General features: G+C 42.9%; 107 protein-coding genes and 1 pseudogene (1 of these 108 running past the window's edge). 50 read left to right on the top strand and 58 right to left on the bottom strand.

Features of this window, described 5'->3' with window-relative positions; all coding sequences use genetic code 11:
• From uvrA to ACYPWY_RS03565, 5 genes are all read right to left on the bottom strand, one after another.
• Positions 1-1,539 carry the 5' portion of an excinuclease ABC subunit UvrA gene (gene uvrA, locus ACYPWY_RS03585; RefSeq protein ID WP_459684067.1) on the bottom strand. The gene continues 1,236 nt to the left of window position 1, outside the view, so only the first 1,539 of its 2,775 coding nucleotides appear in the window; the start codon lies at positions 1,537-1,539; its stop codon lies beyond the left edge, outside the window.
• 31 nt (positions 1,540-1,570) lie between these two features.
• The gene (locus ACYPWY_RS03580) at positions 1,571-2,554 is read right to left on the bottom strand and encodes a lytic transglycosylase domain-containing protein (protein WP_459684066.1); all 984 of its coding nucleotides are present in this window, start codon (positions 2,552-2,554) and stop codon (positions 1,571-1,573) included.
• A gap of 18 nt (positions 2,555-2,572) precedes the next feature.
• Positions 2,573-3,343 carry a diadenylate cyclase CdaA gene (gene cdaA, locus ACYPWY_RS03575; protein ID WP_459684065.1) on the bottom strand — a complete coding sequence of 257 codons (771 nt, stop codon included), beginning with the start codon at positions 3,341-3,343 and terminating at the stop codon, positions 2,573-2,575.
• Positions 3,344-3,352: 9 nt separating this feature from the next.
• Entirely contained in the window at positions 3,353-4,189 is an 837-nt protein-coding gene (gene folP / locus ACYPWY_RS03570) for a dihydropteroate synthase (protein WP_459684064.1), read from the bottom strand.
• A gap of 76 nt (positions 4,190-4,265) precedes the next feature.
• On the bottom strand, positions 4,266-5,444 hold the full coding sequence (locus ACYPWY_RS03565; RefSeq protein ID WP_459684063.1) for a M24 family metallopeptidase: 1,179 nt from the start codon (positions 5,442-5,444) through the stop codon (positions 4,266-4,268).
• 215 nt (positions 5,445-5,659) lie between these two features.
• On the opposite strand from ACYPWY_RS03565, the gene ACYPWY_RS03560 reads away from it, so the two are divergent.
• Both ACYPWY_RS03560 and ACYPWY_RS03555 read left to right on the top strand, forming a co-directional pair.
• Positions 5,660-6,025 carry a tetratricopeptide repeat protein gene (locus ACYPWY_RS03560; protein WP_459684062.1) on the top strand — a complete coding sequence of 122 codons (366 nt, stop codon included), beginning with the start codon at positions 5,660-5,662 and terminating at the stop codon, positions 6,023-6,025.
• Positions 6,026-6,281: 256 nt separating this feature from the next.
• Positions 6,282-7,478, top strand: a complete 1,197-nt coding sequence (locus ACYPWY_RS03555; RefSeq protein ID WP_459684061.1) for an anaerobic sulfatase-maturation protein — start codon at positions 6,282-6,284, stop codon at positions 7,476-7,478.
• Between the two features lie 40 nt (positions 7,479-7,518).
• Here the strand turns inward: ACYPWY_RS03555 and ACYPWY_RS03550 are convergent, their stop codons facing one another.
• The 6 genes from ACYPWY_RS03550 to ACYPWY_RS03525 all read right to left on the bottom strand — a co-directional run bounded on the left by ACYPWY_RS03550 (position 7,519) and on the right by ACYPWY_RS03525 (position 13,114).
• Positions 7,519-8,325, bottom strand: coding sequence for a DUF5672 family protein (locus ACYPWY_RS03550; protein ID WP_459684060.1), 807 nt, complete (start codon positions 8,323-8,325; stop codon positions 7,519-7,521).
• Between the two features lie 16 nt (positions 8,326-8,341).
• The gene (gene zupT / locus ACYPWY_RS03545) at positions 8,342-9,136 is read right to left on the bottom strand and encodes a zinc transporter ZupT (protein WP_459684059.1); all 795 of its coding nucleotides are present in this window, start codon (positions 9,134-9,136) and stop codon (positions 8,342-8,344) included.
• Positions 9,137-9,164: 28 nt separating this feature from the next.
• On the bottom strand, positions 9,165-10,112 hold the full coding sequence (gene metA / locus ACYPWY_RS03540) for a homoserine O-acetyltransferase MetA (protein ID WP_459684058.1): 948 nt from the start codon (positions 10,110-10,112) through the stop codon (positions 9,165-9,167).
• Positions 10,113-10,445: 333 nt separating this feature from the next.
• A complete protein-coding gene (nhaD, locus tag ACYPWY_RS03535; protein WP_459684057.1) occupies positions 10,446-11,795 on the bottom strand; it encodes a sodium:proton antiporter NhaD in 1,350 nt (449 codons plus the stop codon).
• Between the two features lie 89 nt (positions 11,796-11,884).
• A complete protein-coding gene (coaA, locus tag ACYPWY_RS03530) occupies positions 11,885-12,814 on the bottom strand; it encodes a type I pantothenate kinase (protein ID WP_459684056.1) in 930 nt (309 codons plus the stop codon).
• Between the two features lie 96 nt (positions 12,815-12,910).
• On the bottom strand, positions 12,911-13,114 hold the full coding sequence (locus tag ACYPWY_RS03525; protein WP_459684055.1) for a hypothetical protein: 204 nt from the start codon (positions 13,112-13,114) through the stop codon (positions 12,911-12,913).
• A 124-nt stretch (positions 13,115-13,238) separates the two neighbouring features.
• Here ACYPWY_RS03525 and ACYPWY_RS03520 point away from each other — a divergent pair, with 124 nt between their 5' ends.
• Both ACYPWY_RS03520 and ACYPWY_RS03515 read left to right on the top strand, forming a co-directional pair.
• Positions 13,239-13,451 (top strand): hypothetical protein, encoded by a 213-nt coding sequence (locus tag ACYPWY_RS03520; protein WP_459684054.1) that lies wholly within the window; start codon positions 13,239-13,241, stop codon positions 13,449-13,451.
• A gap of 117 nt (positions 13,452-13,568) precedes the next feature.
• Positions 13,569-14,696, top strand: a complete 1,128-nt coding sequence (locus tag ACYPWY_RS03515; protein ID WP_459684053.1) for an AAA family ATPase — start codon at positions 13,569-13,571, stop codon at positions 14,694-14,696.
• Between the two features lie 192 nt (positions 14,697-14,888).
• On the opposite strand, the gene ACYPWY_RS03510 is transcribed toward ACYPWY_RS03515, so the two are convergent.
• Entirely contained in the window at positions 14,889-15,722 is an 834-nt protein-coding gene (locus ACYPWY_RS03510; protein ID WP_459684052.1) for an energy transducer TonB, read from the bottom strand.
• 1,006 nt (positions 15,723-16,728) lie between these two features.
• On the opposite strand from ACYPWY_RS03510, the gene ACYPWY_RS03505 reads away from it, so the two are divergent.
• The 4 genes from ACYPWY_RS03505 (at position 16,729) to ACYPWY_RS03490 (ending at position 22,366) form a co-directional block, all read left to right on the top strand.
• On the top strand, positions 16,729-17,229 hold the full coding sequence (locus ACYPWY_RS03505; RefSeq protein WP_459684051.1) for a helix-turn-helix domain-containing protein: 501 nt from the start codon (positions 16,729-16,731) through the stop codon (positions 17,227-17,229).
• Positions 17,230-17,292: 63 nt separating this feature from the next.
• Entirely contained in the window at positions 17,293-18,078 is a 786-nt protein-coding gene (locus tag ACYPWY_RS03500; RefSeq protein ID WP_459684050.1) for a dihydroorotate dehydrogenase electron transfer subunit, read from the top strand.
• Complete coding sequence (locus ACYPWY_RS03495) at positions 18,066-18,977, top strand: dihydroorotate dehydrogenase (RefSeq protein WP_459684049.1); 912 nt, start codon at positions 18,066-18,068, stop codon at positions 18,975-18,977. The genes ACYPWY_RS03500 and ACYPWY_RS03495 overlap by 13 nt, the downstream gene beginning before the upstream one ends.
• 26 nt (positions 18,978-19,003) lie before the next feature.
• Positions 19,004-22,366, top strand: coding sequence for a DEAD/DEAH box helicase (locus ACYPWY_RS03490; RefSeq protein WP_459684048.1), 3,363 nt, complete (start codon positions 19,004-19,006; stop codon positions 22,364-22,366).
• 2 nt (positions 22,367-22,368) lie between these two features.
• Here the strand turns inward: ACYPWY_RS03490 and ACYPWY_RS03485 are convergent, their stop codons facing one another.
• Both ACYPWY_RS03485 and ACYPWY_RS03480 read right to left on the bottom strand, forming a co-directional pair.
• Positions 22,369-22,911, bottom strand: a complete 543-nt coding sequence (locus tag ACYPWY_RS03485) for a glutathione peroxidase (RefSeq protein WP_459684047.1) — start codon at positions 22,909-22,911, stop codon at positions 22,369-22,371.
• Between the two features lie 30 nt (positions 22,912-22,941).
• Positions 22,942-23,538: a SagB/ThcOx family dehydrogenase gene (locus ACYPWY_RS03480; protein ID WP_459684046.1), complete on the bottom strand. Its 597-nt coding sequence runs from the start codon at positions 23,536-23,538 to the stop codon at positions 22,942-22,944.
• 173 nt (positions 23,539-23,711) lie between these two features.
• Here ACYPWY_RS03480 and ACYPWY_RS03475 point away from each other — a divergent pair, with 173 nt between their 5' ends.
• Both ACYPWY_RS03475 and ACYPWY_RS03470 read left to right on the top strand, forming a co-directional pair.
• Positions 23,712-24,020, top strand: coding sequence for a cytidine/deoxycytidylate deaminase family protein (locus tag ACYPWY_RS03475; RefSeq protein ID WP_459684045.1), 309 nt, complete (start codon positions 23,712-23,714; stop codon positions 24,018-24,020).
• Positions 23,936-25,213: an ATP-binding protein gene (locus ACYPWY_RS03470; protein WP_459684044.1), complete on the top strand. Its 1,278-nt coding sequence runs from the start codon at positions 23,936-23,938 to the stop codon at positions 25,211-25,213. Before ACYPWY_RS03475 ends, ACYPWY_RS03470 begins: the two co-directional genes overlap by 85 nt.
• A gap of 344 nt (positions 25,214-25,557) precedes the next feature.
• On the opposite strand, the gene recR is transcribed toward ACYPWY_RS03470, so the two are convergent.
• Genes recR through ACYPWY_RS03450 form a run of 4 tightly spaced genes read right to left on the bottom strand, consistent with a single transcriptional unit; the run spans position 25,558 to position 28,405 of the window.
• Positions 25,558-26,181, bottom strand: a complete 624-nt coding sequence (recR, locus tag ACYPWY_RS03465) for a recombination mediator RecR (protein WP_459684043.1) — start codon at positions 26,179-26,181, stop codon at positions 25,558-25,560.
• Entirely contained in the window at positions 26,174-27,397 is a 1,224-nt protein-coding gene (locus ACYPWY_RS03460) for an HD domain-containing protein (protein WP_459684042.1), read from the bottom strand. The genes recR and ACYPWY_RS03460 overlap by 8 nt, the downstream gene beginning before the upstream one ends.
• Before the next feature lie 40 nt (positions 27,398-27,437).
• The gene (locus ACYPWY_RS03455; protein ID WP_459684041.1) at positions 27,438-27,935 is read right to left on the bottom strand and encodes a hypothetical protein; all 498 of its coding nucleotides are present in this window, start codon (positions 27,933-27,935) and stop codon (positions 27,438-27,440) included.
• Positions 27,932-28,405, bottom strand: a complete 474-nt coding sequence (locus ACYPWY_RS03450; RefSeq protein ID WP_459684040.1) for a hypothetical protein — start codon at positions 28,403-28,405, stop codon at positions 27,932-27,934. The genes ACYPWY_RS03455 and ACYPWY_RS03450 overlap by 4 nt, the downstream gene beginning before the upstream one ends.
• Positions 28,406-28,613: 208 nt before the next feature.
• Here ACYPWY_RS03450 and porE point away from each other — a divergent pair, with 208 nt between their 5' ends.
• From porE to ACYPWY_RS03420, 6 genes are all read left to right on the top strand, one after another.
• Positions 28,614-30,593 (top strand): PorE family type IX secretion system protein, encoded by a 1,980-nt coding sequence (gene porE, locus ACYPWY_RS03445; protein ID WP_459684097.1) that lies wholly within the window; start codon positions 28,614-28,616, stop codon positions 30,591-30,593.
• A 6-nt stretch (positions 30,594-30,599) separates the two neighbouring features.
• Positions 30,600-31,598: a type IX secretion system protein PorD gene (gene porD, locus ACYPWY_RS03440; protein ID WP_459684039.1), complete on the top strand. Its 999-nt coding sequence runs from the start codon at positions 30,600-30,602 to the stop codon at positions 31,596-31,598.
• A gap of 236 nt (positions 31,599-31,834) precedes the next feature.
• Positions 31,835-32,386 carry an IS1096 element passenger TnpR family protein gene (locus ACYPWY_RS03435; protein WP_459684038.1) on the top strand — a complete coding sequence of 184 codons (552 nt, stop codon included), beginning with the start codon at positions 31,835-31,837 and terminating at the stop codon, positions 32,384-32,386.
• Positions 32,383-33,303 (top strand): tRNA (adenosine(37)-N6)-dimethylallyltransferase MiaA, encoded by a 921-nt coding sequence (gene miaA / locus ACYPWY_RS03430; RefSeq protein ID WP_459684037.1) that lies wholly within the window; start codon positions 32,383-32,385, stop codon positions 33,301-33,303. The genes ACYPWY_RS03435 and miaA overlap by 4 nt, the downstream gene beginning before the upstream one ends.
• A gap of 536 nt (positions 33,304-33,839) precedes the next feature.
• On the top strand, positions 33,840-34,343 hold the full coding sequence (locus ACYPWY_RS03425; protein ID WP_459684036.1) for a TlpA family protein disulfide reductase: 504 nt from the start codon (positions 33,840-33,842) through the stop codon (positions 34,341-34,343).
• Between the two features lie 132 nt (positions 34,344-34,475).
• Entirely contained in the window at positions 34,476-35,063 is a 588-nt protein-coding gene (locus tag ACYPWY_RS03420) for a thymidine kinase (RefSeq protein WP_459684035.1), read from the top strand.
• On the opposite strand, the gene ybaK is transcribed toward ACYPWY_RS03420, so the two are convergent.
• On the bottom strand, positions 35,064-35,540 hold the full coding sequence (ybaK, locus tag ACYPWY_RS03415) for a Cys-tRNA(Pro) deacylase (RefSeq protein WP_459684034.1): 477 nt from the start codon (positions 35,538-35,540) through the stop codon (positions 35,064-35,066).
• A 244-nt stretch (positions 35,541-35,784) separates the two neighbouring features.
• Here ybaK and ACYPWY_RS03410 point away from each other — a divergent pair, with 244 nt between their 5' ends.
• The gene (locus tag ACYPWY_RS03410) at positions 35,785-36,105 is read left to right on the top strand and encodes an RNA recognition motif domain-containing protein (protein WP_459684033.1); all 321 of its coding nucleotides are present in this window, start codon (positions 35,785-35,787) and stop codon (positions 36,103-36,105) included.
• Positions 36,106-36,427: 322 nt separating this feature from the next.
• Here the strand turns inward: ACYPWY_RS03410 and speA are convergent, their stop codons facing one another.
• Positions 36,428-38,320 carry a biosynthetic arginine decarboxylase gene (speA, locus tag ACYPWY_RS03405; protein WP_459684032.1) on the bottom strand — a complete coding sequence of 631 codons (1,893 nt, stop codon included), beginning with the start codon at positions 38,318-38,320 and terminating at the stop codon, positions 36,428-36,430.
• A gap of 138 nt (positions 38,321-38,458) precedes the next feature.
• Positions 38,459-39,400: a malate dehydrogenase gene (mdh, locus tag ACYPWY_RS03400; protein ID WP_459684031.1), complete on the bottom strand. Its 942-nt coding sequence runs from the start codon at positions 39,398-39,400 to the stop codon at positions 38,459-38,461.
• Positions 39,401-39,713: 313 nt separating this feature from the next.
• On the opposite strand from mdh, the gene ACYPWY_RS03395 reads away from it, so the two are divergent.
• From ACYPWY_RS03395 to ACYPWY_RS03365, 7 genes are all read left to right on the top strand, one after another.
• Positions 39,714-40,601 (top strand): hypothetical protein, encoded by an 888-nt coding sequence (locus ACYPWY_RS03395; RefSeq protein WP_459684030.1) that lies wholly within the window; start codon positions 39,714-39,716, stop codon positions 40,599-40,601.
• A gap of 278 nt (positions 40,602-40,879) precedes the next feature.
• Complete coding sequence (locus ACYPWY_RS03390; protein ID WP_459684029.1) at positions 40,880-41,086, top strand: hypothetical protein; 207 nt, start codon at positions 40,880-40,882, stop codon at positions 41,084-41,086.
• Entirely contained in the window at positions 41,016-41,357 is a 342-nt protein-coding gene (locus ACYPWY_RS03385) for a type II toxin-antitoxin system RelE family toxin (protein ID WP_459684028.1), read from the top strand. Before ACYPWY_RS03390 ends, ACYPWY_RS03385 begins: the two co-directional genes overlap by 71 nt.
• 61 nt (positions 41,358-41,418) lie before the next feature.
• Complete coding sequence (locus tag ACYPWY_RS03380; protein ID WP_459684027.1) at positions 41,419-42,564, top strand: ATP-binding protein; 1,146 nt, start codon at positions 41,419-41,421, stop codon at positions 42,562-42,564.
• 5 nt (positions 42,565-42,569) lie between these two features.
• Positions 42,570-43,277, top strand: coding sequence for a DUF4276 family protein (locus ACYPWY_RS03375; protein WP_459684026.1), 708 nt, complete (start codon positions 42,570-42,572; stop codon positions 43,275-43,277).
• A gap of 217 nt (positions 43,278-43,494) precedes the next feature.
• Positions 43,495-46,026 (top strand): DNA gyrase subunit A, encoded by a 2,532-nt coding sequence (gyrA, locus tag ACYPWY_RS03370; protein WP_459684025.1) that lies wholly within the window; start codon positions 43,495-43,497, stop codon positions 46,024-46,026.
• Between the two features lie 28 nt (positions 46,027-46,054).
• On the top strand, positions 46,055-47,353 hold the full coding sequence (locus ACYPWY_RS03365; protein ID WP_459684024.1) for a tetratricopeptide repeat protein: 1,299 nt from the start codon (positions 46,055-46,057) through the stop codon (positions 47,351-47,353).
• A gap of 326 nt (positions 47,354-47,679) precedes the next feature.
• Here the strand turns inward: ACYPWY_RS03365 and ACYPWY_RS03360 are convergent, their stop codons facing one another.
• Complete coding sequence (locus ACYPWY_RS03360) at positions 47,680-48,900, bottom strand: M48 family metallopeptidase (protein ID WP_459684023.1); 1,221 nt, start codon at positions 48,898-48,900, stop codon at positions 47,680-47,682.
• A gap of 251 nt (positions 48,901-49,151) precedes the next feature.
• Between ACYPWY_RS03360 and ACYPWY_RS03355 the strand changes: the two genes are divergently transcribed.
• The 3 genes from ACYPWY_RS03355 to ACYPWY_RS03345 all read left to right on the top strand — a co-directional run bounded on the left by ACYPWY_RS03355 (position 49,152) and on the right by ACYPWY_RS03345 (position 53,751).
• Positions 49,152-50,957, top strand: coding sequence for an endonuclease (locus ACYPWY_RS03355; protein ID WP_459684022.1), 1,806 nt, complete (start codon positions 49,152-49,154; stop codon positions 50,955-50,957).
• A 140-nt stretch (positions 50,958-51,097) separates the two neighbouring features.
• On the top strand, positions 51,098-51,940 hold the full coding sequence (locus ACYPWY_RS03350) for a mechanosensitive ion channel family protein (protein ID WP_459684021.1): 843 nt from the start codon (positions 51,098-51,100) through the stop codon (positions 51,938-51,940).
• A gap of 350 nt (positions 51,941-52,290) precedes the next feature.
• Positions 52,291-53,751, top strand: a complete 1,461-nt coding sequence (locus ACYPWY_RS03345; protein WP_459684020.1) for a tryptophanase — start codon at positions 52,291-52,293, stop codon at positions 53,749-53,751.
• Between the two features lie 81 nt (positions 53,752-53,832).
• On the opposite strand, the gene ACYPWY_RS03340 is transcribed toward ACYPWY_RS03345, so the two are convergent.
• From ACYPWY_RS03340 to ACYPWY_RS03330, 3 genes are read right to left on the bottom strand one after another with little or no spacing between them, the layout of a single operon-like run.
• A complete protein-coding gene (locus ACYPWY_RS03340) occupies positions 53,833-54,054 on the bottom strand; it encodes a DUF3791 domain-containing protein (RefSeq protein WP_459684019.1) in 222 nt (73 codons plus the stop codon).
• Complete coding sequence (locus ACYPWY_RS03335) at positions 54,047-54,469, bottom strand: type II toxin-antitoxin system VapC family toxin (protein WP_459684018.1); 423 nt, start codon at positions 54,467-54,469, stop codon at positions 54,047-54,049. Before ACYPWY_RS03335 ends, ACYPWY_RS03340 begins: the two co-directional genes overlap by 8 nt.
• Positions 54,466-54,636, bottom strand: a complete 171-nt coding sequence (locus tag ACYPWY_RS03330; protein ID WP_459684017.1) for a hypothetical protein — start codon at positions 54,634-54,636, stop codon at positions 54,466-54,468. Before ACYPWY_RS03330 ends, ACYPWY_RS03335 begins: the two co-directional genes overlap by 4 nt.
• A 176-nt stretch (positions 54,637-54,812) precedes the next feature.
• Here ACYPWY_RS03330 and ACYPWY_RS03325 point away from each other — a divergent pair, with 176 nt between their 5' ends.
• On the top strand, positions 54,813-56,648 hold the full coding sequence (locus ACYPWY_RS03325) for a peptidase U32 family protein (RefSeq protein WP_459684016.1): 1,836 nt from the start codon (positions 54,813-54,815) through the stop codon (positions 56,646-56,648).
• Between the two features lie 202 nt (positions 56,649-56,850).
• On the opposite strand, the gene ACYPWY_RS03320 is transcribed toward ACYPWY_RS03325, so the two are convergent.
• The 10 genes from ACYPWY_RS03320 to ACYPWY_RS03275 all read right to left on the bottom strand — a co-directional run bounded on the left by ACYPWY_RS03320 (position 56,851) and on the right by ACYPWY_RS03275 (position 68,619).
• On the bottom strand, positions 56,851-59,796 hold the full coding sequence (locus tag ACYPWY_RS03320; RefSeq protein ID WP_459684015.1) for a zinc-dependent metalloprotease: 2,946 nt from the start codon (positions 59,794-59,796) through the stop codon (positions 56,851-56,853).
• 9 nt (positions 59,797-59,805) lie between these two features.
• Complete coding sequence (gene leuB / locus ACYPWY_RS03315; protein WP_459684014.1) at positions 59,806-60,879, bottom strand: 3-isopropylmalate dehydrogenase; 1,074 nt, start codon at positions 60,877-60,879, stop codon at positions 59,806-59,808.
• A 91-nt stretch (positions 60,880-60,970) separates the two neighbouring features.
• The gene (locus tag ACYPWY_RS03310) at positions 60,971-61,531 is read right to left on the bottom strand and encodes a hypothetical protein (protein WP_459684013.1); all 561 of its coding nucleotides are present in this window, start codon (positions 61,529-61,531) and stop codon (positions 60,971-60,973) included.
• A gap of 170 nt (positions 61,532-61,701) precedes the next feature.
• A complete protein-coding gene (locus tag ACYPWY_RS03305; protein ID WP_459684012.1) occupies positions 61,702-63,270 on the bottom strand; it encodes an alpha-isopropylmalate synthase regulatory domain-containing protein in 1,569 nt (522 codons plus the stop codon).
• Positions 63,251-63,610: a four helix bundle protein gene (locus tag ACYPWY_RS03300; RefSeq protein WP_459684011.1), complete on the bottom strand. Its 360-nt coding sequence runs from the start codon at positions 63,608-63,610 to the stop codon at positions 63,251-63,253. Before ACYPWY_RS03300 ends, ACYPWY_RS03305 begins: the two co-directional genes overlap by 20 nt.
• A gap of 54 nt (positions 63,611-63,664) precedes the next feature.
• Complete coding sequence (leuD, locus tag ACYPWY_RS03295) at positions 63,665-64,255, bottom strand: 3-isopropylmalate dehydratase small subunit (protein WP_459684010.1); 591 nt, start codon at positions 64,253-64,255, stop codon at positions 63,665-63,667.
• A gap of 61 nt (positions 64,256-64,316) precedes the next feature.
• The gene (locus ACYPWY_RS03290) at positions 64,317-64,589 is read right to left on the bottom strand and encodes a GxxExxY protein (protein ID WP_459684009.1); all 273 of its coding nucleotides are present in this window, start codon (positions 64,587-64,589) and stop codon (positions 64,317-64,319) included.
• Between the two features lie 45 nt (positions 64,590-64,634).
• Entirely contained in the window at positions 64,635-66,023 is a 1,389-nt protein-coding gene (gene leuC, locus ACYPWY_RS03285; protein WP_459684008.1) for a 3-isopropylmalate dehydratase large subunit, read from the bottom strand.
• 11 nt (positions 66,024-66,034) lie between these two features.
• Entirely contained in the window at positions 66,035-67,114 is a 1,080-nt protein-coding gene (locus tag ACYPWY_RS03280; protein WP_459684007.1) for an acyltransferase family protein, read from the bottom strand.
• Positions 67,115-67,128: 14 nt separating this feature from the next.
• A complete protein-coding gene (locus tag ACYPWY_RS03275) occupies positions 67,129-68,619 on the bottom strand; it encodes a 2-isopropylmalate synthase (RefSeq protein WP_459684006.1) in 1,491 nt (496 codons plus the stop codon).
• A 262-nt stretch (positions 68,620-68,881) separates the two neighbouring features.
• On the opposite strand from ACYPWY_RS03275, the gene ACYPWY_RS03270 reads away from it, so the two are divergent.
• Positions 68,882-69,085, top strand: coding sequence for a hypothetical protein (locus ACYPWY_RS03270; protein WP_459684005.1), 204 nt, complete (start codon positions 68,882-68,884; stop codon positions 69,083-69,085).
• A gap of 28 nt (positions 69,086-69,113) precedes the next feature.
• On the opposite strand, the gene ACYPWY_RS03265 is transcribed toward ACYPWY_RS03270, so the two are convergent.
• Positions 69,114-70,232, bottom strand: a complete 1,119-nt coding sequence (locus tag ACYPWY_RS03265) for a sialate O-acetylesterase (RefSeq protein WP_459684004.1) — start codon at positions 70,230-70,232, stop codon at positions 69,114-69,116.
• 118 nt (positions 70,233-70,350) lie between these two features.
• On the opposite strand from ACYPWY_RS03265, the gene ACYPWY_RS03260 reads away from it, so the two are divergent.
• From ACYPWY_RS03260 to hisG, 4 genes are all read left to right on the top strand, one after another.
• Entirely contained in the window at positions 70,351-71,268 is a 918-nt protein-coding gene (locus ACYPWY_RS03260; RefSeq protein ID WP_459684003.1) for a NotI family restriction endonuclease, read from the top strand.
• 8 nt (positions 71,269-71,276) lie between these two features.
• The gene (locus ACYPWY_RS03255; protein WP_459684002.1) at positions 71,277-72,152 is read left to right on the top strand and encodes a DNA adenine methylase; all 876 of its coding nucleotides are present in this window, start codon (positions 71,277-71,279) and stop codon (positions 72,150-72,152) included.
• Positions 72,153-72,241: 89 nt separating this feature from the next.
• Entirely contained in the window at positions 72,242-73,024 is a 783-nt protein-coding gene (gene proC / locus ACYPWY_RS03250; RefSeq protein ID WP_459684001.1) for a pyrroline-5-carboxylate reductase, read from the top strand.
• Positions 73,025-73,082: 58 nt separating this feature from the next.
• Positions 73,083-73,937: an ATP phosphoribosyltransferase gene (hisG, locus tag ACYPWY_RS03245; RefSeq protein ID WP_459684000.1), complete on the top strand. Its 855-nt coding sequence runs from the start codon at positions 73,083-73,085 to the stop codon at positions 73,935-73,937.
• Between the two features lie 84 nt (positions 73,938-74,021).
• On the opposite strand, the gene ACYPWY_RS03240 is transcribed toward hisG, so the two are convergent.
• Positions 74,022-74,927: a glycosyltransferase family protein gene (locus ACYPWY_RS03240; RefSeq protein WP_459683999.1), complete on the bottom strand. Its 906-nt coding sequence runs from the start codon at positions 74,925-74,927 to the stop codon at positions 74,022-74,024.
• Positions 74,928-75,038: 111 nt separating this feature from the next.
• Between ACYPWY_RS03240 and ACYPWY_RS03235 the strand changes: the two genes are divergently transcribed.
• From ACYPWY_RS03235 to ACYPWY_RS03225, 3 genes are read left to right on the top strand one after another with little or no spacing between them, the layout of a single operon-like run.
• Positions 75,039-75,167 (top strand): hypothetical protein, encoded by a 129-nt coding sequence (locus ACYPWY_RS03235; RefSeq protein ID WP_459683998.1) that lies wholly within the window; start codon positions 75,039-75,041, stop codon positions 75,165-75,167.
• Positions 75,168-75,170: 3 nt separating this feature from the next.
• Positions 75,171-75,380 carry a hypothetical protein gene (locus ACYPWY_RS03230; RefSeq protein ID WP_459683997.1) on the top strand — a complete coding sequence of 70 codons (210 nt, stop codon included), beginning with the start codon at positions 75,171-75,173 and terminating at the stop codon, positions 75,378-75,380.
• A 41-nt stretch (positions 75,381-75,421) separates the two neighbouring features.
• Complete coding sequence (locus tag ACYPWY_RS03225; protein WP_459683996.1) at positions 75,422-76,564, top strand: hypothetical protein; 1,143 nt, start codon at positions 75,422-75,424, stop codon at positions 76,562-76,564.
• A gap of 37 nt (positions 76,565-76,601) precedes the next feature.
• Here the strand turns inward: ACYPWY_RS03225 and ACYPWY_RS03220 are convergent, their stop codons facing one another.
• From ACYPWY_RS03220 to ACYPWY_RS03190, 7 genes and pseudogenes are all read right to left on the bottom strand, one after another.
• Positions 76,602-76,724: a hypothetical protein gene (locus tag ACYPWY_RS03220; RefSeq protein WP_459683995.1), complete on the bottom strand. Its 123-nt coding sequence runs from the start codon at positions 76,722-76,724 to the stop codon at positions 76,602-76,604.
• Positions 76,725-76,776: 52 nt separating this feature from the next.
• Entirely contained in the window at positions 76,777-77,997 is a 1,221-nt protein-coding gene (gene serB / locus ACYPWY_RS03215; RefSeq protein WP_459683994.1) for a phosphoserine phosphatase SerB, read from the bottom strand.
• 107 nt (positions 77,998-78,104) lie between these two features.
• On the bottom strand, positions 78,105-78,554 hold the full coding sequence (locus ACYPWY_RS03210) for a hypothetical protein (RefSeq protein WP_459683993.1): 450 nt from the start codon (positions 78,552-78,554) through the stop codon (positions 78,105-78,107).
• 24 nt (positions 78,555-78,578) lie between these two features.
• Positions 78,579-79,916, bottom strand: a complete 1,338-nt coding sequence (argH, locus tag ACYPWY_RS03205; protein ID WP_459683992.1) for an argininosuccinate lyase — start codon at positions 79,914-79,916, stop codon at positions 78,579-78,581.
• A 15-nt stretch (positions 79,917-79,931) separates the two neighbouring features.
• On the bottom strand, positions 79,932-80,363 hold the full coding sequence (locus ACYPWY_RS03200; protein WP_459683991.1) for an SRPBCC family protein: 432 nt from the start codon (positions 80,361-80,363) through the stop codon (positions 79,932-79,934).
• 161 nt (positions 80,364-80,524) lie between these two features.
• Positions 80,525-81,154 carry an orotate phosphoribosyltransferase gene (gene pyrE, locus ACYPWY_RS03195; protein ID WP_459683990.1) on the bottom strand — a complete coding sequence of 210 codons (630 nt, stop codon included), beginning with the start codon at positions 81,152-81,154 and terminating at the stop codon, positions 80,525-80,527.
• 177 nt (positions 81,155-81,331) lie between these two features.
• A pseudogene (locus tag ACYPWY_RS03190) lies at positions 81,332-81,706 on the bottom strand (BRO family protein); the annotation flags it as partial.
• Between the two features lie 161 nt (positions 81,707-81,867).
• On the opposite strand from ACYPWY_RS03190, the gene ACYPWY_RS03185 reads away from it, so the two are divergent.
• The 10 genes from ACYPWY_RS03185 (at position 81,868) to ACYPWY_RS03140 (ending at position 96,479) form a co-directional block, all read left to right on the top strand.
• A complete protein-coding gene (locus ACYPWY_RS03185) occupies positions 81,868-82,491 on the top strand; it encodes a fumarylacetoacetate hydrolase family protein (protein WP_459683989.1) in 624 nt (207 codons plus the stop codon).
• A gap of 47 nt (positions 82,492-82,538) precedes the next feature.
• Positions 82,539-85,979 (top strand): type IX secretion system sortase PorU, encoded by a 3,441-nt coding sequence (gene porU / locus ACYPWY_RS03180; RefSeq protein ID WP_459683988.1) that lies wholly within the window; start codon positions 82,539-82,541, stop codon positions 85,977-85,979.
• Positions 85,980-86,073: 94 nt separating this feature from the next.
• Entirely contained in the window at positions 86,074-89,538 is a 3,465-nt protein-coding gene (gene porU / locus ACYPWY_RS03175) for a type IX secretion system sortase PorU (RefSeq protein ID WP_459683987.1), read from the top strand.
• 54 nt (positions 89,539-89,592) lie between these two features.
• Complete coding sequence (porV, locus tag ACYPWY_RS03170; protein WP_459683986.1) at positions 89,593-90,774, top strand: type IX secretion system outer membrane channel protein PorV; 1,182 nt, start codon at positions 89,593-89,595, stop codon at positions 90,772-90,774.
• Positions 90,775-90,983: 209 nt separating this feature from the next.
• A complete protein-coding gene (gene ispF / locus ACYPWY_RS03165; protein WP_459683985.1) occupies positions 90,984-91,463 on the top strand; it encodes a 2-C-methyl-D-erythritol 2,4-cyclodiphosphate synthase in 480 nt (159 codons plus the stop codon).
• Complete coding sequence (gene mnmC2 / locus ACYPWY_RS03160; RefSeq protein ID WP_459683984.1) at positions 91,460-92,134, top strand: tRNA (5-methylaminomethyl-2-thiouridine)(34)-methyltransferase MnmC2; 675 nt, start codon at positions 91,460-91,462, stop codon at positions 92,132-92,134. Before ispF ends, mnmC2 begins: the two co-directional genes overlap by 4 nt.
• Positions 92,135-92,352: 218 nt before the next feature.
• Positions 92,353-92,892, top strand: coding sequence for a hypothetical protein (locus ACYPWY_RS03155; protein ID WP_459683983.1), 540 nt, complete (start codon positions 92,353-92,355; stop codon positions 92,890-92,892).
• Positions 92,893-92,959: 67 nt separating this feature from the next.
• Positions 92,960-95,479 (top strand): thiol protease/hemagglutinin PrtT, encoded by a 2,520-nt coding sequence (locus tag ACYPWY_RS03150; protein ID WP_459683982.1) that lies wholly within the window; start codon positions 92,960-92,962, stop codon positions 95,477-95,479.
• Positions 95,480-95,571: 92 nt separating this feature from the next.
• Positions 95,572-96,027: a DUF3990 domain-containing protein gene (locus ACYPWY_RS03145; protein ID WP_459683981.1), complete on the top strand. Its 456-nt coding sequence runs from the start codon at positions 95,572-95,574 to the stop codon at positions 96,025-96,027.
• A complete protein-coding gene (locus ACYPWY_RS03140; RefSeq protein ID WP_459683980.1) occupies positions 96,024-96,479 on the top strand; it encodes a hypothetical protein in 456 nt (151 codons plus the stop codon). Before ACYPWY_RS03145 ends, ACYPWY_RS03140 begins: the two co-directional genes overlap by 4 nt.
• A gap of 49 nt (positions 96,480-96,528) precedes the next feature.
• Here ACYPWY_RS03140 and aroB read toward each other — a convergent pair whose 3' ends face one another.
• The 8 genes from aroB to ACYPWY_RS03100 form a co-directional block, all read right to left on the bottom strand.
• Complete coding sequence (aroB, locus tag ACYPWY_RS03135; protein ID WP_459683979.1) at positions 96,529-97,587, bottom strand: 3-dehydroquinate synthase; 1,059 nt, start codon at positions 97,585-97,587, stop codon at positions 96,529-96,531.
• A 16-nt stretch (positions 97,588-97,603) separates the two neighbouring features.
• Entirely contained in the window at positions 97,604-98,572 is a 969-nt protein-coding gene (gene fmt / locus ACYPWY_RS03130) for a methionyl-tRNA formyltransferase (RefSeq protein ID WP_459683978.1), read from the bottom strand.
• A 161-nt stretch (positions 98,573-98,733) separates the two neighbouring features.
• A complete protein-coding gene (locus ACYPWY_RS03125) occupies positions 98,734-100,524 on the bottom strand; it encodes a chloride channel protein (RefSeq protein ID WP_459683977.1) in 1,791 nt (596 codons plus the stop codon).
• A gap of 368 nt (positions 100,525-100,892) precedes the next feature.
• Positions 100,893-101,456, bottom strand: coding sequence for an L-threonylcarbamoyladenylate synthase (locus tag ACYPWY_RS03120; protein WP_459683976.1), 564 nt, complete (start codon positions 101,454-101,456; stop codon positions 100,893-100,895).
• A gap of 44 nt (positions 101,457-101,500) precedes the next feature.
• Positions 101,501-102,049 carry a GNAT family N-acetyltransferase gene (locus ACYPWY_RS03115; protein ID WP_459683975.1) on the bottom strand — a complete coding sequence of 183 codons (549 nt, stop codon included), beginning with the start codon at positions 102,047-102,049 and terminating at the stop codon, positions 101,501-101,503.
• On the bottom strand, positions 102,039-103,079 hold the full coding sequence (locus ACYPWY_RS03110) for a glycosyltransferase family 2 protein (RefSeq protein ID WP_459683974.1): 1,041 nt from the start codon (positions 103,077-103,079) through the stop codon (positions 102,039-102,041). The genes ACYPWY_RS03115 and ACYPWY_RS03110 overlap by 11 nt, the downstream gene beginning before the upstream one ends.
• Positions 103,080-103,159: 80 nt before the next feature.
• Positions 103,160-103,612 (bottom strand): BT0820 family HAD-type phosphatase, encoded by a 453-nt coding sequence (locus ACYPWY_RS03105; protein WP_459683973.1) that lies wholly within the window; start codon positions 103,610-103,612, stop codon positions 103,160-103,162.
• 157 nt (positions 103,613-103,769) lie between these two features.
• A complete protein-coding gene (locus tag ACYPWY_RS03100) occupies positions 103,770-103,916 on the bottom strand; it encodes a hypothetical protein (protein WP_459683972.1) in 147 nt (48 codons plus the stop codon).
• Between the two features lie 144 nt (positions 103,917-104,060).
• Between ACYPWY_RS03100 and ACYPWY_RS03095 the strand changes: the two genes are divergently transcribed.
• The 4 genes from ACYPWY_RS03095 to ACYPWY_RS03080 all read left to right on the top strand — a co-directional run bounded on the left by ACYPWY_RS03095 (position 104,061) and on the right by ACYPWY_RS03080 (position 109,338).
• Positions 104,061-106,094 carry a TonB-dependent receptor plug domain-containing protein gene (locus ACYPWY_RS03095; RefSeq protein WP_459683971.1) on the top strand — a complete coding sequence of 678 codons (2,034 nt, stop codon included), beginning with the start codon at positions 104,061-104,063 and terminating at the stop codon, positions 106,092-106,094.
• A gap of 250 nt (positions 106,095-106,344) precedes the next feature.
• Positions 106,345-107,160, top strand: a complete 816-nt coding sequence (gene epsC / locus ACYPWY_RS03090; RefSeq protein WP_459683970.1) for a serine O-acetyltransferase EpsC — start codon at positions 106,345-106,347, stop codon at positions 107,158-107,160.
• A gap of 10 nt (positions 107,161-107,170) precedes the next feature.
• On the top strand, positions 107,171-108,079 hold the full coding sequence (gene cysK, locus ACYPWY_RS03085) for a cysteine synthase A (RefSeq protein WP_459683969.1): 909 nt from the start codon (positions 107,171-107,173) through the stop codon (positions 108,077-108,079).
• A gap of 59 nt (positions 108,080-108,138) precedes the next feature.
• The gene (locus tag ACYPWY_RS03080) at positions 108,139-109,338 is read left to right on the top strand and encodes a substrate-binding domain-containing protein (protein WP_459683968.1); all 1,200 of its coding nucleotides are present in this window, start codon (positions 108,139-108,141) and stop codon (positions 109,336-109,338) included.
• A 478-nt stretch (positions 109,339-109,816) separates the two neighbouring features.
• On the opposite strand, the gene ACYPWY_RS03075 is transcribed toward ACYPWY_RS03080, so the two are convergent.
• The 6 genes from ACYPWY_RS03075 to ACYPWY_RS03050 form a co-directional block, all read right to left on the bottom strand.
• The gene (locus ACYPWY_RS03075; protein WP_459683967.1) at positions 109,817-111,037 is read right to left on the bottom strand and encodes an aminotransferase class V-fold PLP-dependent enzyme; all 1,221 of its coding nucleotides are present in this window, start codon (positions 111,035-111,037) and stop codon (positions 109,817-109,819) included.
• A gap of 72 nt (positions 111,038-111,109) precedes the next feature.
• Positions 111,110-111,322, bottom strand: a complete 213-nt coding sequence (locus ACYPWY_RS03070) for a type II restriction enzyme (RefSeq protein ID WP_459683966.1) — start codon at positions 111,320-111,322, stop codon at positions 111,110-111,112.
• Entirely contained in the window at positions 111,315-112,157 is an 843-nt protein-coding gene (locus ACYPWY_RS03065) for a DNA adenine methylase (RefSeq protein WP_459683965.1), read from the bottom strand. Before ACYPWY_RS03065 ends, ACYPWY_RS03070 begins: the two co-directional genes overlap by 8 nt.
• A gap of 95 nt (positions 112,158-112,252) precedes the next feature.
• A complete protein-coding gene (gene sufD / locus ACYPWY_RS03060; RefSeq protein ID WP_459683964.1) occupies positions 112,253-113,593 on the bottom strand; it encodes a Fe-S cluster assembly protein SufD in 1,341 nt (446 codons plus the stop codon).
• A gap of 6 nt (positions 113,594-113,599) precedes the next feature.
• On the bottom strand, positions 113,600-114,352 hold the full coding sequence (sufC, locus tag ACYPWY_RS03055; protein WP_459684096.1) for a Fe-S cluster assembly ATPase SufC: 753 nt from the start codon (positions 114,350-114,352) through the stop codon (positions 113,600-113,602).
• Between the two features lie 296 nt (positions 114,353-114,648).
• The gene (locus tag ACYPWY_RS03050; RefSeq protein ID WP_459683963.1) at positions 114,649-115,068 is read right to left on the bottom strand and encodes a type II toxin-antitoxin system VapC family toxin; all 420 of its coding nucleotides are present in this window, start codon (positions 115,066-115,068) and stop codon (positions 114,649-114,651) included.
• Between the last annotated feature and the right edge of the window lie 275 nt (positions 115,069-115,343).

Raw genomic sequence — 115,343 nt, 5'->3', positions numbered from 1 at the left:
CACATTTACCAGCTGCGAGCCGATTTGTGTAGCCAGACGTATCCGCTGACTTTCGCCGCCGGATAAAGTTGCCGATGCCCGGTTCAGCGACAGATAATCCAAGCCCACGTCCAGCAAGAAACCAATCCGTGATAGAATTTCTTTTTGTATTTCGCCGGCAATTTGTTTTTGCTTTTCCGAAATATGCTTGTCCATGCCCTTCACCCAGTCGTACAGTTGCCGGATGTCCATTTCGGCGAGTTCGGCGATGTTTTTGTCGTTTATTTTGTAGTGCAGGGCTTCCTTATTCAGGCGCTGACCCTTGCAATCGGGGCAGGCGATAGTTTTAATAAATTGTCCCGCCCATTTTTGAGCCGAAGCGGAGGCTTCAGCTTCCTGCTGCATGTTGATGTATTTTGCAACACCCTCAAAAGCAACCAGGTAATTGGAGTTTCCCAACGATTCGTTCTTGATTTGCAAACGCTCCTCGGCGCCAAACATTATTTCGTCGAGGGCTTCCTCGGGAATGTCTTTTATCGGCGTTTTGATGCTTATGCCGTATTTTTCGCAAATGGCTTCTATCTGCCAGAAAAACAGGGAGTTCTTGTATTTTCCCAGCGGGGATATACCTCCTGCATAAATGCTGAGTTCGGATTTGGGCACAATCTTGTCCATGTCGATTTGACTGACAACGCCCAAGCCCTTGCACTTGGGACAAGAACCTTGTGGCGAATTGAACGAAAAATTGTGCGGAGCCGGTTCGGCATACGATAAACCTGTTGTGGGGCACATCAACCGGCTACTGAAATGGCGGATTTCGCCGGTCTCTACGTCCTGTATCATGATTAACCCGTCGCCTTGTTTCATGCCGACACGAACGCTCGCCTTCAGTTTATCCTCAAATTTGTTCGATACCACAAGCTTGTCAATCTGAATCTCGATGCTGTGGTTTTTGTACCGGTCAACACGCATTCCGGGGATTATTTCCATTATTTCGCCATCGACCCTTACATGCAAAAAGCCTTTTTTGCGGATGTGTTCAAACAACTCTTTGTAGTGCCCCTTCCTGTTTTTTACAACCGGCGCCAGCAAGTATATTTTCTTGCCGATATACTGGGTCAGAATCAGTTCCAGCGTTTGCTCCCCGGTGTATTTAACCATTTTTTCGCCCGTCTCGTAAGAATAGGCATCGCCTGCCCGGGCATACAACAACCGCAGAAAGTCGTATATTTCGGTGGTAGTGCCCACGGTCGAACGCGGGTTGCGGTTGGTGGTTTTTTGTTCGATGGAAATGACCGGACTAAGCCCGGTGATTTTGTCCACATCGGGACGTTCCATATTGCCTATAAAATTGCGGGCATAGGCCGAAAAGGTTTCGATATAACGCCGCTGGCCTTCTGCAAAAATAGTGTCGAAAGCCAACGAAGACTTCCCGCTGCCACTCAGTCCGGTTATCACAACCAATGAGTTACGGGGGATATTTACGTCAATATTTTTTAAGTTATGCACACGCGCTCCCAGTACGCTTATTTCTTCGGTTTCTTCAATAAACTCTTTCATTTACTCTATTTCTGTCTCTTTTTTTCGACGTTTAATCTTCTACAATCCAGTTTTTATCGTGGACTTTTATTTTTTCTCCTTTTCGGTAATACAACGATTCCTTGCTTGGAACAAGTATGGTGTATGTTTTCGGGTTTTTGGCGGTTATGGTCAGTTTCCGGTCGCGGAGCCACGAATTAAATTCTTTGAGCTGGGCGTAAGTAATGCCCTTGTCTTTTGCAAATTCCGATAAATCGGCGATGCTTTCGCTTACCTCTACTTCCTTGAAGTCGATGGGTTTATAGAGTTGATGCTGACGCAAGATAAATCCGTATCGGGCAGGCGATTCAAACAGATACTTTGCCGCCACCATCCTGAAATAGTAGCGGGACGATTCTTCCACCAGCCACAAATCCAGACTATCGTCCACCTGTTGCTTCTCTCTCTCGTCGCTGACTTTGCCCGTACCGGCATTGTAGGAAATGGCGGCGCTTTTCCAGCTTCGGTACCGGGTGTATGCCGCTTGCAGGTATTTACATGCCGCTTTGGTCGATTTTTCAATCGAATAGCGCTCGTCCACTTCGTTGCCGACTTCCAAGCCGTATATTTTTGCCGTAGCAGGCATAAATTGCCACAATCCGGCAGCCTTGGCCGATGAAAAAGCGCGCGGATTCAGCGAGCTTTCGATAACAGCCAGGTATTTGAAATCGTCGGGAATACCATTCTCCTTCAGTATCGGTTCGATAATGGGGAAAATGCGGTTTGCCCGTTTAATCAGTAGCAGGGTGGTGGAATGATAGTAGGCAAAACTGTTGATTTCCCTGTCGTAGCGCTCGTGTAAATCGAAGCGTTCCAGATTGGTGGTCTCTCCGGCAAACATAACTTCGTCCGGCGCCTCAATAGAATGCACCATAGACGACACGTAGGGATTTTTCCGCTCCAAAACCGATTTGCCGATAATTTTATTCGACAAAAAGACGGCTCCCAATCCACAAATGGCTACAATGGGTAAAATATAAATGAGTTTATTCTTCATTACCGGATGTACTTACCGTTACTTATTAAACGATTTATTCAAAATACTTTGCAGTTTTTCGGGCGTAATATTGGATTTTATTTTGCCATCCTGCACAAAAGATATTTTTCCTCGTTCTTCGGATATGACTATTACTTTTGCATCCGATTCTTCGGTTATGCCCAAGGCTGCCCGGTGGCGCAAACCCAGTTGTTTGGCTATATTGGGGTTTTGCGATAGGGGAAGGATGCAACCTGCCGCTCTGATTTTGCCGTTGGATATAATCATCGCCCCATCGTGAAGGGGGCTGTTTTTGAAGAAAATATTTTCAATCAGGCGGGAATTTATATCGCCATTAATTATTTCGCCCGTTTCTTCGATAAACCGGAGAACAATTTCCTGCTCAATGACTATTATGGCGCCGGTTTTTGTTTTAGCCATGTTTGTACAAGCCAGAACAATAGGAGCTACATCTATGTTGTAACGTTTCTTGGTCGTTTTTATGCCCAAAAATCCGGCTATGGAATTGAAGGCCTTGCTCGAACCCAGAGAGATAAGGAAACGCCTGATTTCGTCCTGAAAGAGAATAATAAGCGCCAGTACGCCGAGATTGACCAGCGTGTCGAATATGGCTCCCAATAACCTCATTTCAAAGACTTTGGACACAAGTATCCAAATAATCACGAAAGTAATAACACCTTTAAAAATAGTAGTTGAGCCCGATTTTTTAACGAGAAGATACAATTGATACATGAAAAATGCAACCAATAAAATATCAATTATATCTTTTATCCCAAAATTATCGAACATAAGCTTTTGTTACTTAAATACTTTCAGTTGTTGAACAATCTTTACGGCTTCGGCAGCCTCTTTTACATCGTGAACCCTCAGTATATTGGCCCCGTTGAGGAGCGAGTAGGTATTTAATACCGCCGTTCCGTTGAGGCTTTCCTGCGGGGTAGCGTCCAAGAGTTTATATATCATCGTTTTTCTCGAAATCCCCACAAGCAAAGGTAATTCAAAAATATGAAAATCGGCAAGACGAGACATCAATTCATAGTTTTGTTGTGTATTTTTACTAAATCCGAAGCCCGGATCAAGGATAATATCGTTGACGCCCAACAGATGCAAGCGGGCGATTTTTTCCGAGAAATAATAGAATATCTCCTGAATGAGGTTCTCGTAATGGCAGAAGTTTTGCATGGTGGACGGCATTCCGCGCATGTGCATAAGGATGTAGGGGACTTGCAGCCCGGCAACGGTGTCGAACATGTCCGTATCTATTTCCCCGCCCGAAATATCGTTGATAATATCCACCCCATACTCTTCCACGCAGAATCGCGCTACCGACGAGTAGAAGGTATCGACCGAAATAATCACATCGGGATACTTGCTCCGTATCGCTTTCAGGGCAAAGTCCAGCCGCCGGATTTCTTCTTCGGCGCCCACAAGCGCCGATGTGGGGCGTGTTGACTGTGCGCCAATATCAATAATGGCTCCACCTTGCGCAATAATTTCTTCTACCCGTGCCAGTATCTCCGGTTCGCTCTGTTTGCGGCTGTTTTCGTAAAACGAGTCGGGGGTTACGTTCAGTATGCCCATTACAACAGGCTGCGAGAGGTCGATTAATTCCCCTTTTATATTGATTGTTTTCATAAAAATTATCTTTAAAGCCCCCCCGCCCCCCGTAGGGGGGATCCAGAGCCTCCCCTTCGGGGAGGTTGGAGGGGCTTTATAATTCAATTATATTTTCTTCAAAGATGGTTATCTTTTCCAATCCTGTTTCAGTTACAAGGTATGTATTTTCGATGCCGACAGCGCCAATGCCCGGTATCACGAATTTAGGTTCCACCGCCAAAACAATGTTGGGTTCCAATACTTCATTCGATCGGGGAGCCAATACCGGAGGCTCATTTATTTCGAGACCTACGCCGTGGCCGACAAACCTGGCCTGTTGACCAGTCCCCATAAAATAAGCTTCCAGTTTGTTTTGCCTGACAATGTTGAGCGATAAGTTGTATAAATCGGAGCAGGCAAGGCCGGGTTTTGCTTTCGAGCCAATCGCATTGCATATTTCAATGGATACCCGATGCGCTTTGTAGGCTAACTCCGAGGTTTTACCTGCCGAGTATATCCGGCTCATGTCGGTCATCCATGGCCTGTAATTTCCGGCCATATCCACCATGATGGTGTTCCCTTCCTCTATCTTTATTCCCGATGCTCCGAGCGGGAGAGTAGGGTCGGAACCCTTTCCACCCAAGGCAAAATCGAAAGGAGAGGGCGCTTCGGCATTCTCTCCGGTGAGCAAACTGCCCATGTGTATGTCCATGTTTTCGCCGTAGGTATGGAACAAGCCCATCGAGCCATGCAAGCGCATACACCTCTCAATCTCAATCTGAAATTCCAAATCGGTCATGCCCCTTCGGAATAGCGACGGGATTTGGCTGTAAACTTCCTGATGTATTTTGGCGCATTCCCTCACCTGCGACAATTCAAAGCCGGTTTTTATGCTTCTTATCTTTCGCAGCGTAGTGGATGCATTGAGTGTTTCGGTAACCTGTAGCGAGGACATCAGGCGCAGGCAATCGTTGTAAGGCAGCGAATCGGTTTCGAGCAGTATTTTCTTCGGAAGCGGCAGGTCGTGTTTTTGCAACTCCTCGACGAGCTGTTCGGGCTTTCGTATATAGCTGGTATTCAGCAAATTTATGTCGTTCGGCCTTTTCACAAAATGAAAAGCTTCGCCATCGGCCGGTAGATAACAGTATCCGCTGTAAACGCATCCGGCCATATAAAACAGGTTGAGATTGGTAGCTAATATGCAGGCATCAACGCCATTTAGCTGCATCACTGCCTGCAATTTATGCCGGCGGATAAGCAAATCCTTTTCTAATTCTTCTTGATAGATGTTCATTTATATATTTTTCCTCCGGCAAATTTACGCATTTTAGTTACGAGTTACAAGTTACGGAGCTACGAGAGTTGATTGGTTGACTAAAAATAAGAGGCAGAAGCGCAAAGAATTAATTAAAACATTGCCTTGTTGCAATTTCGCGTTTAAATTTAATTTTTTATTTTTTTATTTTCATTAAAAATCTATCTTTGTAACAAGGAAAAATCGAATCGAAAATGAAGAAAAATAACCCTCTAAATCCAAAAATAATTGTACTGGGATGCGTTGGTTTATTTTATTTTGCCCTTTTGTTATTTATATTATTCTACAAAGAAGACCCTGTGGCTTTGTGCGAAAAGGGTGATATATATTATGATAATCACAATTATGTAGAAGCCGTAAAATGCTATCGCAAAGCGGCAGAGCAAGGTAATATAGTGGCCCAACACAATTTAGGCGATATGTATGAAAAAGGTGATGGCGTAGCAAAGAATTATACCGAGGCCGTAAAATGGTATCGTAAAGCCGCCGAACAAGGTGGCGCATCGGCTCAAAAAGCATTAAAACGCATGGGTTATGATTATAAAATAGATACCCCCTAAACTGAAAAACAGCATTTTTGCTTTTATAATAGGAAAATACTATATCAATAGAAAAATAGCATTACAATTAACCATTTTCCCCGTAGGGGATACACGGGTGAATGTCCTACGGACAAGCTATGAGGGAGAATGAGACTGTTTTCTATTGATATGCAAGACCGATGGGCTATAATTTGAGGTTTCAAATTAATCGCCAATCTACCACACACATGGTATTTCCCCATAAAAAACTACGAAGTATTTTTGCACCCTCGATATGAATACAACAGCAACTTATACATCGGCATTTGCCAAACCTGTTTATGTGATGCTCAAGCCGGTTGGCGCATTGTGTAACCTCAGGTGTAAATATTGTTATTACCTCGATAAGAGAGAGTTATATCCCGACGAACGCAAGTTTGTGATGACCGATGACACCCTGGAGGAATTTACCCGCCAGTACCTCGAATCGCAAACCATGGCGCAAGCGCTTTTCACCTGGCATGGCGGCGAAACCTTGATGCGCGACATAAATTTCTACAAAAGGGCATTGGCTTTTCAGAAAAAATACGGCAGGGGCCGACAAATCGACAATTGCCTGCAAACAAACGGTACATTACTGACCGATGAATGGTGCCGATTTTTCAAGGACAACAACTTCCTCATTGGCATATCGGTGGACGGATCGCAGCGCTTGCACGATAAATACCGGACAACGGCTACCGGTGGCCCTTCTTTCAGGAAGGTGATGGACGGCATTAATTTATTGAAGAAGCATCAGGTTGAGTTCAATATAATGGGGGTAGTGAACGATTTCAATGTCGATTACCCGCTCGAATTTTATCACTTTTTTAAGGCGCTCGACTGCCGTTTTATTCAGTTTACGCCCATTGTGGAACAAATTGACGGAAAAATGGCCTCATGGAGCGTTCCCGCCGAAAAGTGGGGAAAATTCCTGATAAGCATCTTCGATGAATGGGTGAGGAATGACGTGGGTGAGTTTTATATCCAGTATTTCGATTCTACTTTGGCCAATTGGGTTGGCGAGTCTTCGGGCTTATGTTCCCTGGCAAAAACCTGCGGACATGCCGGAGTGATGGAGTTTAACGGCGATGTGTATGCCTGCGACCACTTTGTTTTTCCTCAGTACAAATTGGGCAATATCAGGACGGCAACCTTGACCGGGATGATGTATTCGCCCAGGCAAATACAGTTTGGAAATGACAAGTACGATAAATTGCCCGGCCAGTGCAAAGCCTGCGAATACCTGTTTGCCTGCTATGGCGAGTGTCCCAAGAACCGCTTGATAGAAACAGCCACAGGCGAACCCGGACTCAACTACTTGTGCAAAGGCTATCACCAATTTTTTGAACATGTGGCGCCCTACATGGATTTTATGCGGAACGAATTGCAGCAAGGCCAAGCGCCGGCCAATGTAATGAATGCCGTGAAATCGGGGTATTTTTTGCGGTAAAAAATCCCTGAAATCTTATTCATCTTGTAAAAATCACGGTTCAGGACTTTGATTTGAGGGTTTGTTCGATGATGGGTTCCCAATATTTTCTGATTTCCTTTTTCTTCAGACCGTGGATGCCGAAAGGGAGGTTCCGGTCTTTTTTCAGCTTCATTGCTTTTGCCGGTTTTCTGTCCATGGCAAAATCCAATGCTTCGACATAATGGGGAATCGCGAACGAGGGGAGTAGTTCTTTTGCCTTGAAAGACCAAAATACATCTTCCACCGCAAAAATATTACCGGGTCTTTCGGAAAGAAGCTGATCAATAACAGCCCTGAATTCTTCCACTATTTTGTAGGCTGTTTTTACTTTTCGGAGCGAAAATCCACCATTACCAACATGAAACAAATGCCACCGGTCTCGTTTTTTCTTCAATTTCAGTACATGCAGTATATGATTGATTGTATTTACCCATTTGTTGTCTGCCGAACCAATCCAGGGGCCTCCAATGTAATCGTATTCTTTTTCGCACCAGGCAATTAACTCGTCCCGAAATACAAAAGCATCGGTATGGCATATCAATATATAGCTTGTATCGCGGAACCGGGCATAAAATTCGATGGACAACAGCAACTCATTGTATCCGTCGAGGCCTCTGAAAAAGTAGTGGTCGTTAAACTGTTCGATACTAATATTCAGATTCTTATCCAGGGAATCTGTGATTGGCGACAGGTCCAGCGAGTCGGGCGATACAAAAACAACCGGATGTTTCGACAATACACTCAGGTTATTCGATAATGCTTTTTTTTCAAACTCCGACAGGGCAGTTTTATAAACAGGAATAATCACTTTGACCAATGCTTGCATACGCTATATTAATTTGTCAAACAAAAAGATACAAACTAAAGGCCATCAAGGCCATTCCACCGACCAGGCCCATGATAGAAATATGGTGTTTTCCGTATTTTTCGGCGCTTGGCAGAAGTTCGTCCAGCGATATAAAAACCATAATGCCCGATACTACTGCCAGAATGATTCCGTTCAGCGCAGGGCTCCAGAACTGCATCAGGAAGAAGTATGCGATTAATGCCCCGAATGGTTCGGCCAATCCCGACAGAAAAGAATACCAAAAGGCTTTCTTCTTGCTGCCCGTAGAATGGTAGATGGGCACAGCTACAGCAATGCCCTCGGGTATGTTGTGGATGGCAATGGCAACGGTAATGGGGATGGCAATATCCAAGGTGTTCAACGCCGAAGTAAATGTGGCTATTCCTTCGGGAAAATTGTGGATAGCTATCGAAAGGGCAACCAGAATGCCGGTTCGTCTTAGCGTCGAATCATTGCTCATCTCTTCCACACTGTGAATTTCGTGGGGATTCACCGATTCGGGTATCAGAAAGTCTATCAGGTTTATCAGGGCTATTCCGGCAAAAAATGCAAATATCAAGTACAAGGTTCCTGTTTTCTCGCCAAAAATCGAGATTAATTGGCTATTTGCCTGCGGCATCATTTCCATAAACGAAACATAAATCATGACACCTGCCGAAAATCCCAGCGATGCGCACAAGAATTTGGTATTTGTGTGCTTTGCCAAAAAAGCTATCAGGCTGCCAATACCGGTCGATAAACCGGCAATGGTGGTTAATGCAAATGCTAATAATATGTTTCCGCTTTCCATTTTCCGAATTTTAACTTCAACAGGAAGCTCATTTTTCGATGGGCTTTATTTCTTCCAACTCCTCTATTTTGGTTAAATCGTAAGGCGTTTCCTGATACAGGAAGTAGTTCATCCAGTTGTTGAACAGCAGATTACCGTGTCCTGTCCAGCGGGAAGCAGGCTTCAGCGTGGGGTCGTCGCGTTTGTAATAATGTTTCGGAACAGCTATCGGCAATCCCTTTTCCAAATCGCGGACGTATTCGTTGTGAAGCGTGTAGAGCGAATATTCGGAATGTCCGGTTACATAAAATTCGCGACCGCCTCGTCCGGCAACAATGTATATTCCCGATTCTTCCGATTCGGAAAGTATCTGGAGCTCGGCGAATTTATCAATATCCTCTTTTCTTATTTCGGTATGCCTGCTATGAGGTGCGTAAAATTCATCATCGAATCCCCTGAACAACGGGAAACGGCGATCGTTGATGGTATGCTTGAAAATTCCGAACATTTTTTCGGGCAAAAGATACTTCTGTATCCCGTAAAAGTGATGAAGAGCCGCCTGGGCTGCCCAACAGATATAGAAAGACGAAGTAACATGCTTGCGTGCCCAATCGAAAACGGACATAAGTTCCGACCAATATTCAACCTCTTCAAAATCAATCATTTCGACAGGCGCACCGGTAACAATCAAGCCATCGTAATTTTGTTGGCTAACCTCCTCAAAATCTTTGTAAAAAGCCTGCATGTGTTCCTGAGGCGTATTTTTTGAAGTATGAGTCGATAGTTTCAAAAAATCCACTTCTATTTGCAAGGGCGAATTGGACAATAAACGTATCAGGTCTGTCTCTGTCGCAATTTTCAGAGGCATCAGATTCAAAATCAATACCTTTAAGGGGCGAATATCCTGTGTGTTAGCCCTTAATTGGGACATAACAAAAATATTCTCCTTTTTCAACAGCTCTATTGCTGGTAAATTATCGGGTAACGTTACAGGCATATTATTCTATTGCGTTTCTAAATTAACCTGCAAAGATACGAAATTTATGTTTAACGTTCAAGGGATTTGAGTTGAAAGTCAGGGGCAAACGCATGAAAAATTTTACTGCTTATGTTTTTCGATAAAGTTGCTGATATGAGCAGGAGATTCCTCCCTTTGGTCGGAATGACGGTCTCCTTTTGGGGAGAGGGGAGTAGGAAGCGGCGGCGAAGCCGCCGCTTCCTACTCCCTTAAACCACTAACAGGCGAGTCATTCCGACCAAAGGGAGGAATCTCATCCGTAACAGTAGTACTAAAATTTTTCATGCGTTTGCCCTGATTAACGAATTAACATTACAGCCCCAGCAGCGTTTTTTGCAGAATATATACCGCGGCGCCCGCAAGGTATCCGGCAAGAGCAAGCCACGATATTCTTTTCACATACCAGATAAAATCTATCCGTTCCATGCCCATTGCTGCCACACCGGCTGCCGAACCTATAATCAGGATACTTCCGCCTGTTCCGGCTGCGTACGCCAAAAACGACCAAAAATAATGATCCACCGGAAAATTATACATGCCCATGGCGCCCGCTACCAGCGGCACATTATCTACAATAGACGATAACACGCCTATAACCAGTGTTATGGCATAATACTTTTGAGGTTCGCCCAAAGGCATTGCATCCAGCGATTCGGACATGAGATGCAAATGTCCGAAAGTTTGCAGGGCAGCTACCGCCATTAATATTCCCAGAAAGAACAACACGCTGGGCGTATCTATCTTTTTTATGATGGCAACCACCGAGTTATACGTCATCCGGTCGTGGTTTTTACGATGCATAATATCGGTCAAAATCCAGAGAATACTCAACCCGCCAAGCATACCCAAATAGGGCGGAAGATGGGTTATTGTTTTGAATACGGGAACAAACAATAACGCTGCTATGCCAACCCCGAATATCAATTTACGCTGCCACTCGGGAATCGAACTGCCCAGGTGGTCGTTCAGTTGATTATCGGGTTTATGCATATTGCCTTTCAGCTTGAATGTGAGTATGATCAGGGGCGCCAATATGGATACCAAACTAGCCAAAAATGTTTCGGAGATGATATTTAAGCTGCTGACTTTTCCTGCTACCCAAAGCATGATTGTTGTTATATCACCTATGGGCGACCAGGCGCCTCCGGCATTTGCGGCCAGCACAATTACTCCGGCAAACAGCCACCTGTCGCTTTTCTCGGTAATCAACTTGCGAATCAAGGCGACCATAACGATGGTGGTAGTCATATTATCGAGAACAGCCGACATGAAAAATGAGAAGATGCTGATAATCCACAGCAAGCTGGTTTTTTTGGTGGTTTTAATTTTGTCGGTTACAACCGTAAAACCCTGGTGAGAATCAATTAATTCGACAATAGTCATGGCTCCAATCAGGAAAAACAAAATTTCGGCGGTTTCTCCCAAGTGTTCCAGCAAAGGATAACTGGTTAACCATGAGCTGAATGTGCTATCGGGGTGGGACAGGAGATAGTCCTGAAAATCGGGAAATACAAATGTGAGCGATGGAGACGCCACTGCCACGCAAACCCACATAACACAGCCCAACAACAAGGCCGTAGCCGATTTATTAACATGAATAACGTGTTCGAGGGCAATGCAGATATACCCAAAAACAAATATAACAGCCATTAACGTAAACATAAAACAATCTTTTTAAATTAGAATATTGTAGAGACGTGGAGCGCCATGTCTGTATTTCATATTGTAGGCGCGCCACGCCCGATTAACCATTATTTTCTCAACCTCACATAGTCCACGATATGGTTGTTTCCTTTGTGTAAAATCAGGCCGGCGCGTTCGCGTGTGGGGAGGATATTCCGGCGAAGGTTTTTCCTGTTTATTTCACGCCACACGCTTTTCGCCATTTTCACGGCATCATCCTGTGGAATATTTACAAAATGGTGAAAATAAGAATTCTCATCCCTAAGAGCCAATTGCCTGAATTTCAGGAAGCGCGAGATATACCATTTTTCCAGCATATCCTCTTCGGCATCAACGTATATCGAAAAATCGAGGTAATCGGAAACAAAGGCGCGCGCCTTGTTCTGCGGATAATCTATTTTACTCTGCAAAACGTTAAGTCCTTCAAGAATAAGTATATCGGGGCGATTGATTACTTCGGTCTGGTTGGGTACCACATCATACGTTACGTGCGAATACTTGGGAGCCTCCACCGTAGTCTTCCCCGATTTCACGTCATTCACAAACTGCAATAACCGCTGAATATCGTACGATTCGGGAAAGCCTTTCTTCAGCATCAATCCTTTTTCCTCCAATATGGCGTTGGGATACAAAAACCCGTCCGTTGTTATCAAGGCAACATGTGTGTGTTTTTTCCAGCGGCTCAACAATGCCTGCAATACGCGCGCTATGGCGCTTTTTCCTGCCGATACGCTTCCGGCAATACCTATAATGAATGGCGTTTTTTGCGGATTTTCGTTCAAAAAATTCATTATAAGAGCCTGCCTGCCGGTTCGGGCATTCACATAATAATTGAGCAAACGCGACAAAGGCAGGTATATCTCCTTGACCTCTTCAATAGAAAGCTCATCGTCTATACCTTTCAACTTCCTGACGTCATCGGTTGTCAAAGTCAAAGGTTCGGTTTCGCCCAAAGACGCCCACTTCTCACGATTAAATAATATGTAAGGACTTTCCATTGCTAACTACATAATTTAGTAGGCCACAAAAGTACAGTAAAAAAACCAAAAACGAAACTAAAATTGTTACTGGTCAGGGCGAACGCATGAAAAATTTTACGGCTTATGCCTTTCGGTAAAGTTACTGATATGAGCAGGAGATTCCTCCCTTTGGTCGGAATGACTGTCTCCTTTTTGGGAGAGAGGATGAGGAAGCGGCGGCTTCGCCGCCGCTTCCTCATCCCTTAAAGCGCTAACAGGCGAGTCATTCCGACCAAAGGGAGGAATCTCATTCGTAACAGTGGCGCTAAATTTTTTCATGCGTTTGACCTGATTACTGGTTGGTGAAAGGGCGAAATGCCCGTTCTGTGATGTGCCAAGGCTTTGGATATATTGATTAAAAGTATTATTTTTGTAACTAAAATTGTATCCCATCAATAACAATATGCAAAATGAAATACAACGTATCATTTCAGGAAAGAGCGAGGTTAGGTATGGTGCAACTATCCAAACAGCCATCAACAACCTTAAAGCAAGCGAGAAATCAAGCGCTTTGGATAAAACAGACAAGCGTTTCAGAAGTGAAGAAACAGCGAGACTGAGAGAGTATATTGAAAATCAAGACCTTTGGGTAAAAGATATTGATTTGAATAATTAAACCGTTACATTTCATATTTTATGTTTCATGTTTCATGTTTTGTAATATAAAAAAATAGCTGTATATTTGCATTTCATATTTTATGTTTCATGTTTTATGTTTTATTGAATTGTTCGTATGAAAGCAAACTTAAATAATCCATTCTTAGTGGCCGGTTATCACAGTCCCGCTTATTTTTGCGACAGAGAAATAGAAACCGAAAAGATTATCTCGGCCTTGTCGAACGACCGTAATGTTTCGCTTATCAGCCCTCGCCGTATAGGCAAAACCGGATTAATACACCATGCCTTTTATCAATTGCATGAGCGTGATAAAAATATCCGTTGCTTTTACCTGGATATATTTTCTACGCAAAATTTGCACGGGTTTGTAGTGATGTTGGGCAAAACCGTACTTGGAGAATTGGATAATTATTCCGAAACGATGGTAAAACAGGTTTCGGAATTTTTCAAAAGTTTCCGCCCATTGTTCTCGTTCGATGCATTAACAGGCAGTCCCACGGTAACGTTAAATATACAACCGGAACAATCCGAAGCAGGATTACAGGAGATTTTCGCTTATCTCAAGGCATCGGGCAAAAGATGTTACATCGCCATTGATGAATTTCAGCAAATCATTGATTATCCCGAAAAAGGAGTGGAGGCTTTGTTGCGTTCTTATATGCAATTTTTGCCCAATGTGAAGTTTATTTTTGCCGGAAGCAAGAAACATTTGATGGATGCCATGTTTTCGGCTGCCAATCGCCCCTTTTATCAAAGTACGCAAAAAATAGGATTAAAAGAGATTCCGATTGATACCTACCGTCAGTTTGCCGGTCAACTATTCGATGATTATGGTAAAACACTTGATGCTGCCGTTTTTGACTTCGTTTACGAAAAAATGCTGGGACATACCTGGTATGTTCAATTTATATTGAATCAACTATTTGCGATAAATAAAGCGAAGCCCGGACAGCAGGATGTTGACTTGATAATTGATGATGTTTTGCAGGAAGAAAATGCCACATTCAAGACCTATTGCGAAATTATTACGGCAGGACAGTTGCGTGTGCTGAGGGCTATTGCCAAAGGACACAAAGTATCGGCTCCGTTTGAGGCATCTTTTATGCGAAAACACAATCTGACCGCACTCAGTAGTGTAAAGTTAGCTCTAACGTCTTTGGCGGATAAAACCCTGATATTGCAGGATGAAGATGGTAGTTATTATGTATACGACCGCTTCTTTTCGTTGTGGTTGGAAAAGTAAATTTTTAAACGTAAAAATAGAAGAGGGTGTCTCAAAAGTCTTTTTCTGAGGTTGTCATTGCGGGCTCCGACCCGCAATCTCCTGACAACTAGATGATGTTTGTTAGGAGATCCCGTGTCAAGCACGGGATGACAGACTTTTAAGACAGTCCTTTGCGTTCTAAGCCTCCCCCTAGGGGGAGGCTGGAGGGGGCTACTTCATCAACTTAAATATAATAGGAAGTGTGTAATATACAGCAACTTTATTACCGTTTTGCATACCCGGAATCCATTTCGGCATTTTTTCAACCACCCTGATAGCTTCTTTGTCGCAAAGCGGGTCTAAACCTTTAAGTACATGTACTCCCGAGATGCTGCCATCCTTTCCGACAACAAATTTGATGAAAACACGACCTTCGACACCGGCTTCGATGGATGGTACCGGGTATTTCAGGTTTTTTCTCAAGTAATCCATCAATTCGCTGGTTCCTCCTACGGGTTGAGGCATTTGTTCTACAAACTCCCGAACGCCACCGCCGCCATCACCTTCACCGGTTATATTCCTATCCTCTTCTCGTAGATCTCTTGGGTCTATCCCTTCGTGATTATCGGTAATGTTTGTTACAGTTGATATTATTCCATCAAATTCCCTCAAAGCTTCTTGTGAGTTCATTTCATTTTCGGGCGTAACTTCCGAATCGGGAGTAATAATAGGAGGTGTAAATATTATTGAAGCAACCGTTGGCGGCGGTGGGGGCGCTAACCGCGAAGGCTCAATAATTTCCTCCTCAAGTGGTTCTATTATTGTGATGTCGCTTATAACAACGGTATCGTCATATTTCAGGTGTTCGTTGAAAACGGGCGCTACGGCATCCATAATTTTAGGGATGGAAGCAACCAGGGCCACCAATACTACTACACTGCTAAAAGCTATCAGGTGCCTGCGGGAGGATGATTGCCGCATCGCATACGCTCCATACGCTTTGTTTTTTCCTTCAAAAATAATATCGCACCAATCAGACGAGTTTAAATTTATATTCCGTGCCATGATTTTTGGTTTTTAATAGGTTAATACTTCTTTATCGTTCTTTGTCTTATAGAGTGTAAGGGGGCAGGAATTCCATAAAGTAGCATTAAATATTTTTTCAATATTCTCAAAAAAATATTTTTTGATTCCAAATACGCCATTCTCGGCGAGTTTAAAGTTCAAGGTTCAAAAGTTCAACGTTTTGCTTAAACATGGAGTTTCACAGAGTTTAATTCACGGAGTGGTAGGGGTGCGGCGTGCCACGACCATTTATAACGACAAATTCGATACAAACAGACGTGGCACGCCACGTCTCTACAAATTTGTCATTGTGGGCCTCGACCCGCAATCTCCCAAGCGCGAGCAAATCTTTGTGGCTTATTTTTAACGGCGCTTGAAGAGCGATCATGTGTCGCCTCTCTGCAAGGCTTAACAAAATAACACTTCTAAAAAATTATTTTATCTATATAGTAGAAGATTTTGCCTAATTGTAAATATTCACATTTGTAATCACTAAAAATACGCAACAAATATAGATTATAGACGGGAAAAGTTACAAAACTATACGCAATCTAATGTATTACATTTGTAAACAATCATGTATTTACAAATATATAAGCAGATACATACAAAACTAATCAACAAATGTGTTAGCATATATATCGCATTATTCTAGGTAGAATTACCCTAATTATACACATATAATATACTACATATCAATTAATTAATTGAACTTATTGAAGTTTTAGTTTAATAAATTTCGACATTTTCGTTACTATTCCCTCAAACGGTTGAAAATATTTCAATTTCAATTAATCAACTACATTATAACTAATATTTTATATTATACTTATTAAAGTAATAGTTTAGTCATTATAAGCCGCTATAATCTATCATTACATTTGTTCAGCCATTTATAAGTTACAATTGTATCTATGTGTATTCTCAATGATTACAAATGTTGTTTTGATATTTCGTTTATTCTATATACATTTGTGTGGTTATTATTATTCACAAATGTATCTGTATGAAGGAGCGAATTAGAGCGATAATGGAGGCGGAAAATATGACTTCTGCCAGGTTTGCCGATAAATTAAAAATTGGACCGGCGGTTATATCCCATATTCTGAAAGGGCGAAATAATCCGAGCTTGGATGTGATAACCCAAATCCTGACAGAGATGCCCTACATAAATTCCGACTGGTTGATAACCGGAAATGGGAACATGTATAAAAGTGGTATGGATAAAATTGCTCCACCCCCAACTTCGTTCAACGAAAAACAAGCAACATCATCGCCCGATTTGTTTAGACAAGATTTATTTCACACTCAAAATCCCGTAAACACCCAGCCACAGCCCATAGAAAATGAATATCGCAAGGAGAATGAGTTAAGTAACCCTCAAAATGGTATTCAAACTATTGTAAATGAGCGAATTGTATATAAAGAAAGGCCGGATAAAAAAATAGTGCGAATAATTGTTTATTATTCGGATACTACCTACGAAGTATTTGAAACCGACAAATAAGCTTTTGATTTTCAATTTTACTTTTTTTGCAGTAACTTTGAGCCTGATTTTAGTATATGCTCAATGAAAAAAATGCTTGATTTGGTTGTTAGCGACAATATTCTGCTAAACAAAAATTATTGTCTCCTAAAACTTACGACATTAGATAAAACACCTCTACCCGAGATGCTTCCAGGGCAATTTGTTGAGGTTAAGGTAGATAACTCACCCAAAACTTTCCTTCGCCGACCTATATCCATCAACTATCTGGATCGGTTGACGAACGAATTGTGGCTACTGATTCAGAAAATTGGAGACGGAACCAAAAAGTTGGGCGAATTAAAGAAGCAAGACACTGTAAACCTCCTGCTACCCCTCGGAAATTCGTTTTCTTTCCCCGAAAATAAGCCGGAAAACGCTAACATTCTGCTGATTGGCGGTGGTGTTGGCACTGCTCCAATGCTATATTGGGGTTCGCTACTGAAAGAGAGAGGCTACCAACCCAAATTTCTCTTGGGCGCGCGTTCAAAGGATGACTTGTTGCAATTGGATGAATTTGCCAAGTACGGAGAGCTGTTTTGCACCACCGAAGACGGTAGTTTTGGCGAAAAAGGCTACGTTACCAACCATTCGGTACTAAAATCGCAACCGGTAACAAATATCTATACTTGCGGCCCCAAGCCCATGATGATGGCGGTGGCTAAATATGCCAATATCAACAATATAGCCTGCGAAGTATCGCTCGAGAACACGATGGCCTGCGGGTTTGGAGTATGCTTGTGCTGCGTCGAAAATACCAAAAAAGGAAACTTGTGTGTATGCACCGAAGGGCCTGTATTTAACATAAAAGACTTGAAATGGATAGACTAAAAACAACGATAGGCGGATTGCAATTGAAGAATCCGGTGATGACAGCTTCGGGAACATTTGGCTATGGCAAGGAATTTGCCGATTTTATCGACTTGTCCCGGTTGGGCGGTATAATTGTTAAAGGAACGACCTTGCACGCCCGACAAGGCAATGCCTATCCGCGCATGGCCGAAACCAGCGCCGGTATGTTGAATGCTGTTGGCTTGCAAAACAAGGGAGTCGATTACTTTATATCCGATATATATCCCGAAATCAAGGACTTGGATACACATGTTATTGTAAATGTATCGGGCTCAACCATAGACGATTATGTGGAATGTGCCGCAGGTCTTGCCAATTTGGAGAAAATTCCGGCTATTGAGCTAAATATCTCCTGCCCCAATGTAAAAGAAGGCGGTATGGCATTCGGAACATCGGCCAAATCGGCGGCTAATGTGGTAAAAGCCGTCCGAAAAGCATACGGTAAAACGCTGATAGTCAAGCTATCGCCAAATGTAACCGATATTACCGAAATTGCCCGCGCGGTAGAAGCCGAAGGAGCCGATAGCGTATCGCTAATCAATACGCTTTTGGGGATGGCGATTGATGTGGAGAAGCGTAAACCCATCCTGTCAACCGCAACCGGAGGCCTTTCAGGGCCTTGTTTGAAGCCTGTTGCAGTTCGCATGGTATGGCAAACCTACCATGCCGTTAAGATTCCCGTAATAGGTTTGGGCGGTATTTCGTGCTGGCAAGATGCCGTTGAATTTATACTGGCCGGAGCGTCGGCCATTCAGATTGGAACATATAATTTCATTGATCCTACAATATCGGTGAAGGTGGCGGATGGCATTCTTGACTATATGAACAGGCACAATATTGCGCATATAGATGAGTTAGTAGGCTCATTATCTTGCTGATAACAACCTAAATACAACCAAATAACATGTCAATCTCAGTCGAATTTGATAGCATTGTATCCGAAATTCAAGAGATTGACAATTCCGGTTTTTCGTTAAAAGAAAAGTACATTGCCCTAAAGCAACTCCTCGACAGGATATGCAAAGAGCTTACAAAAGAAGAATCCTTGCAATTTCCCTCTCTTTTTTCGCGGATAATATTCATTGCCCAAAAGTACCACCTTCCACAAAAACTGGAGTGGAAATTGCAAAATATCCGTGTGAAGGCGGCATTTTTGCTGAGGGACGAGCAAAATCTTATCACCGAGCGCCAGTACAATGCGGCAAAATATGTAGTAACATACTTTTTATCAATCATTTATAATAATCCGATAGAGGAGGAGAGCGACATGCCCGATGCCGGTATCAATGAAAATGCCGATAGTATTCCCCTCCACAAACTCAGGGTGCATGTTACCGCCATTGATATTCATTATCAGCTGATTACAACTCGTTCTGCGCTAATTCCCGAAGAACTGACTATCCGGTATAATGTATCGAAAATAAACGATGTGTTTAATCCGACTATTGAAAAACTGTGGGTTGGCGCTCAGCTTAATCTCGTTGATATAAAACTGGAAAAAACAACAAACTATCTGATTCCCAAATACTTTGTTCTCGAACCCGATTACCTGATAGATGCCTCGGCGTTGGCCGAATGTTTTCAGAACTACGGCAAATCGCATCTGCATTATTTCAGAAAAAAGTTCGAGTTAAGCAGAAATTCCAAGCATATTTTGCTGGGAAATCTGGCCAATTTCTTTCTGGATGAGCTGGTTTACAGCGAAAATCCCGAAGAAATAAAATTCGATCCCACTTTCCTGAAGGCCTTCAAGCAATCGCCCTTTGAGTTTACCAGTTGCAACGATATTAAGGATAAATTCGACTTTATCGACTTCATGTCGAATGCCAAAACCCAGTTTGAAAATATACAGCGGGTGGTTGTGCAGGACTTTATCAAGAACGGTATCGACACCAATTTATGTACGCTCGAACCTTCTTTCTTTTGCGAAAAATTCGGATTTCAAGGACGCTTGGACTTGTTGCAGCTCTCCAACGATTCGGCAGAAACCGATAAAATTATAGAACTAAAATCCGGCGGCTTGCCCTTCCCCAAAGACGACCCGGGGAAAATTGCGCTCAATCACGAGACGCAAACAGCCATATATCGCCTAATTATTCAAAGCGTTTTTGATAAAACTGCGCGCGATATATCGCCAATGATACTTTATTCTGCAGCTGGTAATGGGGGCGAGAATTTGCGGATGGCGGCAACATATAAACAGCTTGAAAAAGAAATTATCAATCTGCGAAATTTGATTGTCGCCACAGAATACAACTTATATATTGGTGATAATGAGACTGTTAATATTATATTCGAGCAACTCTTCGACCTGAGTAATTATGGGCGTCAAGTCCCTCAATTCCTCAAAAGCCGACTGGTCGGTCTGTTTGAAATTATAGAAAATATCTCCGGTTTGGAGCGAAAATACTTTTATCGTTACATCAATTTTTTATCGCGGGAGCTTTACATTCAAAAGCTGGGCGAGGAGAGCAACAGTTTCGGTAATGCCGCCCTATGGACAAGCGAATTTGCGGAAAGGCAGGACGCATTCGAGCTGATTTCCGATTTGGAAATTCAGGAGATTGACGACTTGGGCAACGATATGAAGATCCGGTTCAAAAGAATCAACCAAGTCAATTTTGTCAATTTCAGGGAAGGGGAAATCTGCATTTTGTATCCACGCGAACGCGAGGAGGACACGGTTTTGTCGAACCAAATACTGAAAGGAATGATTGCCGAAATAAAGAACGATGAAATAGCCGTCCGGTTCAGGTACAAGCAAAAAAACAAGAATTACCTCAGCAAATACCAGCGTTGGGTTATTGAACACGATAAATTAGACCATGCCTATAATGCGATGTACAAAAGTCTGTTTTCATTCCTTACGGCTCCCGCAGAAAAACGCTCCTTGCTTTTGGGTACGGAAAAACCGGCATCATCATTCTCTATCGCGAATGAGCAGGAATACAAGCTATTATCGTCAGAAGCCAAGCGCGATTTTGTGCTGAAGAAGGCCATCGCCGCACAGGATTATTTTTTGATAGCAGGGCCTCCGGGCACTGGAAAAACTTCGATTTTTGCTCGCCGTTTGATTGAGCATTTCTACAAAGACCCGGCTTGCGATATATTGGTTGTTGCCTACACCAACAAGGCGGTGGACGAGTTGTGCGAGGCTATAAATCAGGCGCTTGGCGGACAGGACGATTATATACGCATCGGCTCCGAGTTGTCGTGTAACGAGAAATACCGTCCCCGCTTATTGCAAAATATAGCCAAAACGGTGCAGTCGAGGGAGGAGTTGAGAACGATTATTCACCGGCAACGCATTTATGCAGGGACTTTAGCCTCCATAACAGGAAAGCCGGAATTGTTTGATATGAAGAAATTTAGCTTGGCAATTATTGATGAAGCCTCGCAAATTCTTGAACCGCAACTAATCGGGCTTCTCCCTAAATTCGATAAATTTATTTTGATTGGCGACCATAAACAGCTCTCAACCATTACATTGCAAGATGAATATAAATCGAAAGTAGATGATATTGACCTGAATAACATAGAATTAAAAGATTGCCGTGAATCGTATTTTGAGAGGATGTTCAGAATATGCCAGAAAAATGGCTGGGAACAGGCCTATGAAACCCTGACCTATCAGGGGCGGATGCACAACGAATTGTCGTATTTCTCCAACAAATATTTCTACAACAGTTCACTTTTTCCGGTCGGCGAATGGCAAAAGAATCCCATGACTGAACTTATTTACGACCAATCGAATCCTTATCAGGCATTGGCGGCCAAAGCACGGATTGGGTTTATCCCAAATAAATCGCTGACATCCAATTACATAAATGATAAGGTTTGTGAGGAGGAAGCCGATATGGCAGTCGGTTTATCGCAGGCAATAGTTAGTGTCTATAAAGCAAATAACAGGCTTTTCGACCCTCAAAAAACATTGGGGATAATAACGCCTTACCGCAATCAGATTGCTTTGATAAAACACAAACTCGAAAAAACAGGCATTCCCGAACTTCAAGACGTGATGGTTGACACCGTAGAACGCTATCAAGGCAGCCAGCGGGATGTTATTGTCTTGTCGTTTTGCATAAATAAATCCTATCAACTGGATTTTTTCTGTAACCTGAACAGGGAAAAAACAGTTGACAGGAAACTGAATGTCGCTCTCACCCGAGCGCGCCAACAATTATTTTTGATTGGCAATGAATCTGTTCTGAGGCAAAACAGCATCTACAACAATCTGCTGAATGAGATTGGTATTTACTGTATTTAGCTTTATTTTTCCGCAATCCAATTCAGAATTTTTTCCGATAGCGGTTTTTCTTTAGGCGCCACAAAATCCACCAATTGACCATTTTCATCAATCAAAAACTTTTGAAAATTCCATTGCACTTCGGCATCGAATTTACCGTTTACAGATTTCTCTGTCAGCCATTTATAAATAGGAGCCTTGTCTTCGCCCTTGACTTCGATTTTGCTCATCACCGGAAAAGTTACATTGTATTTCGAGCTGCAAAATTCTTTGATTTCCTCATTGGTTCCGGGCTCTTGTTGGCCAAAGTTGTTGGCCGGAAAAGCAATTATTGTAAAGCCCTGATTACTATACAGGGTATAGAGCTTTTGCAGGTCTTCGTATTGAGGGGTCAATCCGCATTTGGAAGCGACATTTACCACCAGCACTTTTTTACCTTTCAATGTTGACAAATCAAATTCTTTGCCGTCAATGTCTTTTACCTTGAAATCGTATAAACTGGTTTGCGCAATTGTCAACTGCACAAACAAGCAGAATAGGATTGAAATAACACTCAACTTTTTCATATAATGTTCGTTTTTTATTTGTTCGTAAATTTATTTAGGCACTCCAACCGGCTGAACCAGTGTTATTTGCTGCTTATCGGTAAGTTTCATATCCGTAGCCAGCGCCTTATCGAAGGAGCCGCGCGCAACAGTCCCCAAACCTGCCGAAGCACAAAACAAATACACGTTCTGAGAAATATAGCCGGTATCAATCTGGCCGGCGCCTGATTTATCGAGATTGGCCACATAAATCAAATTAACGGCAGCATCCTTCACAAAATCCTGTCCACCAAGACTTTTAATAAAATCGCCTTTCACCTTCAATGTCAACTTGTTTTCTTTTGCATCATAAAAATAGATGCCGGTTTTAAACATCACATACACATCCACTTCCTGTTTATTGTTGGCCGAAGGAACGGTTCTCATGCCCGGGCGGTTGAATCCGTTAGCCGCCCAAAGCAGATTCGATAAAGTCTGATTATCAATGCTTTTACCGGAATATGCCCGTATTGACTGTCTCGCATTCAATACTTCCATCAATGGCTTTCCACCTGTTTTCGTCGGAGCAGGTAATTTTATCACATCCTGCTGAGCCTGAACGCACAAAGCCGAGATGCAAAAGCATAGGATTAAAAATAAATGTCTCATAAATTTAATTTTTTATGTTGTTGAATTTCTCTAGTAACTTCAAAGCCCGAAGTTATACATTTTAAGTTATAACTTCAAAATTTTGAAGTTTAAGTTTATGGCGCATATATAGGATTTACCTAAAAAAATTTAACTTTGTGCGCTAAAATGGTTTTAATACACACTATAAGGATATGAAAGCTAAAAAAGAGCCAATTATTGGAGAGAAATATACATTTAGAGAATTACAAGAATTTGCTATTTCTGAAATGTATAAATCTATACCGGAACATGAAGATAAAGCAGATCCTAAAGTTGGGGCTATTTTAGCAACTCCTGATGGTGTGTTAGTCGGTACAGCACATAGAGGAGAACTTCGTTCAGGAGACCATGCGGAGTTTACAGTTTTAGAACGTAAGTGCAGAGATCGAAAACTGGATGGATATATAGTTTTGCAACGCTTGAACCTTGTGCTCCAGGGGCGCGTAAGTCACCTAAGCTAGGTTGTGCAGAAAGAATTGTTAATGCAAGAATTAAAAAGGTTTATATTGGCATTCAAGACCCCGATCCAACTGTGGCAAGTAAAGGCACGGATTTTTTAAAGAAAAAAGGGATTGAGATTCATTACTTCGAAAAAGATTTGCAAGGACAAATTATATCAGCTAATGAGAACTTTCTGAAGCAAGCGAGAGAACGCGCCCGTCAAGCTGATTTGCAAGAAATACAACCTCCGAGAAATCCATTTGAAACTGGGTTAAGAAACTTTCATGTAAAAGATTTTTCAGAAGATGCACTACAGATGTATATTGATAAAGCCGATATTGAATATAAAATTGGCTCAGAAGATTTTAATAGATTATTAGCAAAATGGGAATTTATTGAAATAGACGACAAAGGAGAAATGCGCCCTACTGGATGGGGTATTCTCTTGTTTGGGAAAAAGCCTACTGATAAATATTCTCAAGCGAGAATAAAATTCACGGTAAAAAAGGAGAAAGACCATAAGTCCTCAATTAAAGATTTTGACGCAGCTTTGGTGAAGATTCCTGAGCAAATAGAAGAATATTTGCACAATGTTTTTCCACCAACGATAGATAGAAGTCAATTTGAACATACCGAATCAACAATGGAAGTATCCATAGTGTTGCTTAGGGAGTCAATTATTAACGCCATTGTACACAGAGATTATACTATTGAAGGCGCCCAAATACAGGTTAATATAACCCCAACAGAAATAATAATTAAAAGTCAGGGAAGGCCTATCGTCCCTAAAGAAAAATTACAAAATTTCACAGCGCCGACAGTTAGTAGAAATCCTAAACTGGCAGATGTATTCTATGATATGAGATATATTGAACGTCGAGGCTTTGGAATGGAGGAATTTCGAAAATGCAGACCAAAGCCTGTGTATTCTTTCGACGGAATTAATACCATCCTTACTATAACACGGAACATAATTCTTTCTATGGATGAAATTAAAAGGATTGTTAATGGGTTAAAGAGTGAAGAACGTAAAGCTTACGAATATATTAAGGGGCGACGGCAAACATCTAAGTCAGATTATGCTGCTTATGCACAAATTCATGAGAAGACCGCCCAAAGAATATTGAAGAAATTAGTGGATCTTAGGTTAGTTATAACAGAAGGAAAGGCTAAAGCTACAGAATATGTCATGGTAGATGCTGTGAACAAATGATGAAATATAAGTAAAAAAATGTCCTGATTAAAGTAGAGATATTATTAATGGTATTGACGACAAATCAGGACAAAAAATAAGTCATAATTGTGATGCAGATAGTAATGATTAAGGGTATAGCATAGTCGAAAGAACGCTAACTCCTTTTTATTTTAATTGATTGATTTATATGTTTATATATTTATTTGTATGTAGTTTGTTTTTTACCTCTTTAGAAAAAAAATCATTTGATTTGGGACAAATTTTAGACAAAATCGGGACAAAATCGGGACAGGTAACCAAGGCACAGAAACCATGTTTTATACCACTCTATTTTCACTTATAAACAGGGGTGGGAGGGGCTGCTACATCTTAAACGAATCACTAAACAGTGTCCGGTTTAAAATTGAGCGGCCTAGCGTTACTTCGTCGGCATATTCAATTTCGTCTCCGATGGAGATTCCCCGGGCGATAATTGATACTTTTACATCGAAGTTTGCCAGTTTTTTGTAGATATAGAAATTGGTGGTATCACCTTCCATTGTTGTGCTTAAAGCCAGAATAATTTCCCTGATGTTTCCTTCGGCCACACGTTCAATCAGGCTGTCGATTTGGAGGTCGTTGGGTCCAATGCCGTCTATCGGCGAAATAATTCCGCCCAAAACGTGGTATAGTCCGCGATATTGCACCGTATTTTCGATGGCCATTACCTCTTTTATGTTCTCCACTACACAAACAATTGTGTTGTCGCGAGCGGGATTGGAACAGAGCGAACATAAATCGTCATCGCAAATATTGTGGCACAACCGGCAATACTTGATGTTTTGCTTCAAAAGGCTGAGGGCTGTTGAAAAGTTTTCGACAGATGCATTATCTTGCCTTAGCAAATACAAAACCAGTCTGAGCGCTGTTTTACGGCCTATCCCCGGCAATTTGGAGAATTCATTGACTGCATTTTCGAGCAAAACAGATGGGAATTTACTATTCATTTATTTTCAGGTATGAGAAATAATATTTTTCAATTTTTTTCGACAATAGCTCAATGTTCAGCATATCAGAGGCTTCCGATATGTTTTTTATTGTTCCATCGTTGTACAGAATATCAATGCTGTCGTCCGATTCGTTATACATGTTGGTGGCGATGGAGTCGGACGATACCAGATAGGATGCTTCGTGCGGCGTAATGCCGAATGCCGAACTGTATTTTTTTATATATTCCTCTACCACCTCTTCCTCTTTCGGACTCGAAGACAATTCTATCTTGAACAAACTCCGGTTGATCAGCGAGCGACTAAGGGTCGATAGCGCTACATCTTTGTTGTCGGCCCACACTTTCAAGGCGCACCAAATATCGTTGTCGTCCAGATTAATAAAGTGATGCAGGGCTTCTTTCGTAAATGTTTTCCGGTTTATGTCGTTGTTTATAAAATAGCTCAACGAGGGCGGAGCAAATAAACTCGCACCTCGCTGCGATACTTCTTTTGCCCGTTTAAGAATATTGATAAGCATTTTTTCGGCAGCAACAGCCGTTTTATGCAGATAGACCTGCCAATACATCAAGCGGCGGGAGGTGAGAAAATTTTCTATCGAATAAATCCCTTTGGCTTCTACTACCAGCCTGTCATTTTTCACGTTCAGCATCTTGATGATGCGCGCCGAACCGATATTTCCTTCCACCACACCCGTAAAAAAACTGTCGCGCCGCAAGTAATCGAGCCTGTCCACATCCAATTGACCGCTAACCAGTTGATGCAAAAACCGTTTGGGGTATTCGTCTTTAAAAATAGCAATGCAAGCGTCAAAAGCGCCGGCGTATTCTGCCGTCAACTCCTGCATCATCATCAACGATATATCTTCGTGGCGTATATTACTCACAAGGCCGCGTTCCAACACATGCGAAAAAGGCCCATGACCAACATCGTGCAGCAGGATACAGGCCAGGGCGCCATCGGCCTCGTCGGAGCTAATCTCCTGTCCTTTTGAACGAAGGGCATCTATTGCTTCCTGCATCAGGTACATGGCGCCGATGGAGTGGCTCAGGCGCGTATGCTGTGCCCCCGGATACACAAAACTTGTTAGCCCCAGTTGCTTGATGCGGTTGAGCCGTTGCAGGTAAGGGTGGCCGATAAGGTTGTATATAAAGCCGTTCGGGATGCTAATGAATCCAAATACAGGGTCGTTTATTATTTTTCGTTTGTAGGACATAAATAGCCAATTAATGTGCTAATGTGAATCATTATTCATATTATTTTTCAAGTTTCAGATTCTTTTCCCGGGCAAAATCTTTTTGAGCGACTATGAGAATCTTCAATGTTGAATCAATAGCTCCTTCCTTATTTTTTATCGCAATCCTGATCGAATCCAGTTGTTGGGTCGTTGTGAGGGTATCGGACAAAATTGAGTAGGCTTTGTATGCCTTCGATACATTTACAAGCGACTGTGTATAGGATATGGTTGCCTGCCTGAATTTCTCGCCCGATGGGGGAATCTTGAGTTGTTCCAGCGATTCAATCTTCGCATTCAGGCTATCAATAGCCGTATTGGTCAGGTAATTAATCAATCCGTATTCTTTTTCCTGTATCGCAATATTCAGGTACTTGTTCAGCGAATCGAAGTCGGCGCCGGCTTTTTCTTTGTACGAAACCAAGGCGTCATTGTCTTCGGTGGATGTATGCTGCACACATCCGGCAAAAACGAATGTCAGGAATACAACTAAAGCTTTAAGCGAGAAAAATTTCTTCATTTAAGACCTTTGGCTTTTGCAAAAGTATTTTGAGAATCGACAAACCTGGCACGAGAAGTTTCGACCGTTGACAGGGCATCAACGCTAGTATTATCCATTATTTCAATCTCAGCATCCGAAATCGAATCGGTATAATTGGAATACACCGCCTGAGCTTTTACAAGGGTGATAAGCGCTTCGATATAATCTTCGGCTGCCGTCTTCAATTTTTCGCCGTTAGATGGGCTTTTTATCAGTTTTAGTTGCTCCAAGTCCTGAACGAGTTTTGCCAGAACCGTTTTTGTTAATGGAATAATGCTATCTGTCTTACTGCTTGCCAGGGCATCTAAAACGGCTGCATCGTGTTCATTTACTGACTTTTCGGCATCGGCGACAGTCGTTTCCAGTGCATCATTAAACTCTTTGGGCGTAGGGCCACAAGCAACAAGGAACAGGAATGAAGCGAATATTAAAACTATTTTTCTTTTCATAGCGGCTATTTTTACTTTTATACAAAGGTACAACCTAAACTTGAAAATAAGTATATTTGAAAATTAAAATTTGCTATCTTGCAAAGAATAGCTTCCAATCGGACAATATTTAACCGAAAAATCAGTTATTAAAAGAGCCTCTCTAAACCTCCCCGTGGGGAGGCTTTTGAATCCCCCCTACGGAGGGCGGGGGCTTTAATTAATTATTATTTTGAAAAACAGCTATATATTAAATATTCTACTCTGTTTGTTTTTTGTTTCGTTTGTCTTTTCGTGTAAACAGGTGAAGATGAGCGAGGCGGATCATCGCTTTGCTCAGGGCGAGTATTTTGAGGCGGCATCCATGTACCGGAAAATATACAGTAAAGCCAGTCCGAAAAAACGGGAACTGCGGGGTGAAGCTTCATACAAAATGGCTGAATGTTACCGGATTATCAACAATATTGCGCGGGCGAGAGGCGCATACGCCAATGCGGTGAGGTATCTTCCCGAAGACAGCCTTATTTCGTTGCAATATGCCCGGATATTGCATAAAACGGGTGTTTATCCGCAGGCGACCACTCAATACAAGCGGTTTCTGGAGTTTTTCCCCGATAACGCTTTTGCCCAAAATGGCCTTGAGGGGATAAAGCTGGCAAACGAAATGAAGTTGCACCCGACCAGATATACGGTTAAGCGGATGGATTTGTTTAACTCGCGCAGGGCTGAATTTTCTCCGGCTTTATTGCCACCCGAGTACGACAATATCTATTTCACCTCTAGCCGGGACGAAGCGCAGGGCGATGACAAAAGCGCCATTACAGGGCAAAAAAACAACGACCTGTTTTACTCTAAAAAAGACGAAAACGGCAAATGGCTCAAACCGGAAGCAGTAGAGGGCATCAATAGCGAATTTGACGAAGGTTCGGCTTCTTTTTCGGCAACAGGCTCAACGATGTATTACACCTATTGCCCCCAAGACCCCGAAAAACCCACATCGGCAGGCATTTACGTCTCTCAGCGTTCGGGTGGAGCGTGGAGCAAAGGCTCTCCGCTAAAGCTTTCGAACGACACGGTGGCGGCATTCGGGCATCCGGCGATTGCTCCTTCGGGCGATTTTCTCTACTTTGTATCCGACCTTCAGGGTGGATACGGTGGGAAAGATATTTGGCGGGCGGCTTTAATCGGCGATGATGTAAGCTACATCGAAAATCTTGGGCCATCCATCAACACCGCCGGAGACGAAATGTTCCCCTGTATGCGGTCGGATACGGTTATGTATTTTTCATCGGACGGTCATCCCGGCATGGGGGGACTGGATATTTTTAAGGCGACGCTTGTTGATGATAATAACTGGGTGGTTCGGAATATGGGCGTGCCGCTCAATTCGCCGGCTGATGATTTCGGCATAAGCTTTGCCGGATTCAACGAAACCGGTTTTTTCAGTTCCAACAGGGGCGATGCCAGAGGTTACGACCACCTGTTTTCGTTTGAATACCCCACGGCTAAAATTACCTTGGAAGGTTTTGTGGTGAATAAAAACGATGAATTTATTCAGGGGGCGACAATACGGGTTGTCGGCAATGACGGGACGAATGAGAAATTTATGGGGCGCAACGATGGCTCTTACCGCCTGCAAATAGGTCGTGGAACCGATTACGTGTTGCTGGCCAGCGCCGAAGGTCATCTGAATGCTAAAATGGATCTGGCAACCATCAACATGGAAAAAGACTCGTTGTATTATGTCGATTTTGTGCTGTATTCCATCAATAAGCCCAATATCCTCGAAAATATTTTCTACGATTTTGATAAGGCTACATTGCGCGATTCGTCCAAAGTGGCATTGGATGAGTTGATTGGGCTTTTGGAACTGAATCCGAATGTAACAATCGAATTATCAGCCCATACCGACCGGAAAGGAGCCAACGGATACAACCAGCGCTTATCGCTCCGAAGAGCCCAATCGGTGGTGAATTATTTGATAGCGGGAGGTATAGCCAAAGAACGATTGGTTGCTGCCGGTTATGGCGAAGAGCGACCGATGGTTGTAACAAAAAACATCGCCAAAAAATATGATTTCCTGAAAGAAGAGGATGTGCTGACCGAAGAGTTTATATTGACGCTCAGCCCCGAACAGCAGGAAATTGCCGATCAGATAAACCGGCGGACAGAGTTTAAAGTACTGAGTATAACTTACGGCATAAAATAATTGTATATGAATTACAAGCTAACAACAGCCCAGCCACCTGAATCCCCCGCAGGGGGACCTGGCCCCTCCAACCTCCCCGCAGGGGAGGCTTTTAAAATCCCCCCACGGGGGGGGGGGGGGCTGTTTTTCTTTTTCCTCTTCCTGTTCTTCGCTGCAAATGTTTCTTCGCAGGAATTGAATGCGAAAGTAACTGTGAATTCAAATAAGTTGTCGGGGGTGAGGCAGGAGTTGTTCAAGTCGATGCAAACTTCTATTATGCAACTGCTTAACGAACGAAAATGGACAAACGCCAACTTCGGCAAAAACGAGATGATTGATTGCTCGTTTGTGCTGACAATGAATACTGCCGGAGAGAACAATACTTATACCGCCGAATTGCAGATTACCTCGCGCCGACCGGTTTATGGTAGCGTATATATGACCCCCATATTCACATTTAAGGATGTGGAGCTTGAATTTGAATATGCAGAGGGCGAAAATCTTGAATTTAACGAGACCAATATCTCCAGCAATCTGGTGGCTGTTATCGCCTATTATGCCTATGTGGTAATAGGGTTGGATTACGATTCTTTTGCACTAAATGCGGGGAAACCCTATTTTGAGATGGCCATGAACATTGCTAATGCGGCTCAGTCGCTGAATGGAAAAGGGTGGAAGCCATTCGAGAACGATAAGAACCGCTATGCCCTTGCTTTAGCCCTCACCGAAGAAAGTTCGGCCCGTTTCCACACTATGTGGTATAATTATCATCGTTCAGGACTGGATGAGATGTCAACCAATCTGGTACGGGGCAAGGACAGGGTGATGGCTTCTACACAAGACCTTCAGGAGATTTATTCCGCCCGTCCCTCATCGGCGCTGTTGCTGTTTTATGGCGATACCAAACTGAATGAACTGACCGATATATATTCCGAAGCCACACAAGACGAGCGAAAGGAAGCCTACGAACTACTGCGGAAAATTTTCCCCACCAAATCAACGCAATTGGCAGCGCTGAGAAAGTAATTGAGAATGGAGAATGGAGAATGTAGGGTCGTGGCGTGCCGCGACCCGCAATGACAACCTCATAAAAAGACTTATGAGACAGCCTCCTGCACATTTCATTATTCATATTATTCCCATTGGCACATTATTCCCATTACCATATTGGCACATTCGTAATTTGTTCTTATCTTTGAATCATCAAAAGAGAACAAACCTTATTTAATATTTTAAACAACTTAGAATTAAATACATACAGTATGATTTTTAAATTCCTTATACTCTCGGATGAAGTGGATGATTTTAAACGGGAGATTCAGATCGACGCAAACGATACGTTTTTTGATTTGCATCAGGCTATTACGAAGTCGGTAAAGTACAAAGATGGCGAAATGGCTTCGTTTTTTATTTGCAGCGATGCCTGGGAAAAAGAAAAAGAAATCACCTTGGTAGAAATGGATACCAGTCCCGAAGAAGATTCGTATGTGATGGAAGAATGCGTATTGGACGACTTTTTGGAAGATGAAAGGCAAAAATTGATGTATGTTTTCGATTACCTGCTGGAAAGGGCTTTTTATATAGAACTTAGCGAAATAGTTACCGGAAAAAGCCTGAATGCCGCCATCTGTTCGTTCTCGGAAGGTGAGGCCCCCGAACAGGTGGTTGAATTGGACGTTTTTGAAACAAAAAGCGGAAGCCTCGACATCGGCGAAAACTTCTACGGAGACGAAAGTTTTGATATGGACGAACTCGACAGCGAAGGCTTTGACGGACTGGACGATGTAGCTGCACCCGACGAAGATTTCAGATGAAGAAACTCATAGTTTTACTGGGCCCAACCGGAGTAGGGAAAACCAATCTCAGCCTTCAACTGGCCGAATACTGGCATTGCCCCATTATTTCGTCCGATTCGCGACAGCTATATAAAGGTCTAACCATCGGGACAGCCGCTCCCAACGCTTCGCAACTGCGCCGGGTAAAGCATTACATGGTGGGTACGCTGAATGTGGAGGACTATTACAGCGCCAGCGAGTTTGAACAGGATTGCCTGAAATTGATTGATGAAATTGACTCCGAATACATTATTCTGTCGGGTGGGTCGATGATGTACATTGATGCGGTATGCAAGGGCATCGACTATATTCCGGCCATAGACGAAGACCTTCGCCGCGAAGTGTGGAGACTCTACGAAAAGGAGGGGATTGATACCATCCGTTTGCAGCTAAAACTACTCGACCCCGATTTCTATAATCAGGTGGATTTGAAAAATCACAAACGGGTTATTCATGCCCTTGAGGTATGCCTGATGACAGGTAAACCCTATTCGTCCTACCGTAAAAATACGGTCAAAGAACGGCCTTTTAAAATACTCAAGTTTGGACTGACACGCGACGGGGAAGACCTTTACAACCGGATAAACAAACGAACCGAAGAAATGATAGCCAACGGTTTTATTGAAGAGGCCAAACAATTCTATCCGCAAAAATACCTGAATTCGCTGAATACTGTTGGATACAAGGAGCTGTTCAAGTACATCTTCGGAGGATGGACCTTGGCGTTTGCCGTCGAAAAGATAAAGCAAAACACCCGCATTTATTCCCGTAAACAAATAACCTGGTTCAAGCGCGACAAAGACATTCACTGGATAAATCTTTCGCATGTTTCGGAAAGCGAGGCGATGAAGGAGATTATTGATAATGTGAATAATGAGAATAATGTGCCAATGTGAATAATGTAGGGGCGCGATTAATCGCGCCCTTACGTGTGTCATTGCTCCGACCCGCAATCTCCCAAGCATAGCAGAACCTTTCAGTAGAGACGTGGCGCGCCACGTCTGAATTCCGCGTCCGTATTTCGTAGGAGCGAAATAGCTGTAGCCCGTTGCCGCGAATATGTCATTTTGAAAATGGTAATTTTGATAGCCATAGGCTAAGGCTGAAAGCCTTAACTTAGCGTAACAGAGATTTTCATGCGTTTGCCCTAGGGTGGGATTGCAGGTCGCGGATCGGAGCCCGCAACGACAAGGTATGATATTGAAATATTATAAATACCTAATAATCAGCAAAATAAATTCTAAACTATAAAAAATATGGGATTTTTAGACTATTTTTCGTTTTAATTTTCATACCTTTGTGGCGTAAAATATACACAAACAGCGCCTAAGCGTAGGTCTGTTTTCCGAAAGCCGGAAAAGTTTATCCTCCTGTAAAACCCTTGTGAAGGGGAATTGGAGAATGGCTTCAGTAGTAATTTAACAGAATTTTTATGAAGTATTTGAAGAGTTTTCTTGTCATAGGATTTGTACTTGTTACAACATCGTCTTATACAACAAGAACTTCAGGGCTTACCAATGGTATTGATTCGGGAAATTTTGTTCCTGATTTCAGTATTCGGGATGAGTCGGGAATCAAATTTAAGTTATCGTACCTGAAAGGTCAAATGATTCTCGTTAATCTGTGGGCGGCCTACGATGCAAAATCGCACATGCAGAATGTACTGCTGGCAAATGCTTTGAAGAAAGAGGATTATCCGGTAACAATGGTTTCGGTTTCTTTCGACCAGAGCAAGCGGATTTTTGAAAGAACATTGAGTGTGGATGGCATCAAAAACGAGTTTCAATTTGTGGATACTTTAGGAAGCAATTCCGAAATTTACAAAAAGTATCGCCTGGAAAAAGGGTTCAAGAGCTTTTTAATCGACGAAAACGGTATGATTATGGCTGTAAACCCAACGTTTGACGACCTGAATAAGGCATTTAATGTGGAATGAACAAAGAAATTATTTTTAAATGAACCGGCAGAAAAGCCGGTTTTTTTGTGGTGTATCCTCAACATAAAATCACCACTTTTTTACCTTCTTTTTTCGCCGAAAGATTATCTTTGTAAAAAGATTATAAAACCGATGATATACACCGAAAACAAAATAAACGAAACGCAAAAAAGAGGAAGTATCGAAGTTATTTGTGGCTCCATGTTCTCGGGTAAAACCGAAGAATTGTTCCGCCGCCTGAAGCGCAGCCTCATCGCCAAACAGCATATCGAGATATTCAAGCCGGTAATCGACACACGGTATTCGGTTGAAGAAATTGTTTCGCACGACAAAAATTCACTGGAATCGACCCCTGTCGAACACTCAAGCAACATTCTTCTGCTATCGTCGAATGTAGAGGTGATTGGCATTGACGAGGCGCAATTCTTCGACATGGGACTGGTGGAGGTTTGCCAACAATTGGCCGACCAGGGCATACGGGTGATTGTTGCAGGACTGGATATGGATTTTAAGCGGAACCCGTTTGGGCCAATGCCCGCCTTGTGCGCCATAGCCGACGATGTAACCAAAGTTCATGCCGTTTGTGTAGAGTGCGGCCGGCTAGCCAATTTCTCGTACCGCACAATTGCCAACGATAAACTGGTAGTGCTTGGCGAAATGCAGGAATACAAGCCCTTATGCCGGCTATGCTACAACAGGCACAACCCCAAACAGGGCTAGTTAACTGCAAAGCTCTCCGGTTGTGGCCCGAACCGTTTCCAGCAATTTTTCGGGCGACAGTTTTATTTGCAAGCCCCTTATCCCTGCGCTGACGTAGATAAATTTGTAACCGGAACAACTTTGATGGATGTAGGTCGGAAATTGTTTCTTCATGCCGATGGGAGAACAAGCTCCCCTGATATAACCGGTTACCGCAAGCAACTCTTTCATCGGAATCATGTTGCAGTTTTTATTGCCCGATATTTTAGCGGCCAATTTAAGGTTCAGTTCTTCGGCGCCGGGGATTATGCAAACAAAATAGCCGGTTTTATCGCCCGTGAGTACCAATGTTTTAAAAACCTGTTCAACAGGCTCGTTCAGTTGTTCCGCCACATGAATCGCGCTCAAGTCCGATTCATCTACTTCGTACTGAATGAGTTCGTAAGCTATCTTCGCCTTATCCAATAGCCGTGCGGCATTCGTCTTATTTATCTTCATTTTCAATAATCAAACTTAATTCGGGTTATTTAATTAACAAAATAAGGCATAAATATCCGAATATCACAGAGAATAGTTAAAAATCATTTAGTCAAAGTAAATAATCGAGAAAAAAAAATGAGATACGCTTTTTATAACTACTTTTGTAACGCATTGGAATTACTTACAGTTGTAGTAGATTATTATTCCTGCTGAATGTAGGTTCTTATGCTTCAATATTTTTTATTCTTAATTTTTTTTTACAATGAACATTTTTATTGCAGGATTAAGCTACAACATCACTGACAGTGATTTAGCAGATCTATTTGGAGAGTATGGAGAAATTTCTTCAGCTAAAGTTGTAATGGACAGAGATTCTGGCCGTTCAAAAGGTTATGGTTTTGTTGAAATGGCTGACGAAGCATCAGGACAAAAAGCTATTGACGAATTAAACAGCGCTGAATACGACGGACGTGTTATCTCCGTATCAGTAGCTAGACCACGAACCGAAGGCGCTGGCGGCCCACGTCGCAACAACAGCAACAGAAGCGGTGGTGGTGGCTTCAGAAGCCGTGAAAGATATTAATCCGACACGATAATAAAAAACGAGAGGTTGCTTTTTTTAAGCAACCTCTTTTTTTTAGCCCCCTTACGAGTTGAGCCGAATAATGAGAATAATGTGCCAATGTGAATAATGTAGGGGGCTGTCTCGAAAGTATTTTTGAACGCAAATTACGCAGATTACGCGAATTATCGCAATTTATTTATTGTTGAATTTCAATTAAATAAGAAAAAGATAGAGTGGTTTATTTGCGTAAATTTGTGTAATCTGCGTAATTCGCGTTCTTTTGAGACAGCCCCTTTTTTTAATCCCTAAATCCTCCCTCACAGGGAGTTTGGAGGAGCTGTTATTCCAAATAAGTATAACCATAAAGTCCCGAGCGGTAGTTGGACAGAAATTCTTTTCCTTCCTCTACGCTTATTGAGCCTTGTTTTACGCTGGTGGTAACCCAGGTTTCGACGGTGCGCACCAGTTTTTTTGCATTGTACTGGGCGTAGTCGAGTACTTCGGCAACGGTTTCGCCGTCAATGGTTTGCTCTATTTTGTAGCCGTCTTCGTCAACCGAAACATGAACGGCATTTGTATCGCCGAATAAATTGTGTAAATCGCCCAATATTTCCTGATAGGCGCCCACCAGAAAAACGCCGAGATAGTAGGGCTCATTCCTTTTGACGCTGTGTACCGGAAGGTAAGACGATTGATTGCCCGTGGAGATGAAATTGTCTATCTTTCCGTCCGAATCGCAGGTTATGTCTTGCAATGTGGCGGTTTTGTCGGGGCGTTCGTCCAAGCGGTGGATAGGTATTATCGGAAATATCTGGTCTATCGCCCAGGAATCGGGTAGCGACTGGAAGAGCGAAAAATTACAAAAATACTTGTCGGGAAGCAGTTTCGATAGCTGTTTCAACTCATCGGGGCTATGCTTCGACCGGCCTGCAACCTGATATATTTCGCGGGCTACCGAAAAATAAAGCCGCTCCACTTGCGCCCGTGTTTTCAGGTCGAGCAGTCCCAAGCTGAACAAGTCCAATGCTTCTTCCCGTATTTGTTGTGCATCGTGCCAAGCTTCGAGCATACGGGGCTGCGTGAGGTCGTCCCATATTTGATACAGTTCACGCACCAGTTCGTGGTCATCGTCCGAAATTTCGTCGTTATCGTCCCATTCGGGAAGGGTGGTGGTCTCTAAGACCTCGAATACGAGAATTGAGTGGTGAGCGGTGAGCGACCGTCCCGATTCGGTAATGATATGGGGGTGGGGGACATTGTTTTTGTCGGCGGCATCCACCATAGTTGCAATCGAGTCGTTCACATATTCTTGTATGCTGTAATTCACACTGCTTTCGCTGTACGAAGAGCGGGTTCCATCGTAGTCGATGCCCAGTCCGCCGCCAATATCGGTAAATTCTACCTTGAAGCCCATGGCATGAAGTTGCACATAGAATTGCGCCGCCTCGCGCAAAGCGGTTTTTATCCTTCTGATTTTTGTAACCTGACTGCCGATGTGGAAATGAAGCAGGCGAAGCGAATCCTTCATGTTATTTTTTTCGAGATAGGCCAAGGCTTCGAGCAATTCGCTGGAGTTCAGTCCGAATTTGCTGCCATCGCCTCCCGATTCCTCCCATTTGCCGCTTCCCACGCTGGCCAGTTTAATACGGATACCAATATTGGGAACTATTTTCAGGCGTTTGGCTATTTTTGTTATCAGGTGCAGCTCGTTGATTTTTTCCACTACAATAAAAATGCTTTTACCCATTTTTTGTGCCAGCAAAGCCAGTTCGATGTAGCTTTCGTCTTTGTAGCCATTGCAGATTATCAGCGAGTCGGGGTCGGTGTTGATGGCAATAACAGCATGAAGTTCGGGTTTGGAACCGGCTTCGAGTCCGATATTGAATTTTTTACCGTGGCTGACCAGTTCTTCTACAACCGGACGCATTTGGTTCACCTTGATAGGGTATATAATGTGGTTTTGTCCTTTGTAGCTGTACTCTTTTGCTGCCAATTTGAAACAGGTCGATATTTTTTCGATCCGGTTATCCAGTATATCCGGAAAACGTACCAGTACAGGACAAGGCAAATCTTTCAGTTGCAACTCGTCAATCAGTTCTTTTAAATCAACTTTAATCCCGTCTTTTTTGGGACTTACTGTTACATTTCCTTTTTCGTTCACCGAAAAATAATTGATACCCCATCCTGCGATGTTGTATAATTCTTCCGAATCTTCAATACGCCATTTTCTCATTTCTTATAAACCACTTTTTTTAATGATGTGCTACTCTTAACTATTTCATATACCGGAAGAACTGTTTAAATTTTAGTCAATGAAGTATTTTGATTCTAAAATCTAAACAGTTTCCCAACTTTTTTACCGTAAATCCGGTTAAAATATATTCAAGTCTTTCAACACGGCATTTGTTTTGTGAACTGCCGCTGCCGAAGCCTCGAATTTTGCTTTTTCTTCGGATGTAAGTTTGAGGTCGATAACTTTTTCCCAGCCTTTTTTACCCAGCACAACCGGTACGCCGATACAAATATCGTCTTGGCCATATTCGCCTTCGAGGGTAACGCAACAAGGAACCACTTTCTTTTGGTCGTGAAGTATTGCTTCCACCACATAAGCTCCGGCAGCTCCGGGAGCATACCATGCCGATGTGCCCAGCAGTCCGGTGAGTGTAGCGCCGCCTACCATGGTGTCGGCAACCACTTTGTCCAGCGCTTCTTTTGTCAGCAAATCCGATACGGGTATCCCTTTGTAGGTAGCCAGGCGTGTTACCGGAATCATGGTGGTGTCTCCATGTCCGCCTATCACCAGGCCTTCAACTTCGTTGGGATTAACGCCCAAAGCTTGGCTCAGGTAGTATTTGAAGCGTGAGCTGTCTAAGGCTCCACCCATTCCCACAACGCGGTTTTTAGGCAATCCGGTTACTTTAGAGGCCAGATAGGTCATGGTATCCATCGGGTTGGAGATGATAACCAGAACAGCATTGGGCGAATATTTCAGGATGTTTTCGGCAACCGATTTCACGATTCCGGCATTCACACCGATAAGTTCTTCGCGGGTCATCCCCGGCTTGCGCGGAATACCCGATGTAATTACCACAACATCCGAGTTGGCTGTTGCTGCATAATCGTTGGTTACTCCGGTTATTTTTGAGTCGAAACCCAGTAATTGGGCTGTTTGATTCATGTCAATGGCTTTCCCTTCCGAAACGCCTTCTTTGACATCAAGCATTACAACCTCGTCGGCTACTTCATTAAACGCTAATACATTCGCACATGTAGCGCCGACATTTCCGGCCCCTACGACTGTTACTTTTGACATAATAGTTTCTTTTTTAGTATGTTATATTTAACTTTAGTTTCTATTTTATACTTATCCCCCTGCTCCGTAAACGGAACAACCGGGGACGCTATCTAAAAGGATTCAAAAATATAGTCTTATTTGTAAATAAAGAAGCCTTTTACAACTTATTTTGTATCCAATTATTAAAAATCTTGAAAGGGTGAATACAGTATTGTAAAATAAGCAGAAAAACATTTACATTTGTTTTAAAAATCGGAATAGAGAAAATCCGGGCAGTTTTTTAACGGATTCTGCGAAATATTATCACACGGAGGTTGCATCAAATCAGAATATGGAAAAAGTATCGAACAGTCATACTAAGTTATTAATAGTTATTGTTGTTGCATTAATTGCAGGCTTGGGCGTAGCCGGATATTTTATATTTGAAGCCAATACCAAAATTGACGAGCTGGAGCAGACGAACGAAATATCGAAACAGCAGCTCGAAGATGAATACGAAAGCATATCAATGCAATACGAAGGCTTCAAGTTTAGCGTAAAGAACGATTCGCTGCTCAAGCAGTTGGATAACGAACATGCAAAAGTTCAGCGGCTGTTGGAAGAATTGCGCACGGTGAAGGCCTCAAACAAGGAAGAAATAGCCCGCCTGAACAAAGAATTGTCCAGCTTGAGAAAAATACTGAAGTCGTATATTGCCCAAATTGATTCGTTGAACAAGTTAAACGAACAATTGACGAAGGAAAAGGCCGAGATAACGCAAAAATACCAGCAAACTACCCAAACATTGAACCAGGTTTCGCAGGAAAAAGAAAGCCTGACCGAAAAAGTTATTCTGGCCGCAAAACTGGATGCAACGGGGGTAAACGTGCAGGCAACAAACGCGAAGGGGAAAGTTCAGAAGAAAATAAAAAGCGTAGAACAACTGATAGTCTCGTTCGTTATAACTAAAAACATCACAGCCGAACCGGGGGAACGCACCATCTATGTGCGAATTATAAGGCCCGATGACGATGTGCTGACAAAGAGCCGCTCCAATGTTTTCCAGTACGAAAACAGGGAGATAAATTATTCGATGAAGCGAATCATCGAATATGGCGGCGAAGAAACCCCCGTAACCCTCTATTGGGCTGTTGAAGAATTCCTGTTGCCCGGAACATACCGGGCCGACATTTTTGCCGACGGCAACCTGATAGGGAAGAGGTCGTTTACGTTGGAGTGATGAGAATAATGTGCCAATGTGAATAATAAAGTTCGCATGATACAGACGTGGCACGCCATGTCTCTACAATAATCAGGTTAATCATCTTTGGCCGCAAGTTTTTAGCGCTTGTTGCACAACTACATGTTAAGCCTGACGGCTATATCTTTTAGAGGTTGTGCAACAGACATTACAGCTTTGCACCAAATAAGGGAACCCGTAAGGGCGGTTCTTAAATCCTATTTTGAAATTCCCGAAGAATAAGTTATCTTTGTATTAACCAAATAAAATTTATACAAATGGCACGAATAGCAGGAGTAAAGTATGATAGTGATGTCATGGGTAATAAAACACATCTTCATATTGATCTTAGAAAAGCAGCAAAATGCGGTGTTGTTGAAGATTTTGTAGATTATTTAGACGTGTTAGCTTCCGATGAGGAGGATAGTATTTCAGGTCAAGAATTTGAACGAGAACAAAATGCTAAAAGAGGAATCGGAGTATAAGTATAATTATACCATCAAAAAGAATGCTGCTAAGTACCTTGACAAACTTCCTAATAATTATTACAAGCTGATAATGATTAGAATAAAAGATTTGCAAAATGACCCGTATGTAAATTCCATTCCTATGAAAGGATTCCCTGATAGAAATATACGCCGTACTAGGGTTGGTCATTTTCGTCTTATCTACGAAATTTTTGATAATTTGTTAGTTTTCTCTATCATTAAAGTTGATAATAGGGGAGATGCCTATAAGCATTTGTCAGATTTATAAGGGTTTCTTTCTATTTTTATCTGAGGCCGAATATTTTTATATTTAAGAAATTAAAAAATATATGTTGCTGGAATCAATAAAATATACACGCTTAAAAGGAAAATCCAAGGAATGGGGTATTGACGGCCACGATGGCAAACCGGTGCACTTTGGAAACTTTAACCTGATTGTGGGCAAAAACTCGGCCGGAAAAACCCATACCCTGGCCGTTATACGCGAAATTGCCAATTTGCTTTCCGGTCGTCAGCGCCTGTCGGAAGTCCGGTTTGTGAGCGCCCGGTACGAACTTTCGTTCCGTGAGGGTGAGGAGGTATATGACTACATTATTGAGTACGAAAACCGGATAGTGGTAAACGAACAGCTGTTGGTCGACGGGCAAAAAAAGATAGATCGCGCCAGCAAACAACTCTACTCCGAGGAAGCGGACAGTTGGGTAGAAGCGGATATTGCCGATAGCGACATCATGGTATCGTTGCACGCCGCAAAAAAATATCCCTACCTGAAAAAGCTGTATATCTGGGGGTTGACGCTCAAAAATACCGCTTTTTCCAATCATAACGAAAAAAATAACCTGGTTGACGACCTCCTCGAACTGGAGGCAGAATCGCCATCCGGCCTCAAAGATACGGCCTTGTTATTGTATTCCTACACCAAGGGGCTGGCGCTCTTCGGCGATGAGTTTGGGAAGCGGATAATTGATGGCATGAACAGTTTGGGCTATGGTATCCAGTCGGTTGAGATACAGAAAATAGCACGGGGCTATGCGCTCTGCGTACAGGAAGAAAGCATAGACGACGTTACCGACCAGCTCGAAATGTCGCAGGGAATGTTCAGCGCCCTGTCGTTCTTGATTCACCTGAATTTTGCCTTGATGAATAAAATATCGGTACCCATACTTATTGACAATCTGGGCGAGGGGCTCGATTTTAACCGCTCGAGCTTGTTGATAGACTTACTGATAGTCGGCGTAAAAAAAGAACCCTGCCTGCAATTATTTATCACAACAAACGACCGGTATATAATGAACCGTATTCCACTCGATTACTGGTCGATAATAGAGCGAGCGCACAAGAAATCAATCTTTTATAACTACTACAACTCAAAGGCTGTTTTCGACGATTTCAAATACACAGGCCTTAATAATTTCGATTTCCTGGCTACCGATTTCTATGTACGTGGGTTTGAAGACGTAGATGTCAGGGAGTGAGAGTTATGAAAAAAATCGCATTCTTTGTCGAAGGGCAAACCGAACAAATTTTCGTAGATCGCCTGATACGCGAAATGGTAGGGCGTAGGAGCGTTTCCATCATCTCCAAAAGGGCGCAAGGAGGCTCAAGCGCCCCCAAACAAGAGTTGGTGCGCAGCGTGTCGTTTGTGCGTAACCCCTCTCTGCTGGTGTTGATTTACGACTGCGGTTCCGATAACCGGGTCAAATCCGAGATTATTGAAAACATCCCCAACCTGATGAAATCGGGCTATTCGTACATTGTAGGGCTCCGGGACTTGTACCCGATACAGGTAACCGATTTGTCGCGCCTGAAAGCCGGGTTAAAATACATGCCTCCGTCAATAGCCAAAAAATACCGCGATTTATTCGATATAGTAGTGGTTGTGCAGGAAATAGAAACCTGGTTTTTGGCCGAAACCCACCACTATCAACGAGTCGATCGCCGGTTGACAGGCTCCTTTATCAATAAACTCCTCGGATTCAACCCCTATACCATCGACCCGCTGGAACGCAAACACCCCTCGAAAGACCTGAACGATATTTACCAGCTGGTAGGGCGCTCTTATTCAAAGCGCTACTGGCAAGTGCACCAGCTAGTCAAAAAACTCGATTTCGACAACATATTAAGGCGCCTCCGGCACAGCATCTCTTCGCTGAATGAATTGGTAAGCATTATTGAGCGAAAGCTGTAGATAATGAGAATAATGTAGGGGCGCGATTAATCGCGCCCCTACATTATTCTCATTGGCACATTATTCTTATTATTCACATTAGCCCTTTATTTTTCACTTTTCGTTTTTCACTTTTCGTTTTTTTTCGTACCTTAGCCTAGTTTTTTAGATACCCTTTTGGCGTATTTATAACAAATTGAATATCAAAACTATATAATATTTTTTATTTAGAAAAATAATGGAAGAAAGTTTAAAAGAGGACAGAATTATTAGAATTAATATTGAAGATGAGATGAAATCGGCTTACATCGACTATTCGATGTCGGTAATTGTATCTCGTGCTCTTCCCGATGTGAGGGATGGATTTAAGCCCGTACACAGGCGTATTTTATTTGGAATGAGCGAATTGGGAAATACATCCAATAAACCACATAAAAAATCGGCCAGAATTGTTGGGGAAGTGCTCGGTAAGTACCACCCGCATGGCGATTCATCCGTTTATTTTGCCATGGTGCGTATGGCTCAGGAATGGAGTATGCGCTATCTGTTGGTTGACGGACAGGGTAATATGGGTAGTGTGGACGGCGACAGCCCCGCAGCAATGCGTTATACCGAAGCCCGCTTAAGTCCGCTTGCCGAAGAAATGTTACGGGATATTGACAAAGAAACAGTTGATTTTCAGTTGAACTTCGACGATACATTAAAAGAACCGACCGTTCTTCCTACCCGCATCCCCAATCTGTTGATAAACGGCGCATCGGGTATTGCGGTGGGTATGGCAACCAATATGGCGCCTCATAACATGACGGAGGTCATCAATGCAGTTATTGCCTACATCGAAGATAACGAGATTGATACCGAAGGTTTGATGCACTATGTGAAGGCTCCCGATTTTCCGTCAGGAGGACTTATATACGGCTATCAGGGCGTGAAAGACGCTTTTGAGACCGGTCGCGGACGTATAATTATGCGTGGACGCGCCGAAATAGAGATGGACGGACACCACGAAAAAGTGGTTATTACCGAAATCCCTTACCTGGTAAACAAAGCCGAACTCATTAAGCACATTGCCGACCTGGTGAGTGAGAAAAAACTGGAAGGAATCACCAATGTCAACGACGAATCCGACCGCCAGGGGATGCGCATTGTTGTTGATGTCAGACGAGATGCCAACGCCAATGTTGTACTGAATAAACTCTATAAACTGACGGCTTTACAAAGTTCGTTCAGCGTAAATAATATTGCCTTGGTGAAGGGACGCCCTCAGATGCTGACGCTTAAAGATATGGTGTCTCTGTTTGTCGATCACCGCCACGAGGTTGTTATCCGCCGCACAAAATACGATTTGCAAAAAGCCGAAGAGCGCGCCCATATCCTTCAGGGACTTATCATTGCTTCCGATAATATTGACGAGGTAATCGCCACTATCAAGGGATCCAAATCGCCGCAGGAAGCGATACAGGCTTTGATTGACCGCTTCAACCTCTCGGAAATGCAATCCCGTGCTATTGTAGATATGCGTCTCCGCCAGTTAACCGGTCTCGAACAAGACAAGTTACATGCCGAATTTGAAGAAATACAAAAATTGATTGCTTATTTGAACGAAATACTGGTCAATGACGAACTTTGTATGAAAGTAATCAAAGATGAATTGCTGGAGATAAGGGACAAATACGGCGACAAGCGGCGCACCGAAATTGTTTATGCATCGGAAGAATTAAATCCCGAAGATTTTTATGCCGATGACGAAATGATTATCACCATCTCGCATCTGGGATACATCAAGCGCACTCCATTGTCGGAGTTCAGGGCTCAAAACAGGGGTGGAGTAGGAGCGAAAGGCTCCGAAACAAGGGACGAAGACTTTGTTGAAGACATGTATCCGGCATCCATGCACAATTATATCCTGCTGTTTACGCAAAAAGGCCGTTGTTTCTGGTTGCGCGTGTTCGATATTCCCGAAGGAAGCAAAAGCTCGAAAGGCAGGGCTATTCAGAACATTGTGAATATTGAAGCCGATGATAAAATAACAGCTTTCATCCGCGTGAAAAGGCTGAACGACCCATTTGTTTACAATCACTATCTGGTGTTCTGTACCAAACAGGGCGTAATAAAGAAAACGCCGCTCGAAGCTTACTCAAGACCACGTCAGAATGGTGTGAACGCCATTACTATCCGCGAAGACGACAGGGTAATAGAAGTATTGATGACCGATGGCAACAGCGAAATACTGATGGCCAACCGCAATGGTCGCGCTATCCGTTTCCACGAATCCAATGTGAGGGAAATGGGACGTACCGCAACCGGCGTACGTGGTATGCGCATCGACGAAGACGGACAGGACGAAGTGATAGGAATGATAGCCATCTCGGAAGGAAACAAGGATGAAACAATTATGGTTGTTTCGGAATTGGGTTACGGAAAACGTACCCGTTTGAATGACGAAGACGGAGAAGCCGTTTACCGTATTACCAGCCGGGGCGGAAAAGGGGTGAAAACACTGAACATCACCGAGAAAACCGGCAAGCTGGTATCCATCAACAGCGTTACGGACGAAAACGACCTGATGATTATAAACAAATCGGGTATCGCCATTCGTATGAAAGTGGCCGATCTGCGTGTTATGGGACGTGCTACACAGGGGGTCAGACTTATTAACCTCGAAAAACGCAACGACCAGATAGCATCGGTATGTAAAGTGATGTCGGAAAAAGAAACCGATATTCTACCCGGTGAAACCGGTGAAACTGAAACCGAAATAAACGAATAAATTAATTAAACCTTTAAAAACATATTATATGAAGCGAATAGTATCAATGGCAATATTATGTATGCTGGTAAGCATGACATTTGCACAAAAAAAAGTTGTAAAGGAAACGAAGAAACTGATAGATGATAAAAAATTCGGTGATGCCAGGCAAATGATAAAACCGGCATTAACAGATCCTGAAACAGCTAATGACCCCGACACCTGGAAAACAGCCGGTGATATTGAAGAGAAAGCTTTTAGCGCTGAATCGGCAAAAGAAATGTTGCGTCAGGCGTTCAACGAAGATGTAATGTATCCTGCTTTGTACAACGAATGGGAACCATACATCAAAGCCGATTCGTTGAGCCGGATTCCCAATCAGAAAGGGAAAATAGATGAAAAGTACAGGACAAACATTACGGCGATAATGAAAGCCAATCACATGTATTACATCAACGGAGGCGTGTATTACAACAAAAAGAAAGATTATAAAAAAGCGGCCGATTTTTTTGAAAGATATTGGGAACTGCCCTCGCTGAAAATGTTTGAAGGCAGCAATATTACATTCAATACCGCCGATACCATTTCTCAATTGGTGAAATATTATGCTGCCATCTGTACGGTTCAGCTAAAAGACCACGATAGGGCTATAAGATTGCTGAGAAGGATTATAGATGAGCCGTTTATCGAAAACAATGACTATCAAAAGAGCGAAGTTTATGAACTGCTTTCAAACGAATATATTCAAATAAACGATTCGGCGACTTACATCGAAATATTGAAAGAAGGCTCTAAATTGTATCCTAAAAGTAAATATTTTGTACCTAACTTGATTAATGAAATGATTAAGCGGGAAAAAATGGACGAAGCCTTGATTTATCTCGATCAAGCCATTGCCAACGACCCCGAAAGCGCCTGCGAGCTGTACAGTGTGAAAGCCTCCATATATACGCAGGATTCAAAATTCGACGAATCGTTCAGCAGCTACGAAAAGGCTTTGGCCGTTGACGGGAATTGCGAAAAAGCCCTGGAGGGTTTGGCTGTTGCATACATCGTTAAAGCGCAGGATTTAAGAGAAAAAGCAACACAAGAAACATCCTCGAGAAAAGTGCAAACCGAAATAGACAATCAAGCAAACGAGCTGTATAAAAAAGCTTATCCTCCGCTCGAAAAATTAAGGTCAATAATCGAATCCCGCATCAAGAGCGACGATCCCGAGTCAAAATCAGTCAACACACCCGTGTTGAAATCGGTTTTATACAAACTAAGAAATGCCTACTATAATCTGAATATGAACACCGAATACGATGCCGTAACCAAAGCATACGAAGATTTGAGCAACGAATAATAAAGTATATATTACGCATCAAAAATCCCCCGATTACAGGATAATCGGGGGATTTTTTTGTGCTTGTCTTAAGGCTGAAAGCCTTAACATGGAGGCTATCAAAATTACCATTTTCAAAACGCCCATTCGCGGCAACGGGCTACAGCTATTTCGCCCCTACGATAATACGGGATAATAAAAACCTAACTTCCACCTAATTTTCCTAACAAAACAACCTCAGTAGCAATAGATTACAACGTATAATTCAACCTCATTACATCATTGTTCACACGTTTTTTTGTGTAAAATAAATGAGGTTCTTTTATACCATTTCAATATTACCCCTTTTACTTCAACAACCTGTCTATCCGTTGCAAAAGGGTAGGGTGGGAGTAATAGAAAAACACCGATAGCTTATCGGGATTCAGGTTGCTTAACGACTTCACCGACAGCTTTTTCAATCCGCTTATCAATGCTTCCGACAAGCCGAATCCGGCGGCGTATGCATCGGCTTCGTATTCGTTTTTCCGGCTCGAGATATTCATGAATATCCCCAATAGCAAGGATATGGGTGTGAAAAGGATGGAGAATGCAATGATTCCCAAATGAAAGGACGGCTCGGTTCCACCCAAAGCAATAGCCAGCGATTCGTCCGATAAAAACAAGGAGAGGATAAACAGCATGGCGCCGGTATAGAGTACCGACACAATCATCTGTTTGATAATGTGTTTCTTTTTGTAATGCCCCGTTTCGTGCACTAAAACGGCCACAATTTCTTGCACCGACAAGTCTTTTATCAATGTGTCGAACAATACAATCCTTTTTTTGCTGCCAAATCCGGTAAAATAGGCATTGGCTTTGGCCGACCTCTTGGAGGCATCCATCACATAGATGTTCTTTAAATTAAATCCTGTTTTGCGGGCAAAGCTTTCTATTTCCTCCCTCAGTTCGCCGGCTTCCAAGGGTGTTTGTTTGTTGAAGAGGGGTACGATAACATCGGAGTAGAAAAATGTCATCAACAACGAAAACAGGGTGATGCATCCCCAGGCGTACAACCACCAATATGCCCCAATATTGCCAAACAACCAGACAATTGAGGCCAGAACTCCGCCACCGATTACCATGCCTAGCAGCAAGCCTTTCAGCTGGTCGAAGCAAAACAGCTTAGGCGTGGATTTATTGAATCCGAATTTTTCTTCTATAACAAAGGTTTCGTAGTAAGAAAAAGGAAGGGTGATTATTTCGTTTGCCACGTAAATAATACCCAAAAATGCCAGCGTCAGCAAAATCGGGTGGCGAATATCTTCTCTCAGCGTTCCATCCAACCAGCCAAAGAGCCGAAAGATGAACACGGCTAAAATAACGGCAAACGAAAACAAGCCCGCATATAATCCGAAACGGCTGTTTTCTTTCTGGTAGGCTTGTTGGCGGGCATATTCGCTTTCATCGTATATTCCCTTCAGCTTTTCGGGAATAACAGGGCTCATTTGCTTCCGGTTCCGGTAAGCCAGGTATTGGGTGAGCGAAAAGTCGAGTACCAGAATTAATATAATAATGTAGTATAGCATGGTTTTTTAATAATGTGAATAATGTGAATAATGTGAATAATATGCTAATGTGAATAATGTGATTAAATTAATGGCGCGAAGCGTCAAAAAAGATGCTGTCATTGCGGGCCCCGACCCGCAATCTCCTAACCATTCACATTATTCACATTGGCATATTATTCTCATTATTCAAAATTGCCTGCAAATATAAACATTCCGGCTTAATCTGATGTTATAATAATAACTCAATATCAAAATAAAATAGTACTATCATGAAAAAACAATTACTCTTTTTTGTTGTCTCCTGTTTTAGTTTTCAACTGTTGGCTCAGGCTCCCTTGGGCTATTACGACCAGATTGACGCTAAAAGCAATAGCGAATTGAAAACGGCCTTGCACAAAATTGTGAGAAACACAATATCCCTGGGCTTCGATACTTTTTCGGCTCAATTTTGGGGCGATGTGTATTACAAGCGAACAGACTGGAATCCGGCAGGTTATTATTGGGACATGTATTCCAACGAACAACGGGTGGCTTACAATAGCAGCAATATGGCTCGCGAACATTGTATGCCTCGCAGTTGGTGGCAAGTTACGGGCGGCGACCAGTACGGCGATGCAAATAGCGATATACTGAATCTTTACCCCTCCGATTCGGAAGCGAACGGCAAAAAATCGAACAATCCGCTTGGGGTAGTTACCAGCGCCACTTATGATAATGGCCTTGTCAAGCTCGGCAAAAACACCTATGGCGGAGAATATACCGGCACGGCGTTTGAACCTGCCGATGAATACAAAGGCGATTTTGCCCGTACCTATTTTTACATGGTAACAGGCTACGAAGATTACGCCGCTCGTTGGGGCAGCGAGGGTGTTAGCATGTTGAACAACGAAACTTATCCGGTTTTTAAGGACTGGGCGGTTAACATGTTATTGGAGTGGCACCGGAACGACCCTGTCAATCAAAAGGAAATAGATAGAAACAACGAAGCGTTTAGTATTCAATACAACCGGAATCCTTTTATCGACTATCCCGAACTGGTAGAATATATATGGGGAAACAAGAAAACGGATAGTTACACCCTTACAAATAAAGCCACATCGCCTGCATTATTAACGCCAACAAGCAATACCATTGTGTATTATGGCACAAAGGCGTTTATTACCCGGGATGTACTTGTTAAGGGCGCCTTGCTGACCCAAGCAGTAGATGTTGCATTGACTGCCGGAGACATTGAGCAGTTTAAAATTGTTCAGGATGCGGTAAGTCCCGGACTGACAAAGGATGGTTATAAACTGGCCGTAAGCTATTCGCCCAAAGCAGAAGGCGCTCATACGGCAACACTTAGCTTGAGCAGCAGCGAAATTGGAGTTGTGAATATAACCCTGACCGGCGAATATTCTCAATCGGCTCCGGCTGTCGATCCGATAGAACCGGCGGATGATATGGATGTATTGATTTATTATCCGGGCCCATGGAATACCACATTGCCCGAAGGCTTCCAGACAAACAGTACCGAATTTTACGAAAGCGGAAATTTATTGGCGTTCAAGTCAACGAATAAAAACCTGATTGTGAACTACAACGAACCGGCGAATATTCTTCAGTTTGCCTTGAAGCCCTATAATGCTTGGGGAACAAATGACAACCACATATATGTATATGAAAGCGTTAATGGTTCGTCTTGGGGAACGAATATTGCCGATTTCGATAACACAAATCTAACAGGCAATACCTATTTCAATACGCCCGAAATACAGCTGCGTCCCGAAAGCAGGGCGGTGAAAATTGAATACAAGAAGCAAGCCCAAAATGTAGGCTTAACCCATCTGATTCTGACAAGGGCTATCTCCGAAGGCGTTGCCGGTATTACGGCCGATGATACACGCCTGTTTGTGAAGGAGGGCAGGCTGTGTATTACCAATCCCGAAAGCCGTATTCCGGTTCAGGTATTCGACATAACCGGCAAAGTGGTGTATAAAAATAGCGCTTATACCGATAGTGATGCTATTTACCTGAATAACAGAGGAATATATATTGTTAAAGTTAACAATAGAATATATAAAGTAGTAAATTAGTGTAGTTATCATTTATTTTGCAACGAGGCCGGTCGAAAGATTGGCCTCGTTTAGTTAATTTTTTCTTTTGAACTTTTACAGGGTATCAGGTCTTTTTAGTACTTTTGTACGATTTAACTAACTAAAAAATAACCGTAATTATGTTGAATACTATATTGTTGGAATTTGATTCGAGTACTATTGACTCGTTGTTAAGAAAGATTATTCCGGAGGCGATAATACTTGGAGAAAGAATAATTCTCGCCATTGTAGTCTATTTTGTTGGTACATGGGTTATTTCGCTATTGCGGAATTTGGTAAAGAGAATATTACTAAGGAAGCATATCGATGGAGCTGTTGCGTCTTTCGTAAATAGCCTGGCCAACACTTTATTGAAGGTAATTCTGGTTATATCCATAATCGGAATACTGGGTATTGATACAACTTCTTTTGCGGCGCTTTTGGCTGCTGCCGGTTTGGCGGTAGGTATGGCAATGAAAGACAACCTGTCGAACTTTGCCGGAGGCGTAATGATATTACTGAACAAGCCTTTCAAGTTGAAGGACTACATAATAGCCCAGGGACAAGAAGGAAATGTAACCGAAATCGGCATTTTATACACTGTTTTGTTAACCAATGACGGGCGTACCATTTACTTGCCCAACGGGCCATTGTCCACAGGCAGTATCATAAACAACACCGACCAGAAAACGCGAAGGGTGGACATTACATTCAATGTCAATTATGGAAACGATGCCGGGGAGTTGAAGAAAATCCTGCTGAATATACTCACAACCACGCCCCTCGTGCTAAAAACTCCAGAGCCGTTTGTAGGTATTACAGCCGTGAAAAATGGGAATATAGACATAACCATACGCGCCTGGGGATTGAATAAAGACTATGCAGCTCTTAGCGTACAATTGAACGAAGCTGTTTACCATGCGATGAGCGAAAAAGGAATATTCGTTGCTTCCTCTCTCACCGTCAGAATGGCAAAAGACTGAAAAATTGGCTTTCATTTGGGATAAAAACAGGGTATTTTATCAGGGCAAACCATGAAAAATTTTACTGCTTATGCCTTCCGGTAAAGTTGCTGGTATGAGCAGGAGATTCCCCCCTTTGGTCGGAATGACGGTCTCCTTTTGGGGAGAGGAGATGAGGAAGCGGCGGCTTCGCCGCCGCTTCCTCATCCCTTAAACCACTAACAGGCGAGTCATTCCGACCAAAGGGAGGAATCTCATCCGTAATAGTGGTTCCTACATTTTTTTATCAATATTATTGTTTATTCCAATTATTATTTATACTTTCGGAACGTTTTTAAAATAAAAGTAGAACTTTATATCTAGATCTAGCCATGTCAAACAAATCACAAGAAATTAAATTTTATAGTGGAGAAAATGTTCCACTCGAACTTCACAAGGTACGCATTGTACAAAAATTGTTTTTAGTACCCATCGAACGTAGATTAGAAGCTTTGAAAGAAGGCGGGTTCAACACATTCAGGTTGGATACCAAAGATGTATTTCTGGATATGCTTACCGATAGTGGTACCAATGCGATGAGCGACAATCAACTTGCCGCCATGATGCAAGCCGACGACGCTTATGCCGGATCGCAAAGTTTTGTAAGATTCCAAAAAGCCGTAGAGGATGTATTGGGGAAAAAATACCTGCTTCCGGCTCACCAGGGACGTGCCGCCGAAAACGTAATATCGAACGCATACGTGCGTAAAGGTAGTGTTGTGCCTATGAATTACCACTTTACAACTGCTTTGGCTCATATTACCCAGTATGGCGGCAGTATAGAAGAATTGTTGTACGACGAAGCGTATGTGATAAACAGTGCGCATCCTTTCAAAGGAAACATCAATCTGGAAAAACTGGAAGAATGTATAAAGAAGCATGGCGTAGAAAACATTCCGTACATCCGGATGGAGGCTTCTACCAATTTGATTGGAGGACAACCGTTCTCTGTTGAAAACCTGCGTGGCGCAAAAGCTATTGCCGAAAAATACAAGATTAAACTTGTACTCGACGCCAGTTTATTGGGCGAAAACGCTTGGTTGGTTAAACAACGCGAACCTGAGTTCAAAGATGCCTCAATGGCTGAAATTATCCTGACGATGACCGGATTGGCCGACCTGGTTTATTTCTCGGCGCGTAAATTAAGTTCTTCGCGCGGAGGTGGTATTTGTACAAATGACCTGCGTATATTTAAAGAACTTGAGCCGTTAATTCCACTTTTCGAAGGCTTCCTGACGTATGGTGGTATGTCGGTTCGCGAAATAGAGGCCATTGCCGTTGGTCTTTACGAAACACTTGACGAAACAATGATAAGCCAAAGCCCTCAATACATTGAATATCTGGTGAATGGCCTTCAAAGCAAAGGCGTGCCTGTTGTAACGCCTGCCGGGGTACTGGGCTGCCACGTAAATGCGATGGAAATATGCGCTCATATTCCGCAAACTCAATATCCGGCTGGCGCATTGGCTGCAGCATTTTATCTTATATCGGGTATTCGCGGTATGGAACGCGGATCGGTATCTAATCAGCGTGATGAATACGGAAACGAAACCTATGCCGATATGGAGTTGTTACGTTTGGCCGTTCCTCGTCGTGTATTCACCTTGTCGCAGATTAAATATGTAGAAGACCGTATGGTGTGGCTGAACAAAAACCGCCACCTGATTGGAGGTTTACGCTTTGTTTACGAACCACCTGTATTGCGTTTCTTCATGGGTGGATTGGAACCGGTAAGCGATTGGCCGGAAAAATTGATAGCCAAATTTAAAGAAGACTTCGGCGATAGTTTGTAAAAACAGTTTGCCGGTTATATAAGAAAAGCACATAGCATTTGATGTTATGTGCTTTTTTTGTTTTTATTGTTGCTCGTTGCCTTAGGATTGATTGCGAACGGCGATAAATTTGTCAATATCGTCAATGGTATATTGAGGGCCTGTGGTATGCAGTGCACCATAACAGTCTATAATATAGTCCAGTACGCCATATTTTGCAAAAAGCGTATAGACTTCCTTGCCGGTCAAGCCCTTTGCCTCTTTGTATATCTCTATGCAGTAAGCTAAAAATCTTGTTTGATTGTCCATTTTCGGATTATTCATTTACTAATAATTTCAATCCACAATCGTGATAAAAAGGAAATTTGGCATCGGCGCTGATAATTGTATATTTTTCGGCAATTGCTTGAGCTATTAACAACCGGTCAAATGGGTCTTCGTGATTTTTCCCATTAATTTTAAGTATTGGTAACTTCCCTAATTCATTTATATGATTGACTTCCACAGGAATAATCGTTATTTGGCGTTCTGTCAGGATAGTTACAATTTTATCAAGCGAATAATCCAATGTAATTTTCTTCAACGATTGCAAAATTATGATTTCACGCAACGACTCAACACTCACATAATATGAATGCTGAAAATAGTCGATATCTTCTCGGATATTTTCGTTAAGACAATTACTGTCCTTGTCTAATAGCCAAATCAGAATATGCGTATCAATCAGGTAATTAGTCATAGTCCCAAATTAAAAATGTCGGCATCTTTGTCGTAATGAATCTTACCCTTCATAATTCCCCATAATCCCCGTGGTTTAATTCTGTCCCTTGTCGAGGAGGCATCTTTCTTTTCTCCGGTAGTTGCTTTTTTTGCTACCGATTTTTTTGTGTTTGCGGTTGTTTCCATTTTTTATCTATTAACATCATACTACAAAGTTATAAAAAAAATCTCAAATGCCTAACAGCGAAGCTTGTTTCTCTATTCCGCAAAGATGTTGCTAAACAAAAAATATACCGGAAACAGCTACCGGATTGCTTCTACTTTTGTATCTTTACGTGTAGAAATTCAAATTATAGATTCTCTTGATAACTGCCCGAAAAATAGAACTGCTTGCTCCGGCCAAAAATCTGGAATGTGGTATCGAAGCAATTAACCATGGCGCTGATGCTGTGTATATTGGCGCGCCAAAATTCAGTGCGCGAGCCGCCGCCGGAAACACAATTGCCGATATTCGCGAGTTGGCGACTTATGCGCATCAATACGGGGCGCGGGTGTATGTTGCGCTGAACACCATTTTGCGGGATGATGAATTGCCTGATGCGGAGAGGCTGATAGCTGAACTTTATCATGCGGGCGCCGATGCGCTGATTATTCAGGATATGGGCATTACGATGCTCAACTTGCCACCCATCCCGCTTCATGCCAGTACGCAGGCCGATAACAGAACTGTCGAAAAAATAAAATTCTTTGAGACCGCCGGTTTTAAGCAAATTGTTTTGCCTCGCGAGCTGGCTATCGACGAAATAAGAGCTGTATCGAAGGAGGTTACTACACGCCTCGAGGCCTTTATTCATGGCGCCTTGTGCGTTTGTTACAGCGGGCAATGTTACCTGAGCGAAGCCCTGTCGAAACGTAGCGCCAACCGGGGAGCCTGCGCTCAATATTGTCGGTTGCCATATACGCTTGTCGATAGCGATGGAAAAGTAATTGTTGAAAAAAAGCACCTGCTTTCGATGAAGGATTTGAATCTTTCGGAGCATTTGGAGGAACTGCTGGATGCGGGCGTAAGTTCGTTGAAGATAGAAGGACGGCTGAAAGATGTACCGTATGTGAAAAATGTAGTGGCCCATTACAGCCGGAAGCTGGACAAAATACTGGAGAATCGCCCCGAATATCAACGGGCGTCATTGGGTAAATGCCGCTATTATTTTGAACCGGACATCCATAAAAGTTTTAACCGCGGCTACACCAACTATTTCTATAACGGACGCGCAGAGAATATCTGGTCGGTGGATTCGCCGAAGTCAATAGGAGAGGCTATTGGAAAAGTCAAGGAGGTGTTCGAGCGGTTCTTGGTATTGTCCGGCACAAAAAAACTGCACAACGGCGATGGTCTTTGCTTCTTGAACGATAACAAGGAGCTACAAGGAATACGGGTGAACAGGGTAGAAGGGGAGAAGGTATTTTTTACCGAAAACACCCTCAATATACGGAAAGGAAGGTTTATCTACCGCAATTTCGACCACGAATTTGATAAATTATTGCGAAAGAAATCGGCTGAACGTAAAATAGCGGCAAACATCACTTTAAGGGAATCGGATCAGGGCTTTGTACTCGAAATGGAGGACGAAGACGGAAACAAAGCCGCTTTGGATTTTACATATAACAAAGAGCTCGCGCTTAAAGACCAGACAGAGAACATAAAAAACAACTTGAACAAAACAGGAAATACCATTTTTGAAATCGAAAACCTGGCCATTGTGTTTTTGCAAAACTGGTTTATTCCGGCCTCCGCACTTTCGGAATGGCGGCGACAACTGATTGATAAGTTTGTAGAGGTCAGAGCCTTATATTATTCTCAACAAACGGCTCAATGGCAACAAACAACCCATGCTTTTCCTGCCAAACAAATTAGCTACCTGGGAAATGTGATGAACGAAAAAAGCCGGCAATTTTATCTCCAACACCAATCGGTTGTTACGCAGGACGCTTTTGAAAAACAGCCTCAAACAGCTGTCCCCCTAATGTTTACGCGGCATTGCATAAAATATTCCATGGGTTGGTGCCCCAAGGAAAATAAGCAGGCATTTACATACCGCGAACCCCTGTTTTTGCTCTACAACAAAACACGCCTCAAACTGGATTTTGATTGCAAGATATGCGAAATGAGCGTAGCAGCCCCTCCAACCTCCCCGTAGGGGAGGCTTTAGTCCACCAATTAACCCCTGTGTTTAAACCCTGCTTGTCATTGGCTCAGGCCGATTTACGCTCCGCTCCAATTGCGGGCTCCGACCCGCAATCTCCTGACAATCATTGCACATTTACTCAGGAGATCCCGTGTCAAGCACGGGATGACAGCCTTTTGAGACAGCCCCTTGTAAAGCGCCACCCCATACATTGTTACTGTTTAATCAGTCTTTCGGTATATGCTTGGCCTTTTGAGTCATAGACCTTCACTACATAAACGCCCGGCGACAAATGATTGATGCGGACTGTTTTACTGATATTATCCGATTGAGACAGCGCCAACTGAGCTTTGGTATCATAAATTTCAATTTTGCTTATCTCCGAATCGGACTGAATCTGAAACTCGGTTGCTGCCGGATTGGGCAACAATTTAATGGCTGATACTGTTTCGCTAACGATATTTGTACTTGTTCCAACCTGAATATTCATGGTTTTTTGGCTGCTGACTACACAAGCAGATGCTCGCACTGCCGCCAGGCTTTGCCCAACAAAACTTGTCAAAGTTGCAGTAGAAGGATACGATATTCCGTACGCCAAATAACTGCCGTCCGGCAAACTGCGGAAATCGCCGGTAGCGCTTGCGGCTTTTATCAGGTTATCCGATTTGCTAACGGCAATGTAGGCGTAACTGGTACCTTCCGGAGCGGTTGATTCGGTATATACATCGCCTGCGCCACTAATACCTACTGTACCTGCTGCATTGTATCCAATCAGATAATAATCGGTACATTCATTCAACTCTACAGAAGCAGAACCTATTACATAAAAATTAGTACCATTATTAGGAGTATATATGCATGACTGAAGGAAGCTTGAAACACTAGGAGTTGCTGAAGTATAAATACTTGCATAACAACCTCCCGAACGTGTAAAGGTATATAACCCACTCTTTGAAACTCTGAATTTATAAGTATCTGAATTATATGCGCCAAAATTTATCCCTGCAGATGGAGATACAGCGTCATTTCTGGCAACTAATAGCTTCGATGATCCGGGTGTTATTGTAAGGGAGGTGATTACAGTACTCGGATTCACCGCGCTCAATCCCAAATTCAAAGAAGCATCTCCAAGCTCTGTTACCACATCGGCAGGGAAACAAGGCGCGCTACTGTATGATTGGCAAGAGGATGTAATAGTGAAATTAGCATCCGATACATCAAAAAATTCGGCATAATCGTTCAATTCGGCCACTACTTTTATTCTTGCCTGAGTTGTACCGGGTACATTGGGGATAGTAACGAGTTGCGAACCGTCGTTAGGCGTATCCTGTGCCAACACGTAGGGGAAAGCGCCCCCGCCATCTATCGACAACAAGATGCTTACATTCGCGCTCAACGAATTGGTCGAGTTCATGTCCCATGTTACAGTGGTTGTGCTGCTGGCGCTCGCAGTTATGGCCGTGTTCGGTGCAGTAACCCGAAGTGGACCGGCAGCGCTTACATGCACAGTTATTTCATCCATGTTGACACCTGCCTGATTGTCTCTCACCACAAACCTGAACTTCATATCCCGGGCTACTTGGGGCAAATCTTCTCCTTCCAGGTCGTCGGGATTGTTTTGGTTGTTCAATACAAATGTCATTTTTGGGAAAGTACGGTCGGTAACCGATGCCTGTTCGCTTCGGAACAAGGGGGCAGTCGTACTGTTCACGGCAGGATAGCCTCCATTACCATTTATGTTACTGCCTAAAGCGCCCTGATCGTTGAGGGTAGCCGCGTCCACTTCATCCCAAGTGTATGTCAATTCGTCGCCGTTGGCATCGGTAGCTACACCTTTCAACCAAAACGGCGTGCCTTTGGGTATGGTAATATCTACACCTGCATTAGCTGTAGGCGGAGTGTTTCCGGTAATAAGAGTAGTAAAACAACCACCGGTACCATTCAGAAAATCGTTGATGGCTTCAATGCTGGTGGCATGAAAATAAGACAAATGGTTATTTCCTGTCAATGTTTGATTTGTAGGAGTTGTACAGTTATTGTGATACCCCATCAGCGTGCTTCCGGCGCCCGGTTCGGTGGCATGTGTACTGCTCCATCCGTTCGTACAGAAAGTAGGACTGCCGCTTGAGCCACCTGTTGCATTGTAGGTATGCCATGCGCTGAATTGGTGTCCGGTTTCGTGTGCAAAAATAGATACGATAAGTCCCAATGCCGCTCCTTCAGTCCATTCTGTCCATCCGTTGGCTTTGTTATTGTTATTACATGGTGTAGGGCCAGCTTGTCCCCTCGAGCTGTAGCCTCCAGCCAATGGCGCTAATGTACTGAATGTGTGTCCAACATCATAGTTGCCGTATGGTAAAATACCGCTTCCATTCATGGCTGTAAAACCGGTTTGCGAAGCCGACGCGCTGGCAGAATCCAGACCGGGAGTAAATGGGTCGGAGGTTGGATCGGTAAAAATAAGCGTGCCATTTGTCGTTTTTTCTATTAACGAAAAACTGATTGCAAGTTCCTGCTCGTAAATCAGGTTGGTTGCATTGATGATGGAAACAATTTGTGCAACAACAGCATCCTTTGAGCTATAATAGGAATACATTTCGCCGGTGGCTGCCGCAGCCATTCTGAAAATCCGAAGCTGGTCGCCAATAGGGAAAGTAGAGAGGCTTTTTGCCGCTCTGATTTTTGACAACTCCGTTTTTATTTCCTCAAAAAGGTTTTCATCTGCACCGCATTGCATCGACGAAGCCGGAATTTCGGATAAATTGTAGAAGCGATAGATTTCCTCCGGTATATTTTCGGGTTCAAAAACAGAGTATCCTTTGCCGGGTTGAGACAACATGGCTTCTACTTTATCACCGAAAACCGAAATTTTCAGCTTAGATTTTCCATCTTCCGAAACGCCATCGTATGTTTTGATGAAATCTAAATGTTTCGCCAAGGAATTTTCCGTCAGATTGAAGACCTTGGATGTTCCATCTCCGAGAGGAATACTGATTTTTAACGGCTTTCCGCTTTTTAGCGTTGATCCGGCTGTTTTGAATGAGCCGAAATCGAATTTCACTTTTACTCCCAAATCGTTATCTGCTTCAGCCACTTGAGCAAAACTGAGGAGCGAAAACGAACAGAGAAAAAGAATTGTCAATAGAAATTTTTGTGTCATAATTGGTACTTATTTAAGATTATTAATATAATCCACAATCCAGTCTCCTACATCCGATGTTGAGTAGGCTTTGCCACCCAGGGCAATGTCTTCGGTAACAATGCCTTTGGCCATGGAGGCATCTACGGCTTTGCGGATAATGGCGCCTTCGGCTTTCGATTCAAAGGCATACTCAAACATCATTGCCACCGAAAGAATGGTTGCCAGAGGATTGGCTATATTTTTGCCTGCCGCCTGAGGATACGAACCATGGATAGGTTCAAATACCGAAGTGTGAATACCTATCGAGGCCGAAGGCAACATACCCAGCGAACCGGTAATAACCGAAGCTTCATCGGTGAGAATATCGCCGAAAAGGTTTTCGGTAACCAATACATCGAAACGTTTCGGCCATTGAATAATTTGCATGGCGGCATTATCCACAAACATGTATTCGGTTTCCACATCGGGATAATCCTTTTCTATTTCCTGCGAAACCTGCCTCCAAAGGCGCGATGTGCACAATACGTTTGCCTTGTCCACAATGGTCAGTTTTTTACGCCTTTGTTGAGCAAATTTGTACGACAGACGCACGATGCGTTCTACTTCCTCGCGGGTATAAACGCAGGTGTCGTAGGCCGTGTTGCCATCCTCGCTCCTGCCTTGTGGCCGACCGAAGTACAAGCCGCCGGTCAGTTCGCGCACGCACATAAAATCGGCGCCTTCCACCAAATCGGCGCGCAAGGGCGATTTATGTATCAACGACGGGAAAGCTGTTACCGGACGCAGGTTGGCGTACAAGCCCAGTTTTTTGCGCATGGCCAGCAATCCCTGTTCGGGGCGCACTTTTGCCGATGGGTTGTTATCGTATTTGGGGTCGCCGATAGCGCCAAACAAAACGGCATCCGATTTCATACACAATTCGTGTGTTGCATCGGGATACGGATTTCCCGCTTGGTCGATGGCACAAGCGCCTACCAAGGCGTATTCATACTTCAATTCGTGTCCGAATTTTTCGCACACAGCTTCTGTTACCCTTAATGCTTGTCCCACAATTTCGGGACCAATTCCGTCTCCCGGAAGTACTGCAATGTTTAATTTCATATTTTTATTAATTACGATTTTCTTATTTGATTATTAGTAGATTGGCTAAGAACAATTTAGGCTCTGCTTCAATTGCGACAGCTTCCCCCATTTAGTTAAAGTTATAGCCGATGGAAAAAGCAACCGGAAGCAGTTGACTTACTTTCATGCTTGAGTTGTTTTCCCATTCGTGGTATTTGTCCATAAACTCACTCGACCGGAAAGGTACCAGCAAACTCATGTCAAGCCGGTTCCCTCCACGACCGACACGAATACTTATACCCATTCCTACTGTTATTCCGCGCGAAATTTTTTCAACATTACTGTCTAAAATGCCTTCTCCCCTCGCCAAAACACCGTTATAACCATACATAGCTGTTAGTTTGGGTGAAACTTTTTTGTTGGGCAGCGGTAAACAACCAAGTCCGACATTCCACCCCACAAGCGCCATATTAAAGCCTAATCCACCAAAAACGCTGAGATACTTAATTGGAAAATACTCAATCTTAGCTCCCAATCCGCCGTAATCAAGTCCGGCGCCAAATCCAACATACACAATTGGGTCGTCCGGCAATACGGGCGGAGGCGTGGTGGTTCCGGTCTGTGCACTGATGCTACCGGCCACAAACAGCATAACTAACATTATGCGAGCTTTTCTTTTTAATAGTTCCATAATAAATAAATTTTATTAACGTGCCAATGTGAATAATATGAATAATGAGAATAATGTGCTTAGGAGATTGCGGGTCGGCGCCCGCAATGACAGTCAGTTTATCGTAGCTTTGCGCTATTGGCACATTATTCACATTGGCATATTATTCTCATTATTCTCATTAGAGTAAATTACATCTCTTCTATAATATTGAGCATTTTTTCTGTTGCTTTTACGGCTGCTTCGGTTTGGTCGGCATCCAGGCCGCGCGTGCGAAACTCTTTTCCGTTAAATTCCCAGGTGATAACTGTTTGTACCAGCGCGTCTGTCCGTCCGCCCGGTGGAATAAATACGGCGTAGTTCAACAACTTAGGCCTTGGCTTATTCAGCGTTCGGTATATTTTATAAAGGGCTTTCGAGAATGCATGATACTGCCCGTCTCCGGGAGCCGTTTCTTCGTACTCCTCGCCGTTTATTTCTATCCGTACCGTAGCCGTAGGCCGCAAGCCTTTTGTCAACATAAAGGCAAAAGTAGTAATTTTTATTTTCTTTTCCTTGCTGTTATGCTTCAATACGTCCGAAATAATGTAGGTTAAATCGTCCTGGGTAATAATTTCTTTCTTGTCGCCCAATTCTATCACACGATTGGTAACTTTTGTCATTTCCTCTTCGTCCAAAGCTATACCAAGCGCCTCGATGTTTTTTCGGATATTGGCTTTCCCCGAAAGTTTGCCGAGTGCATATTCGCGGATGCGCCCAAACCGGTCGGGTTGTAAATCGTTGTGATACAAATTATTTTTGTTATCGCCATCAGCATGTATTCCGGCGCACTGCGTAAATACATTTTCACCGATAATGGGCTGATTGGCGGCAATGGTCAGGCCCGAATAGGTTTCTACCACGCGGCTGACTTTGTTAATCTGGTCTTCCCTGATGGTGGTTTCCATCTTCAGGTGATCGTGAAGAACCGCTACTACACTCGACAGTGAAGCATTCCCCGCCCGTTCGCCCAAGCCATTCATCGTTACGTGTACGCCCTGCATTCCCACTTCTACGGCCACCATTACGTTGGCCACCGCCAGGTCGTAATCGTTGTGGGCGTGAAAATCGAAATGCAGATCGGGGTAACGGTTTTTCATCCGGCGGCAACACCTCCATGTGGTGTGAGGGTTCAATATACCGAGTGTATCGGGCAACATAAACCGTTTTATGGGAAGGTCTTTCAGGCTATCGACCACATAATACACGTAGTCCTCCGAATTTATCATGCCATTCGACCAATCTTCCAGATAAATGTTTACATCAATGCCCATTGAGGTAGCCAGTTCCACTTCGTGGCGGATGTCCTGCACATGTTGTTCGGCAGTTTTTTTCAACTGTTCGGTTACGTGCTTGTAGGAGCCTTTTGTCAACAGGTTAATAGTCTTACAACCAACATTTTGTATCCACTTGAGCGAGGCGCCTTTATCCACAAATCCCAACACTTCGAGCCTGTCGATATATCCGGCAGATTTTGCCCAATCGGCAATCTTCTTCACCGCGGCAAACTCTCCTTCCGAAACACGAGCCGATGCAATTTCGATGCGATTGACCCCTAAATCGGCCAATAACAAGTGCGCTATACTCAATTTTTCTTGCGGGGAGAACGAAACTCCAGAGGTCTGCTCCCCATCCCGCAAGGTTGTATCCATTATTTCGATGTGCTGATGTGCTGATGTGCTAATGTGCTGATACCGATTACTATTTTGTATTTGTTCCATTGCCTTTACTTGAACTGATAATTTTTGACAAAACTTTTTGAACTGATAGAACTTCATCAAGCAGCGCTGGTTCAAAAGGATAAGTTTCTGAAAATTTGCACAATGAGAGCCAATATACTGTTTCATCTGCTTCTTTTGATGCTATTTTTAGCTTGTGAACAAAGTCGGCTTTACTTTCACAGTGTTGTGCTTCTCTAACATTTGCGCCAATAGAAGCGCCGCTTTTTAATAACTGATTAGCAATAACAAATTTTCTTTTCTCTTCAAGAGTTTCACAAAATGGAATAATTCTCAAAGCAAGTTCAAAAGATAAATCTACGATTAAGTTTCCTGTTTTCATAATTATAAGATCATTAAATAATAAAAATAATTAGCACATCAGCATATCAATACATCAGCACATCCTTGCTGCTTCGTACGCTTCTATTAAATCTTTTTTTGAAAGCAGGTAGTCGATGTCGTCCAATCCTTTCAGGAGGCATTCCTTTTTGTAGGCATTTATTTCAAACGATTCCGATTTTCCGGTGGCATCATTTGTAATGGTTTGCTTTTCGAGATTGATTGTCAACGTAGCTTTCGGGTTTTTGTTGATGCTCTCGAATATTCCCGACAGGAATCCGGGACTTACCACTACGGGCAGGATGCCATTATTCAGCGCATTGTTTTTGAAAATATCGGCAAAAAAGCTCGATACTACTGCTCTGAATCCGTATCCCGCAACAGCCCATGCGGCATGTTCGCGGCTGGAACCGCTACCGAAGTTTTTCCCCGCAACAAGAATCTGTCCGCTGTATATGGGGTTATTCAGCACGAAACCGGCTTTTGGCTTTCCTTCTTTATCGTAGCGCCAATCGGCAAACAGATTATCGCCAAAGCCTTCTTTGTCTGTCGCTTTCAAAAAACGAGCAGGTATAATCTGGTCTGTATCAACGTTCTCGATAGGCAGAGGAACGTATGTTGATGTTAATGTTTGAAATTTTTCCATTTTTCTTTCTTTATTTAGAACGCTAATTTCGCAGATTACGCAAATTAAACGCAATTTTTTTTTATAGTTTAATTAATGACTTTTTTCTTTTATTGGAATACACTTTACGGCTAAATTTTGCACTTTTACCGAAATTCAAAACATATCCTACTTCAATATCGGTGGCTTTCAGATAGTTTAATAATTGAGTTTCATGTGCAGAATTTAATTCTTCACAAGCTTTTAATTCCAAAATAATACAATTTTCGATCACTAAATCCGCACGATAATCGCCAACAACACGTCCATTATGATATACCTTTATGAGTTTTTCTACTTTCTCAAATTCATTCATAATTCGCGTTTAATTTGCGCAATCTGCGAAATTAGCGTTCAAAAATTACTTGCGTGGATCGGTAATTCGTCCCGTAATGGCTGCCGCTGCTGCAACCAGCGGGCCGGCCAATATGGTGCGGGCTCCCGGTCCTTGGCGACCTTCAAAGTTGCGGTTGGATGTTGATACGGCGTATTTTCCGGCGGGAACTTTGTCGTCGTTCATTGCCAAACAGGCCGAGCAACCCGGCTGACGCAATTCAAAACCGGCGGCTTTCAGTATATCGTACAAGCCTTCTTCGCGGATTTGCTGTTCTACCATCCAACTGCCCGGAACAAGCCATGCAATCACATTACCGGCTTTTTTCTTGCCTTTCACAAAATTGGTAAATGCACGGAAATCTTCGATGCGGCCATTGGTACAACTGCCCAAAAATACGTAATCAATCGGTTTTCCTTCCAGTTTTTCGCCCGGTTCAAATCCCATGTAATCCATTGATTTGCGGAACGAAATACGTCCGGCTTCATCTATTTCGTCCAGCGTGGGGATAGCGCCGTTTACCGCCATTCCCATACCCGGATTGGTACCGTAGGTAATCATTGGCTGTATGTCCGCCGCATCAAATGCCAGTTCTTTGTCGAATGTTGCTCCTTCGTCTGTTTTCAGGGTTTTCCAATAGGCCAGGGCTTTGTCCCATTTTTCGGCTTTCGGCGCAAATTCACGGCCTTTTACGTAGGCAAAAGTTGTTTCGTCGGGAGCTATCAAACCACCGCGCGCGCCCATTTCTATACTCAGGTTGCACAGGGTCATGCGTTCTTCCATCGACATGGCGCGAACAGCCTCCCCGGCATACTCAACAAAATAGCCGGTAGCGCCTCCCGTAGTCAATTTCGAAATCATATACAGCGCCAAATCCTTGGCCGTTACACTTTTGCCCAATTTACCGTTGAAGGTGATACGCATGGTTTTGGGGCGGCTTTGCAACACACATTGAGTGGCCAGCGCCATTTCTACTTCCGATGTGCCAATACCGAATGCCACCGAGCCAAAAGCGCCGTGGGTGGAGGTATGGCTATCGCCGCAGACAATGGTCATACCCGGCTGGGTGTAACCGTTTTCGGGGCCAACAATGTGTACCACTCCGTTCTTTTTATTTCCGAGAGCATACAATGTCAGGCCAAACTCCTGCGCATTCCTGGACAAGGTATCCAGCTGATTTTTAGAAACCGGGTCTTTTACCGGTTGATCCTGATTGATTGTCGGGGTGTTGTGGTCTGCCGTCAAGGTGGTTTGTTCGGGACGCAGCACCTTCAATCCTCTTGCCCTCAGACCATTGAAAGCCTGTGGGCTTGTTACTTCATGACAGAACTGCCTGTCGATATACAACTGTGTAGGGCCGCCTTCCACTTTTGATACAATGTGAGCATCCCAAATTTTGTCGAATAATGTTTTCATTACTATTATAGTTAGTTTATTGATTGATATTTTAATTCTAAGTTTTTAATTATTTTTCTACCCCAATTTTGTCCGGGAACTTCTATAAAACGGTATGTAAGTTGAGCGAGCAAAAATGTGGCTATCCAAACAGCAATATATTCAATCGCAAAATTAATTGCCACAACAGCCAATTCCGGTAGCATGGAATTTTGAAGGACGCTGAAATCATACAAGTTGACAAACACAAAATGCACCAGATACATGCTGAAACTCAGCTTGCCTATATTCGCCAACAGCCTGTTCGATAACAATTTATAATTTCGTTTAGCCAGCGCTATTAATAGAAATGCAAAAAACAGGCTATACAAAAAATGATAGGGTACAACAAAGTAGCAAAATAGCAAAATTGTTGCAGCCAGCATCAAAATCGTTGCCGGTTTCACTTCCCGGTTTTTATCATACAGCGCCCAATAAGCAAATATGCCCAACGCAAACACAGGAAGTTGCGAGGTAATATTGTGATAGACGAAGTATGTTGGATCGTCAACAAACAGCGTTTTTACCAATATCCTGTTGAATGCCGTTGATAACAAAAGCGAAACTATAACGAATACGACACTCGAATTTAGATTCCTGATTTTCAGGCACAACAGCGGCAATAGCAAATAGAAGCTAAACTCTACGGCAATCGACCAACCGCCGGGCACATACCGGTTGATGTACGCAGGGACAAAGCCATTTGTAAAAGAAATATTTGTCAACAGCTCAACAACATCAATCTCCTCCAAACGTGGATTGTATATATTCCATCCCAATAGAATATCGACCGTTACGAAAAGAATAGCCAAGTGATACATGGGGGCAATTCGGAAAAAACGGCGGATAAAAAAGTTTGTTGTCCTGTTTTTCTCATTCAACCTGTTCTGATACGACATGACCAAGGTAAAAGCGCTTACAATAAAAAACAATTGCACGCCCAGTTGCCCATTCTCTACAATCTTATTGATAAATCTGGGAGGGAAAACGTTGTAGCCAACATGCACCATAACTACCAGCATGATGGCTATACCTCTTAAACTGTCAATATATTCGTATTTTTTGGGCTCCATTTATTGTAGCTGAATTATATCACAAATTTATTGATTGCATTGATAAACGCTTCTACTGACGCGGCAACAATATCGGTGTTGGCCGAAAAGCCATAGTAGTTCACACCGTTGTAACTAACTTGCATGTGTACCTTCCCCACATCATCGCTCCCTTTATTGATGGCCTGTATCAAAAATTCCTGAATCACCATCTGACGGTGGATAATTTGTTTCACAGCCTTTATAGCCGCATCCACAGGGCCATTACCCGAAGAGGATGCCTCAAATTTTTCGCCTGCAATATCCAAGCCCACGTTGGCGACACACTTCACGCCTACGCCCGAAATCACTTGCAAGTAGTCGAGTTTTATCCGGTGTATTCCATCTGTTTCTTTTCCGGCCAAAATCAACAGGTCTTCGTCGTTGATGTCTTTCTTTTTGTCGGCAAGATCCAGAAATTGCTGATAGATGTCGTTCAGTTTTTCACCATCCACTTCTATACCCAAAATGCTCAACCTGTTTTTCAGGGCGGCGCGTCCGCTGCGGGCGGTCAACACAATGGCGTTATCATCAATTCCCACATCTTTGGGGTCGATAATTTCGTAAGTCGAAAGATTTTTCAACACCCCGTCCTGATGAATCCCCGAAGAGTGGGCAAAGGCATTTCGGCCTACAATAGCTTTATTGGGCTGCACGGGCATATTCATTAAGCTGGAAATCATCCGGCTCATGGGATATATTTTTGTTGTGTTTATATTGGTTTCAATCTCCAACTCTTTGTGGCTCTTGATTGCCATAACCACCTCTTCCAGGGAGGTATTTCCGGCGCGTTCTCCTATCCCATTTATCGTTACTTCCACCTGACGGGCGCCATTCAGCACACCCATCACCGAGTTGGCTGTGGCCATCCCCAAATCCTGATGACAATGTGTCGAAAGAATGGCATTTTTCATATCAACATGGTCAATCAGGTACTTGATTTTTGCGCCGTATTCGGTTGGCAAACAATAACCGGTGGTATCGGGAATATTCACTACTGTTGCTCCGGCATTTATCACTGCCTGAACCACACGCGCCAGGTAAGCGTTATCGGTTCGTCCGGCATCTTCGGCATAGAATTCAATATCTTCTACAAACCTTTTGGCATATTTAACCGCCGCCGCCGCACGTTCAACAATCTCATCCTGAGTTGAATTGAATTTATGCCTGATGTGGTATTCCGAAGTCCCTATCCCTGTGTGGATACGCTTATTCTTGGCATATTTAAGGGCTTCTGCCGCCACTTCTATATCTTTTTCAACAGCGCGTGTCAAAGCGCATATTGTTGGCCATGTAACCGCTTTGGATATTTCGACCACCGAATTGAAATCGCCCGGACTGGAAACAGGAAATCCGGCTTCTATTACATCAACGCCCAAAGCTTCCAAAGCTTTCGCCACTTCAATTTTTTCAACTGTATTCAACTGACATCCGGGAACCTGTTCCCCGTCTCTTAATGTCGTATCAAAAATAAATAACTTATCCATATTTTTTTCTTTTTTTATTTTGTCTCGCGTAATCATAAAAAAACCTTTCCCATACGAGTGAGAAAGGCTTTTGCTATATTGTCCATGTTTGTCTTTTACCGCACAATGCCACTCACTCCAACAGACTGCCAGAGGAGAAGAATAATGCTAATAATAGAAGTAAAAGATGCCATTGTTTGTTGTTTTTGTTTTAATACCCTGCAAAAGTACAACATAAATCAAAAAAAAGCAAATAATTAGTTCAAAAAATCAAGGAAAACACATGAAAAATTTTAGTACTACTGTTACGGATAAGATTCCTCCCTTTGGTCGGAATGACTCGCCTGTTAGTGGTTTAAGGGATGAGGAAGCGGCGGCTTCGCCGCCGCTTCCTACTCCTCTCTCCCAAAAAGGAGACAGTCATTCCGACCAAAGGGAGGAATCTCCTGCTCATATCAGCAACTTTACCGAAAGGCATAAACAGTAAAATTTTTCAGGTTTACCCTATTCAAAATTTACTTTCTGACAATTATTTTCCGGATAACAACCGCATTATCGGTATAAATACGGGCTAAATACACCCCATCCTGCAACTTGGAGACATCGGTTTTTCCGGCAAATTCCGCATCGGCAAGAAGCAATCCGCCTGCTTCGCTGTATATCTCAACTTTATTAACCTGAACCGTTGAGTCGATATACAAATACTGCTTCACCGGATTGGGGTAAACCGATACGCTTGCCTTGTCGGCTGCGACGCTTTCTACATTATTGGACGAAAGTATTTTATCCCTGATAATTTCGTATGCATCCTTTCCTAAACGTTCGGCATATACGGCATTAAAATGATAGGGGTCTAAAAGCAGAGCGTCCTGCATATCAATCAGATATATATTGTCATCCTCAGCAGCAATTTTCTTTTGTGCGGCTTCCACCACAGCCGAGTATTGAGTTGACTTGTGCGAAATGGTACCAAATATGACCGGCAGATCAGGCTTCCCGACCGATGTGCGCACGTATGCAATAAGGTCGCGGAAGTTGACATAATAATCAGCGCTTGCCACAGCCTGGTAATCGCCTTCGCCCTGGTGCCACAAAAACGCCTTGATGTCGAATACTCCCTGATTTTTTTCTATCGCCGTATTTACGTTTGTTACAAAGCTTTTGACATAGGTGTTTTTTCCGGTTGGAATTTCATCGAAATGAGAAGTCCAAAATCCGCCTGTATCGGCGCCCTTCGGCGAAATGGCGCTTCCGCCCTGCGTCCATTTAATTTCATACACCACATCGTTCAAAAGATGTTGCAATCGACTGAGAACAATGGCATCAAATGCCCAGTTTGCCGTTCCAAGTTTCCATGTATTAAAAGTGGCGGCGGCATTTTTGTTTGAATACTTGGTATTCGGAATCTCTCCATTTGTCAGATAATTAACCGTTTGTCCCTGTTCATCAACATAGCTTGTTGGAAACTCAGTATAAGGCACACGCCCTTCGGCATTGCTTTGTCCGGCCACAATAATGGCCACTTTGGGAGTTGCATCTGTCGATTTTACCTGCCCGTTCAAGGCTACCGGCATTATTGCCATGCCTGTAACGAAACCGGCAACCATAAGAAGTAGTTGTTTATTAGCTTTCATAAAAATGTTTTTTTTAAGGATCGTTTATTCAGGGTACAAATATAAGAAAGAAACCATAGAAAAGTAATTATTGTGATTAAATTGGTGTGAGATTTGAAATAATAACAGGAAACGAAACATGAAAATAACGATTATATTTACTATTTTTGCAAACATGGATGCAAATAGTAAAAATCAACCCTTATCTGAGGTATTTGGATTTCCCATTGATAATCTATCGGAAAGAGCGGTGCGTTATCGTGAAAACAAACTTTGTCCATTCAACAATATTGTTTCAAACTGTACCAAAAACAGTATAGAAAACCCGTTGGGTGTATGTAGCCTGAACCATAAGAATCGACCTGTAATTATTTGTCCGATCAGATTTCGTGAAGACTGGAAGATAATGAGCGATGCGGCAGCTTTCATTTTTGAGGGTAAAACGACCTGGACACACGTTGGAGAGATAAAATTAAAAGACAAATCAGGGAAATCAGCCGGAAACATTGATTATATTTTAGTATCTTACGATTCCAAGGGAAGAGTGCTTGATTTTGGTTCGCTGGAGGTTCAGGCGGTTTACATTTCGGGAAATCTGACAGGCCCTTTTACTGCATATTTAGAAAATCCGGTATCGGAGTTTAACTGGACGCAAGCATTCAAATATCCAAAACCGGACTATCTTTCATCGTCAAGAAAAAGATTAATTCCTCAGATTATTGCCAAAGGTTCAATCTTAAATCAATGGAATAAAAAACAAGCAGTTGCTTTGCAAACAGCATTTTACAACACATTGCCACCGCTTCCCGAAGTTGAGAAAGACGATGCGGACTTCGCATTTTTTCTCTACGATTTAGAGCCTGTTGAAGAAGAAAAAAGGTTAGAATTAAAATTAAAGAAAATCATATACACAAAATTTGCCATCGCATTGGAACAAATTGCCAAGTTTGAGGCAGGTTCTATAAATGATTTCACGCAACTACTACAAAAGAAATTAGATAACAAACGTTCGGATATTTCAAACATCAATAACTTTGAAAATATAGTTGTAGAATGAATCGCCAAATGAATCTGTTCAGTGAAGAATATGTAGGAACTACGGTTACTAATGTTGCCTCTGTGCCACAACGAAGCCCATTCCGTTATCCCGGTGGAAAAACATGGCTTATTCCTACCGTTCGACAATGGCTCAAACAAGAAAACAAACCGATAGTGGAATTAATAGAGCCTTTTGCCGGTGGTGGTATTGTAAGCCTTTCGGCAGCGTTTGAAAAATTAGCCAATCATATTACAATGGTTGAAAAGGACGAAGAAATTGCTGCCGTTTGGGAAGTTATCTTAAACGGTAAAAATCAATGGCTTGCCGATAAAATAAGATCGTATGACTTAACCATTGATAATGTACAAAACGAATTGAATAAGCCCGAAAAGCAATTGGCCGACATTGCCTTTTGCACGATTCTTAGAAATAGAATTTTTCACGGTGGTATTCTTGCAAAAGGTTCAGGTATGATAAAAAATGGAGAAAAAGGAAAAGGTATTTCTTCCCGCTGGTACCCTAAAACATTACATGACCGGATTATTGCAATTGGTTCGATTAAGGAAAAGATTCACTTTATAAGGGGAGATGCGTTTGAAATTCTGGAGCAAAACCTAAATAACGAAAATACCTATTTTTTTATCGACCCACCTTATACTGTTGCAGGTAAAAGGCTTTATACTTATTCCGAAATAGACCACGAACATCTTTTTGCCTTGACAGCCAAGCTAAAAGGCCGATTTATGCTTACTTATGACAACACTCCCGAAATACGCCAACTGGCCGATAAATATAATCTTCTCTATAAAACAATTCCAATGAAAACAACGCATCATTTGGTAAAGGACGAAATTATTATTTCAGACAATTTTTCGTGGTGGAAACAAGCTGTCAATACCTAAATTACGTGTGAATTTACTTTCTTTTATCCAATTAAAGGCAAAAAATAATATCTTTGTTGCCTGATAAAACAAATAGAACAAAAAAAAATATGAAAATAACAATTATAGGCGGCGGAAACATGGGTTCGGCCATTGCGCTCGGACTGGCGACCAGCAGCAGTTTTTCGGCAAAAGATATTCACGTGGTTGATTTAAACAAGTTGACAATCGACCGGATAAAAACCATCAATCAGGATATTCAGGCTGTGGTGAACGATTACAGTTCGGTAAAAACTTCCGGCATTGTGCTTGTTGCGGTTAAACCCTGGTTGGCGCAAGAGGTTCTGGAGTCGATAAAAAAAGACCTGAGCCCTGAACAAATCGTTATTTCGATAGCCGCAGGCATTCCGTTGGCGCACTTGCAGGAATGGGTGCATGAAAAAACGCCCTTGTTCCGTCTGGTGCCCAATACGGCTATTGCCATCAAGCAAAGCATGACTTTCGTTACTTCGGTAAACGCCAGCCCCGAACAGGTTGATATTGTTCTGCAAATATTCCGCGAACTGGGCAAAGTAGAACTTATTAAAGAAAACCTTATACCGGCAGCAACATCGCTGGCATCCTGCGGAATAGCTTACGCTTTCAGATACATACGGGCAGCCATGGAAGGCGGTATCGAACTGGGATTGTACCCCGATCAGTCGAAGGAAATAGTGATGCAAACCTTGCAGGGAGCCATCGGACTGCTGGAAGAAAACGGCTCGCACCCCGAAGTGGAAATAGACAAAGTTACCACCGCCGGAGGAATAACCATCAAAGGATTGAACGAAATGGAACATGCAGGCTTCACATCGGCTATAATAAAGGGGCTGAAGGCCAGTACACCGAAATAAAAAACAGCCCCCCCGCCCCCCGCAGGGGGATCATGGAATGGGCTTTAAAATTAAATATATGAATTTACGAATTGCAGTACAATCGAAAGGTCGCTTATTTGAAGAAACCATGGAACTGCTGACAGAAGCAGGGATTAAACTAAACAACAAAAAAAGAACGCTACTTATTCCGGCAAAAGATTTTCCGGTAGAAATTCTTTTCCTGCGCGACGACGATATACCTCAGGCGGTGGCGACAGGCGTAGCCGATATTGGCATCGTTGGGGAAAACGAATTTGTGGAAAAAGACGAAAAGGCCGATGTAGTCAAATACCTGGGCTTCAGCAAATGCCGTCTGTCGCTGGCTATTCCCAAAGACGACGAATACAATGGGCTGGAATGGTTCAACAACCGGAAGATTGCCACCTCCTATCCGCACATACTGACCAAGTTTCTGAAATCGAAAAATATCAATTCCGACATACATATCATAACCGGTTCGGTCGAAATATCGCCGAGTATAGGGCTTGCCGATGCTATTTTCGATATTGTGAGCTCGGGAGGAACACTGGTCAGCAATCGCCTGAAAGAAGTGGAAGTTGTTATGCAATCGCAAGCCTTGCTGATTGCAAACCCCTCTATTTCAGCCGAAAAGAAATCCATTCTTGACGAACTGATATTCCGTATCGAAGCCGTTCAAACGGCGCAGGACAAAAAATACATCCTGTTGAATGCCCCCGAGGAAAAATTGCAGGAGATAACCGGTATTCTTCCCGGTATGCGCAGCCCGACAATAACCCCTTTGGCAACCAAAGGATGGTGCTCGGTGCAATCAGTAGTAGAAGAAAAACGCTTTTGGGAAATTATCTCCAAACTCAAATCGCTGGGAGCCGAAGGCATTTTGGTTTTGCCTATTGAGAAAATGATTCTGTAGTTAGGAGATTGCGGGTCGGGGCCCGCAATGACAAAAATAAAAATGGTCGCGGCACGCCGCGACCCTACATTTTTATAATTTATCTTATTTCCACAATGGCGAAGGATATTCACCCTTATCGGCCAATTCTTTCAACTTGGCCACTACCGTAGGACGGTCTTCGGCATAAGTTACTCCGAACCACTTCGAGGGCGTATCCAGAACCTTCACATCGGCAGTACCGTTGGAAATCAACTGATCAACCATCAGGGGAATGAAATATTCCGATTTGATGTTCTGTTGATTTAGTTCGAGGAACTTGATGAAATAGTTTTCCGAATAGCTAAAATAATCGGGCGTAAATCCCCACATATTCATAGATACGGGTGCATTTTCGGGCAGTTCGTACCAATAATTTTCGGCATCTTTGTATTTAATTACGCCATCTACTCTTTCGATGTGTGTGCGTTCGACAACGCTTTCCAGAAAGCCTTCTTTGTTTGCCTGGCATACGCCACGGGCTACCGATCCGCTTTCCGAAAGCGTATTCTTCAACCTGTAACCAACCATGCAATAATGATTTTTCTTGCCTTCGATCTCTTTCAGGAAATCGGCTATGATGGCAAAACTTTCTCTTCCGTAGAAATCGTCCGCATTTATCACGGCAAACGGTTCTTTAATCACGTCCTTACCCATCAGCACGGCATGATTTGTACCCCAAGGCTTAACCCTGTCGGGATGCAGGCTGAAGCCATCCGGCAAATAGTGCAGCTCCTGATATACCACCTCTACGGGAACATGATTTTCGTATTTTGATATGATTTTCTCGCGGAACTCCTTATCAAAAGATTCCCGTATCACAAATACAACTTTCCCAAATCCACCCCTAAGAGCGTCATAAATCGAATAATCCATGATTGTTTCCCCATTTGGACCAAGTCCATCCAGCTGTTTCAGGCCGCCATAACGGCTTCCCATTCCTGCTGCTAATACAAAAAGCGTTGGTTTCATCTCTATTACTTCAATTTTAAATTTTCAAATAAACTGCAAAGGTAAATTTTTTATAAAGAACCTTTCAAGAGATTTTTATTTTTTTTTCAACAATCGTAAAAGAACCGAATTTTGAGAAAGAATATTCAACTTTTGTCTAAAAAACAGGGCAAACGCATGAAAAATGTTAGAGCCACTGTTACGGATGAGATTCCTCCCTTTGGTCGGAATGACTCGCCTATTGGCGCTTTAAAGGAGTAGGAAGTGGCGGCGAAGCCGCCACTTCCTACTCCCCTCTCCCCAAAAGGAGACCGTCATTCCGACCAAAGGGAGGAATCTCCTGCTCATATCAGCAACTTTTTACCGAAAGGCATAAGCAGTAAAATTGTTCATGCGTTTGTATTGCTAAAAAAAAATGATTTAATCGAATCAAAAGTTTATTTTTTTATTGCCAAATCCGTTATTATATGTTAACTTCGCCACCGAGAGCAATTTATAAACCTAACATCACTATTATGAAAAAGTTAAGCTATATATTTTTGTGCTGTTTTTTTGCGTCTCTGATTTTGTCATCCTGCCGTGATAATGACGATTCGCCACAGAACATTGTTGAAACAAAAATTCCATTGTATTACAAGGACATCACAACAGCCGATGCCGATACAGTACATTACGAAGCCGTGAAAATAGGCGAATACCTGTGGATGAACCGGAATTTCAATCATTTTACCGAAACAGAGGTAACGCGTGCACAACTTAACAAAGTATTAACGGAATACAGGCTTAATCCGAATGACTTTCAGGTGAATATAGATGATTTCAATAAATATTTCGGCCAGTATTACAGTCAGGCTTACATCGACCATTTGAATAGATTCGGCTACTTTTATGAAGGAAAAGAACGCAAATTATATTTGGATAGCGATAACCGGTCGGAGTGGAAATTTGCGTCCAAGGCCGACTTCAGGCAATTATTCGCCATGTGTGGCGATGCTTCGGAATATGCCGTGCGCATTGCTTTAACCTGCAAGCCATACGAAAATCCGGCAGCAATACCCGTACCCGGAACCTACTGGATCAGTCGGCTTAACACCAATAAATACGGCTTTAATGCCATGCCGGGAGGAGCAAGACACCATGCAGCCGACGAATGGGGTACTTGCTTTGGAGAAAATGATTGCCCTACATTTCAAAATAAAAAAGGCGATTTCTATATTTTTATCATGACAACAAAGTGGGCTGCCTCCGACGGTAGTGTTACCATTCACGATTATGTTGATACCAGTGGCGGAAAACTGTGGCACCTGCAAAATGTGCGTTGGTGCCGCAAACTGAGAGACGAAGAATTGGGTTATAAACTTTATATTAAGGCCAATAACCTTAGTTCGTCCGAATGGACGGCTATTGCAAACCAATACAAAGCCGCGCCAACCGATTATATCGCCGAAACCGGCTTCGTAAGTAAAATACAAGCTGGCGTTATAAAATCGAATAACGTCGATATTAAAAAGATAGCTATCGGAGAAAATGCACCCAACGACTATGTTGAATTGCGCAAAGGGTATATTCGCGGATTTTATGTGCAATACATTCTCAACGTAGCGCAACCATCAAGAAATGTCCCCCAGATTATTGATATGGCAAAAGGATTAATATAGGAACATACCGGAGGGTATGTTCCCCTTTAAACCATGGCTAAAGCATGAAACTATGAGCAAGAGATTCCTCCCTTTGGTCGGAATGACTGTCTCCTTTTTGGGAGAGGGGATGAGGAAGCGCCAATAGGCGAGTCATTCCGACCAAAGGGAGGAATCTCATCCGTAATAGTAGCGCTAAATTTTTTCATGTGTTTGCCCTACCCTTTAAACGCTCAATGATCGGCATCCAACATAGAATCCTTATAGCCAAGGAAGTACAATATGCCGTCGAGACCTACTGTCGATAGCGATTGTTTGGCGTTTGCCTTTACTTTGGGTTTGGCATGGAAGGCTATTCCGAGGCCTGCTGCTGCCAGCATGGGCAAATCGTTGGCTCCATCTCCTACGGCTACGGTTTGGCGTATATCTGCTTTTTCGACCTGTGCTATTAATCTCAGCAACTCGGCTTTCCGTTTACCATCGACAATATCGCCCACATAATTTCCGGTAAGTTTGCCGTCAACTATTTCCAGCTCGTTGGCATAAACATAATCGAAGCCATATTTTTCTTTCAGGTGATTACCGAAGTAAGTGAATCCCCCCGACAGGATGGCAATTTTATAGCCACTCTTCTTCAATATGCGAATCAACCTGACCATCCCTTCCGTTATCGGCAGATTTTCGGCTATTTCTTTCAGTACCGATTCATCCAAACCTTTCAGTAAACCAACCCGTTTCTTGAAACTTTCGGAAAAATCAATCTCGCCTCTCATGGCCGATTCGGTAATTGCTTTCACTTGGTTGCCTACCCCGGCCCTTTCGGCCAGTTCGTCAATTACTTCTGTCTGGATAAGGGTCGAGTCCATATCGAAACATATCACCCGGCGCATCCGGCGATACATGCTTTCTTCCTGAAAGGCAATGTCAATTGAGTGTTTGGACGAAAGATCCATAAGCGTCTTACGCACCGCTTCTACATCAACAACTCCCCTCACCGACAGTTCGATGCAGGAACGCTTTGCACGCGAACACTCGTCAAGAGGTATGCGTCCGGTCAGGCGGGTAATGCTTTCTATATTGAATTTATTTTCAAACAGGGCATCCGTAACAAGGGCTATCTGAGCCGGTTTGAGTTCACGGCCAAGCATTGTTACGATGTAGCGGTTTTTTCCTTGCTTGTTCACCCAATCCGAGTATTCGGCTTTGCTAAGCGGGGTGAATCGAATAATCAGCCCCAGTTCTGTTGTCTTGAAGAGCAACTCTTTGAGTATATCTCCCGATGTCGATATTTTTGCTTCAATCAAAATTGCCAGCGATAAAGAATGGTGAATATTAGCCTGTCCAATATCCAGTATATTGGCATCGTATTTCGCTAAAATCCCTGTTAAAGCTGTCGTTACACCGGGTTTATCTTCTCCTGACAAGTTTACTAATATTATTTCAGTTGATTCCATATTTTTATATTAGAATGTTTGATAAATGTAATAATTTTCGAGGCAAATATTTTGTGGTTCAAAAAATATCTTGTATCTTCGCCACCGGAAATATAACGATTGTATAACTATTGCGTGTTTGTTGCGGGTTGTACAGTCGTTTTTTCTATTGCAGTTATGCAATACTGAATTCTTTCGCTGCTTCCGCGTAGAACCCCTATTGTTAATTTTATTTCTCCAAAAGATGCTTTATTGTGTTGCATTATGATAATATCAGAAAAACGACTTTGCTTTTTATTTCCTTCTTTTGGTTTTGTGTAGGTTTTGACTTCCGCAAGTTCCAATACCTCCGTTAGGTAAGTAACTGCGAGTATCGATTTGTAGCTTCTCGCTGCTTTTTCAGCCGTTTCTTGAATTGATAAAAATTTGACATAAATAAATGCTTCTAAATCAGTATTATATACACGTTTTTCGAGATTTTTGGCATTCCGCTGCGCGTAAAAATCTTTGATAAATTTTTCGCGAACCTGAATTTCCGCTCTTGTCCGTCCTTGCGGGATTTTTGGGTAAACAGTCATATACTTCTGTTAATAGCATACTGTTTATAATAACGATAACAACTTTCTTTCCGCTTCTTCAACGACCTGCACATCAAATTGATCTTCAATCTGTTGTTTCAATAACTTTATTTGCTCGTTGTATAAGTTTCCGATACTGCCCTGATGGGTGTGCCTGACTGTTTTGTCGGGCGAAAAATGGCCGTTTTCAATATCAAGTCCCACCTTTTTATAGGCATCTCGAAAAGGCATTCCGTTCAGTACCAGCTTATTGACTTCCTCCACGCTGAATATGTAAAGGTATTTATCGTCTTTCAGGATGTTTTCGTTCACCTGAATGCTGTTCATCATTCTTCCGGCCATTGTTATGCAATCGTTGAGTTCCTCGAACGAAGGCAGAAACAGCTCCTTAACAATCTGTAAATCGCGGAAATAGCCCGATGGCAGATTGTTTACAATTAAGGTGATTTCAACAGGTAAGCCCTGCAACTTGTTGCACTTTGCCCGCGTGAGTTCAAATACATCAGGATTTTTTTTGTGAGGCATAATGCTCGACCCGGTAGTGTATTCATCGGGAAGCTTAATAAATCCGAAGTTCTGGCTATTGAATAAACAGGCGTCATAAGCCAGTTTTGACAAGGTAGCTGCAATGCTTGCAATGGCAAACGATACGGTTTTTTCCATTTTTCCGCGTCCCATTTGCGCATACACTACGTTGTAGTCGAGGCTGTCGAAGCCAAGCAAATCGGTCGTCGTCTGGCGGTTTAAGGGAAACGAAGAGCCGTATCCGGCAGCCGAGCCCAAGGGATTGCGGTTGCATATTTTATAGGCCGCCAAAAGCAGTTGCAAATCGTCAACCAAACTTTCGGCATAAGCGCCAAACCACAAGCCAAACGACGATGGCATGGCTATTTGCAAATGCGTGTAGCCGGGCATTAAGACCTGTTTGTAACGTTCGCTCTGAGACAGCAAAATATCCACCAGTTCCGATACCGATTGAAGCAGCACGTGAATTTGCTCGCGCGTAAACAACTTCAAATCCAGCAAAACCTGATCGTTTCTCGACCGTCCGCTGTGTATTTTTTTGCCTACATCGCCCAGTTTCCGGGTCAGCAGTAACTCAACCTGCGAGTGTACATCTTCAATGCCTTCTTCTATCACAAACCGGCCTTCCACAACCAACTTGTAGATAGCTTGAAGTTCGGCATACAACAGTTTCAACTCGTCTTTTGTCAATAACCCTATCGACTCCAGCATGATGATATGCGCCATGGATCCCAGCACATCGTGCTTTGCCAAGTATATGTCCATCTCACGGTCGCGTCCGACAGTAAATTTTTCGATGTCTTTATTGACCTGTATATTTTTTTCCCAAAGTTTCATATCTGTATGTGGGGCTTATTTTTCGTCAAGCGCTTTATCGTAAGGTATTGATGCAATTATATCCGCAATTCTATCCACAGCCTGTTGCAAGGGTTTGGAGACCATCGGTTTAAGGAAAACATTCAAATCGGCCTTGACGGTCAACTTCATTTTCGTTTCGCCTGCTGTTACGTGTTTCAACTGAATCCACAGATTGAGGGCAAACGGAACCTGTTCGGCTTCAAACTTGATGGTTGAATGAGGTTCGCGGCTGACAATGTTGAACTTAATGCTTCCAACAGGGTCAACCGATACGGAACAGGAATCCTGATCGTACGAAAAATCCTTGATTTGGTCCTGTGGTATCTTGTCCTTAATCTTATCCAGATTCCGCAGGTCGGACAATACCTGATATACATCGGAATTGGTATGGGGTATGGTTTTTATTTCGCTAACAAATTCGGTCATGATTAAAGCTAATGTGAATAATTAGACTAATATGAATAATGTGCCAATGCGAATAATTAGGAGATTGCGGGTCGAAGCCCGCAATGACAGTATTTTTTATTCTCGCTTCGCGCCAATTGGCATATTATTCTCATTGGCACATTATTCTCATTATTTAAATTTTATTTCCAATCAGCAGGCGAATTACGCCATTCCTGTAGGGTTAACAAATCTTCCTCGGCAATGTATTCGATGTTTAAAGCTTCCTGCAAAACTGCATCGTAATTGGTCAAGGTTTTAAGCGCCACTTTTGCTTTCTCAAACTTTTCGGCAGCTATGGGGAATCCGTAGGTGAATATCGCCGCCATTCCCACCACTTCCGAACCATCGTTACGGATGGCTTCCACGGCTTTCAGGCTGCTGCTACCGGTGGACACAAGGTCTTCAATCACAACAACTTTGCTCTTTGGCTTTAAATCTCCTTCTATCAGGTTTTCCAAGCCATGGTCTTTAGGTGTTGACCGTATATACACAAACGGCAATCCCAATGCATCGGCTACAATAGCGCCCGGCGCAATGGCTCCGGTAGCCACTCCGGCCACGGCATCCGCTTCGCCAAAATGCTCCAAAATCAACCGGCTTAATTCTATTTTTACGAAATTACGGATTGTTGGGTACGACAACAACTTCCTGTTATCGCAATATATCGGCGACTTCCAGCCCGAAGCCCAGGTGAAAGGATTGGATGGTTGCAATTTAATAGCTCTGATTCTTAGTAGTTTATCTGCTGTTAGTTTTTCTAAAGAGTTCATAATATCCTGTTTTATATATTTCTGAGTTGGCTACAAAGATACGTTATAAACTGAAAAGTGAAAAGTGAAATTGAAAAATAAATGTGCCAATATGCCAATTGGCCTATTATTCCGGCTTTTGTCATTTTCTTTTGTTTTTTAATCCTTTATTTTCTTCGCTTTTCATTCTACGTTCTACTTTTCAATAATTTCTGCACGCCTTGTTTGCACAGCAAAATAACTCTGGGCAAAAGCTATTTGTTCTTTTTTACTATCGCCATTTTGTGCAATCAAGTAGCAGGCATAACGTGTGAGAAGTATGTCATCTATCAGATGTTGAGCGCCTTTACCCGCTTCTATCACCTTCCCGACATCAGGAAAGTGATCGGATATTTCCTGCCCTGCATTTACGCAAGATTCTTTAGCTTTGTCTATTACTTTGGAGAAATTTTCCCACTTCGTATAGCCCAATAAAGCTTGCAATTCTCTTGCACTCCAACATTCTACGCCTTCGTATTCCGAAGAGGCTTGTTCAAATTTTCCAAATAATGTGTTTATTTCCGTTGATTTCATATCATATTCAATTATCCTGCAAATTTAACAAAAACTGCTTTGCTACACAGCAATTCTGCAACCATGTTATGAACAAAATCTGTAACTTCCCGAATAAATATATTTTCAATCTCAAACTATATGCTTATATTTGTATTGGAAAAGTTTTTAGAAACTGATGAATGAAAATTATTTGTGTAGGATTAAATTACCAGGCGCATAATAAAGAGATGAACAGCCCGTTATCCGATAAGGATGGCGACCCTGTTTTGTTTCTGAAACCCGATTCGGCCTTATTAAAAGATGGAAAGCCTTTTTATATACCGGATTTTTCGAACGAAATACATTACGAAACAGAATTGGTTATAAAAATAAACCGCTTGGGGAAAAATATCGCCGAACGTTTTGCTCAGCGTTATTACGATGAAATTACGGTAGGCATAGATTTTACGGCGCGCGATTTACAAAGCAGACTGAAAGAGAATGGATGGCCTTGGGAATTATCGAAAGGATTCGACAACTCTGCGGCATTGGGTACATTTATCCCGAAAGATACGTTTCGGAAAGAACCCAATTCTCTCAATTTTTCGTTAATGAAAAACGGGGTACGCGTCCAAAATACCAATACGGCAGAAATGACGCATTCGATAGACAAAATAATAGCCTTTGCCAGCCATTTTTTCACCTTGAAAATCGGCGACCTGATATACACGGGAACTCCGGCAGGCGTTGGCAGGGTTGAGGCGGGCGACCATTTGGAAGGTTTTATTGAAGGGCGGAAATTATTAGACTTTTTTATACGATAAAGTAGATATACACAATACATTACAGAACGGATATGACATTTTACGCGATGAAACAACAAGTAGCTTTACCTCTGATTCTGGTTGCATTGTTGCTATTTATACCGAAGCAGGCAAGAGCGCAATCGAACGGCGGCAATTACACTCAAAATTCCGTTCTCTCAAGCGGAAACTGGATGAAGGTGAAAGTAGGTTCTACCGGAATATACAAACTGAGCTATTCCGACCTGATAAACATGGGCATATCCGAGCCAAAAAATGTGCAGGTATATGGCTACGGCGGTTGGATACTGGATGAAGATTTCACCCAGCCATACATCGACGACCTGCCTCAGGTGGCTATATGGATGAGTAAACCCCGATCCGAGTTTGGAGAGGGAGACTATATTCTGTTTTATGCAAAAGGAGACATCAAATGGGCGTATGACCAGAGTAAAAAAGAATTTGTACATACACAAAATCCCTATTCGTCAGATTCCTACTATTTTATAACCGAATCGGAAGACGGCCCCCTGTTGATGACCGAAGCTACGCCAACCGGTACGGCAGCAGTTACGGTATCTACTTTCTCGGATTACTATTTACACGAGAAAGAACTAATCAACATAGAAAAAACCGGTCGTGAATTTTACGGCGAAGACTTCCTGAGTACCAAGTCGCAGAATTTCGATTGGGTATTGCAGGGCGCTACGTCCGCACCGGCCATACTCCGGTATAGTTTTATTGCAAAGGCGCCGGCAGCAACCTACAATGCCTACCTTAATTTAACCTACAACAATGTTCCCCTCAAAAAAAGCAAGCTTCCGTTCAGTAGCGCCAACAAGGCCGACGAAATCAACGATACGCTTGTAATAAAGAATCTGGCCGGGAATGCTACATTAAACCTTACTTATACAGCCGGAGGAGGCGACAGCCACGTTCACCTGAACTATCTGAGACTGGAATACGAACGCTACCTGAAACCTTATGGAAGCGTAACACTTTTCCGAAGTAAAGTCCTCAATTCGCAGCTCGGCTTTAAAATAGCGGGAGCTTCCGATAAAATGCTGTTGTTTGACGTAACTAAACCGGAGATTCCGCAAAAAATCAACGCCAGTTTATCGGGCTCGGAAATGTCATTCACGGCCTCCAACAGCGCTATTAGAGAATATGCTTTGGTCGATACCAATTCGAGCGACATCCCTAGCCCTAGCCTTGTCGGACAGGTAGAGAATCAGAATTTGCATTCGCTGGCTCCCAAAGAAATGGTCATCATTGTGAGCGCTTACTTAAAAAATTATGCCGGACAATTGGCTCAGATTCACAACGACGAATCGGGCATGGAATCAATAATTGTTACATCCGAAGATATATACAACGAATTTTCGTCCGGAAAGCCGGATGTAACGGCCTACCGGCGATTTCTTAAAATGTTTTACGACCGGAATAAAAGTACTGCGCCACAATACCTCTTGCTCTTTGGAGACGGCGCCTACGACAACCGTTTTTTGGGAAATCCCTGGAGCGAATTGCAGAAGAAGACCATGTTGCTGACCTATCAAACGGTTAATTCCTTAACCGAAGAAAGCTCGTTGGTAACCGACGATTATATCGGATTTTTAGACAATAACGAAGCGGGAATCGTATCTATAAACAACAGTGTGTTGGATATAGGAATCGGACGGTTGCCCGTGCAATCGGAAACCGAAGCACGCAATGCTGTTAATAAAATAAAAAACTACATCGAAAATAAGGACAAAGGCCTTTGGAAAAACAACATTGCATTCTATGCCGATGACCTGATTGCAGGAACAGTATCGAATGAGAGCTTTCACTGTGCGCAATCGGACGGATTTGCGGAAACTATCAAAGGAAAATACCCCGAGTTTATTGTAAACAAAATATATCAGGACAATTACGAACGGGTGGCAACACCTGCCGGTGCGAGGTGCCCCGATGCAACCAAAGAATTTAAGAACAAACTAAATTCGGGATTGCTGGTGATGAACTACGTTGGACACGGTTCCACAAGAGATTGGACACACGAATTTGTACTGACTTTTGAGGATGTTCAAAAAATGAACAACAAGCGCTTGCCGCTTTGGATTACAGCCACCTGCGATTTTAGCCGCTTCGATGACTACGTAACATCTGCCGGAGAAATGGCTTTCCTGAATCCGAACGGTGGAGCCATCGCCTTGATTTCAACAACGCGCATTGTGTTGTCGGTATTCAACGAAATGCTGGACAGAAGCGTACTGAATCATATTTTTGAAAAGAAAAACAACAAGCCGTTGCGTTTGGGCGACATTTTGCGTAGCGCTAAAATAGACTTGGGCAGCCAACAAAACAAACTCAAATTCACCTTATTAGGCGACCCCGCATTGCGATTGTCGTACCCGGGAGACGCCTACCACGTAAGAATAGATGAAGTGAATGGGCTGAACGCTTCCGATGCCAACATCAAGATACAGGCGCTGGCCAGTAACAGAATAAAAGGCGTGATTGTGAACTCAAATGATGAAGTTGTAACCGATTTTACGGGCAACCTGGATGCAGTGATATTCGACAACGAACTGGAACTGAAAACGCGCGGAAATAAACTGGCGACTGTAACGGCTGATATGTCCATCACCTACAAAGACTATCCCAATACCATTTATTCGGGTAGTACACCCATTACCAACGGGGCATTCACCATTGATTTTGTTACGCCCATTGATATTCTATATACCAGCGGTTCGGGCAAAATGAGTTTTTATGCTTCCGGCAACAACGGAAAAGAAGCGCAGGGATCCTTCCTCAATTACAAGGTTGGAGGCAGGTTTAACGGAACCGAAGAAACGAATTCGCCGGTGATAAGACAGCTATATTTGAATAAAGACGATTTTCAACCGGGCGATAAAGTCGGTATGTCGCCGGTGTTTTATGCCGAAATATACGATGATACCGGCATTAACCTCTCAAACGCCATCGGGCACAATATATCGCTTACCATTGACGGTCTGAAATCGTACAACCTCTCGTCCGGCTTCGTGAGCAAAGAACCGGCTGCCGGAGAAACAGGCGCTTTGGGAAGCGTCAGTTTTACGATTCCCGACCTGACGGAAGGCAAGCATACACTGCAATTCAAGGCTTGGGACGTATTTAATAATTCGACAACAGAGACTATTGAATTTGAATCGGTCGCAGAACAGAAACCCAGGCTGTTCAAATTCAAGATACAAGGAAATCCGGCGGAAACAGCTACCGGATTTATCTTCTATTCCGACCTGACGGACTCCAATGTCGATCTTAAATACGAAGTGTATTCATCGACCGGCGCATTGCAATGGAGCCACGAAGAAGCAGGCGTTATAGATTATTCGGAGGGCTACCATTATCAGTACGATTTGACGGCATCTGATGCTTCCAAGTTGCAGCCGGGTGTGTATATATGCCGGATGAGCGTAAGTGTGAATGGGAAAGTAAGAGCCTCTGAATCTGAAAAATTAGTTGTTCTCGAACAATAAAAAGAGGGTTATAGAGTTTATAGGAACAGGTTAGGACTGCGAAATTTTCCCAATCAAACTCTTGTTGTATCAAATTATAATGAAGCTATATTATATGAGACAATGTTTGTCAAACAATAAGTTCTTCCTCTTTCTGGTTGCATTGCTGCTGTTTATACCCAAACCGGCAAGGGCGCAATCGAACGGAGACCGCTATGCTCAAAACTCGGTTCTCTCGAGCGGGAATTGGATGAAAGTGAAAGTAGGTTCTACCGGAATATACAAGTTGAGCTATTCCGATTTGAAAAACATGGGCATATCCGAACCCAAAAACGTGCAGGTGCATGGTTACGGCGGTTGGGTACTGGATGAAGATTTCACCTTGCCTTACACCGACGACCTGCCCCAGGTGGCTATATGGATGAGCAAACCCAGAGCCGATTTCGGACAGGGGGACTATATTCTGTTTTATGCAAAGGGAGACCTCAAATGGACATACAATCAGAGCAGGAAGGAATTTGAACGAACACAAAATCCGTATTCATCCGAGTCTTATTATTTTATAACCGAATCGGAAGAGGGTCCCTTGTTAATGACCGAAGCCACGCCAACCGGCACGGCAGCGGTTACGGTATCTACTTTTACGGATTACTATCTGCACGAAAAAGAACTGGTTAACATCGAAAAAACAGGTCGTGAATATTACGGGGAAAACTTTCTAGCGCTCAAATCGCAGAATTTCGATGTGAAGCTGCAAGGCATTGCACCCGCACCGGCCACGCTCCGCTACAATTTTATCTCAAAGTTATCGGGAAGCGCTGTCAAAGCCTACCTCGATATAAAGTACAACAACGTCAATCTTAAACAAAATAAGGTTCCTTTCGGCGGTGGCATATCCGATGAAATCAACGATACGGTTACCATCAGGAACCTGACCGGGAACGGCGTCATAAACCTCACTTATACAGTAGGAAACCTCAGCGATAAGTTTGTTTATCTGAATTACCTGAAACTGGAATACGAACGCTACCTGAAACCTTACGGGGGCGTAACACTCTTCCGAAGCAAGGCGCTGAATTCGCAGCTAGGCTTTAAAATAGCGGAAGCCTCCGATAAAGTGCTGCTGTTTGATGTAACCCAAGCGGCGAATCCGCAAAAAATCAACGCCAACCTGTCAGGCTCGGAAATGACTTTCACGGCATCGAACGCCAGTATCAGGGAATATGCGCTGGTGAATACCAGTTCGAGCGACATACCTACCCCCAGCCTTGTCGGAAAAGTGGAAAATCAGAACCTGCATTCGCTGGAACCCAAAGAAATGGTGATTATTGTGAGGCCATTCCTGAAAAAATACGCCGAACAACTGGCCGGAATTCACTACGATGACTCAGGCCTGGAATCGCTGATTGTTACTCCCGAAGATATATACAACGAGTTTTCGTCCGGCAAACCGGATGTAACGGCTTACCGGCGATTTCTTAAAATGTTTTACGACCGGGACAAGAATACCGCTCCCCAGTACCTGATGCTATTCGGAAATGGGACTTACGACAACCGTTTTCTGGAAAACCCTTGGAGCGAATCGCAAAAAAAGTCATTGCTGCTGACCTATCAAACAGCCAATTCATTAACCGAAAGCGCTTCGCTGGTAACCGACGACTACATCGGATTTTTGGATGACAATGAAGTGCAAACCGCAGCGGCGCTAAGCAGCGGCGTATTGGACATAGGCATCGGACGACTGCCCGTGCGCTCGGAAATAGAAGCGCGTAATGCAGTAGATAAAATAAAAAGCTACATCGAAAATAAAGACAGGGGCCTTTGGAAAAACAACATTGCCTTTTATGCCGATGATGCTATTTCGGGAGGTACAATCTCCAATGAGACAGTACATTGTACACAATCGGATAGATTTGCGGAGACCATTAAAAGGGAAAACCCCGAATTTGTTGTAAACAAAATCTATCAGGACAGTTACGAAAGGATTATCACATCCAATGGCGCGAGGTATCCCGATGCATCCAAAGAATTGATGAACAAACTCAATTCGGGATTACTGATGCTGAACTACGTTGGTCATGGTTCGCCGAGGTCTTGGACACACGAATACATATTGAATTTGGAAGATGTTCAAAATCTGAGCAATAAACATTTGCCGCTTTGGATTACGGCCACCTGCGATTACAGCCGGTTCGACGATTATACCACATCCTCCGGTGAAGCCGCTTTTCTGAATCCGAAAGGTGGAGCCATCGCTTTGATTTCGACTACGCGCGTTGTTTATTCCGACTACAACGAACGGTTGAACAGGAGCGTACTCAACCATATTTTTGAAAAGAAAAACAACAAGCCCGTGCGTTTAGGCGATATTTTGCGTAGCGCTAAAATAGAATTGCCCGGAGGGGGAATTGGAGAAAATAAACTGAAGTTTGTATTACTGGGCGACCCGGCGCTGCGATTGTCTTATCCGGGAGATGAATACCGCGTAAGAATAGACGAAGTGAACGGTCAGGATGCTTCCGGCAATAACATCCGAATACAGGCTTTGGCCAAGAATAAAATACAGGGCGTGATTGTGAACACGGAAGGCGAAGTTGTAACCGATTTCACCGGCAAACTGGATGCCGTGATATTCGACAGCGAACTGGACCTGAAAACACGCGGAAATAAACTGGCGAGCGAATCGGATGATGTATCCGTAGCCTACAAAGACTTTGTAAATACCATCTTTTCGGGCAATACACCTATCACCAATGGCGAGTTTTCCATTGATTTTGTTACGCCTATTGATATTCTATACACCAATGGCTCGGGCAAAATGAGCTTTTATGCTTCCGGCAACAGCGGAAAAGAAGCCCAGGGTTCGTTCCTCAATTACACGGTTGGAGGCCGGTTTAACGGCGCTGATGAAAAAAATTCACCGGTGATACGTCAGCTCTACCTGAACAAGGCCGATTTCCAATCGGGCGATAAAGTGAATATGACGCCGATGTTCTATGCCGAAATATACGATGATACCGGCATTAACCTCTCAAACGCCATCGGACACAATATATCGGTTATAATAGACGGTCTGAAATCGTACAACCTGTCATCCGCCTTCTCGGGCAAGGAACTGAATGCCGGTGAAACAGGCGCTTTGGGAAGCATCAACTTTATGATTCCCGATCTGACGGAAGGCAAGCATACGCTGCAATTCAGGGTTTGGGATGTGTTCAACAACTCATCTACGGCAAGTGTTGAATTTGAATCGGTAATAGACTATAAACCAACCATCTTCAAGTTCGAGATACAAGGAAATCCGGCAAAAGAATCAACCAGCTTTGTCTTCTATTCCGACTTGTCGGGCTCGAATGTGGTAGTTAAATACGAAGTTTACTCCTTAACCGGAGCCTTGCAATGGAGCCACGAAGAAACAGGCGCCGTGGATTATACAAGCGGTTACGGTTATCAGTGGGATTTGACGGCATCCAATGGTCGCCGATTGCAACCGGGTATGTATATATGCCGGATGAGCGTGAGTGTGAACGGGAAAGTAAGAAGCTATAAATCCGAAAAATTAATCGTTCTCGGACAATAAAAAAGAGCTTACAGAGTTTATAAGAACAGATATTTATTAATCAGATTTTGAATAATGAGGACAATCAATAAACGGTTTTTCATACTAAGTATATTTATAGCGCTATCATCCTATGCTATCTCTCAGATAGAGAGCAACAAGGATTTTAATCCCATATTTACAGGGGCGCCTTCTTTAACAATCGCTCCCGAAGCCCGTGGTGGTGGGATGGGCGATATTGGTACCGCTACGCTTCCCGATGTTTATTCGCAACACTGGAATCCGGCAAAGTATGCCTTTGTAGGAAGTAACGCCGGTGTGGGATTGTCTTATACGCCTTGGTTAAGGAAGTTGGTAAACGACATTGCGCTGATTTATGTTTCGGGATTCTACAAGTTTGGCGAAGAACAAGATCAGGCAGTGAGCGGTTCGATACGCTATTTTTCGTTGGGAGATGTTCCGGTAACTACCTTTGATGGCGATTTCCTGCGAAACGTTCGTCCGATGGAAATGGCCATTGACGTAGCTTACTCCCGCAAATTATCGGAAACATTCGCCGGAAGCGTCGCCCTCCGGTATATACGGACAGATTACACCACCGGATCGGACGAAACATCGCAAAGTCCCGGAAATGCTTATGCAGCCGATATTTCGGGGTACAACGAATCGTATGTGATGGTTGGAGAGGTTGAAAGTTTATTGGGCTTAGGGTTCAATATTTCCAACATCGGCTCAAAAATATCGCAGGATGGCGGAGAATACAGCCAGTTTTTGCCGACAACCTTGCGGCTGGGAGGCTCGTTAACTTATCCCTTGGACGATTATAACACGCTGGCTTTTAATCTTGACGTAAGCAAACTCTTGGTGCCCACCCCGCCCATAATGGAAGACGGCGAAGAACGCAGCGCCTTTGATAAAAGACAAGAAGAATACCGCGAAAGCTCGGCCATCAGCGGAATATTCAAGTCCTTTGGCGATGCCCCCGGCGGAATTAGCGAAGAAGTAAAAGAAATTATGTGGTCGGCAGGTATGGAATATACCTACAACAACCAGTTCTCGATACGTGGCGGCTACTTCAACGAAAGCGAAATGAAGGGAAACCGCAAGTATTTCTCTTTCGGAGCAGGACTTAAAATGAATGTTTTTCAGATAGATGCCTCTTACCTGGTGGCCACAGCCGCTCAAAACCCATTAGACCAAACCATCAGGTTCTCTATTGGCTTCGAGATGGAAGGGCTGAAGAATCTGTTTAGATAAACACAATGGGAATAATGTGAATAATGTGCCAATGAGAATAATAGGAATAACAAGTTAGGAGATTGCGGGTCGGAACCCGCAATGACAGATTTTTTTGTCGCTTTGCGCCAATTAGTACATTAAATATTTTGTCATTCCGGGCTCCGACCCGCAATCTCCTAACAAAACTAATTAGCCTCATTATTCACATTATTCTAAATTGTAAAATTATGAAAATCCGTGTAGGTTTTGGATACGATGTACATCGCTTGTCGGAAGAGCGGGAGTTGTGGCTGGGCGGTATAAAAATACCTCACGACAGGGGGCTGCTCGGGCATTCGGATGCCGATGTGTTGATACATGCCATTTGCGATGCCATTCTGGGTGCGGCAAACATGCGCGACATCGGCTTTCATTTTCCCGACAATGCCGGTGAATACAAAAATATCGACAGCAAAATATTACTGGCCAAAACCTGCGACATCGTAAGCAAAGAGGGTTACACAATCGGCAATATTGATGCGACAATATGCGCCGAAAGACCCAAAATAAACCCGCATATTCCCGAAATGCAAAAAGTGATGGCCAAAATACTGCACATTGATGCAGGCGATATATCCATAAAAGCAACAACTTCCGAGAAGATGGGTTTTGTGGGCAAGGAAGAAGGATTTGCGGCTTATGCAGTAGCTTTAATCGAAAAAGCATGAACACCGACAGGCATATAACCTGTACGGCTGACGGTTCGCATACGCTCTATATTCCCGGTATAGACGAGCATTACCACTCGGTGAACGGCGCTATACAAGAATCGACTCAGGTTTTTATAAATGCCGGACTACAGCAACTTTCCCTCGAAAAAACAGCTGTTCTCGAAGTCGGCTTCGGCGCCGGATTAAATGCCTATCTTACTGCTTTGTATGCCGGTCGATTGGCTAAAAAAATCTCATACACCGCCTTTGAACTCTATCCGCTTGAGGCCGACCTGATCAAACAACTCAATTATCCATTCATCCATTCGGCAGGGAACGCCGGTTTATTCGACAAAATACATGCAGCAGACTGGAATAAGGCTGTTTTTATCGAACCGCATTTCTGCCTGAAAAAAATACTGGCCGATATAAACGACTTCGCCGGACTAACCGAAGATGAGACTTTCGATTTGGTTTACTACGATGCTTTTTCACCCGATAAACAGCCGGAAATGTGGACGCAGGCTATTTTCGATTACCTCCACAAACACACCAATAGCGGAGGCTTGCTTGTTACCTATTGTGCCAAAGGCGTTGTCCGCAGGATGTTGCAAACAGCTGGTTTTGTGGTAGAAAGGCTGCCCGGCCCTCCCGGAAAAAGAGAAATGTTGAGGGCCTCGAAGATATAATTGTCAGAGACAGGCGCTTTTTCCCCAGGGCAAACGCATGAAAAAAAGTCCGTAAGGTTAAGGCTGAAAGCCTTTAATAACGGCTATACTCTACAAGCATTTTCATGCGTTTGCCCTAACTTTTCCCCGATTTTTATTGTAAGTTCGCTTTTATTTCACTATTATTGCACGTGCATCGGCATTGTACAACAATTGTTTACACCTTATCAAAAAGTAAAATGAAGTCAAAGGCTTTATTAATTGTCGCGTCCATCCTGTTATTGTCCTGCTCGGGTGGCAAGCTAACACCGGAAAAAACGGAACAACCCGAAGGAATAACTGTGCCCCTGCGAAAAGACAAAACGCCCGTGGCTAACTCCGGCAGGTCGTTTGCCGCAGGTCCTCAAGCCATAGTTTACAAAACGGTCAAAGATTACACCAACAATGTGCCCGTAATTATGGATGGGAGTAAAACAACAATCGTCTCCTACCCAGCCCCATCGGATATTTACTACAACGGTAAGCTGGCGAAACCAAGCCCATTAAAAAATGGTTATTTGCTGGATAACAGAGGTATTAACGAAAATACCGTTTTCCTGAAATATACCTACGAAGAATACAGTCAGCTAAAAGAAGCCCCCTCAATGCAGGAAATGCTGTCGAAGATTACGGATAAATACCCACTGGCCGAATTAATCGATTGCGGATTGCGCAGCCAGTACAAGGATGAAATAAATGAACTAAACCGATTGATAGATAAAGGATTCAAATGTGAATAATGAGACTAATATGCCAATCTCCTGACAAAGTTAATTAGTCTCATTATTCACATAAAGAAATAACAACATGAAAAAATTTACATTAACACTATTCCTGCTTCTCCTTGCACTGGCAGGATTTGCCAGGCAGAGGACGGAGAGCGAAGCTTTGAGCCTAGCCCGTTCTTTTTACAGCCAATCGTCAAAACTCCGAAGCGGAACAAGTTTTACGTTGGCCTATACAGGGAAGGACGACATTAAATCGACCCGGTCGGCCAGTGTTAATGTCTATTATTATGTTTTCAATACGGGCGAAAATAACGGATTCGTCATTGTATCGGGAGACGACAGAGCGAAGGCTATTTTGGGATACTCCGCCGAAGGGGCATTCGATATAAACACTGCGCCCGAAAATTTCAAATACTGGCTGGGCTTTTATCAGCAGGAATTGGAACTCTTGCTAGCCCAACCCGAAACGGAAGCTCAAGCAATACCATTGGAGGAGAAAAACTTGAAAAATGCGCAGGTTTTTGCCACTTCCATCAGTCCGTTATTGGGCAATATCAAGTGGGATCAGGATTCCCCCTACAACGACCTGTGCCCGCAGATACCGGGCTCTACATCAAGGTCGGCAACAGGTTGCGTTGCCACTGGAATGGCACAGATAATGAAATACCACAACTGGCCCGACAAAGGAGTGGGTTCAAACACTTATACACCATCGGGTTACCCAAGTCAGAGCGTCAACTTCGGCAATACTACCTACAACTGGGCAGCGATGACCCCTACTTATGGCGCTTCGAGTACTGCGGCACAAAAAACGGCAGTAGCTACCTTGATGTATCATTGCGGGGTTGCCACCAATATGAATTACGGCGCTTCGAGCGGAACGCAGGTATTCAGAGTGGGACAGGCCCTGGTAAACTACTTCAAATACGACAGCAGCATCCAACTTTATTCGAGAAACTATTACAGCAAAACCGAATGGCAGGACATGATTAAAACAGAGTTGAATGCCGCCCGTCCGGTTTTGTACAGCGGTAATTCGACAGATGTTGGGCACTTGTTTGTTTGTGATGGCTACGATAGCAACAACCTGTTTCATATAAACTGGGGATGGAAAGGTTCATCCAATGGCTACTACGAATTGTCGGCCCTGAATCCACCCTCGCTGGGCATCGGCGGAGGAGCGGCCGGAGGATTTAACTTCTACCAGCAAATAACTGTCGGCATACAAAAAGCAACGGCGGCACCCACGCCATCGTATGTTATGTACATGAATCCGTGCTTTACCCCGTCGGCAAACTCGGTTTCGCGTAATGCTTCGTTCAGTCTCACGGTATCGGACTTCTTCAATTTGGGCGTAAATGCTATCCCCAATCTAAGTTTCCGCTACGAATTACGCAACAGTAGCGGCTCCTTTATGACGGCATTGAAAACCGTTAGTGCAGGGCAGCTTCCTTTTTATAATGGATGGAATAGTTATCCCCTTAGCGGCATAACCATTCCGGGCGGTGTAACCAACGGAAGTTATAGAATATACCTGACCTACAAAGATGCCGGCCAAACCGAATGGTCGGTCGTGAGGACAAAAACCGGCACTCCGCAGTGCCTTAAAGTGGATGTAACATCCAGTTCCGTTACGTTCAGCAAGCCCACAGATACAAATCCGGTATTGTCGCTGAGCAATTTGGCGACCCTTGGCAATTTGTATCAAAACAAAACCGGACGCTTTACGGCAACCGTTACGAATACCGGCACAGGCGATTACAATTCGTATCTGGCGCTTTACTTGTCGGGGAGCAATAGCGGCATTGTTACACAAGACCCGGTGGTTATTGCCGTGGGAGAAACAAAAACTTTCGATTTGGAAGGAACTATTACCCTTGCTGCTGGAAACTATTCATTGTTAACGCTTTACGACAAGGCAAATGATATAGATAATGCGACAACTTTATCTCAATTCGGCGCATCCAAACCGGTTACGGTATTGCCAACACCGGCGGCCGCCAGCCTTAGTATAGTCTCGCAATCTTTTCCTTACCCAAGCGCCATTTATCAGGATAATATAGAGTTTAGAGCCAGCATCAGGAATACGGGAGGAGCTTTTATCGATCAAATCCGGATTGTGGTATTTACGCTGAATGAAAGTGAAGGGATGTATCATTCTGTTGCTGCATTCGGTGCGCAGTTTGTAAATATTGAAAATGAAACAAAAAATCTGGTATTCACCGGTGAGCTGCTCGACTTGGAGCCCGGAACCTACTACGCCCTTGTTTACTACCATAACGGTAGCTGGACGCGCTTGGGAAGCGCCAATCCACTGTCGTTCAACCTCAAGGAAAGCCTTACGGGTATTGGCAAAACCATTTCGGACGGAAAGGCAGGTTTATATCCCAATCCGGCAAGCGATGTTTTGTACCTGAAATCGGAGGAGGTTGTTAAATCTATCCGCATAGCCGATCTTTCGGGCAAGCAAATATTGACAATACAGCCCAATACCGGCGGAGAAATAAGCATCCCAATCGAAAAACTGGCATCAGGAGCTTATATTTTGCAATTGGTAACCGATAGAAACAGAATAAATTACAAATTTATAAAGAAATAAAAAACAGCCCCCTGTCCGTAGGAGGGTGGGGGATTCAAATTTATCATTAATAACAATTTTATGCTAACTTTGTAGGGTAAGAACAAAATTGTATGCAAGTATATCACGGTGGATATTGTAAAATAGAATATCCTGAAATAAGGGAAGGGCAATATGCTAAAGATTTTGGCACAGGCTTTTATTGTACAGAACTGAATGAACAAGCTGTGCGCTGGGCAAAACGGTATGATACCCCCATTATCAACAACTACGATTTTGTACCGGATGCTCATTTAAAGATTCTTCATTTCACGGAAATGACGGAGGAATGGCTGGATTTTGTTGTTAACTGTCGCAATGGCATTGTACATAATTACGATATTGTTATTGGAGCCATGGCAAACGATCAGGTATATAACTATATTTCCGATTATGTGAATGGCATCCTTACCAGAGAACAGTTTTGGGTATTAGCTAAATTCAAGCATCCCACACATCAAATCAGTTTTTGTACCGAACGAGCATTAAAATGTTTAGCTTTTATTAAAAGTGAGGAGGTAAAAAAATGACAGGCAGAGAAAAAAAAGAATACAACGACTTGTTTTTTGTTTGTAGCCTGATTGAATACATTAGCCGGCAGACAAAAAATCACCGGAATGTGGTAGTCAATGCGCTGGGGAAAGCCAAATTACAGCATCTTTACGAACTTGCCGATGTTTATCACAGTGAAAATATAGATAAAATAACCGATAATCTGATTCGGGAATGCCGGATAGAAAATGGATATTTTGATAATATTGCCACCGCTCAATACGCAATTCCCACGCATTGGGACATAGGAAAAGTGTATAAACGACTGATTGTGGATGTTTGCAACAAACAAGACAAATCGCCGGTTGATGCATTGACAGAAGTATATAACTCGTGGCTATCCAGAAAGATAGAGGATTTTAATAGCAGTTTATACTACGAAAGCCCCGGTTATTTGTATGCATCCTATAACAAAGGGGATGTTTTATAATAATGCGAATAATGTGCCAATTAGCACATTATTCATATTGGCACATTTATTACAACCCAACGCACTCCCTCAAAAAATCAATTGATTCGAAGATGTCTTCTTTGCTGGCTGTTTGATTGAGCGCAATATCTCCAATTTTATTCAGTAGGGTGAAGTTTATTTTACCCGACGATTCGTTTTTCTTGTCGTGTTTCATCAGCTCGTACAAAGCCTCATATTCGTTACAGGAAAAAGGGAACAGACCGTAATTTTCTCTTATAAAGCCGATTGTTTGCAGTAACTTGTCTTTTGGAAATCTGCACAACTTATGGGAGAGGTACAATTCGCATACCAGCCCCCATGCTATGGCATATCCGTGTTGCATCGGTTTATTTATTTCGTACGACATACTTTCAAAGGCGTGGCCAACAGTGTGGCCAAGGTTCAGGGCTTTGCGGATGCCTTTTTCAAAAGGGTCTTTGTCCACAATCCACTCTTTAACGGTAACCGAGCTTATTACCAGTTCTTTTAATCTGTCGTAGTCGATGTTGTCGGTGTCGAACGATATTATTTTTGCCCATTCTTTATCGTTGGCTATAAGGCTGTGCTTGAGCATTTCGGCGTATCCCGACAAGAAATTGGCGTGATCAAGCGACTTGAAAAAATGGGAGTCGATTAATACAGCTTCCGCCGGAGCAAAAGCCCCTATTTCGTTCTTTAAGCCGTTGAAATTGATGCCCGTTTTTCCTCCTACGGCTGCATCAACGGCTCCCAACACGGTTGTGGGTATATTGATGCATTTAATTCCGCGCTTGAAAGTGGCAGCAGCAAAACCGCCTAAATCGGTCAACATTCCTCCGCCCAGATTAATCAACAGCGAGTTGCGGGTCGCTCCATTCTCGGAAAGGTATTTCCACACCGAGGATAGAGATTCTACATTTTTATTCTTATCATCGGCTCTGATAATGATTTTGCCTGCTTGTTTTATTTCAGCTATATCGTTGATTAAGGGATAGCAGAGGCGTTCGGTATTGTCGTCCGTCAGAATGTATAACCTGTCGTACGAAAACCGTTGCAATACATTGCTTATATCTTGTTGAAAATTAGTGGATTTAATAACTTTTTGCATAACTGGTTGATATATGTTAGATTAAATAGGATTCTTCTTTCAGTTTAAAGCCCCGTAATAATTCATCTGTTTTCATCCGTTTTTTACCCGGCAGCTGAAGTTCCAGCACGCGGATAAATCCATCGCTGCAAGCTACATCCAAACAGGTTTTATGGTCGGTCTGAATAGTTCCGGCAGGCAATTGATGCGGTGTCGCGATTTTCTCCGACAGGTATATCTTTACCGGCAGCGCTTCCTCTCCGGCGGCCTTCAATTCGGTCCAGGCAGCAGGGTAGGGCGATAGTCCCCTGATGAGATTGTATATGGCCGAAACCGGCTGCTTCCAGTCGATGCGGCAAGTGTCTTTAAATATTTTGGGCGCCGATTTCAATTCGCTTTCGGTTGCAAACTGATCCTGAGGAATGGCGTCCACTTTGTTTTCGAGAATCAACTCAACGGTTTCCTTAACAAGTAAGGCGCCTTTTTGCATCAATTCGTCGTGGATTTTTCCAACATTATCGGTTTCGCCGATGGGGATATGTATTTGCTTGATAATCTTACCGGTATCTATTTCGTGCGTCAGAAAAAATGTGCTTGCTCCGGTTTCCTTGTCTCCATTTATAATTGCCCAGTTGATGGGCGCAGCGCCACGGTATTGGGGTAGGAGGGAGGCGTGCAAATTGAAGGTGCCAAGGCGGGGCATTGCCCACACAATTTCGGGCAACATCCTGAATGCGACCACAATCTGTAAATCGGCCTGCCATGCTTTTAAGGATTCGAGGAAGCTGTCGTCTTTCAGCTTTTCGGGTTGTAGCAGGGGCAGATTGTTTGCCAGCGCATATTCTTTTACCGCCGAATACTGCAATTTATGGCCTCTACCGGCAGGCTTATCGGGCATGGTAATTACCCCAACCACCTTGTAGCCGTTTTCGACTAACACCTGCAAGCTTTCGACAGCAAATTCGGGCGTTCCCATAAATACAATGCGCAAGTTTTCTTTTTTCATTTATTATTTCATCTATTTTTCATTTCAACCCCTAACAAAGATAGTAAAAATAGCCTCTTAAATATTTGGTAATGTTGAAAATTAGCTGTATTTTTATATCAGAATTTACAACGACCAGTAATTTTATGGGGGATCTCCCGAATTTTATTGGTCGTTTTCTATTACTCCGATTCGCTAAAATTCTCCACCAAAACCTCGCGGTAGGTATTTAAAATGCTTGATTTGGATACAAAACCCAGATAAACGCCATCTTCGTCAATAACCGGAAGGTTCCAGGCTTTAGTCCGGTCGAACAAGTGCATGATTTTTTCCATTGTCATATTGGTAACTATCACAGCCGGAGGCGATACCATAAACCGTTTTATTTTAAACCGGTCGTACAATTCGGGACGGAACATAATATTTCGGATGTTGTCGATCAGGACAATCCCCAGCAATTTTTTTTGGTTATCCACCACCGGAAACACATTCCTTGGCGACGAGGATATAACCTTCACCATGTCTCCCAATGTCATATCGGGGCCTACGGTCTGAAATTCCTTTTCTATCAAACCGTCTAACGACATGAGCGTGAGCACGGCCCTGTCTTTGTGATGCGTCATTAATTCGCCCTTTTTTGCCAGACGCATGGCGTATATGCTGTGTGGCTCAAACAATTTGATAGCGGCATACGATACCGAGGAAACAATCATCAAGGGCAAAAACAGTTGGTATCCTCCCGTCAGTTCGGCAATCAGAAATATTCCCGTCAACGGGGCGTGCATCACACCCGCCATTACGCCCGCCATCCCCATCAAAGCAAAGTTTTCGAGGGGCAGGTGGGTTTCCGTATTCAGGTTGTTTATGCAAATAGCAAAGACAAAACCGGCAATACAGCCCAAAAATAGCGAGGGCGCGAATATCCCCCCCGTACCGCCGCCGCCATTCGTAGCGCTTGATGCAAAAACTTTAAGGAGCAATATGGGCACAAGGAATAAAATGATGCACCATTTATAATCCTTGAACTGATAAAAGATGCTCCCGTTCAATATGGTTTCGCTGTCTATTTCGCCTGTTAACAGGGTATTTATGGTGTCGTATCCTTCACCGTACATTGGCGGAAACAGGAATATCAGGATACTCAGGATAGCTGTACAGAGAAAAAATTTCGTCCAGAAATTCAGGGGACGTATCAAGTTCTCGAAGAGGTTCATCGACCGCGTGAAGATCAGCGATATGAATGCGCAAAACAGTCCGAGCAGTATCACGTATGGTATGCGCGACATACTAAATACCTGCGTTTGAGCGTACTGAAACATGGCCGAAGTGCCCATCGTGATGTAGGAAAAGGTGGCGGCAGTAACCGATGTTACCAACAAAGGCAAAATGGTTGTCAGCGTCATGTCGAGCATCAGGACTTCTATAACGAACAACATCCCGGCAATGGGCGCTTTGAAAATTCCGGCAATAGCTCCGGCAGCCCCGCAACCGATAAGTAACATCAGGTATTTGGGCTCGAGTTTGAATGCTCGTCCCAGGTTCGACCCGATAGCGGCGCCCGTCAATACCATGGGGGCCTCAGCTCCCACCGATCCGCCGAATCCGATGGTCATGGAACTGGCGATGATGGATGTGTACATGTTGTGCGCCTTGATGTAACTCTTGCGCTGGGATATGGCATACAAAATTTTAGTTACCCCGTGGCTAATATCGTCGCGAACAACATATTTTACGAAAACACCGGCCAACAGAATACCAATAACCGGATAGAGCAGGTATAAATAGTTCACATTTGCCCGGCTGAAACTATCGGTGAGCAAATGTTCGATAATAAGAATCAGATTTTTCAGTATGAAGGCAGCGACTGCTGTAAATAAACCAATCAGAAAACTGACAAACAATATGAAATGTTGTTCCTTAATATTCTTGTTTTTCCAAACCAGAAAATCATTGAACATCCTTTTTAATGACATGCTTTTTTAGTGGTTAATAAGTTGTAAGTTCAAGTCAGCAAATTTATAAAAAAAAGCCAATATGCCAATTGAAATAATTAGAATAATGTGGGGGCAATGTGCTAATGTACTGATGTAAATAATGTGCTAATGTGCTGATGTGAATAATGTGCTAATTGGCGCGAAGCGACAAAAAACGCTGTCATTGCGGGCTCCGACCCGCAATCACCAAACAATCAACGCAAATTATATATTCGTAGCAACCCGTTCGCGGCAGCGGGCGTATGCCATACGCCCCTACGAAACCACACAAAAAAATAAGGTCGCGGCACGCCACGACCCTACATTATTCCTATTAGCACATCAGCACATTATTCTAATTATTTCGATTATTCCCTGATAATCTTAAATTCGCCGTTTTTCGATAACCTGATGATGCCGGAGGGGGCGGATTTGCTTCGCTCGTCTTGACGGAATTGTACAATGTAATCCACTTTGCTTTTTATGTCGTCGCTTATTTCGGAAAAGTTTTGAGGCGATGGGCATCCGCTTATATTGGCCGATGTGGACACCAATGCTTTCCGGAAACGTTTACAGAGTTCGCCCGAAAATCGTTCTTTTGTGATTCGGATAGCCAGGCTGCCATCTTCGGCTATCAGGTTGGGGGCTATGTTTCGGGCATCATCGTAAATAATGGTCAGGGGTTTTTCCGATACATCAATCAAATCCCAGGCCAAATCGGGCACGTCTCCGATGTAATAGTTCAGTTTGGCCGGACTGTCCAGTAAAACAATCATAGCTTTATTATCAGCGCGTTGTTTCAATTCATACACCTTTTTTACGGCCGCTTCGTTGGTCGCATCGCAGCCAATTCCCCAAATAGTGTCGGTAGGGTAGAGGATCACTCCACCCGAAATAAGGATTTCGCAGGCTTTTTTTATATCGTCGTTCATAATTTAAAAGTACAGCCCCTCCAACCTCCCCGTAGGAGAGGCTTTCAAAGTCCCCCTACGGGGGATTGAGGAGGCTTTATTAATTGATACACATCTACATCTGCATAATCATTCTCCTGATACACCCAATCTTTTAATGTGCCGCATTTTTTAAATCCCGACTTTTGGAATAAGCCGGCGCTTGGTTTATTTTTCGATGAGATGTAGGCATATAGCTGGTGGATATGGAGAAATGAGAAAGCATATTCTTTTATAATACGGAGGCTTTGGCAGGCATAATCTTCTTCCCTGAAAGCTTCGTCGATAAGTATTCCGATTCCGGCGCGAAGGTTCCTCACATCAAGGTCGTACAAGTCGATTGTGCCAATGGTTGCGGCCTCTTTTTTCAGGTCAATCATCAACCGCAGTTGGTTATTCTGGTAAATATCCTGGTCGATGGAGTTTGTTATGTACTGGCGCAGAGCAAGTTTGGAATAAGGACTTAGTGTATGCCCGTGTATCCAAAGGCTGGAATCGTTTTCCCATTTGTAGAGAATATCCAGGTCTTCGGGCTCGAGCGGTCTTAATTTCAGGAGTTCATTTTCAAGAAACATGATCGGTTTTCTTTTGGGCGTAATGGCTTCCGATAATCAGCCCCGAAAGCGGTGAATATATTCTGTATTCGGTATTTTTGACCGGTTGCTCGTCCATAAACCGGATAATTTCTTCGTACGAAAGCACAGAATGATCGAGAACAACAACGCCGTGTTCCCATTTTTTGATTTTGATGACCTTGCCGAACAGGCGTTTTACAACTGCAATTGCCGCCCTCAGGTATATGCCTGCCGTTACGCAAAACGAAAAGAAACGGCTGTAGTGAGGATAATACTTTTTGAAGAAGATATACATGGCCTGGTAGAATATCTTCACGTATTTTATATCGTCTTTCTTCGTGCTTTCGCCCTTGTAGTGAATGATGGCATCGGGCAGATAATAGTTTTTATATCCGTCTTTTGTAATCCGGTACGATAAATCGATGTCTTCGCCATACATAAAGAATGTTTCGTCCAACAGACCTATCCGCTCAATAATCTCCCGCCGGATAAGCATAAAAGCGCCCGTCAGAATATCGACTTCATGCACTTCATTTTCATCCAGGTACTTCATGTGATAGCGACCAAACAAACGGGATTTAGGGAAAAACTTCGATAATCCGAATATTTTGCAAAAAGATGTCCAAGGCGAAGGGAATCCGCGTTTCGATTCGGGCAGGAATTTCCCAAAACTATTAATCATTTTCACGCCCACGGCTCCCGCACCGGGATGTGTGTCGAGAAAATTGCATGTTCTGTCGAGTATATTTTCGCCCAATAAGGTATCGGGATTAAGCAGCAGGATGTATTCGCCCTGTGCTATTTTGTATGCCTGATTGTTGGCCTTCGCAAAGCCCGGATTATCCGTGTTTTCGATAAATATGACTTCGGGAAACTTGGGACGAAGGTAGTTTATAGAGCCATCAGACGAATTATTGTCAACCACAATAACTTCAATATCGAAATTCCGGTTGGACGCAAAAACCGAAAGCAGGCATTGCTCCAACAAATATCTGACGTTGTAATTAACAATAATAATAGAGAGTTTCATTGTAAACAATTTAAGCCCCCTCAATCCCCCGTAGGGGGACTTTTTTAGCCTCCCCGCGGGGAGGTTGGAGGGGCTTCTTTTTAATATCCTTTGTTATTTTCAATCATTTCGCCCAAGCGAATGAAGAAATTTTTCTTCCGCCTCGAGTCGTGGAAATCTCCGTTTAGCATCATTTTATCGAAAGAGGTTTCGCCTCTTTCCATCCCCTTTATTATGTGGTATATCACCCCCCAATCGGGCAGTCCGCCGGGAGTGCGGTCGTCGATGTACAGATCGGCGTTTAATTTGCGTGCAGCAGCTGCCACATCCTCTTCGGGATAATTTTTGTTAGCGGCATAAAACTTGAGGCCTTTTTTCTCGCAATAGTTAACCGCTTCCTGCAATAAATCGCCCTCTCTGACCGTCCAAAGTAAAAGGCGGTGCCTGTCTTGTTGTAATTTCAGCAAAGTTTCGATTGCAAAAGGAATGGCTCGACCTATTTTAGGGTATTCGTGTTCTACAATAGTTCCGTCAAAATCAACAGCAATAATCATATAATGTTCATATTTAATAAATTCCCAATTCGTTTTGTTTCAAAAAAGAATACAAATATAGCAATGATTATTAGAAAGCTAAAGTTTTTTTGCGAATGATTTATTAGTTGGTTGAAAATCAGGAGTATGTTATAATTATTAGAGGTTTCATTTTTTCTTAATCGAATTCATTTGTTACATAATTACCATTATGTTTAATAACGATATTGAAAAATGCAATCTCGTTGTTGTTCAACACCTTCGGCGTTGGTGAAAAAAAAGCTGTACCTCCCTGCCCCCAATCGCTCACTTCGTTTCGCTTCATTGGGGGTTATTGGCTCCGCCGAACGTTGTTTCATATTTAACGCCTTCGGCGTAACATTTGCTCCACTTTTCATCGCTCTTTTGTAACGAAAAACGAATAATCATTTCTACCTTTGCATCCGTTTAAATTTAATAATAACAAATTATGAAACAGAAATTAATCAACAAGCCTGCTGCATTCCGCTTCAAACGGTTTTCGCATAAGGCTTACAGCGCTTTCAACAGTATGCACAAAATGGTGAGTATTGGTGTGGTGGCCGGTTGTGTGCTCACATTTGCTCATGCAACCGAAACGGCAGCGCAAACTGCAATTACAACCTCCTCCGAAAAGATTACGGAGACTGAGCTGGAGGAAGTTACGGTAACGGCTTCACGAGTGGAATTGCCTGTAAATCAAACATCCAGGCTTGTAACTATTATCACAAAGGAAGAGATTCAGCGGGCGCCCGTCCAAAGTATTCAAGACCTTTTAAACTATTCCGCCAATGTTGATGTCCTTCAACGCGGAGGCCACGGAGTTCAGGCAGATATTTCAATCCGGGGCGGGTCATTCGACCAAACAGCTATTCTTCTCAACGGTATTAACCTCTCCAGTCCACAAACAGGCCACTACAGCTTCGACATTCCTGTCAACCTTTCCGACATCGAACGCATAGAAATTATTCATGGACCATCGTCGGTAATATATGGCGCGAGCGCTTTTTCGGGCGGTATAAACATTATCACAAAAAAGGAACCTAAGCACAAGGCTTATGCCGGAATTCAAGCCGGAGGGCATTCCCTGTACGGTGTTGAGGCCGGTGGAACTATTTCCAATAAGCTAATAACGAGCCAATTATCTGTTGGCTACAACACTTCCGATGGCTACATTGCCAACAGCGATTACGATATTCTCAATTTGTTGTGGCAGACACGCATCAAGGCCGAAAACAAAACAAACATTGATATACAATTGGGATATAACGACAAAAAATATGGTGCAAATACCTTTTATTCAGCGGCATACCCAAACCAATACGACAAGACTGACGGTTATTTTGCATCAATTAAAGCTCAAACCGGCGATAAACTCAAATTCATCCCTTCGGTCTATTGGAACAGGCACAACGACTGCTTTCAGTTGATCCGAAACGATGAATCGCTGGTTCCGTTTAACTATCACCGCACCGATGTGTATGGTTCTAACCTGAATCTGCAATATACCTCCGGCTTGGGCATTACCAGTTTAGGCGCCGAACTCCGAAATGAAGGCATAATGAGTAGCGTATTGGGCGAACTGATGGCAGAACCAGACGGGAAATACACCAAATCCTACAACCGGACAAACATCAGTTACGTGCTGGAACACAATATATTAATTAATCGCTTCAGCTTGTCGGCAAGTATTCTGACCAATTACAATACCGCCCTAAACGGCAGTTACAAGTTCTACCCTGCCCTGAACGCCAGCTACCTCCTGACCGGCAACCTGAAAGTGTATGCATCGTGGAATAATGCCATGCGAATGCCTACTTTTACCGATTTATTCTACACAACCCGCACACACCGGGGCGATGCCGGACTGAAACCCGAAGATTCGGAAGCCTTGGAATTAGGATTCAAATTCGGAAACCCTGTAATCCGTGCCAATATCTCCGGATATTATATGGAGGGTAAAAACCTCATTGATTGGACGCTACAAGACGATGGCATTTGGCAATCGGTGAATTTGGCGAATGTTTACAAAAAAGGCCTCGAAGTGGATGCTACTTTATATGTGCATGAATTGCTCTCCGCTTTTGCTCCTTCAACAACTTTAAAACTCGCCTACACACGCATGAAGCAAGACGGGAGCAATTTTTCGGGACAAATGAACTCAAATTATGTGTTAAATTACCTGCGCGATAAATTTACAGCGCAAGTCAATCTCCCTATATACAAGGAATTTAGCCTGAACGGTAATTTCCGCTGGCAAAAACGGATGGGCAGTTATGTCGCCTATCAAGGAAGTGGAACGCCCGGTATTCAGACCCCCTACCCTGCTTTCTCCACGCTCGATTTGAGGCTGAACTGGCAGCATAAAAACTTAGCTATAAACCTGAATGCCAATAACTTATATAATACCCATTACTACGACCTTGGCAATATTCCGCAAGCCGGATTTTGGCTGAGCGGAGGAGTGAGTTATGTTTTTGAGTGAAAAATAATAACATGTAGGAGAGTTTTTTGAACGCTAATTTCGCTAATTACGCAAATTATCGCAATTTCTTTATTTGAAATTCAATTAAATCAGAAAAATGTATAGTAGTTTATTTGCGTAAATTTGTGTAATTGGCGAAATTAGCGTTCTTCTGAGACAGTTCCTTACTAAAACGTTGTTTCCTGATTTTTAATTCGTAATTCAATTTATTATTCCTAATTTTGCACAAACAATAAACAATACAGACAGAATGAACAATATATCACACATAGCCAATCTTTTAAGTGCAAAATCGAAGCATTTATCAATAGATAAGAAAGAATTGGAAGAGGCTTTGAATGTCCTTTTCTATAAAATCCTGTTCCCCGTTTGCGACGAACAAAGCAAACCCGAGAAAAGTATTTACCATGTTTACTCGGTACTTCTCGAAAACCTGTCGAATTTGATAGACAAAGAAGAAGCTGAAAAAAAGGTAGAAGCGTTTATTGAAAAACTCCCCGAACTTCAGGTGAAGTTGTATGAAGAGGCCAAGAATTTTTTGAAAAACGATCCGGCCGCCCAATCGGTGGAAGAGGTTATTCTGACCTATCCGGGTTTCTTTGCCCTGACTGTTCACCGCATTTCGCACGAGCTTTATAAACTGAATGTGCCGATTATCCCGCGCTTGTTTTCGGAATACGCCCATTCCAGCGTTGGCGTCGATATTCACCCGGGAGCGACTATCGGCCATCTGTTTTACATCGACCACGGAACCGGTATCGTTGTAGGCGAAACAACGGTTATCGGCGAGAATGTGAAAATATACCAGGGCGTTACACTCGGCGCCTTGTTTGTTACCAAAAATCTGAAAAATAAAAAACGGCATCCAACCATCGAGGATAATGTGGTGATATATGCCGGCGCAACGATTTTGGGTGGCGAAACGGTTATTGGGCACGATTCCACCATAGGAGGAACTGTGTGGCTGACAAAGAGTGTGATCCCCTACTCGCTCGTTTTCCACAATTCGGAAGTAAAAATAAGAAATGCTTACGACTTCGATGAACCAATTAGTTTTGTTATCTAAACCATAATCTATGAAATACAACAATATTCTCGATAGCATCGGAAATACGCCCCACCTTCGTTTAAGCAGGTTATACCCCGAACATGAAGTTTGGATAAAATTGGAAAAACAAAATCCGGGAGGCAGTATTAAAGACCGCATTGCCCTGGCCATGATTGAGGACGCCGATCGGAAAGGCATTTTAAAGCCCAATGGCGCTATCATAGAGCCTACCTCGGGTAATGCAGGTATCGGTCTATCGCTGGTTGCAGCCCTGAAAGGCTATAAAATGATTATAACCATGCCCGAATCCATGTCGGTAGAACGCCGGAAATACATGGAAGCTTTAGGAGCCATATTCATACTTACTCCCAGGGAGTTAGGAATGAAAGGAGCCATTGACGAAGCAGTAAGATTATCCGAAGAAATTGAAGGCGCCTGGATTCCCCAGCAGTTTGAAAATCCGGCCAATCCCGAAATTCACCGGCTGACAACGGCCAAAGAAATCATAGCCGATTTCCCCGATGGATTCGACTATTTTATATCAGGCGTTGGCACAGGAGGTCATATAACCGGCATTGGAGAAGTGCTGAAACAGCAATTTCCCAACATAAAAGTAATCGCCGTAGAACCCGACTCATCACCTGTAATCAGCGGTGGAAGTCCGGGCACGCACGCTATTCAGGGCATAGGCGCCGGATTTATACCCAAAGTATTTAACGTTGGTGTAGTTGACGAAATAGTAACCGTATCGAAAGAAGAAGCCTTTGAATTTGCCCGTAAAGTAGTCCGCACCGAAGGCATGTTGGGCGGCATATCAACCGGCGCCACACTGGCCGCCATTGATAAACGCCTGAAAAAAGAAAAGAGTAAGAAAAAAGTCATCACCGTCAATTACGATACCGGCGAACGCTATCTTTCGATAGAGGGATTGTATTGAATATCAGGAGGATTTTTTGTTATTTTTTATTCTATTACTTCAATTAAACTAAAAAACAGATGAAAAATTTCAGGTTATTAATATTGCTCATCCTCACGCTCGTTTCGTGTGAAATAGATGCTGTTCCGAATGAACCGGTTGTAATAGAAGGAATTACTTTTGAGAATTATCCCAAAGTAGATGGCTCAACTTCCACCAAACCCTTGAATGCGCTGATTGCCTGCAAACTGTTGGGTATCCGTTACGAATGGCAATCCAATGTTGTGGGCGAATGGTCGGTAGCGCCTAATCAGGCAGATATTCCCGAAGCGTACGCCGGTTTTTACGGCGAACGCATTCAAGTTTCGCAAACGCATGGCGCTTTTATGAATGTGATTGATGGAAATGCCGACATTATTCTTACTCACCGCACCCTTTCGCCCGACGAAAAAGTCTATGCCGATGAATTGGGGGTTAGGTTGATTGAAACTTCCATCGCGCTCGATGCTTTTATTTTTCTTGTCAACAAAAATAATCCGGTCAGAAATCTGACAGTCAATCAAGTACAGAAAATTTACACAGGCGAAATCACCAACTGGCAACAAGTGGGCGGAAACGATTTGGCGGTTGCGGCTTACACCCGTCCCCGCAATTCGGGGAGTGAAGAAATTATGCAAAGTCTGGTAATGGGCGAGTTGGAAATGGCAAATTTTCCCGAAAACAGCGAAATAGTAACTATGGCAGGCGTTTTTCCCGAAGTACGCAATAATGTTCGCGGTTTTTGTTACACTTTCAATTTTTACAAGGACGTCATGGTGCGGATACAGGACAGCGATGTGCCGAAAATTGCAGTCAATGACATTTTCCCGAACGAAAACACCGTTAAAAATGGAACATACCCCTTTATTGCAGAGGTACATGTCGCAATCCGCTCCGATTTAGACCCCAATTCAATGGCATACAAAATGTACGAATGGCTTCAAACGGAAGCGGCAAACGCTGCAATTTCCGAAAGTGGCTATATCCCGAAAAACAGTACGATAAATTCCGTTTCAAGAATAAACACCAGCAGTTTACATATTTCCCCAAATCCTGTGTCGGACGGCTTTTATGTGAGCGGTTTGGCTCATTCAACTCAACTTGATATAACAGATATTTCGGGCAAAAAGATATGGTCGAAACAAATAGCTAACGGAGAATTTATTTCTGCTGCTCATTTGCCCGCAGGAATGTATTTTGTCAAAGCAAATAATTTGATAGCTAAATTGGTAAAGGAGTAAAACAGATAATGCTCGTAAATATTTGGGGTATAACCACAATAAACATGTGCCTTGTATTTGGGAAAATAAAAAACGCTAGCTGTTAATTTTTGTTTTATTGAAATTTGGATTTTAGTTTTTCAATATCACAATTATAGGTATTGATAGCAAGGTAGTTGATAATATCAGCAAGCAATATAAACTCGGTAGTATCCGCTTTCCTTGCATTAATCTGCTTACTGTCCCACAACCCTTTTGATGATTAAAATGACTCGCTTTAGTTATCGTTTCGGTTAAGCAAGTATCAATGAAGCATTCTGGAATAACAGCTAATTCTTCCATCGGTTTAAAACATTTCCATATTAAAGAACAAATCAACTCCAAACTCATGTACTTTGTCAAGTTCTTCGTCGCTTAGCCTTTTGACTAATGTTTCTCCATTTTGATAATCTACAATAAAAATAGCCAATTCCGATAAAAATACTTGTATTGGAATATTTTACCCAAACATCTGCACAACACGCTTCACTCCATTCACCAAAACATCAACCTCGTCCTTGGTGTTATAAAACGCAAAGGAGGCTCTGACTGTTCCTTCTATGCCGAGTGCGTGCATAAGCGGTTCGGCGCAGTGGTGGCCTGTTCTGACGGCAATGCCCATTTTATCGAGGAGCATTCCCATGTCGTAGTGGTGAATGCCTTTTACCAGAAAAGAAATCACGCTGCTTTTGTTGTCTGAGGTTCCGTATATCTTCAGCCCCTCTATTTCTTTCAGTTTCAGGCTGCAGTAATGCAACAGTTCTTCTTCGCAGGTTCTTATGTTGTCCAAACCTATCGCCGAAATGTAGTCGAGGGCAGTTCCTAAAGCAATGTAATCGACGTAATTGGGTGTTCCCGCCTCAAATTTGTAGGGCAAGGCATTGAAGGTTGTTTTCTCGAACGATACGGTTCCTATCATTTCTCCGCCGCCCTGATAAGGAGGCAGTTCGTTCAGCCAGTTCTCTTTTCCGTACAAAACGCCGGTGCCGGTAGGCCCGTATATTTTATGACCGGAGAAAACGAGGAAATCGCAATCGAGTTGCTGAACATCCAATGCTATATGCTGTACCGATTGTGCGGCGTCAATCAGCGCCGGAATGCTGTGTTTATGTGCTATTTCGATGATTTTTTCCACCGGATTAATCGTACCCAGCACATTGGAGACATGCATAACCGACACCAAACGGGTTTTTTCCGTAATCAGTTTCTCAAATTCATCCAAAAGCAATTCGCCTTTTTCGTTAATCGGGATAACTTTCAGTTTTATGCCCGAAATAGCTTCTTGCAGTTGCCAGGGGACAATATTGGAATGGTGTTCCATCGCCGAAACAATTATCTCATCCCCTTCCTTACAAAATCTTTGGCAAAAACTTGATGCCACGAGGTTGATTGATTCGGTCGTCCCTTTTGTCAATATAATCTCGTGTGCGTGCTTTGCATGGATAAACGCCTGTATTTTTTTCCGGGCATTTTCGGTCAGCTCCGTAGCTTCCTGACTCAGGTGATGTACTCCCCTGTGAATATTTGCGTTGGTGGTATAGTACAGTTCCTCTATTTTTTCAACAACACAGCTCGGCTTTTGTGTAGTCGCTCCATTGTCGAGATACACAAGCGGTTTATTGTATATTTTTTGAGATAAAATAGGAAAATCTTCCCTTATCTTGTTCACATCGAATTTCATAAGATTTTTTTTACGTCAATTAGAATCTGTTTGAATTTTGGCAACCTGAACCCTACGATGATCAAAACTAATTTATTCCTCAATTGGTAAAATAGAAAAATGATGTTCAGAAAACAATTTAGGTAATTGTGATCTATGATCAAATTTTGTCATCAATCTTGCTTCTCTGAATTTATTAATTTCTGTAGCCGAAATTGTAAGATAACCATCAGATAAAATCCGATCTGCAATCTTATACTTTTCAAATATCAACTCCCAGTATATGTCATTTTTCGTTTTAGTCATAATTTTTTATTAAAAATTCATCGATCTCGCCACGATGAGTGGCATCTGAATTTATTGCACGGTTTGCCTTAACAACACTAATATGATAGTTTTTGTATTGATCTTTGATAAAATTCGACGAAGAATTTGACAGTAAAAATTTTATACCTTTTGCATCCAATTTATCACAGGCTTCTCTTAAACGAACTTGATCAAAAATATCCCAACCACCTTGAACATATCCTGTAAAATTTGAATTTATTGAAATCGGGTGATATGGGGGATCCAAATAGACAAAAGAGTTTGAATCTAATTTTTCCAAAACTGTTTCATAATCTCCACTTAGCAATTCAATTTTATTGACGTTCAGATATTTGCAAACGGCCCTCAATGTGGGATCATTTACTATATTGGGATTCTTATAATGTCCAAACGGGGCATTAAATTCTCCGGCATTATTTACTCGGTACAAACCATTAAAACAAGTTTTGTTTAGGTAGATAATTCTTGAAGCTCGTTCTACTTCTGATAATTTTTTGTATTCAATACTTCTATCTAATCCTCGTATATTGTAAAAGTAATCAGCCTCATTTTTATGTTTTTTTAAGTCCATTATCAGTAACTCAACGTCATTTTTAATAACCTGATATACATTAATGAGCTCTGCATTAAAATCATTGATTGTGGCTTTTTTAGGTTGTAAATGAAACAATACTGCCCCACCACCAACGAAAGGTTCTACATAGTTACACGTTTTGATATTTTTCGGCAAAAGCTCAACGATCGAAGGCATAATTTGTCTTTTTCCCCCAACCCATTTTAAAAAAGGAGTTACTAATTTGTTACTTTTTACCATCCTATTGCTCTTGAAAAAAATCACCGCAAGGTAATCATTTTATATCAATCTCTGAAAAATTCCCTATTCTCAATTAGGGGGCATACACGTCTTTTTTATTTACAAATCGCACAATCGCCACAGCGGGCTATTTCGCCCCTGAATCGTTTTTCTACCAGTTCGTATAAGCGGTTCTTCAGCTCATCTATGCGTATAAGTTCCAGCACGCCGCTTGTAAATGCCTGCATCAGCATCAGTTTGGCCTCTTCTTCGGGGATACCCCTTGCCTGCATGTAGAACAAGGCATCTTCGTCGAGTTGGCCGGTCGTCAGTCCGTGCGAACATTTCACGTCATCGGCATATATTTCCAGTTGCGGTTTGGAGTACATGCGCGCCAATGACGAAGAACACAAATTATTATTCGACTGGTAGGCCGTTGTTTTCTGAGCGTCTTTTTCTACCAGAATACGTCCCGAGAATACCCCTGCCGATTTATCTTGCAACACATATTTAAACAGCTGATTGCTATGGCAATTGGGCTTTGCATGGTCGATAAAAACAAAATTATCGACATGCTGTTCCTTGTCGGCAATCACAACGCCGCAAACGCGACTGTCGGCCTGTTCGCCTGCCAGTTTTATGTGGTAGTCGTTGCGGGTAAATCCGCAATTGAGTGTTACGTTATTCACCAACACATTCGACGATTTTTCCTGCCGGACAAATACCGAAGCCATACGGGTGGCCTTGTCCGAGTTTTCTTCCAGTTCGTAAAAATCAACTTGTGCATTCTCATCCGCAAAAATCTCCGTAACCTGTGTTATCAGAAACTTGGTGTTATCAATTACATGATCGCAGGATAACAGCTTAAACTGCGAATTTTTTCCGGCAATAAGCAGTATCCGCCTGTTGACCAACACGTTGGTGTTGCTAAACAAGATATTGATTAGCTGTATCGGCTTTTCTATCACCGTGTTATCGGGTACATAAATCACAAAACCATCCTGAGCGAACATGGTGTTGAAGGCAATAATCCCCGCCTTTTTCACATCGGCTACTTGTCCGTAATGCCTGGCGCACACTTCGGGATATTGTTCGGCAAATGTTTTCAAACTGCCAACAAAAACACCTTTGGGATAATCCGTATTTGGTTTGTATTTATCCGAAAACGAATCATTCAGCAAAAAGTACAGATTGGTGGAAAGATTTTGCACATTGCAGCGGAAAGCAATATAGGGATTAATATCGGGGATGTATTGCCTGATATTCAGACCATAATCGGGGATAAACTTTTCGGCTATATCCGAATTCCGGTAATCTTCCATGCCTGCATTCGGAAAACCGGCTTCCTTGAAAGCTTCAAACGCCCCCTGACGTTGCTTGTTGAGCACGGCAGCCGACTTGTTATTAATAGTCTCCCAATACTGTGTAAATAGCTCTATATATTGAGTTTCAACCATTGATGCTTAGTCTTTTATCTCTTTAATAATCCAGTCATAGCCTTTTTCTTCCAGCTCCAGCGCCAATTCCGGCCCGGCGCTACGCACAATCCGGCCTTTATAAAGCACATGCACAATATCGGGCTTGATGTAGTCCAGAAGCCGCTGGTAATGGGTGATAACAATCGTTGCATTATCTGCCCGGCGAAGTTTGTTCACGCCACCTGCCACAATGCGCAGAGCGTCAATATCCAAGCCCGAATCCGTTTCGTCAAGAATCGCCAGTTTGGGGTTGAGCATGGCCATTTGGAAAATCTCATTTCGTTTCTTTTCCCCACCCGAAAAACCTTCGTTTACCGAACGGCTGGCCAATGTGCTGTCCAGTTCTACCAATTCGCGTTTTTCTTTCATCAGTTTCAGGAACTCGGAAGCCGGAATGGGGTCAAGCCTCCTATGCTTGCGGGTTTGATTTACCGCAGCACGCATAAAATTAACCGTACTCACCCCCGGAATTTCCACCGGATACTGGAAGCTTAGGAATAAGCCCTCCCCTGCCCTTTCTTCGGGTTTCATGTCCAATAAATTCTTTCCGCCGAACAGTACTTCGCCTGCTGTTACCTCATAATTGGGATGCCCGACCAATACCGATGCCAAGGTGCTTTTTCCGGCGCCATTGGGACCCATGATAGCATGAACCTCTCCTTCGTTTACCGTCAGATTGAGCCCTCGCAATATCTCCTTGTTATCTATATTTGCATGTAAATCTTTTATTCTTAACAAATTAGCCATTATTTATGTTTCTTGTTTTTTAAAATTAGTAATATGAAATAATGAGAATAATGTGCCAATGTGAATAATTGACGTTGCTGTCATTGCGGGCTTCGACCCGCAATCTCCTGACTATTCATATTGGCACATTATTCACATTAGTCAGTTTCGACTTACAAAAATAACAAATAAAAGAAAATAGCCCGTCTTTAATTGAGGCTATTCTCATTCTTTTTATTTATCTGTCATTAAATATATAAATGAATTGTGTGAAAAACGGATTTTTAGAACAATATGGAAAGATATAATTATCTTTTATTAAAAATAAAATTCAAGCCTTGCGAAGTATATTCTTTGAATTTTCTGTCGGATGAGATGAGAGGTATTTTATCGGAAATTGCTTGAGCTATAATCATGTGGTCGTTCGGATCTTTGTGCCCATCAACAGAAGAAAGTTCAGCGTAAGAAATCAGATGCCCTCTATTAAATGGCTTTATATCTATATTCAATGAATCAAGATAACTAAATAGCTCTTTATAAGATTTATATTTGATAGACTTTAGTTCACCATCTTTATAAAGTTGAAGTAGCTCCCGAACAACTGTCGCAGAAACATAGAATACATTCTCATAATCATTCAATATCAGGGAGACATTTATATCAATATCATCATGTTCTTTATTTGACATAAGAAAGATGATGATATTTGTATCCAAATAATATTTCATAATCAGCGTAATACAGCCCTTTTATTGACTATTTCAAATAATCCATCAGGATATTTTTCCCAAAAATCAGTTAATCTACCTTTTGGTAAATTATGCGGATTTTGACTATTTTTCTTAGTCCCTTTAGTTTTCTTGTCTTTAGTAGCTGTTGAAGTCGTCTTGACTTTTGCAGTTTAAATACTAAAATAAAGAGGGAAACGTTTTGTTTATAGCAAAAACACATAAAAAAAATCGTTCCCCTCATGTACCAAGTACTTGACAAAAGTACGATAAAT

It is taken from the genome of Viscerimonas tarda (genome assembly GCF_054601255.1).
The sequence above is the reverse complement of the archived record's forward strand: the minus strand, read 5'-3'. Positions and strand labels throughout refer to the sequence as shown.

Excerpts from the sequence above, each read along its gene's own strand:
- miaA (WP_459684037.1), top strand. The coding sequence starts at position 32,383 with ATGAAGAAACTCATAGTTTTACTGGGCCCAACCGGAGTAGGGAAAACC.
- ACYPWY_RS03300 (WP_459684011.1), bottom strand. The coding sequence starts at position 63,610 with ATGAAAACAGGAAACTTAATCGTAGATTTATCTTTTGAACTTGCTTTG.
- argH (WP_459683992.1), bottom strand. The coding sequence starts at position 79,916 with ATGAAACTTTGGGAAAAAAATATACAGGTCAATAAAGACATCGAAAAA.
- ACYPWY_RS03330 (WP_459684017.1), bottom strand. The coding sequence starts at position 54,636 with ATGGAAACAACCGCAAACACAAAAAAATCGGTAGCAAAAAAAGCAACT.
- leuB (WP_459684014.1), bottom strand. The coding sequence starts at position 60,879 with ATGAAATTAAACATTGCAGTACTTCCGGGAGACGGAATTGGTCCCGAA.
- ACYPWY_RS03255 (WP_459684002.1), top strand. The coding sequence starts at position 71,277 with ATGAATCTGTTCAGTGAAGAATATGTAGGAACTACGGTTACTAATGTT.
- ACYPWY_RS03115 (WP_459683975.1), bottom strand. The coding sequence starts at position 102,049 with ATGTTTCTTGAAAATGAACTCCTGAAATTAAGACCGCTCGAGCCCGAA.
- ACYPWY_RS03290 (WP_459684009.1), bottom strand. The coding sequence starts at position 64,589 with ATGAATGAATTTGAGAAAGTAGAAAAACTCATAAAGGTATATCATAAT.
- ACYPWY_RS03425 (WP_459684036.1), top strand. The coding sequence starts at position 33,840 with ATGAAGTATTTGAAGAGTTTTCTTGTCATAGGATTTGTACTTGTTACA.
- leuD (WP_459684010.1), bottom strand. The coding sequence starts at position 64,255 with ATGGAAAAATTTCAAACATTAACATCAACATACGTTCCTCTGCCTATC.
- ACYPWY_RS03380 (WP_459684027.1), top strand. The coding sequence starts at position 41,419 with ATGTTGCTGGAATCAATAAAATATACACGCTTAAAAGGAAAATCCAAG.
- ACYPWY_RS03270 (WP_459684005.1), top strand. The coding sequence starts at position 68,882 with ATGAAAAATTTTAGTACTACTGTTACGGATAAGATTCCTCCCTTTGGT.
- proC (WP_459684001.1), top strand. The coding sequence starts at position 72,242 with ATGAAAATAACAATTATAGGCGGCGGAAACATGGGTTCGGCCATTGCG.
- ACYPWY_RS03070 (WP_459683966.1), bottom strand. The coding sequence starts at position 111,322 with ATGACTAAAACGAAAAATGACATATACTGGGAGTTGATATTTGAAAAG.
- ACYPWY_RS03505 (WP_459684051.1), top strand. The coding sequence starts at position 16,729 with ATGAAGGAGCGAATTAGAGCGATAATGGAGGCGGAAAATATGACTTCT.
- ACYPWY_RS03560 (WP_459684062.1), top strand. The coding sequence starts at position 5,660 with ATGAAGAAAAATAACCCTCTAAATCCAAAAATAATTGTACTGGGATGC.
- ACYPWY_RS03395 (WP_459684030.1), top strand. The coding sequence starts at position 39,714 with ATGGAAAAAGTATCGAACAGTCATACTAAGTTATTAATAGTTATTGTT.
- coaA (WP_459684056.1), bottom strand. The coding sequence starts at position 12,814 with ATGGAAAGTCCTTACATATTATTTAATCGTGAGAAGTGGGCGTCTTTG.
- ACYPWY_RS03375 (WP_459684026.1), top strand. The coding sequence starts at position 42,570 with ATGAAAAAAATCGCATTCTTTGTCGAAGGGCAAACCGAACAAATTTTC.
- ACYPWY_RS03240 (WP_459683999.1), bottom strand. The coding sequence starts at position 74,927 with ATGAAACCAACGCTTTTTGTATTAGCAGCAGGAATGGGAAGCCGTTAT.
- ACYPWY_RS03220 (WP_459683995.1), bottom strand. The coding sequence starts at position 76,724 with ATGAGATTCCTCCCTTTGGTCGGAATGACTCGCCTATTGGCGCTTCCT.
- pyrE (WP_459683990.1), bottom strand. The coding sequence starts at position 81,154 with ATGAACTCTTTAGAAAAACTAACAGCAGATAAACTACTAAGAATCAGA.
- ybaK (WP_459684034.1), bottom strand. The coding sequence starts at position 35,540 with ATGAAGATAAATAAGACGAATGCCGCACGGCTATTGGATAAGGCGAAG.
- ACYPWY_RS03460 (WP_459684042.1), bottom strand. The coding sequence starts at position 27,397 with ATGTCCTACAAACGAAAAATAATAAACGACCCTGTATTTGGATTCATT.
- hisG (WP_459684000.1), top strand. The coding sequence starts at position 73,083 with ATGAATTTACGAATTGCAGTACAATCGAAAGGTCGCTTATTTGAAGAA.
- ACYPWY_RS03365 (WP_459684024.1), top strand. The coding sequence starts at position 46,055 with ATGAAGCGAATAGTATCAATGGCAATATTATGTATGCTGGTAAGCATG.
- ACYPWY_RS03310 (WP_459684013.1), bottom strand. The coding sequence starts at position 61,531 with ATGGAACTATTAAAAAGAAAAGCTCGCATAATGTTAGTTATGCTGTTT.
- serB (WP_459683994.1), bottom strand. The coding sequence starts at position 77,997 with ATGGAATCAACTGAAATAATATTAGTAAACTTGTCAGGAGAAGATAAA.
- ACYPWY_RS03410 (WP_459684033.1), top strand. The coding sequence starts at position 35,785 with ATGAACATTTTTATTGCAGGATTAAGCTACAACATCACTGACAGTGAT.
- ACYPWY_RS03150 (WP_459683982.1), top strand. The coding sequence starts at position 92,960 with ATGAAAAAATTTACATTAACACTATTCCTGCTTCTCCTTGCACTGGCA.
- nhaD (WP_459684057.1), bottom strand. The coding sequence starts at position 11,795 with ATGTTTACGTTAATGGCTGTTATATTTGTTTTTGGGTATATCTGCATT.
- ACYPWY_RS03580 (WP_459684066.1), bottom strand. The coding sequence starts at position 2,554 with ATGAAGAATAAACTCATTTATATTTTACCCATTGTAGCCATTTGTGGA.
- ACYPWY_RS03355 (WP_459684022.1), top strand. The coding sequence starts at position 49,152 with ATGAAAAAACAATTACTCTTTTTTGTTGTCTCCTGTTTTAGTTTTCAA.
- mnmC2 (WP_459683984.1), top strand. The coding sequence starts at position 91,460 with ATGAACACCGACAGGCATATAACCTGTACGGCTGACGGTTCGCATACG.
- ACYPWY_RS03475 (WP_459684045.1), top strand. The coding sequence starts at position 23,712 with ATGAAAGCTAAAAAAGAGCCAATTATTGGAGAGAAATATACATTTAGA.
- ACYPWY_RS03275 (WP_459684006.1), bottom strand. The coding sequence starts at position 68,619 with ATGGATAAGTTATTTATTTTTGATACGACATTAAGAGACGGGGAACAG.
- ACYPWY_RS03490 (WP_459684048.1), top strand. The coding sequence starts at position 19,004 with ATGTCAATCTCAGTCGAATTTGATAGCATTGTATCCGAAATTCAAGAG.
- ACYPWY_RS03485 (WP_459684047.1), bottom strand. The coding sequence starts at position 22,911 with ATGAAAAAGTTGAGTGTTATTTCAATCCTATTCTGCTTGTTTGTGCAG.
- ACYPWY_RS03105 (WP_459683973.1), bottom strand. The coding sequence starts at position 103,612 with ATGATTATTGCTGTTGATTTTGACGGAACTATTGTAGAACACGAATAC.
- porU (WP_459683988.1), top strand. The coding sequence starts at position 82,539 with ATGAAACAACAAGTAGCTTTACCTCTGATTCTGGTTGCATTGTTGCTA.
- leuC (WP_459684008.1), bottom strand. The coding sequence starts at position 66,023 with ATGAAAACATTATTCGACAAAATTTGGGATGCTCACATTGTATCAAAA.
- gyrA (WP_459684025.1), top strand. The coding sequence starts at position 43,495 with ATGGAAGAAAGTTTAAAAGAGGACAGAATTATTAGAATTAATATTGAA.
- ACYPWY_RS03340 (WP_459684019.1), bottom strand. The coding sequence starts at position 54,054 with ATGAATAATCCGAAAATGGACAATCAAACAAGATTTTTAGCTTACTGC.
- folP (WP_459684064.1), bottom strand. The coding sequence starts at position 4,189 with ATGAAAACAATCAATATAAAAGGGGAATTAATCGACCTCTCGCAGCCT.
- zupT (WP_459684059.1), bottom strand. The coding sequence starts at position 9,136 with ATGGAAAGCGGAAACATATTATTAGCATTTGCATTAACCACCATTGCC.
- ACYPWY_RS03390 (WP_459684029.1), top strand. The coding sequence starts at position 40,880 with ATGGCACGAATAGCAGGAGTAAAGTATGATAGTGATGTCATGGGTAAT.
- cdaA (WP_459684065.1), bottom strand. The coding sequence starts at position 3,343 with ATGTTCGATAATTTTGGGATAAAAGATATAATTGATATTTTATTGGTT.
- ACYPWY_RS03075 (WP_459683967.1), bottom strand. The coding sequence starts at position 111,037 with ATGAAATTCGATGTGAACAAGATAAGGGAAGATTTTCCTATTTTATCT.
- ACYPWY_RS03120 (WP_459683976.1), bottom strand. The coding sequence starts at position 101,456 with ATGAACGACGATATAAAAAAAGCCTGCGAAATCCTTATTTCGGGTGGA.
- ACYPWY_RS03480 (WP_459684046.1), bottom strand. The coding sequence starts at position 23,538 with ATGAGACATTTATTTTTAATCCTATGCTTTTGCATCTCGGCTTTGTGC.
- ACYPWY_RS03495 (WP_459684049.1), top strand. The coding sequence starts at position 18,066 with ATGGATAGACTAAAAACAACGATAGGCGGATTGCAATTGAAGAATCCG.
- ACYPWY_RS03185 (WP_459683989.1), top strand. The coding sequence starts at position 81,868 with ATGAAAATTATTTGTGTAGGATTAAATTACCAGGCGCATAATAAAGAG.
- ACYPWY_RS03225 (WP_459683996.1), top strand. The coding sequence starts at position 75,422 with ATGAAAAAGTTAAGCTATATATTTTTGTGCTGTTTTTTTGCGTCTCTG.
- ACYPWY_RS03450 (WP_459684040.1), bottom strand. The coding sequence starts at position 28,405 with ATGAAAAGAAAAATAGTTTTAATATTCGCTTCATTCCTGTTCCTTGTT.
- ACYPWY_RS03140 (WP_459683980.1), top strand. The coding sequence starts at position 96,024 with ATGACAGGCAGAGAAAAAAAAGAATACAACGACTTGTTTTTTGTTTGT.
- ACYPWY_RS03515 (WP_459684053.1), top strand. The coding sequence starts at position 13,569 with ATGAAAGCAAACTTAAATAATCCATTCTTAGTGGCCGGTTATCACAGT.
- ACYPWY_RS03350 (WP_459684021.1), top strand. The coding sequence starts at position 51,098 with ATGTTGAATACTATATTGTTGGAATTTGATTCGAGTACTATTGACTCG.
- ACYPWY_RS03065 (WP_459683965.1), bottom strand. The coding sequence starts at position 112,157 with ATGGTAAAAAGTAACAAATTAGTAACTCCTTTTTTAAAATGGGTTGGG.
- ACYPWY_RS03435 (WP_459684038.1), top strand. The coding sequence starts at position 31,835 with ATGATTTTTAAATTCCTTATACTCTCGGATGAAGTGGATGATTTTAAA.
- ACYPWY_RS03050 (WP_459683963.1), bottom strand. The coding sequence starts at position 115,068 with ATGAAATATTATTTGGATACAAATATCATCATCTTTCTTATGTCAAAT.
- fmt (WP_459683978.1), bottom strand. The coding sequence starts at position 98,572 with ATGAAAAAAGAAAACTTGCGCATTGTATTTATGGGAACGCCCGAATTT.
- ACYPWY_RS03080 (WP_459683968.1), top strand. The coding sequence starts at position 108,139 with ATGAAAAATTTCAGGTTATTAATATTGCTCATCCTCACGCTCGTTTCG.
- ACYPWY_RS03110 (WP_459683974.1), bottom strand. The coding sequence starts at position 103,079 with ATGAAACTCTCTATTATTATTGTTAATTACAACGTCAGATATTTGTTG.
- ACYPWY_RS03200 (WP_459683991.1), bottom strand. The coding sequence starts at position 80,363 with ATGACCGAATTTGTTAGCGAAATAAAAACCATACCCCATACCAATTCC.
- porU (WP_459683987.1), top strand. The coding sequence starts at position 86,074 with ATGAGACAATGTTTGTCAAACAATAAGTTCTTCCTCTTTCTGGTTGCA.
- ACYPWY_RS03095 (WP_459683971.1), top strand. The coding sequence starts at position 104,061 with ATGAAACAGAAATTAATCAACAAGCCTGCTGCATTCCGCTTCAAACGG.
- speA (WP_459684032.1), bottom strand. The coding sequence starts at position 38,320 with ATGAGAAAATGGCGTATTGAAGATTCGGAAGAATTATACAACATCGCA.
- ACYPWY_RS03565 (WP_459684063.1), bottom strand. The coding sequence starts at position 5,444 with ATGAACATCTATCAAGAAGAATTAGAAAAGGATTTGCTTATCCGCCGG.
- ACYPWY_RS03320 (WP_459684015.1), bottom strand. The coding sequence starts at position 59,796 with ATGACACAAAAATTTCTATTGACAATTCTTTTTCTCTGTTCGTTTTCG.
- ACYPWY_RS03265 (WP_459684004.1), bottom strand. The coding sequence starts at position 70,232 with ATGAAAGCTAATAAACAACTACTTCTTATGGTTGCCGGTTTCGTTACA.
- recR (WP_459684043.1), bottom strand. The coding sequence starts at position 26,181 with ATGAATAGTAAATTCCCATCTGTTTTGCTCGAAAATGCAGTCAATGAA.
- porV (WP_459683986.1), top strand. The coding sequence starts at position 89,593 with ATGAGGACAATCAATAAACGGTTTTTCATACTAAGTATATTTATAGCG.
- ACYPWY_RS03280 (WP_459684007.1), bottom strand. The coding sequence starts at position 67,114 with ATGGAGCCCAAAAAATACGAATATATTGACAGTTTAAGAGGTATAGCC.
- metA (WP_459684058.1), bottom strand. The coding sequence starts at position 10,112 with ATGCCTGTAACGTTACCCGATAATTTACCAGCAATAGAGCTGTTGAAA.
- ACYPWY_RS03420 (WP_459684035.1), top strand. The coding sequence starts at position 34,476 with ATGATATACACCGAAAACAAAATAAACGAAACGCAAAAAAGAGGAAGT.
- porD (WP_459684039.1), top strand. The coding sequence starts at position 30,600 with ATGAATTACAAGCTAACAACAGCCCAGCCACCTGAATCCCCCGCAGGG.
- ACYPWY_RS03345 (WP_459684020.1), top strand. The coding sequence starts at position 52,291 with ATGTCAAACAAATCACAAGAAATTAAATTTTATAGTGGAGAAAATGTT.
- ispF (WP_459683985.1), top strand. The coding sequence starts at position 90,984 with ATGAAAATCCGTGTAGGTTTTGGATACGATGTACATCGCTTGTCGGAA.
- ACYPWY_RS03125 (WP_459683977.1), bottom strand. The coding sequence starts at position 100,524 with ATGTCATTAAAAAGGATGTTCAATGATTTTCTGGTTTGGAAAAACAAG.
- ACYPWY_RS03550 (WP_459684060.1), bottom strand. The coding sequence starts at position 8,325 with ATGCAAGCATTGGTCAAAGTGATTATTCCTGTTTATAAAACTGCCCTG.
- aroB (WP_459683979.1), bottom strand. The coding sequence starts at position 97,587 with ATGCAAAAAGTTATTAAATCCACTAATTTTCAACAAGATATAAGCAAT.
- ACYPWY_RS03525 (WP_459684055.1), bottom strand. The coding sequence starts at position 13,114 with ATGAAAAAATTTAGCGCCACTGTTACGAATGAGATTCCTCCCTTTGGT.
- ACYPWY_RS03520 (WP_459684054.1), top strand. The coding sequence starts at position 13,239 with ATGCAAAATGAAATACAACGTATCATTTCAGGAAAGAGCGAGGTTAGG.
- ACYPWY_RS03335 (WP_459684018.1), bottom strand. The coding sequence starts at position 54,469 with ATGACTAATTACCTGATTGATACGCATATTCTGATTTGGCTATTAGAC.
- ACYPWY_RS03555 (WP_459684061.1), top strand. The coding sequence starts at position 6,282 with ATGAATACAACAGCAACTTATACATCGGCATTTGCCAAACCTGTTTAT.
- ACYPWY_RS03500 (WP_459684050.1), top strand. The coding sequence starts at position 17,293 with ATGAAAAAAATGCTTGATTTGGTTGTTAGCGACAATATTCTGCTAAAC.
- cysK (WP_459683969.1), top strand. The coding sequence starts at position 107,171 with ATGAAATACAACAATATTCTCGATAGCATCGGAAATACGCCCCACCTT.
- ACYPWY_RS03210 (WP_459683993.1), bottom strand. The coding sequence starts at position 78,554 with ATGACTGTTTACCCAAAAATCCCGCAAGGACGGACAAGAGCGGAAATT.
- ACYPWY_RS03145 (WP_459683981.1), top strand. The coding sequence starts at position 95,572 with ATGCAAGTATATCACGGTGGATATTGTAAAATAGAATATCCTGAAATA.
- ACYPWY_RS03385 (WP_459684028.1), top strand. The coding sequence starts at position 41,016 with ATGAGGAGGATAGTATTTCAGGTCAAGAATTTGAACGAGAACAAAATG.
- ACYPWY_RS03510 (WP_459684052.1), bottom strand. The coding sequence starts at position 15,722 with ATGGCACGGAATATAAATTTAAACTCGTCTGATTGGTGCGATATTATT.
- epsC (WP_459683970.1), top strand. The coding sequence starts at position 106,345 with ATGAACAATATATCACACATAGCCAATCTTTTAAGTGCAAAATCGAAG.
- ACYPWY_RS03455 (WP_459684041.1), bottom strand. The coding sequence starts at position 27,935 with ATGAAGAAATTTTTCTCGCTTAAAGCTTTAGTTGTATTCCTGACATTC.
- sufD (WP_459683964.1), bottom strand. The coding sequence starts at position 113,593 with ATGGTTGAAACTCAATATATAGAGCTATTTACACAGTATTGGGAGACT.
- ACYPWY_RS03305 (WP_459684012.1), bottom strand. The coding sequence starts at position 63,270 with ATGGAACAAATACAAAATAGTAATCGGTATCAGCACATTAGCACATCA.
- ACYPWY_RS03260 (WP_459684003.1), top strand. The coding sequence starts at position 70,351 with ATGAAAATAACGATTATATTTACTATTTTTGCAAACATGGATGCAAAT.
- ACYPWY_RS03155 (WP_459683983.1), top strand. The coding sequence starts at position 92,353 with ATGAAGTCAAAGGCTTTATTAATTGTCGCGTCCATCCTGTTATTGTCC.
- ACYPWY_RS03360 (WP_459684023.1), bottom strand. The coding sequence starts at position 48,900 with ATGCTATACTACATTATTATATTAATTCTGGTACTCGACTTTTCGCTC.
- mdh (WP_459684031.1), bottom strand. The coding sequence starts at position 39,400 with ATGTCAAAAGTAACAGTCGTAGGGGCCGGAAATGTCGGCGCTACATGT.
- ACYPWY_RS03100 (WP_459683972.1), bottom strand. The coding sequence starts at position 103,916 with ATGAAGCGAAACGAAGTGAGCGATTGGGGGCAGGGAGGTACAGCTTTT.